Consider the following 115,343-nt stretch of genomic DNA (forward strand, 5'->3'; position numbering starts at 1 on the left):
ACTTTTAGTATTGTTTTTGTGTTTTGCTTTAGGGCAGGCTCAAACACAAAAAGTTGTTTCGAGTGATTGGACTTCTTTCAATCAGACGATTGATATTCAAACTTCCGTAAAGAAAAAATTTAAAGTAATCGCTTCCGTAAAAGTAGAAAGTACTGAACCAAAATCCTGGGCTGGAGTTTGGGCACGCGTGGATACTAAAAACGATGAAGACGGTTTTTTCGACAATATGAGCGACAGACCGGTGAAATCAAAAGAATGGCAATCATATACGGTAGAAGGAACGATCGATGAAAACAGTAAATCATTAAGTTTTGGAGGTTTGTGTTTGTATAACGGAAAATTCTATTTTGATAAATTTGAATTGCTGATCGAAAACGAGAAAGGTGTTTTTGAGCCTTTGGTTGTTTTAAATTCAAGTTTTGAAACACCAGTAAAAAATGGGGACATTCCGAAATGGGGTTTCGGAATATCCAAAGATGCGGTTGTTAAAGTTAAAGAATATAAAATTTCTTCGGACAAATCCAGTGTCGATGGAAAAAACAGTTTGCTATTAGAAGGAACCGGTATCAAACCAAGGCAAGAAGCGAAGATTGGAAATGTTGAGGGTGCTTCGCCAAAAATTGGAGACATGATCTCGATGCTAGAAGATCTTAAAGGTCGTGTTGAAAGAGCAGTAAAGAATATGAACCAATATGAAATTGATTATTTACATGATGAACAAGCCAACCGAATTGGTGCGTTAGTGATGCATTTGGCTGCAGCCGAAAAATATTACCAGGTTTTTACTTTTGAAAACAGAGGTTTTAATGAAGAAGAAAAGAAGATTTGGCAAAAAGCTCTAGATCTAGATCAAGGCGGGCGTGATGAATTTAAAGGTCATGATGTACAATATTATTTAGATATCTATAATGAAGTTAGGGCAAAAACCATTTTAGAATTAAAGAAAAGAGATGATGCCTGGTTTGCAGAAGTGCAGACAAGATATGACATGACAAATCAATATTGCTGGTTTCACGTTATGGAGCACCAATCGAGTCATTTAGGACAAATTTTGTTTTTAAAGAAGCGAATTCCGCCTCAGCAGAAACAAACATTGCCACAGGAAATAAAAAGATAAAGTAAAAAAAGAGCTGCATTTGCAGCTCTTTTTTTATATATAAAGTTCCCCGCGCATGGTAATAATCGAAGAACCGCCAACCAAAATGTCCTCGTCACGATTCATAACTTCAATCACCGAAGGTTGCTTTAATTTTACGCCTTGTAAGATCTTATATTCTTTCTCTGATTTAGTAAATTTCTTTTGTGTTAAAAAACCAATTAACGGGCCAGCAGCCGTTCCCGTTGCAGGATCTTCATTGATGCCAATTATTGGATTGAAGAATCTCGTTTCGACCACATGCTCCTGATTTTCATCAGAAAGGGTGAAACAATAAAATCCTTCAAAATTATATTCTTTTGAGATTTCAATTAAAAGTTGATTGTCAGGGATGCAACTGTTGAGCAATTGACTGTTTTTTATTGGAACCATGGTGTGTGCGACTTCTGTTTTAACAATTGTAGGAACAAAAGCATTTACATCTAAATCCTCAATTTTTAAACCAAGTGCCACGGCAATTCTGTAAGTTGGAATTTCTTGTTTGATCACTGCCGATTTTTGATGCATTTGTACCACCGGATATTGTGTAACGGGGTCAAAACTTACCGTTAAAGGTATTGGCGAATTTTTCATGATCACAAAACGCTCACTTTCATTTTGTTCTTCAAAAATGGGCATTTTTTTTAGTAATGCTCCACAAACTGCACCTAACAAATTGTGTCCTGCACCATCTATTTCGAAACCTGTTGGAGTAAATGAACGAACTTTTAGTGCTTTTTTCTTGGTGGAATAATAGACAAATGAGGTTTCGGAGTAACCAAATTCTTTGGATATATTTTGATAGATTTCTAATTCTAAATCACCATCTGTAAAAACAACCGATAATGGATTTCCTTTATAACTTTTATTAGAGAATACGTCTAAAACGTAATATTGTAAGGTGGTTCTTTTTTCCATTGTTAATCTCTTTTTAGCTAAGACTTTTTTGATGGAATAAAGTTAATGTTTAAACTATATTAAAACAATAGTATTTACAACATTCGTTTTCCTTCAGCGCTAAATTTTATTGCTTTCTCCAATCTGGAAAGTCTGGTTTTTTCTTGTTTGGCGCTCATAATTACGTGAATTATTATTTTTTTGTACGATGGTGCCTGATTGTTGAAATATTCCCAAGCTATTTTATGGGCTTTAAATTGCTTTTCGAAGTCAGGATCGAGAACATACGCTTCATTTTCATGCGAGTAAATTTTAGATCTTTCTTCAGATCTGAATTCGAAAGCTTTTATTCCGGCTTCTTTCATCAGTCCGGCTTTTGTAAGTACTTCGATTTTTTTGATGTTTATCGCGCTCCAAATGCTGGTTTTCTTTCGTGGAGTAAATCTTATGGTATAACTTTCTTCATCAATTGATTTCCGAACACCATCGATCCAACCAAAACAAAGCGCCTGATCTACAGATTCTGACCAGGACATTGATGGTTTTTTGCTATTCACTTTATAGAAACCAACTAATAATTCGGTTTCTTTTTGGTGGTGCTTTTCTAACCATTCTCTAAATTTTTCTTGGGTTGGGAAGAAGGTTGGGTTCATTTTAGACTATTTTAGTTAGATTATTCACGATTATTAGAGCTAACGTTGTATGAAGTCTCCTGACTTTTGTACTCATTCCAATATTCTTTTAAATCTATTCTTACCTATGGTTGTCGCTACGAAGTCAGGAGACTTCGTAGCGCGGAGCGATATCTCCCATTTTTTTAAGGATGAAAATATCTCCTCAAATTCTGAGATAGCGGTCTTTGAATTAATTTGATTAAAAAACTTCAATTTTGTCTATTTTATACTTTTTGATTTCCGTTTTCATCCATTTCCATTCGTTCTCTAATGTAATTCTGAAAGGTTTTTTGAGTGTAATATAAGTCTCCGCTTTCATGCCAAAATTCGACAACAGTTCCTTCGTCACTATCAAAATCAAAACCTGAAAAATCGCCACAATAATTATCGCCGAAAAACCAAATATTGGATTTTAGTTCATAATGATCTTCAAGTCCAAGGTCTTCAAGGTTAAAAAGAAAGGGTTGAACTTTAAATTGACATTCTCTAAAATTTCCAGATCCAATTTCTTGTAAATAGTCAATATAATCTTTTGGAATTTTGGGATACTTTTCGAGAAGTGTTTTTATTTGCTCATCGGTTATGATTTCTTTTCTATTTGTTTCGTCGCTACTAGTTTCAATCTTTTTTAGAAATTCTTTTTCTAAAGTGTAGTTCATAGTCAATATAGCTTAGTAAATAATATAATTAATTGATGTAAAAAGGACAGAAGCTATAATAAATTCGCGATCGCTCTTATAACCCATAAAAGTATAATAAATATCATAAAAAAGTTATCTTCTTTTGTATATTCAATTCTTTTACAATTTAAAAGAAGAAAACATAGTGATAAATTAATATATTTCAATGTACTCGATCCGCTGCGACGGAAACGCCCAGAAAAATATTCTCATTTGTATCATTATTTCTCCGAAATTTGCAAAAGCAATCTTTACGAATTTTATAAACGTAATTAAAGAAGCAGAAATCATGGCAAAAGGACCCGAAAAAAATACCAAAAACAAGGCTTTGCATACCAAATTGCTTAATAGAAAAAAGGCTAAACTTCAAGCCGAAAAGAAAGAAAGTGCATTGCGTTTGAAAGCTTTGGTTGCAAAAATGAATGCAAAAAAGAATACTGACGGATCTGATATCATTTAATTCAGTTTGTGTTTCTTTTCTGTTTTTATTTAATGGAAATTTGCAGTCTCAATCTCAAAATAAAATATAATGGAGGAATTTGGTAGAATAATAGTTTCTGAAACGGCAATGAATAGTGAAAATCTTCAGGATGTGATTCATTCTAATATTTCGGTAATCAATTTAATGCGTGAGGAAGGTGTCGATGACGAATTTATTCACGAAGATGCTTTGATGAGTTACTATCTTGATTATTACTGGTCACAATATGCTGAAGGAAATTTTGCTCAGTTTGTCCATAAATCGGGTTGGAATAAAGAATTGAACGAACTTATCGAAGAAGGTTTGGCTTTGATTGGCGCCGAAAAACATTTGGAATTGTTTCAGCAACAAAGTAAAAAAGTCAAATTGATGAGCAGCGTTAAACTGAATAAATTTTTAAGCGGAAAATTGGAAGGCGTAAACCCAACGAGAGATTTGTTGAATAGTGATACTTTCTACGAAATAGAAGAAAATCTGGTTACACTAAATGCTAATTTCCTGAAAAATCACCCTGATTTCGAAGTGCTTTCTGTAGACGATATGTTTGCAACTTTGGAGGAATTTGTGGGGCATGAGATAAAACGTGGTTAGTTTTCTACGGAGTTTATTTAACCGCAAAGTACGCTAAGGTTTATGCAAAGCACGCAAAGAAATTAAAAACTTTGCGTCTTCGCGCCTTTGCGAGATTAAAAAAACTTAGCGTTGCCTTGCGTAAACCTTAGCGTACTTTGCGGTTAAATTTAGTTTTTTGTAAAATCAAGATTAGTTTATAAAAGAACGTAAGAAAATGCCTTTTGGTGATAATTATCAGATAATTTACGTAAGATTTTGATTATATTTGTCGAAATCTTAATCTGAATAATAACAGAAAAATTAAATACCATGAAAAAAACGGCTACAATTTTGTGTCTTGCTGCATTGCTAACTTTAAGTCTCTCTTGTGAGCATGAACTTGAAAAAGCACTTGATAAAGGAATTGATTGCGTTGCAGAATCAATATTTGAGAAAGTAAAACACACAACAGACGCTACAAATCCTAAGAAAATTGATTTTACAGTTGAATATTCAGGAACAAATACTTTAAAAACTGTTAAATGGACTTTTGGTGATGGTACTCCTGCAGAGACAGTTACAGCAACCGGTACTACAGTTTCTATTTCGCATATCTATAGCGCTGCAGGGACTTATACAGTGAAAGCTGATATTACAATTCAAAATGGAGATGGGACATGTACATCGTCACCAACAAGGACTGTTACTGTAAACTAGAGAATTGCCTTTATTGTTAAAGATTTCATTATTTGAGTTTTAACTTGCTTCAGTTTCTTGTAACTTCGCTTTTTGTGATTTAAAAAAGCCAAAATGAGATATAGATACTGCCAGATAATGTTTCTTCTTTTTCTTCAGATAGGATTTTCTCAAAATAAAATAAATCTATTCTCAGAAATCAATTATAATTCGATTCCTGCTGTCTCATTAAGCGATTACAAATCGGTTCAGGAAAGGGATAAAAAGTTTCAAAACCCTAATATTGCGCTCGGAATTGGCATCTCTGGAGGAGGTTCCCGAGCGCAGTTTTTTAGTATGGGCGTGCTTTTAGGTTTAGAAGAAATTAAAGAAAACGATGGTCAGCGCAATTTTCTGAATGAAATCGATTATTACTCAACCGTTTCCGGAGGTTGTTTTTCGGCGGGATATTATTTGACTATTCTAAAGAATAAATTGTTTTACGACAATTGTACCTTCAATGAATTCTATTTTTCTAAAGCCGATGCTTATAAAGACTACGTAGATAAATCGGCTAATATTCTCTCACTTCTAAACAATAGCCGAAACGAAAAAGGCGATAAAATATCGATGACACAACGAATAGATTCGGATATTTTACAATACGACGCAGCAAATCCTGATAATACCAACAAATTTGGAACTCAAATGTTATTGTCGGATTTCTTTGTTTCAAAAGACAGCAAGTCGATTCCTTCATTACCCATGTTTGTGGCCAACGGAACGGCTTTTAACAATGGCGAACGCATTCCGTTTATGCCACATATTATAAGAGGTTTAAATCTTAATTCGTCTTTGGCTCCAAATAAAGCAGAAATTTCATTAAATGAAAATAAGATAAACGACGGCTACGATTTTCCGGTTACGTATGCTATTACGGCGAGTTCGGCTTTTCCGGGAGTGCTTCCAAAAGTAAAATTCGGAGTCAAAAACAAAGATAAAATATTGTGTATTGTCGATGGCGGGGCTTCAGACAATATGGGTTACAAAACTTTAGTCGAATTGCTTCATAACGATACAAAAGTTGATGATAAAAACAAAAAAGCACTCTTTATTGATTGTCTCGGGCAAGGAAAAAAAGAGCCTTATGTAAATGATACCAAAATCAAATTGATTTCGTTGTTTGAAACTGCGTCTTTATATACGGTTCAAACCCGATATATGACTTTTGATAAAGATGTAGAAAACACCTTTGAGCGTTATAAAATACCCGTTTCAAATTATCAAATCATTGGTTTTACAACGATTCGCGATCATTTATTAAAATTGGAGAAAGATCAGCCTTATGAAGATCTTGTAATTGAATTAAAAAATACAAATGACGATTCGAGCAGTTGGACAAGATTATTTATCAATTTTAAGCAAGAACTTCTTTCTAAATTTGGAGAAGACTCCTTTAAAAAAGACAAAGACGGGCAAGTAATCGTTGCCACATTAGATAAAGAAAAGTTCAATGAATTGTCACCAAGGCAAATTTTACTTTTATACGAATACGCTTCACATGTCGAAACCAAATTAAGAATTACTCCCGAAGAAAGAGAAATGTTACTGCTTTCGGGACGTTTCGCGACCTATTTAAAAACTAATGAATTGAAAGAATTATTGGTAGAGCATAAATAAAGGTTTGTGATATTATTCCAGTTTAACTTGTTCTATCAATTCAAGTCTTTTTACAATCGAATTTTTAGGTAATATCGTTCCCGGCGATAATACGGCATTTGCACCAACTCTGGAATTATCGCCAATTAGCGATCCAAATTTATCAGAGTTTGTTTCGATAATTTCGGAATTATAAAGTACGGATATTTTCTTAATTGCTCTTTCGTTGTAATGATTTGCTGCAATCGAACCCGCTTCGAAATTGATATTGCGGCCAACAATACTATTTCCAATATAATTGAAATGTGCAACAGCAGTTTCTGAGCAAATAATGCTGCTTTTGATTTCGCAACCCGGACCAATCTTTACGGAATTATCCAGATAAACGCCTTCTCTAAAATAAGCATTTGCACCAATGTAACAGTTTGCACTAATAATTGCAGGGCTTTTTATGGTGACGTTGTTTTCTATAATTGCCGATTTATGAATGGCAATATTGTCTTCAATTACAAAATCATCATCAAGATCAGGAATCATTTTTTCGATTATACTTTTGAGATTGCTTGTTATTGCCCAAGGTTCTGATTGAGGAAGATTTTTAAAAGTTTTGGAGAAATCGTCTATAAAATGGTCGATATGAATCATTGTGAATTTTTAATTGCAATTTAATTAATTGTTTTTGTTTTTAATGTTAATCGAAATAGAAAACGGCTGTAAATCTTTGCAGAATAACCTTCAAAATAGTTTTTCCTTTTCAACTTTGTAGTATTCTTATGAAACATTTCCTTAAATTTGCTTCCATTATAAAAAAATACAATAGTTATAAAAAGTAAGCTATGTTACAAATCGCATTTATTAGAGAGAATCAGGAGAAAGTAATCAAGGCTTTAGCAAAACGAAATATCGATGCTAAAAGCGTTGTTGAAGAAGTGGTGCAACTAGACGAAAACCGTCGCGCAACACAAGTTGAATTAGATAATACTTTAGCCGAATCTAATAAATTATCCAAAGACATAGGCGAGTTAATGAAAGCGGGAGAGAAATCTAAAGCCGCAATTTTAAAAGAAAAAACCGTTTCATTAAAAGAAAAAAGTAAAGAATTAGGCGAAAAAGCAGAAGCTTTGGCTGTCGAATTAACCAATAAATTATACACGTTACCAAATCTTCCGGCTGATATTGTTCCTGAAGGAAAAACTCCGGACGATAATTTGAATGTTTTCCAAGAGGGAGATATTCCGGTTTTGCATGAAGGAGCACAACCACACTGGGAATTGGTAAAAAAATACGATATCATCGATTTTGAGTTAGGTGTAAAAATTACAGGTGCAGGATTTCCGGTTTACAAAGGAAAAGGAGCTCGTTTGCAACGTGCTTTGATTAATTATTTCTTAGATAAAAATACTGCTGCAGGATATAATGAAGTACAAGTTCCACATTTGGTAAATGAAGCTTCAGGTTTCGGAACAGGACAATTGCCGGACAAAGAAGGACAAATGTATCACTCAACAATTGATGATTTATATTTGATTCCAACCGCTGAGGTTCCGGTTACGAACTTATTCCGCGACGTTTTATTAACTGAAACTGAATTACCGGTTTTATACACGGCTTACACGCCATGTTTCCGCCGTGAAGCAGGTTCTTACGGAGCTCACGTTCGTGGATTAAACCGTTTGCACCAATTTGATAAAGTAGAAATCGTACGCGTTGAACATCCTGATAATTCTTATGCAGCACTTGACGGAATGGTTGAGCATGTAAAAGAGATTTTGAAAGAATTGAAATTGCCTTACAGAGTTTTACGTTTATGTGGTGGCGATATGGGTTTCACATCGGCTTTAACGTATGATTTTGAAGTGTTTTCTACAGCGCAGGATCGTTGGTTAGAAATCAGTTCAGTTTCTAACTTTGAGACTTTCCAGGCAAATCGCTTGAAATTACGTTTCAAAGACAAAGACGGAAAAAACCAATTGGCACACACGCTAAACGGAAGTTCATTGGCATTGCCGAGGGTTTTGGCCGGAATTTTAGAAAATTACCAAACACCGGAAGGAATCGTAATTCCAGAAGTTTTACGCCCTTACTGTGGATTTGATATTATAAATTAATTTTATTGTAACTTTAGGATGAAACCTAACAGGTTTTAAAACCTGTTAGGTTTTCTTAATTGCATTAAACTATACTAAAAATAAAAGGATGAATGGAGTTTTGAATTGGAATGTAGATCCGGTTATTTTTATGATAACAGATAGCTTCCCATTAAAATATTATGGAGCTCTTTTTGCCTGCGGACTGTTATTGGGCTACGCTATTGTAAGAAATATTTATAGAAAAGAAAATCTTTCGCTAGATAATCTCGATAGTTTATTGGTCTACGTAATTGTAGGGACAATTTTAGGTGCGAGATTAGGGCATTGTTTCTTTTATGAACCAGAGTATTTTTTTAACCATCCAATAGAAATTCTTTTGCCAATTCAGAAAATAGGCGGAGTTTACAAATTTGTTGGATTTATGGGGTTAGCGAGTCACGGAGGTTCAATAGGAGTGCTTACAGCGATGGTTTTATATTGTAGGAAATACAAAGTTAAATTCTTGTGGCTTTTAGATAAAATGGCTATTGGAGTTCCTGTTACGGGAGCTTTTATAAGATTTGGAAATTTTATGAATTCTGAAATCTACGGGAAACCAACAAACGGAAATTGGGGAGTTGTTTTTGAAAGAGTTGATATGACTCCGAGGCATCCAACGCAATTGTATGAAGCATTTGCCTATTTGTTGATTTTTGTAATTTTATTTTGGATGTATAATTCCGAAAAAATTAAAAAAGCCGATGGATTAATTTTTGGATATTTCCTGACGTTACTCTTTTTAGCCCGATTTATAATTGAATTTTTCAAAGAAAATCAAGAAGCTTTTGAAAATAGTATGCCAATAAATATGGGACAAATATTAAGTATTCCGTTTATTTTAATTGGTCTGGCTTTGATTGTATGGAAATCAAAAGCAAAAAGTGAGTTCGTCGAAATTTGATAATGTCTGAGTTCGGTTTCTGAAATAAGGGACTGAAAACTACAACTATAAAAAACTGAAATATGAAAAACATCTTTATCTATATCGTTTTGTTGTGGTCTACTTTTGCATTAGCACAAAACGAGCAATTGGCTCAATATTACTACGAGAAAGGCGATTTTGAAAAAGCTAAAATCAGCTACGAAGAGCTTTTAGCCAGTGCACCATCCAATACGCAATATTTTTTAAGAACCGTTGATTGTTATCAGCAATTGCAGCAATACACAATTGCCGAAAAAGCAATTCAGGATCGATACAACAGATACAAACAAGGTGTTTTTTTAGTAGAATTGGGATATAATTTTCAATTGCAGAAAAACGAAGCTAAAGCCAAAAATTACTACGAACAGGCTATCGAAAAAATCAAAACGAGTCCGAATGATGTTTACGGAATCGGAAATTCTTTTGAGAAAAAGGTATTGTTAGAATATGCTTTAAAAGCGTATCAAACCGCAATGCAGGTACAACCGAATTATAATTTTAATTTCCAGATTGGATTGTTGTATGGACAGTTAGGAAAGACGGATCAGATGATTGATCTTTTATTGACAGAATCGTATAATAATCCTCAAAATTCTAATTTAATTCAGACACAATTGTCGCGCTTTATGAGTGGTGAAACTGATAATACTGCTTTTAAAGATGCAATGCGTAAAGCTTTAATTCTGAGAACTCAAAAAGATCAGGATGTATTTTGGAATCACTATTTGAGTTGGTTTTATGTACAGCAAAAAGAATTTGGAAAAGCCTTTATTCAGGAAAAAGCCATTTATAAGCGTGAGCCCGAATCACTTTCGAGTATTGTGAATTTAAGTCATTTTGCAATGAACGAAGATGATACAGATACGGCTGAGGAAATCCTGAATTTCATTCTTCAGAACACTAAAGATTTAGATTTGCTGGTTCAGACCAATTCGTATTTAATGCAAATTAAAATCGATAAAGCACAGGAAAAAGATTATCCAATTATCAGTGCTGAGCTACAACAATTGCTCACAACCTATGAAATAACTCCTTTTACCTTATCTTTGCAAATAATTCAGGCGCATTTCCTGGCTTTCAATCTTAAAAAGACGGAAGAAGGGAAGGCAATTATTAAAAAAGCGCTGGAATTAAATTTGAATGGTTATCAGGAAGCAGATGCGAAGATGGAGTTGGCGGATATCTTGCTTTTAGAAGAAAAATTCAATCAGGCGTTGATTTATTATTCGCAAATTCAGTTGGATTTAAAGAATGATGTAATGGCGCATGAAGCAAGTTTAAAAGCGGCAAAAACGAGTTATTACAAAGGCGATTTTGAGTGGGCTTTAAAACAATTTAAAGAGTTAAAAGCGGCAAACACACAATTGATTGCCAACGATGCTCTTGAATATTTTTTATTGATTAATGATAATAACGCTGCAGATTCGACACAAACGGCTTTGAAGCAATTTGCTAAAGGTGACTTTTTGATGTATCAGAATAAAAAACCGGAAGCAGTTGCTCAGTTTCAGAGTATTTTGAAGAATTTCAAAGGACAGGAAATCGAAGCTGTAACATTGTTGCGTTTAGGTAAAGTTTATGAAAGTCAGAAAGATTTTAGTTCGGCTTTAAGCCAATACCAGCAAATCATTGACAATCATAGCGACGGAATTTATGTTGATGAAGCGCTGTTTTTTTCGGCAGAGATTTACAACGATGAATTGCATGACGTAGAAAAGGCAAAACCTTTGTATGAGAAGGTAATTTTTAACCATCAGGATAGTATTTACTTTGTTGATGCGAGAAAAAAATATCGAGAATTAAGAGGAGACAAGAATTTATAATATGACGATTTGTTCAGGGGTTTTGAGCATTACAGAATAAAAAGCTCAGAAACTTAGAGACTCAGAATCTCAGAAACTTTAAAAAAATGATTATTTACAACGTTACCACCAATATACACGAAAGCGTTCATGACCAATGGTTAAAATGGATGCAGGAAAAACACATACCGGAAATTCTGGCTACACAAAAGTTTTCTTCAGCACGAATTGTAAAAGTTTTGGTTGAAGAAGAAATGGGCGGAATAACTTATTCAGTTCAATATGTTGCCGATAATAAAGAAATTCTGGAACGTTATTATATAGAAGATGAACCCAGATTTCACAAAGAGGCTTTAGAATTATTTGCTGACAAAATGCTTTCTTTCAGAACGGAATTGGAAGTGATTTCGGAACACTAGAAATTAGTTTTCAGTCTCGGTTTTCAGATAAAAAGAGATGTTTACAAACTCATTTTAAATGGAAATAAAATTGCCCACAGATTAAGCGGATCAAACGGATTAACGCAGATTATTAAGTTTAAAAATTTGTGATAATTAGTGCAATTCGTGGCAAAACAATAAAAATAGAACTTTGTGGCTTTGAGCCTTCGCGGCAAAAGAGAAATAGAAATAAACTTTGCATTTTAGCACCTTCATGGTAAGAAAAGCTTAGTGCCTTTAAGGCAAACAAAAGAGAAAATGGAAAAAGTAAAAGCCAAAAAACATTTAGGACAACACTTCCTGAAAGATGAAAGTATCGCCAAAGCTATTGCAGATACCTTAAGCCTGAAAGGATACGATGAGGTTTTAGAAATAGGACCGGGGATGGGTGTGTTGACTAAGTATTTGCTTGACAAACCAATTAATACACACGTGATCGAGATTGATGGAGAATCTGTGGTGTATTTGGGTGAAAATTATCCAAAATTAAAAGATAAGATTATCTCTCAGGATTTTCTGAAATACAATATTAACGAGGTTTACGAAAATAAGCAGTTCGCCATAATTGGAAACTTTCCATATAACATTTCGACGCAAATCGTTTTTAGAACTTTAGAATTTAAACATCAGATTCCGGAGTTTTCGGGAATGTTTCAAAAAGAAGTAGCTGAGCGAATATGCGAGAAAAAGGGTTCTAAGGCTTACGGAATATTATCAGTTTTAGCTCAGGCTTTCTATGATACAGAGTATCTGTTTACGGTAGATGAAAATGTTTTTATTCCTCCGCCCAAGGTGAAATCGGGTGTGATGAAAATGACCCGAAAGGAAGATTATAGCCTTCCATGCGGTGAAAAGTTATTTTTTACGGTTGTAAAAACGGCTTTTCAGCAAAGACGAAAAACATTACGTAACAGTTTGAAAACATTAAATTTATCAGATGAATTGCGATTAGACACTATCTTTGATAAGCGTCCGGAGCAATTAAGCGTGGAGGAATTTATTGTTTTGACTCAAAAAATAGAAGCCGATGGAGTTTAAAATCAGCAAAGAGCTTACGAAACAAATAGCTCAACTCATTCAAGCTAAAAACAATAAGGAGCTCGAGATCTTATTAAATGACATGCACCATGCGGATTTCGCTGAAATCCTTGATGAAATTGATATTGATGAAGCAACTTATATTTTTAAGGTTTTAGATAGCGAAAAAACAGCCGAAATTCTTTTGGAATTAGAGGATGATTTACGTGAGCAAATCTTAAACCGACTTTCGCCTAAAGAAATTGCCGAAGAGCTTGACGAACTTGAAACCAATGATGCGGCAGATATTATTGGTGAACTTTCAAAAGACAGAAAAGCTGAGGTAATCTCAGAACTTCAGGACGTAGAACACGCAAAAGGAATCGTTGATTTACTTCGTTACGATGAAGATACTGCGGGTGGTATCATGCACAAAGAGTTGGTGAAAGTCAACGAAAACTGGAATGTACTTACTTGCGTGAAAGAAATGCGTATTCAGGCCGAAAATGTTTCCAGAGTACATTCTATTTATGTTGTTGATGATGAAAACAGACTTAAAGGGAGATTATCTCTTAAAGATTTATTGACAACTTCTACTAAAACACAAATTTCTGATATCTATATTAGAAAATTATACCACGTAAACGTTGAAACACCAGATGTCGAGGTAGCTCGAATGATGGATAAATACGATTTGGAAGCTATTCCGGTAGTGGATGAATTAGGACGTTTAGTTGGTCGCATTACCATTGACGATATTATTGATGTCATCAAAGATGAAATTGAAAAAAGAGATACCGAAGACATTCAGAAATTCGGGGGACTTGAAGCATTAGAATTACCATACGTTCAAACACGTCTTGGCGAGATGGTCAAAAAGAGAGCAACATGGCTTGTTGTTTTATTTATTGGTGAAATGTTTACCGCATCTGCAATGGGATTTTTTGAAGGAGAGATTGAGAAAGCAGTGGTTTTGGCATTATTTGTTCCGCTTATTATTTCAAGTGGAGGGAATTCAGGTTCACAAGCAGCGACATTAATCATTCGTGCAATGGCGTTGAAAGAGCTGACACTAAAGGATTGGTGGTATGTAATGAAGAAAGAAATCGCTTCAGGTTTTCTATTGGGAGCTATTTTAGGGATTGTTGGTTTTATCAGGATTATGGTTTGGCAGCAAACCGGACTTTACGAATATGGTGAACATTGGCTGGCAATTGGAGCGACAGTTTCACTTTCGTTAGTTTTTATTGTTTTGTGGGGAACACTTTCCGGATCAATGATACCTTTTTTATTGAAAAGACTTAAACTGGATCCCGCAACTTCATCGGCGCCATTTGTGGCTACGCTGGTAGACGTGACAGGATTAGTGATTTATTTTACAATCGCTTCTTTATTGTTAAAAGGGAAGTTGCTGTAAGAATGATATTCTTGGCTTTTAGATTTTTGCCACAAATTGATAGATTGCAGTGATTTAAAATCTGTAAAATCTGCGTAATTTACACGTCGAAAAATTTGCTATTAACCAACCAAAAATAACTCAAAAAACCAACCAAGAATGAAAGTACACATAATAGGGGGAGGAAACCTTGGCGTTTCTATCGCCTTGGGAATTGCAAAGTTCTCAAAAAGTAACACGGTTACCGTTACAAGAAGAAATATAGCAAGTATTCAATATTTATCAGAGTATGGAATTACGGTTTCGTCAGATAATAAACATAATATTCAGGAAGCCGATGTGGTTATTTTAACCATCAAACCTTATCAGGTAGATATCGTATTGGCAGAAATTTTACCGGTAATTCAAGGTAAAACAATCGCATCTGCCGTAAGCGGATTGTCTCTTGATATGCTTCAGGAAAAAACAAATAATGCGTATCCGGTAATCCGAATAATGCCAAATATTGCAGCACAATTTGGAGAATCAGCGACTTGTATTTCTTTCCCTGAAAAGGACAGAGAAAAAGCTTTGCCAATCGTTGATTTGTTTCAGGATTTAGGAACTGCTCCGATTATCGATGAAAAATTAATGGACGCGGCAACTGTTCTTGGGGCTTGCGGAACGGCTTATGCTTTAAGATACATTCGTGCTTCAATGCAGGCAGGAATCGAAATAGGATTTGATTCTCAAACGGCATTAGCAATCGCTGCACAAACGGTAAAAGGAGCTGCAAAAATGTTATTAGAGGAGAAAGTACATCCGGAACAATTAATCGACCGTGTAACAACGCCTCAAGGCTGTACAATTGTCGGTTTGAATGAAATGGAACACAATGGTTTCAGTTCTTCTTTAATCAAAGGAATCAAAACTTCTTTGAAACAGATTAAAGGGATAAAATAGTTTAAATTTCAAAATGAAAAATCCCAAATCCCAAACTTGATAATTGGGATTTGGGATTTTTCATTTTGGGATTTGTGTTATGTTATGCAAAAACTTCAAAATGCTCTACTTTTTCTTCAAACTCCAGAAGAAAGTCATCATCTTCAGGGTAATATTTTGCTTTTTCGAAATCTTCACCTGCAAAGTTTTTGATTACTTCAAGATTTTCCCAATAAGTAATAAGTGTAAAATGGGCTTCGTTATTTTTGATATTTCTTAAAAATGACAATTTTATAAAACCAGCTGTTTTTGAATAGTCAGGAATAGCTGTCTTTTTTATAAACTCGGTGTAAGTTTCATAATCTTCGATTCTTGTTTTTCCGTGCCAGATTCTTGCAATCATAATAGTAAGTTATTATGTGATGTGATATTAGTTTTGTCTTTTGAATCAAGTTGATAATTGGAATTTAAACATGTTTTCTGCTTACGGTATATTTCAGATACAACAATCCAAAAACACCAGAAAGTATAGAGGCAATTAAAATGGCAATCTTAGAAAAAACAATAGTTTCAGGATCTTTAAAAGCTAGAATCGTAATAAAAATTGACATTGTAAAACCAATTCCACCTAACATTCCTGCACCTAGAATATGCGCCCATTTCAAACTTTTTGGTAGAGAGCATAATCCGGCACTTACTCCTATGGTAGAGAAAAGTAAAATTCCCAGAGGTTTTCCAACCACTAAACCTAAAATGATTCCAAAAGTGTTTGGATGATTTAAACCTTCGTGCCAGTCAGATTCAATAGCGATACAAGTATTTGCAACAGCAAACAATGGTAATATAAAGAAAGCAACCGGTTTGTGTAAAAAGTGTTGTAATCTGTACGAAGAAGAATTTTCGTCACCATTCCCAAACGGAATTACAAAAGCCAAAACAACTCCGGTAATTGTAGCGTGAACTCCTGAGTTTAGCATGAAATACCACATCACAACACCACCAATTAAATACGGAATCAGGTTTTGTACTTTCATTCGATTCAAAATGAATAGGACAACCCAGATTCCCAGTGCAATCGCTAGATTTGCAAAAGAAATGGTAGTGGTATAAAAAATCGCAATAACGATAATAGCACCCAAATCATCAATAACGGCCAAGGCAGTTAGAAAAACTTTTAGTGATGCTGGAACTCTTTTTCCTAAAAGAGATAAAATACCAATCGCAAAAGCAATATCTGTAGCCATCGGGATTCCTGCTCCGTTTTGAGTTGCAGTTCCAAAATTTAAAGCCAGGAAAATAGCTGCCGGAACCAACATTCCGCCAAGAGCAGCCATAATTGGCAAAGAAGCATTTTTGATACTCGATAATTCACCATGGTAAATTTCGCGTTCTAATTCCAGACCAATCAATAAAAAGAAAATAGTCATTAAACCATCGTTGATCCAATGTGTGATTGAATGTCCTCCTAAATCTTTTTCCCAAAAAGCAACATATTCCGTTTGATAAGAAGAGTTGGCGAGATAAAGTGAAATAATTGTAACAAAGAGCAATAGTATTCCTCCTGATTTTTCGTTTTCAAAAAAGGCTTTAAAAGTCTTGGTTAGTCTCATATTGGAGGGGAAATTTTAATTTAGAAAGGATAAATTCAACGAAAGTTGGCGAATCTTATATTTTCAAAGTTAAAAAAAAATATAGCCAATAAAAAATTCTGAAGAGGGTTAACGCAAAAGTTGCTTTGTGCTTAATGATTTAGGTACGGGTGTAAAGTCACAATTTTTTGAACATGTAACCTGAAACCTGAAACTTTTCAGGAGTGCTAATAAATAATTAACCGTATTTTTGTTTTTATAAAATAAATCACAATGAGCATAAAAATTCTACATATCGACAGTAATCACCCAATTCTTTGGCAACAACTTGAAGAAGCCGGTTTTGAAAATTACACCGATTTTAAATCTTCAAAAGAAGAAATTGAAGCTAAAATTCGAGATTATAACGGAATTGTAATACGAAGCCGTTTTAAAATTGATAAAACTTTCTTAGACAAAGCAACCAATTTACAGTTTATTGCCAGAGTTGGCGCGGGTTTAGAAAGTATTGATTGCGAGTATGCTGAGACAAAAGGGATTCATCTAATCGCTGCGCCCGAAGGTAATCGCAACGCTGTTGCAGAACATTCTCTGGGTGTAATTTTATCACTTTTTAATAATTTGAATCAGGCTGACGCCGAAATAAGAGCGGGACATTGGAACAGGGAAAGTAACCGTGGCCATGAACTTGATGGAAAAACGGTTGGGATTATTGGTTACGGAAACATGGGAAAAGCCTTTGCCAAAAAACTTCGTGGTTTTGAGGTAGAAGTTTTGTTTCATGATATTCTGGAAAACATTGGTGATGAAAATGCGAGACAAGTTTCGCTTGAAGAATTGCAAAAAAAAGCAGATGTTTTGAGTTTACATCTTCCGTGGACTCCGGAAACGGATAAAATGGTCAATGTTGATTTTATAAACTCTTTTTTGAAGCCATTTTGGATTATAAATACTTCGCGTGGCAAAAACATCGTCACAGCAGATTTAGTTGAAGCAATGAAGGTTAAAAAGATTCTGGGAGCAGGATTGGATGTTTTGGAGTATGAGAAATTATCTTTCGAAACTTTATTTCAGGATAAAAATACTCCTGAAGCTTTCCAATATTTGTTAGAAGCTAAAAATGTTTTGCTAACGCCTCATATTGCAGGTTGGACATTTGAGAGCCACGAAGGTTTGGCGCAGGTTATTGTAGATAAGATTAAAAAGGTTTATAATAAGTAAACTGCGTAAAAACCAAGTTTTGACGACTTTGTGGTTTTTAGAATTAAATAACGAGTTTTTTCTGTAGAATTTTTAGGCTAGAATTAGTTTTTAATGTTAATTTTTAATAATATTGTTTCTAAATAAGGAGTGACCGAAAATCCCAAGAGTAGGAATTAACCAATTAATTTAACTAATAAAAAATGGAAAACGAATTTAAAGAAACGTCTAATAATTTTAATGAACCAATTCCAGTATTTAAAGTAGATCCTATTATGGTTTTGCTTTTTTCGTTCTTAACTTGTGGATTATATTTAATTTATTGGAATATTAAAGTAGCTGAGGTTTTTAATGCCGTTGCAGAAAAAGAAGTTATCTCACAGCCTATTGCAATTTTTGCAGGATGTTGTATGCCGGTAAATATTTATTTTTACTATTTAGCTGGTAAAGAGGCATTACCAAAAGTTTATGAGAGAACTGGAGAGCTTCAAAAAGATCAATCTACTTTATTAATTGTTTTAGGGTTTTTCTTTCCTATGGCAGCAGCAATGATTGTACAAGGTGATATCAACAGATTATACAAATAATAGCAGAGTAAAGCGTAAAATTTACGGAATTATCGGTGCAGTAATTACACTGATAGTTCCGTTTTTTTTGATGCTTGATAATCATAATAACCATTTAGAATCTGATCAGTCGTTTTGTCCTTTTAAAATGGTTACAGGTTTTCCTTGTCCTGGTTGTGGTATTACAAAATCATTGGTGTATTTTTATCAGGGAGATGTTTACAAGTCACTAAGTTATCACATTTTAGGGCCTTTTGTTATTATGTTTTGTTGGCTTACTATCATTGTATTGACAACAGAAATTGTAACTAAAAAAGAATATTTTACAGGTCTTTTATACAATAGAAAATTGGCCTATAATCTGGCCTATTTTTTAGCCTTTTATCATTTTATCCGATTGATTCTTTTTGTTAAAAACAATTCGTTTGATGATATATTGCATCAGTCTATTTGGTTTTAAAAGACAGAAAAACCTTTTTTGAAGAAGTTAATTAACTAATAACACTATAAAAATGGAAAACACCAAAACAGAACACTGGAATAATCCCCCGGTTTATCATGAAGAGAATAAAAAGGTAGTTGCCGGAATTTTAGCAATTTTATTAGGCGCTTTGGGTATTCATAAGTTTTATTTAGGATATACTAAAGAAGGAATTATTCAACTTATTCTTGGACTTATTTTCGGAATAGGAGGTTTAATAGGAATCATAGAAGGAATTATTTACCTGACAAGAACAGACGAAGAGTTTTATCAAACGTATCAGGTTGGTAGAAAGCCTTGGTTCTAAAGAATAAAAGAAATCCCATCCGTCCTACGGATGGGATTTTTCTTTTTAATCCCTTTTTATAAATATCTTTTTCTTTTGTTTTAATGACTTTTAGAGGATGATTCTAATTCTTTTACAAAGTAATATTGCACATCTTTAACAAGCGAAGTTTAATTGTTCTTTTAAAAACGGATCTGGAGGTAAATTAAATTATCTCTAATCCAAAAAAAATAAAGATTAGGTAATTGGTTAGGAAAGGAACATGAGAACGAGTTTGGAACTATTGTAATTAAAAAATCCCATTTGCTTTTTAACAAATGGGATTTTAATTTTATGGTAGTTTGCAATTAATCTTCTTTCTCAGATAATTTGCGTTCTAATTCTATTTGAAATTCTTCGATAACCGGTTTCATAGTGCTTTCAGGAATATCTGCGATTCTAATGTACATTAAACCATCTATAGCATTATTAAACAAAGGATCGACATTAAAAGCTACAACACGGGCATTTTGCTTGATGTACTTTTTGATTAAAACTGGCAAACGTAAATTTCCAGGTTCTAATTCGTCAATGATTTTATCAAACTTATTCAAGTCAGATTCAGCTTCATCGAAGATAAAGTCTTTATCAGCATCTTTCAGTTTTACTTTGTAAGCTTTTTTCGGGTGAATGTATTGTGCGATATACGGATCGTAATAATTCGACTTCATAAATTCAATCATCAATGATTTTGAGAAGTCAGAGAATTGATTACTGATACTTACACCACCCAATAAATATTTATGTTCAGGATAACGTAATGTTGTATGAATAATACCTTTCCATAACAAGAACAAAGGCATTGGTTTTTGCTGGTATTCTTTAATGATAAAAGCACGTCCCATTTCGATAGATTTATGCATCATATCGTGCAATTCAGGCTCAAATCTAAATAAGTCATTCAGGTAGAAGCCTTCAATTCCGTATTTTGGATAAATTTCAGAACCCAATCCCATACGGTAAGCACCAGCAATTTTCTTGGTTTCATCATCCCATAAAAACATATGGTGATAATATTGATCAAATTTATCGATGTCAATAGATTCATTGGTTCCTTCACCAACTTCACGGAAAGTAATTTCACGTAAACGACCAATTTCATGCAATACATTTGGAATAGATTTCGCTCTTGCAAAAAACACTTCGTAGTTTTTACTTTGTAATAAACGACAATCACTGTTTCTTAACATATTCACCTCGTCAATCATTTTTGATTCACTTGCAGGTGTTACGATTTTTTTAGGTGCTTTTGGTATTTTTAAACTTGCTGTGTCTATTAGTTTGCTGTCCTTTTCAAAAGGATTTGCCAGCATATAGGTTTTCTTTCTTAAAAATTCAGAGTAATCTTCAAACGATTCTATTTCGTTTTGTTCGTTTACAGAAATTGGTTTACCAATACGAACTTTAATTACACGGTCTTTCTGCGTAAGCAATTCTGATGGAAGTTTTGCAGTTCGCAAAGTATCATCAATTTTAGAAAGCCAATAAAATAATTTACTGTTTTTAGCATGAAAATAAATTGGAACAACCGGAACTTTAGCTTTTCTAATCAGCTTTAAAGCGCCTTCTTCCCAAGGTTTGTCTACTACTAATTTGCCGTCTTTATAAGTTGAAACTTCCCCAGCAGGGAAAATTCCCAACGGTTTTCCATCACTTAAATGGCGTAAGGTTTCTTTGATTCCAACAACGCTCGATTTAGCATCCTTATGATTTTCAAAAGGATTAACCGGCATGATATATTTTTTAAGCGGAACAATTCGGTGTAATAAAAAGTTGGCGATGATCTTGAAATTTGGTTCTCTCTCGAGCATTAATTTCAAAAGCAAAATACCATCAATTCCTCCAAGCGGATGATTTGAAATCGTAATATAAGCGCCGTCTTTTGGTAAACGTTTCAAATCTTCTTCAGGAATTTCGAATTTGATTTCCATTTCATCCAAAATTCCGTTTAAAAACGCAACATCTTCTAAATGTTTGTTATGATCGTAAATTTTATTAAGGGTAGAGATCTTAAGAACCTTCATAAGAATCCAGCCTGAGAAAGTACCAAGAACTCCGTACTTATCAACATTTATTGCCTTTGCAACTTCTTTCGCGGTAACTAAACCCATGTACTATTTTTAATTTATTAGAGCAGCGAACAAAGATAACAAAAAACTCTACTTTTCGCTGTTTCAAACATAAACTTTCCACTTTTTTATTACATTTGGAATCCTAAAAAATATGGTGATGAAAATTATTTCTTATAATGTAAACGGAATCCGTGCCGCAATAACCAAAGGTTTTATCGAGTGGCTGCAACAAGCAAATCCAGATGTAATTTGTCTTCAGGAAATAAAAGCTACGCAAGAGCAAATTCCCGTAGACGACATTACAGCAGCTGGTTATCCGTATCAATATTATTATCCGGCAACCAAAAAAGGCTACAGCGGAGTAGCAATATTATCTAAAACAAAACCCAATAATGTGGTTTTTGGAACAGGAATTCATCACATGGATTTTGAAGGTCGTAACCTTCGTGCCGATTTTGACGATTGTTCGGTAATGAGTTTATACCTTCCGTCAGGAACAAATATTGAAAGATTAGATCATAAATTTATGTTTATGGATGATTTTCAAACCTACATTAACGAACTAAAAGTAACGATCCCGAATCTTATTATTTGCGGCGATTACAACATTTGCCACGAAGCGATAGATATTCATGATCCTGTTCGTAACAAGACCGTTTCAGGATTTTTACCTGCTGAACGCGCTTGGCTTGACGGATTCATGAAATCAGGTTTTGTTGACAGTTTCCGTCATTTCAATAAAGATCCACATCATTATTCGTGGTGGAGTTACCGCGCCGGAGCCCGAGGCAATAACAAAGGTTGGCGTATCGATTATAACTTGGTAAGCGACTCGATGCAACACCGTTTAAAACGCGCCGTGATTCTTCCGGATGCCATGCACTCAGACCATTGTCCGGTTTTAGTCGAAATCGAGTAAAGTTTGGTATTGTTCTTGTAGAAAGAATAGCGGTTTTAAATTGAATAACAGTTTAGTTGGAATTTGGACTCGAGCGATAGCGGACAGGCGAAGCAATTTACTTCGGAATTTCAAGATTGGGATTTAAAATAGAATTATTAATTTATACTCCAAATAAAATTAAAAAATGATTAAAAAGGCCTCCATCGGATTCCTGGTCCTAGCTTTGTCTATGACCTCTTGTGTATCCAAGAAAATTTACAATGATCTTGAAACAAAATATTCAGATCTAAAAAAAGAAAATCGTTCAATAGCTGATGAAAATGCAAACTTGCAAAAAGCAAAAAATCAGTTAGAGTTAGATAAAGATGCTTTAACAAAAGACTTAAATGCGACAAAAGCTGATCTTGCAAAACAAAAAGCAGATTTAGCGGCAGCACAAAACAAATTCAAAGTTTTACAAGATTCGTATAATGCATTAGAGAAAAATAGCAATGATGCGTTAGAAAGCAATATGGCTAAAAACCGTGAATTGTTGGCGCAATTGGAAGCAAAATCTAAAAAATTGGCCGAAGAACAAGCGCGTTTAGATAAAACAGCAAGTCGCTTAAACGAACTTGAAGCAATGATTGCAGCTAAAGAAGCAGCAATGAAAAAACTAAAAGAGACTTTATCCAAAGCTTTAAATGGTTTTGAAGGTAAAGGTCTTACAGTAGAACAGAAAAACGGAAAAGTATATGTTTCTATGGAAAACAAACTACTTTTCAATTCAGGAAGTTGGGCTGTTGGAGTAGAAGGTAGAAAAGCGGTTGTAGAATTAGGAAAAGTATTAGGAGATAATCCGGATCTTTCAGTTCTTATCGAAGGACACACAGATGATGATCCTTATGCAGGTTCAGGACCAATCGCAAACAACTGGGATTTATCAACTAAAAGAGCTACGGCAATTGTCGCTATTTTGAGTGAAAACACTAAAATCAACAAACAAAAATTAACTGCGGCAGGTCGCAGCGAATTCTCTCCGCTTGCAAGCAATGCAACTCCGGAAGGAAAAGCTAAAAACCGTAGAATCGAAATCATCTTAACGCCAAGATTAGATGAAATCGCTGAAATGCTTAATAGTATTAATTAAAGCTGCTAAGGTTCTAAGGGGCTAAGTTGCTAAGATTTTAAAAGGCTCAAAGTTTTTAACTTTGAGCCTTTTTGTTTTCTCTCCTACAAGGTTTTTAAAACCTTGTAGGTTCAAACTTTAAATCATATTTAGTCATGAATTTATATTTTGTAACTTTGAAGTTCTAAAAGGAATATAATTATGGGACTTCCAGAATTAAAAGATAAAATACGACACCAATTAGATCTTGCAGATGAAAGGGTGTTGCGAATAGTTTCTTCGGTTTTTGATAATTATTTAAATGAAATTGTTTCGTATGATACTGAAGGAAATCCTTTGACTTTATCTGAATATCATAATAAAGTTGAGGAAGGTTTAGATGATATAAAATACAATCGAATAATTTCAAAAGAAGATTTGTCGAAGGAAATGAAAGATTGGGACAATGAGTAATGTTAAGTTGGTAGTTTTTTGGACTCAAAATGCAAAAGAAGATTTAAAAGAAATTTATATTTCATTAAAGAAAGAAGTTTCTAAAGAAGCGGCACTTAAAATTAGAGAAGACTGTTGTTTGGTTGCACAGATAGTATTGTTTTTGTCGAGCAGTTTCAGTTAGACGAATATAGATTTGATTGTCGAAGAATTATAATTAGAAATTATAAAGTATTGTATCAATTTAAGGAAAATTCAATTTTTGTAATTAGGGTTTTTAATTCATTTCAAAATCCGATGAAAAGCTTAAAATAATATAAGGCTCAGAGTTTAAAACTTTGAGCTTTTTTCTTTACTAAAAAAAATCCTTGCGAACTTTGTAACTTTTTTAACTTTTGTATTATTTTCCATTGCTTATTCCCTTTGTACCTTTGAACCTCTGCAACTTTGAACCTTAAAAAGAAAAAAATGAAATACACGACATTACCCAATACCGATATAAAAGTTAGTAAAATAAACCTCGGAACAATGACTTTCGGGCAACAAAACACAGAAGCCGAAGGACATCAACAAATGGATTATGCACTCGAGAGAGGTGTCAATTTTTTTGATACTGCCGAAATGTATTCTGTTCCCGCCAAAGAAGAAACCTACGGAAGTACAGAGAAAATTATAGGAACGTGGTTCAAGAAATCGGGAAATCGTGATAAAGTGGTTTTAGCTTCTAAAATTGCGGGACCAAATCCAAATTTCACTTACATGCGTGAGAAAGCAGATTTCTCTCCGGCAAGTATTAAATATGCTTTAGAAAATAGCCTAAAACGTCTTCAGACAGATTATATTGATTTGTATCAGATGCATTGGCCGGAACGATTAACGAATTATTTTGGGCAACGTGGTTTTAAAGATCACGATGCTGTATGGGAAGATAATTTTAGAGAGGTTCTGGAAACTTTTGACGGATTAATCAAAGAAGGAAAAATAAAACATATTGGAGTTTCTAACGAAAATGCTTGGGGAATGATGCGTTTTCTGGAAGAAAGCAAATATCAAAACCTGCCAAGAATCAAAACCGTTCAAAATCCGTATAATTTATTGAATCGTCTTTTTGAAGTTGGTTCTGCTGAAATCTCTAAGTATGAAAATGTTGGTTTATTAGCTTATTCACCTTTAGCATTTGGAGTTTTGACGGGTAAGTTTTTAACTGGAGAAGCACATCCAAATGCGAGAATCAATCTTTTTCCGCAATACACACGTTACAATAGCGAACAATGTACACAAGCAACAAAATTGTATCAGGAAATCGCCCAAAAACACGGATTAACCTTAACTGAACTGGCAATGGGATTTGTGTTGCAACAACCATTTTTGACTAGTGCAATTATTGGTGCAACAACAATGGAACAGCTAAAAGAAAACATTGATACAATCGATGTGTTTTTATCCAAAGAAATTTTGACTGAGATCGCAGGAGTTCAGGCGATCATTCCAGATCCGGCGCCGTAATAAATTATAGTCACTAAGACGCGAAGTCGCAAAGTATTTTTCTTTATAGAAATACTTTGCGACTTTTTTTATGGAATTATTTTTTAAGCCTTTGAAAGAAATAGAACCACAAAGTATGTCATTTCGACGCAAGGAGAAATCACACTAGAAACTCCGAATAGTATGTCGCCAATCTTTGTCGAGCTTCTCGCGGAGATTCCTCTTCTCTCGGAATGACAAAAATGTGAATAAAACTTTGCGCCTTCGCGTCTTTGCGAGATTAAAATATTCAGTAAAGCCAAGAATGAGAATAAATACTTCGCGTCTTAGTGCCTTCGTGGCAAATAATTACAAATCAAATTCATCACTAATAGACAAAGAATCGGCTGGAACTGCTGTTGAATCCGGAGCTTTAATGCGAATTAACGAGCGTGCATTTCCGGAAATATAAACCGGTAATTGACCAAGTGTATCTTCTGGAATTAATAAACCTCGGCGGAACATTAAGTTTCTTAAGAATTTTTGGTTTTTAACGGCAAAATCTTTCAGGTTTCCTTCATCGTTAAATTGATACATGAATTTTCTTGGTTTCGGAATAATTGTCGCCAAAAACAAACACTCGTCAACATTTAAACCCGAAGGGCTTTTTTGGAAATAAAAATGGCTTGCTTCACCAATTCCATATACATTTGGTCCCCATTCAATAATGTTGAAATAAACTTCGAGCATTCTTTCTTTGCTTACAACACGATTATTCTCAAGAATATAAACTAGTAAAATTTCTTCCAGCTTTCGCGAAAGCGTTTTTTCGCGTGTTAGAAAAACATTTTTAATAAGCTGCATGCTAATTGTGCTGGCACCTCGTGAGAATTTTTTGGTTCTGATATTTTTCAGAATAGATTGTTTGAAAGCTTCATTGATAAAACCTCGATGTGAGAAGAACGATGGATCTTCGGTCGTTAGAACGCATTTTCTTAAATAAGGTGAAATCTGATCTAAAGGGGTGTAATTTGGATTTGCATTTCCAACCAAAACTGGACGTTGCAGCACATTTTGGATTATGGCACGATAAACAAATTCACCGTTTAGTTTATTAAGATCGGCTTCTCCGTATTTTGTGATTCTTAAATCTTCTTTGTTTAGTTTACTGTCAAAAACTAAAGTGTTGGGTTTGTTTTTATTGAATTTAAAATCCAGTTTATATTCAAAATTTCCAGTAGCTTCCATTCCTTGAAAATGGGTAAACAAACCATCAGGCAATGAAACAATAAAGTTTTGCGCCCGCATTTTCGGAATGTTAACTTTCAAAGTATATACCGTGTCTTTTTCGGTATTATAAGAGACATACGGATGCAATTTTGTTTTATTCAACTGCATTGTCGAAGTGCTATCGATCGAGATAAAATCATTTCCTAATAAAAAGCGATAATCAAAACGAGCATTTTTAATGATGACATCTTTACTGGCTATTTTGGGATGATTAATTTTTAAATTTGTAATCGAAGTATACCCGTCAATATGCAGTTCGCTTCCGTCTTTTTCTATATTTTGAACGTTTAAACGAATCGAATCAAAACTTGCTTTTAAGTTGTAACGTTCGTCTAAATACGGCACTCGGATTGCTCCGGTATCTAAATTAAAGAAACGAATATCGGCTTTTTTGTTTCTTGGATCAGCAAATCCTTTTATGTTCCAACGCTGATCAAAATCTTTGCTTTGAACATGAAGATTAGTTTCGAGTTGTTTATTGTCTAAAACAAGCTTATTTATCGCAATTGATGCTTTTTTGCCGTTATCATCAATTCTGAAATTTAGATTTTTCAAATCCATATCAGTCGGAACCAAATTCAGTAATTTTGAAATGATGCGATACGCAAAAGCGGCGTATTTCCTTTTTTCATTTTTATCAGAATCTGATTTGTCTTTTTTAAGGAAAGCATCAAAATTGCGGATTTTTCCTTTTTTAACCAATTGTATGTATCCGTTATCTACTTTTAAAGTTCCAACCTGAACATCTCCAATTAATAAATTAGCAAGACTTATACTCGTTTCGATTTTTTGAATGTGACAAAGTGTGTCTGCGTTTTTAGGAACCAAAATAACATCTGTTAATTTAATTCCCGATAAACCTTCGAATGAAGCAGATTTTACAGAAAATGTGCTGTTATAATCAGCAGCCATTTTATGTGTGACTTTGGCAATAGCCTGTTTTAAAAGCGAATCACGAAAGTAGTAAAGCCCAATTAAAAACAGCGCTAATATTACGGCAAGTATTTTTAAGGCTTTAAATATTTTTTGTTTGGGAAAATTTAGTTTTGGAAATTTCATAGAGTTGATTTCATAAAATTTGAGGAACGTTCGCTTTGCAAACATTTGTTTTTGCCACGAATTTCGCTAATTTTCCGAATTATATATACCTTGAACATAATGAATGTGCGTTAAGTTTAAGTAAAAATTCGTGCATAATTCGTGAAATTCGTGGCAAAATGAAACAACATTATCCAAAAAGAATACTGGCAACATCTTCAATTTTAGCAACAAGCTCAATTTTGATTCCAGTGTTTTTTAAGGCTATTTTATTGTACTTAGATACAAATATAGTGGTGAATCCTAATTTTTCGGCTTCCTGAATTCTTTGATCTACACGATTTACAGGTCGGATTTCTCCTGAAAGTCCAACTTCGCCGGCAAAACAAAAACCTTTGGTAACCGGAATATCTTCGTTTGAAGATAAAATGGCAGCAACAACTGCTAAGTCAATTGCAGGATCATCAACAGAAATTCCGCCGGTAACATTCAGGAAAACATCTTTTGCTCCTAAACGAAAACCAGCTCTTTTTTCTAAAACAGCCAGAATCATGTTTAGCCTTTTGGCGTTGTAACCAGTGGTACTGCGCTGTGGCGTTCCGTAAACGGCTGTACTTACAAGAGATTGTATTTCGATCATTAACGGGCGCATGCCTTCCATGGTGGTGGCAATTGCGGTTCCCGACATTTCTTCGTCTTTGTGCGAAATCAATATTTCTGACGGATTACTTACTTCGCGCAAACCGCTTCCTAACATTTCATAAATTCCTAATTCGGCAGTTGAGCCAAAACGGTTTTTTAGAGAACGCAAGATTCTGTAAACATGATTTCGATCGCCTTCAAATTGTAAAACCGTGTCGACCATGTGTTCAAGGATTTTTGGTCCGGCGATGTTTCCGTCTTTTGTAATATGTCCAATTAAAATAACCGGAATATTGGTTTCTTTAACAAATTTGATCAGTTCGGCGGTAGTTTCTCTAATTTGAGAAATACTTCCGGCTGTAGATTCAATATAATCTGTATGTAAAGTCTGAATCGAGTCGATAATGACAATTTCAGGCTGAATTGCTTCAATTTGCTTGAATATGTTTTGCGTCTTAGTTTCCGTCAAAATATAGCAATTATCGCTATTTGGCGTTATTCTTTCAGCACGCATTTTTATTTGTTTCTGACTTTCTTCACCAGAAACATAAAGCGTTTTATAGGGTAATTTTAATGATATTTGAAGTAAAAGTGTACTTTTTCCAATTCCCGGTTCGCCACCCAAAAGCGTTAGAGATCCCGGAACAATTCCGCCACCCAAGACACGATTTAATTCGCCATCAGTTGTATCCATGCGGACTTCCAGAGCCGAATCAATTTCATTAATTTTTAACGGACGAGGCGCTTTAGTGTTTGAAGTGGGTTCGCTTTTCCACGCTACTTTTTCCTGTTTCTGAATAATTTCTTCGGCAATAGTATTCCATTCTTTGCACGCATTACATTGTCCCTGCCATTTGGCATATTGGGTTCCGCAGTTCTGACAAAAAAAAGAAGTTTTAACTTTTGACATTATTTACCGGTTTTTACTAGTGTGTTCATTTGGTCGATTTTCTCATACATCAAATCTTTATTCAAATCGCCAATTGGTTCCATTTGCGAAGCATTTTGGTATTTTTTTGAAGCATGTTTAGGATCGCCCATTTTTTCATACATCAATCCCAATTCATATTCTCCAAGCATGGCTTTTGGGTAATTTACATTTCCAATTTCGGCCATTCTTCCTAACTCGTCGTAAGCGTTTTTCTTTAAGATGATATTTTCGATTACTTTAAAATCGCTCATCCTAACCGGAATCTGAACTCCTAAAACTTTAGACATAGTGTTGTACTTGTTTTCCAGGTAATCTGCATAACCCGTTTCAAGAACGGCAATTTTCTCATTGTATTCGGCAGAATTTATTGGTCTGTAAACGTCAAAAATTTGATATAATGCACTAGGGATCGAATGTAAAACTTCAGTGTAATGCGTTGTTCCTTTAAATAATTCATATTTATAGTTAACTAACGGATTATTCGCGATTTTAATATTGCTGTCTAATTTTTCAATAGGTTCTTTGATTTTCTTAATGTCACCATCGGCAGCAGAAAGATAATAGAAGAAAGGTTGGGTTACTTTTGCAAATTTCTCCGGAACACGAACTTCCATTTTTGGAGCAAGTTCAGGGCTTAAACAGATATAAGCGTTAAAAAGAGGTTCTTCTTTATACAAATAGAAATTGATAAAACTAGCAGTAATATCATGACCGGCAATAACTCTAAAAGGAGATGTGCGGTATTTTTTTTCTATGTAAGGAACTAATTCAGCTCCTATAAATTCAAAAAACTTGGCTCCTTTTTCAAAAGGAAGACCTTCGTTTTGATCAATTGTAGTATCGTCAAAGCGTTCTCCGTCTTTATTTTGGTGAACACCAATAATAATCATCTCAGGCAAATCGTCCCAATAAGTTCCATAACTTAAAGCTCCGGCAAATGGATCGAATAAATAGTCGCCATCTAATAAATAAAGAACAGGGTATTTTTTGTTTGGATTTGATTCGTAAGAAGCTGGAAGTCCAATGGTTATTCTTCTTTCTTCTCCAAGTTTCTCAGATTGAATGTTGTCGAATGTTTTCTGTGAGAAAGCAGAAATTGAAATGAAGATAAATAGTAAATAAACTTTTTTCATGATTTGGGGTATTTCAGTGAATTAAAAAGTATCGAAATAGTGTAGCAATATAATACTTTATTTGCTTTTTTGTCAATGTGAAATTTTAAAAAAGAAAGAAGTTTCGGATCAATGCAAAAACCTGTGGAGAAACATAAAAGATTTTGTATTGCTAATTGTTTTAACCGCAAAGTACGCTAAGTTTTTATTTAATGATATGTTTACTAAGCGCGATATGATGCAAAAAAACTTTGCGTTCTTTGCGGTAAAATTTATCCGAAGTTTAGACATAAAATTATTTTACTTTTAGGCAAAAGAAGACTTATTTGTTCAAAAATAATTTTGACAAATAGTAGTAAGATAAAGTGTAAAAGAAAAACTTAGGTTAGCGAATTATCGTTTTCATTAGGAAAAATGATCCATGGTTTGAAGGTTTTAGCTTCTTCAAATTCCAGGGTTGCATAAGATATAATGATAATAATATCGTCTTTTTGAACTTTTCTGGCTGCAGGACCATTTAGTGTGATCTCGCCTGAATTTTTTTCTCCTTTAATGGCGTAAGTTTCAAAACGTTCTCCGTTATTGATGTTTACAATTGCTACTTTTTCGCCTTCAATTATGTTTGAAGCCTCTAGTAAAGTTTCATCAATAGTAATACTGCCAATATAATTTAAATCAGCTCCGGTTACTTTAACTCGATGAATTTTAGATTTTATAACTTGAATTTGCATGGTGCAAAGGTAAATTAATTTAATGAAATGGTGTCAATCAACCTTATAGAATTAACAAATACCGCTATAAATGCACGGTAATTTTTGTCTTTAGTTTTATGATCTATAGGTAATAATGTGGATTCGTCAGCAATAACAAAATATTCGAGATCAAACCTTTCGTTGTCTTTGAAAGAATTTTCTACAAATTTGATGGTTTCTTCCGGAGTATTGGTCTGGAATATCTCTTTGGCTTCTGTTAAAATTTTATAAATAATAGAAGCTTCTTTTCTTTCTTCGGGAGTTAGGCGTTCATTTCGGGAACTCATTGCCAGTTGATTTTCTTCTCTGAAAATTGGACAGCCAACTACATTTACAGGCAAATGATTTTTTTCGACCATTTTTTTGACAATCTGTAATTGTTGGAAATCTTTTTCTCCAAAATAAGCATTTGTTGGAGTTACAATTTCAAATAGTCTTTTTACGATCGTACCAACGCCATTAAAGTGTCCAGGTCTGAATTTTCCTTCCATCTGATTTTCTAATCCGTCGAAGTCAAAAGATTGCGAAATAGTGTGTCCTTCATAAATGTCATCTACAGAAGGAGCATATAAAATCATTTTGTCACTTAATCCTCGCATTTTTTTTATGTCTTCTTCAAGTGTTCGCGGGTATTTCTCGAGATCTTCAGGATTGTTGAATTGTGTAGGATTAACAAAAATACTCACAACAGTGTCGTCATTTTCTTTAAGTGATCTTTGCATTAAAGCTAAATGCCCTTGGTGTAAAGCGCCCATTGTTGGTACAAATCCGATAGTTGAATTTGCGGTTTTGATAGTTTTTAAATAAGCTATCAAAGCTACTTTACCGTAGAAAATATGCATGCCAGTATTATTAAAATTTAGTGCAAACATAATATATTAGTTATAAACTGCATAAAATTTTGTAAATTTGCAACGTTTTTATTACCAAAAATTAAGTAAAATACTATTATGAAAGATAAGAGGATATTATATGTATCATCTGAAGTCGTGCCTTATTTGGCTGAAAATGAAGTTTCTTTAATGTCTTATGACGTTCCAAAAATGATTAACGATCAAGGAGGTCAGATAAGAATTTTCATGCCAAGATATGGAAATATCAACGAAAGAAGACACCAATTGCATGAAGTTATTAGACTTTCAGGAATGAATTTGGTAGTGAATGACTTAGATATGCCATTGATTATTAAGGTAGCTTCAATTCCGAAAGAGAGAATTCAGGTTTATTTTATTGATAATGATGAATATTTTAAGCGTAAAGCGACTTTTGCTGACGAAGAAGGGGTTTTATACCCTGATAATGATGAGAGAGCAATATTTTTTGCAAAAGGAGTTGTCGAAACTGTAAAAAAATTGAATTGGGTTCCGGATATTATCCATGTTCATGGTTGGCTAGCAGCTATGTTGCCAATTTATATGAAACATTACTACAAAAATGAAGCTTTATTTTCTGAAACTAAGATTGTAACCTCTGTTTACGGACAATCTTTTGATGAAAATCTAGATTTAGAAATGATAAACAAGGTAAAATTTGACGGCGTTCCACACGAGTCTGTTGCTGATCTGGAAATACCAAATTACGAAAATATCTTAAAGGCTAGTATCTTACATTCTGATGCAGTGATTATAGCATCTGAAAATGTATCTCCAAGTTTAACAAAATTTATAGAATCTTCAGGAAAACCTTTTTTACCTTTCGCCACGAAAGATGCATTCGCTGAAGCGTATACAAATTTCTATAAAACAATGGGTCTTTAAAAATTAACTTTATAATTAAACATGTACAATACTTCTTTTATTAAGAAAATTCTATTAGCTGCAACAGTTGTTCTTTTGTATTCTTGCGATAAAGATTTTAATGCTATTGGTGAGGAATTAATTGGTGATAATCATTTTGATTTAGTTCCTGAACAATATAATGTTGTGGCCTACAATCAGGAAGTGACCCCGGTTCAGTCAAACGGATTGCCAATTTATGGTTTAGGTGTTTATGATAATCCTGTTTTTGGAACTACAACTTCAAATTTTGTTAGCCAGGTTGCATTGGTAGCTTATGCACCAACTATTGGGGAAAATCCGGTTATAGAAAGTGTTGTACTTACGGTACCTTATTTTAGTCATATAACTGCTGCTGATCCAAACGGAGGAAGCATTTATGCTTTGGATTCTATTTACGGTCCAAAGACAGGGGCGAAGATTAAACTGAGTGTTTATGAATCAGGAGCGCAAATGTATACTAGTGATTTTAGTGGCGGTTCTCAGTTTGCAAAGCTATATTACAGTGATCAGGACACAAATACACCTCCAGAACCAGGGGAGGTTAATTTTAATACCAGCAAGATTGGAAATCGATTAAATGATGCTGTTACTGATAAGAAAGAGCAGAATGATAATTTCTTTTTTGACGCAACACAGACGAAAGTAGAAGTAGATCCTACTGCTGCTGTAAAAACTTATACATATTCTGCTCCACAGATGCATTTGGATTTGAATAAAGCTTTTTTTCAGGCTAAAATTTTAAATGCACCGGCGGCAAGTCTTGCATCGCAAGATGTTTTTCAGTCGTATTTTAAAGGGTTATATTTTCAGGCTGAAAAAGCAGAAGATGGTAGTGTGCCAAATATGGCGTTACTAGATTTTTTAAAATCGGGAGGGCCTGCAAAAATTACAATAAAGTACAAAGCAAAAACGGCTATTACAACTGATCCTGATGCTACGACAGAAGATAAAACTTTAGTTATTAATTTAACAGGTGCGGCGGCGAGTTTATTAAAGGATGTTAAAAATCCTGATTATCAGACAGGGATAACTAATGTTAATAAAACTACTGGTGATGACAGGTTGTATCTAAAAGGAGGTCAGGGATCGTTAGCGGTTATTGAGTTAAAAGATTTTGCTTCGCAATTAGATCAAATTAGAGCTAACAAATGGTTAGTTAATGAAGCTAATCTTGTTTTCTATATTGATGCAGATAAGATGAAAACTGCAGAAAGAGAGCCAAAAAGAGTTTATCTATATGATCTGGATAATAATACAATTATTGCCGATTATGTTGATAACACTACTAGTGCTACTAATCCAAAACAAAACAGAAGTGTTTTTGGAGGTGTAATAACTGTTGATGCGACTACAAAACGAGGGACAAGTTATAAAGTTAGGATTACAAAACACATTAGAAATCTTATAAAAGATGCTAGTATAAAGAATGTTCGATTGGGCTTAGCTGTAACAGAAGGAATTGATGTTATTGCTTCGAACAAGTTAAAATTGAAAAACGACATTATTTCAGAAGCGCCAAGAGGTTCAGTTATGGGGCCATTAGGAACGATATTATATGGTAACAATGTTTCTGATGCCGATGCCGCTAAAAAATTAAAACTCGAAATTTACTACACGAAACCAAATTAATAAATATATATGTGTGGAATTGTTGGATATATCGGTCATAGAGAGGCGTATCCTATTATTATCAAAGGATTAAAACGACTCGAATACAGAGGATATGATAGTGCTGGTGTTATGTTATATGATAACCAGGACGGTGTAAAAGTCTGTAAAACAAAAGGTAAAGTGTCTGATCTTGAGGCTAAGGTACAAGGCAATTTTGCGACAAACGGAAGTATAGGAATTGGGCATACACGTTGGGCTACACATGGAGTTCCGAATGATGTAAACTCACATCCACATCTTTCAAATTCAGGTGAGTTGGTTATTATTCATAATGGAATCATTGAGAATTATGCGCCACTTAAAGAAGAATTGATCAAAAGAGGTTATACTTTTATATCAGATACGGATACAGAAGTTTTAGTGAATTTAATTGAAGAAGTTCAAAAAAACGAAGGTCTTAAATTGGGTAAAGCAGTTCAGGTAGCTTTAAATCAGGTTGTGGGTGCTTATGCAATTGCAGTTTTTGATAAAAAGAATCCGAATGAAATAGTTGCTGCAAGATTAGGAAGTCCATTGGCAATTGGTGTTGGTGAAGGAGAGTTTTTTATTGCTTCTGATGCTTCGCCATTTATTGAATATACTTCGAATGCAATTTATCTTGAAGATGGTGAAATGGCAAATATCAGATTGCACAAACCTCTTAAAGTTAGAAAAATTAAAGACGATTCATTAGTAGATCCTTATATTCAGCAGCTTCAAATGAATTTGGAGCAGATTGAAAAAGGTGGATATGATCACTTCATGCTTAAAGAAATCTATGAGCAGCCAAGTGTAATAAAAGATACTTACAGAGGAAGACTTCATGCAAATGAAGGAATTGTACAGATGGCAGGTGTTGAGGATAATCTTGAAAAATTCTTAAATGCAAAACGTATTCTAATCGTGGCTTGTGGTACTTCATGGCACGCAGGATTGGTAGCAGAATATATTTTTGAAGAGTTTACCCGTATTCCTGTTGAAGTAGAATATGCTTCTGAGTTTAGATACAGAAACCCAATTATCAATAAAGACGATGTTGTTATTGCTATTTCTCAATCTGGAGAAACTGCAGATACAATGGCGGCTATTAAATTGGCAAAAGAAAACGGAGCTTTCGTTTTTGGAGTTTGTAATGTGGTAGGTTCTTCTATTTCAAGAGAAAGTCATGCAGGTGCTTATACACACGCAGGACCGGAAATTGGAGTAGCTTCGACTAAAGCTTTTACAACTCAAATCACGGTTTTAACAATGATTGCTTTGCGTTTAGGAAAAGCTAAAGGAACATTGTCAAACACTGATTTTCATACCTACTTACAAGAATTAGAAATAATTCCTGAAAAAGTAGCCGAAGCATTAGAGACAAACGACAGAGCAAAAGAAATTGCTGCAGCTTTTAAAGATGCACCAAACTGTTTGTATCTAGGTCGTGGATATAACTTCCCGGTAGCATTAGAAGGTGCTTTAAAGCTTAAAGAGATCTCTTATATTCATGCTGAAGGTTATCCTGCGGCTGAGATGAAACACGGTCCTATTGCGCTTATTGACGAGCACATGCCGGTTATTGTAATTGCGCCTAAACAAGGGCATTATGATAAAATTGTAAGTAACATTCAGGAAATTAAATCGAGAAGTGGTAAAATCATCGCTGTAGTTACTAAAGGAGATACACAAGTTCGTGAATTAGCCGATTATGTAATCGAAATTCCTGAAACTTCAGATGCTTTATCTCCATTAATTACTACAATTCCTTTGCAATTGCTGTCTTATCATATCGCAGTAATGAGAGGTTGTAATGTTGATCAACCTCGTAACTTAGCAAAATCAGTTACGGTAGAGTAGGTTTTATTTAAAATATACAAATGTTAAAAAAGCGAGATTTAGGTCTCGCTTTTTTTTATTGTCAAATTTTTTTTCTCAACCCCTTATTTTTATTAAATCCTCAGAAATTTTATTAAAAATAATATGTATGCATAGTATTGGTGTTATTATAACTTTGATATTTGATTTTAATTTAAGAAATACAATTGATGAATAGTTAAAATAGTGGTTAAAAATGTATAGAATATTAATTTTTTTTAACGTTTTTTTAATAATATTAAAATTATTTGTATTTTGGCTATATAAACTAACAAAAAACCTAACCCAATGAGACTGTATTTGCTAATTATGTTGTTTTTCAGCGGAATATCCTTTGCGCAGAATACAATTACCGGTTCTGTTACTGATGGTAACAAACAAGCTATTCCTGGTGCCAACATTGTTATTGTAGGAGATCAAAGTGGTACTTCTACTGATTTTGACGGGACATTTAAATTAACTACTTCAACTAAGCCTCCATTTACGATTAAAGTATCTGCTGTTGGATTTACTTCTAAAACAGTAAACATTACGGCAGCGAACCAAAAAGTAGATGTGGTTTTGAAAGACGAAGAAAACAAACTGGATGAAATTGTAGTTTCTGCTTCAAGAACTCCGGAGCGTGTTTTGGAATCACCGGTTACCATTGAAAGAATGGGAATTGTAGATATCAAAAAAACCGCTTCACCTTCTTTTTATGATGGTATGGAGAATATGAAAGAAGTACAGATGAATACCAGTAGTATGACTTTTAAATCTGTTAATACCAGAGGGTTCGCGACTGTGGCAAATACACGTTTTATGCAGTTGGTGGACGGAATGGATAATTCATCTCCATTGTTGAACTTTGTGCTTGGTAACATGATTGGAGTTTCTGAAATAGATGTTCAGAGTGTTGAGTTGTTGCCTGGAGCTTCTTCTGCTTTATATGGTGCAAATGCTTTTAACGGAATTTTATTTATGAACAGTAAAAGTCCGTTTACGAATCAGGGTATTTCAACGTATTTAAAAATGGGACAAACGTCTCAAAATGCAGCCGGTAATAATTTATATTATGATTTTGGAATTAGAATGGCATTTGCTTTTAATAAATATATTGCCGTTAAAGCTAACTTCACTTATATGGAAGCTACTGATTGGTACGCAACGGACTATAGTGATAAAACTACTGCCGGAATAGATAGAACTAATCCAAATTATGACGGAATAAATGTTTATGGTGATGAAGTTTCGACAAACATTAAAGGGGTGGGACAAACATTGGCAAGTTTGGGAATTATTCCTGTAGGTGCTGTAAATTTATTGCCAAATACTAATGTTAGTAGAACTGGTTATAATGAGGTGAATCTTACCGACAATAAAGCAGGTAATACAAAAATAGATCTTTCATTTCATGCAAGGCCATTTGGAGATGAAAGATTAGAAATTATCTGGCAAAGTAAATTTGGTTTTGGTAATGCTGTTTATCAGGGAGCAAACAGGTATTATTTGAATAACTTTTCAATGCAGCAACATAAAATAGAATTTAAAGGGAAGAATTTCTTTTTAAGAGGATATACAACATCTGAGGATGGAGGACAGTCTTATGATATGGTATTTACAGGAATCAATGTAGATAGAAAATGGAAAGACGATAAAACCTGGTTTGGTCAATATGCAGGAGCTTATATTACGTCTACTTTAGGAGGGGCGACTCCTGAGCAGGCTCATGCCGCTGCAAGAACCACTGCCGATACAGGTCGTTATTTACCGGGTAGTCCAGAATTTAAAAATGCCTTTAACCAGGTAATTAGCGACGAGAGTGTATTAACAGGTTCTAAGCTTGTTGATAATTCAAGAATTTATCATTCTGATGCTAATTATAACTTTAAAGACATGATAAAATTTGCTGAAATTCAGGTTGGAGGATCTTTTAGATTGTATGAACTGAATTCTCACGGAAGAATTTATACTGATGCAGATGGTCCTATTAATTATAATGAATATGGAGCATATACACAATTGGCAAAGAAATTTATGGATGATAGACTAAAATTTACAGGGTCTATTCGTTATGATAAATCAAAAAATTTCGACGGAAACTTTTCGCCTAGATTAGCACTTGTGTATTCTGCAGGAGAAAAGAAGAATCATAATTTTAGAGGATCTTTTCAAACTGGTTTCAGAAACCCATCTACACAAGATCAATACATTGGTTTCAATATTGGAAATGCGGTGTTGTTAGGTTCTGCTCCTGATAACTTAGGGAGATTTAGTGAGACTTTTAATGTTAGTGCCGAAGGTCAAATGTACAATGGTGGTAAAACAACAAAAGACATGACAGGTTATGATGCTTATGGTAATTCATATATCGCAAGTTCAGTAACAGCTTTTGCTGCGATGGCAGGATCTAATCCAATAGCGGCAGCAGCATTGTTGAAAAAAGCGAGAGCGAATTATGTACAACCTGAAAAAGTAAAAGCTTTTGAATTAGGATATCGCTCTATTTATGAAGGTATGTCGATAGATATAAATGGATACTATAATATCTACAATGATTTTATTGGTAACCTTAATGTGATTTCTACTTACTACGGAGAAGCTCAGGACAATCCTAATCTTGCTGCGGGACCAACAGATGCTGGTTTTCAATCAGTACGTGCAATCCAAAACGGGGAATACAGAGCGTATCAATTATATACAAACTCAGATGTAGAAATTCATTCGTTAGGTTTTGGTGTTGGGCTTTCCAGAAAAATCATTGCTGATTTTGAATTGGGATTAAACTACAACTATGCTCAATTTGATTTTGACCAGGCAAAAGATCCAAGCTTCGAAGCAGGATTTAATACTCCAAAACACAGAATTAAAGCCTCTATTGGAAATGATAAATTATTCAAAAACTTCGGATTCAATGTAAGCGGAAGATGGAATAGTGAATACATGTGGGAATCTAGTTTTGCTGATGGTTTAATTAAATCTGCAACAGTAATTGACGCACAAATTAATTATGCGGTGCCAAAATTGAAATCGGTATTTAAAGTAGGAGCTGCAAATATTGGCGGAAAAGAATATACTCAGGTAATTGGAGCAGGGGCTATTGGTCAACAGTATTTTGCTTCTTGGACCATTAATCCATAATTGGAGATTTTCGGATAAAACAAATATGTTATTTACTTTTCTTTAAGAAGGATTTAGAAAGTGATAATTTTAAAATATATAAATTATGATAAAAAATTTCAAATGGCTTTTATTGGTTTCGTTGACCTTTGTAGCCTGTAACAGTGATGATAATACTACGGCGCCGGTAGATTCGTCTGACGGATTGCCTTTGACTGCGGGTTCTGCTGATTTTTCAAAATATGTTGCGTTAGGAGATTCTTTTGCAGCAGGTTTTAGTGATAACGCTTTGTTTATAAAAGGGCAAGAAGGAGCTTATCCTAATATACTTGCACAGCAATTTGCTTTAGTTGGAGGAGGAGAGTTTAAAACCCCTTTTACTAATGATAATATAGGAGGATTGTTGTTAGGAGGAAATATAATTTCTGGACCGCGTTTATATCTAAAAGATAGGCCTGTTCCTGTTGCAGGAACACCAACAACTGAAGTTACCGCACATTTATCGGGGTCCTTTAATAATTTAGGAGTTCCGGGAGCTAAAAGTTATCATTTGCTTGCGCCAGGTTATGGTAATCCTGCGGGCGTAGTGGCGGGAACAGCAAATCCATACTTTGCCCGTTTTGCTTCAAGTGCTACTACAACGGTTTTGGCAGATGCAATAAGTCAAAACCCTACTTTTTTCTCTTTATGGATAGGAGGAAATGACGAGTTGGGCTATGCAACAGCTGGAGGTGATCCTACTGTTAATCCTTTAACGCCAACTGCAACTTTTGATGGAGCTTATAATGCCTTAATTACTCAACTTGTTGCCGGTGGAAGAAAAGGAGTTGTGGCTAATTTGCCAATTGTAACAACGCTACCTTATTTTCATGTTTTAACCTATAATCAATTAACTCAAGCTGATTTGAGTAGTGGTGGAGTTAGCTTGGTTAATACACTAAATGCTCAGCTATATGGACCTATACATAATGCATTGGCATTTTTAGGTCAGGGTGATAGAATTAAACTTTTGTCTACAACAGGAAATAACCCCATGATTATGGTAGATGAAAATTTACCAGATCTTTCTGCAAGTTTAAAAGCTGTATTAATGGGTGGTGGATTGGATGCTACAACTGCTACAGTATTGGGGCAGATTTTTGGAAGGGCAAGACAAACTATACCAACTGATTTAATTTGTTTAAGTGCTTCTGCCCGATTAGGTAAAACGCCATCAGTAGCCATTGATGGAATTGCTTCGCCATCGCCTACTTTGTCTCAATTAGGAGTTACATTTCCTTTACCGGATAGATATGTTTTGTTGCCAAGTGAAGTAGCAGAGATTGAAGTTGCGACTAATGCTTATAATTTAATTATAAAAACAGCTGCTGACGCAAAAGGTTTAGCATTTGTTGATGCCAAGTCAGTTATGGATCAATTAGGGAAACCAAACGGAATCGTTATGAATAATTTTACAATGACATCGACTTTTGTAACAGGTGGAACTTTTTCTTTAGATGGTGTTCATCCATCGCCAAGAGGATATGCATTAATTGCAAATAAATTTATAGAAGCCATAAATCTAAAATATGGTTCCAATTTAAAAGGTGCTGATTTGGGGAATTATAGGATTTTATTTCCTCAAACAATTCAATAAAGCCAATTTTTTTTAGTAAGAAAGTCACTCATTTCTAAAATGAAGTGGCTTTTTTTATTTTGTAAAAAAAATGCTATTTTCGGTATTTGAGGCCTGAGTTTTAGGAATCAAACAAAATAATAGTATTTTTTATAAAAAAAAATTGATTTTATATTTTAAAAAATTATCTTTGCGCTCTGAAAAAAGAGGTATTTTCGATAAACCTAAATAGCTATTTAATAAATACATAAGTAATGTCAAAAGTAATAGGAAAAGTTGCTCAAATCATTGGACCAGTAGTTGACGTAGTTTTCAACGGTAAGGATGTTGAACTTCCAAAAATTTATGATTCACTAGAAATCACTAAAAAAGACGGAACATTATTAGTTCTAGAAGTGCAATCTCACATTGGAGAAAACACTGTTCGTACCATTTCTATGGACTCTACAGACGGTTTGTCAAGAGGATATGAAGTAGTTGGAACAGGAAATCCAATTCAAATGCCAATCGGTCCAGATGTATATGGAAGATTATTTAATGTAATTGGAGATGCAATTGATGGTTTAGGAAACTTGCCAAAAACAGGAGAAAGCGGTTTGTCTATTCACAGACCAGCGCCTAAATTTGAAGATTTATCAACTTCATCAGAAGTTTTATTCACAGGTATTAAAGTAATCGATTTGATTGAGCCTTATGCAAAAGGAGGTAAAATTGGATTGTTTGGTGGTGCAGGTGTTGGTAAAACAGTATTGATTCAGGAGTTGATCAACAATATTGCAAAAGGTCACGGTGGACTTTCAGTATTCGCAGGAGTAGGAGAAAGAACACGTGAAGGAAATGACTTACTTCGTGAGATGTTAGAGTCAGGAATTATTAAATACGGTGATGATTTCATGCACTCTATGGAAAATGGAGGATGGGATTTATCTAAAGTAGATATGCCAGGAATGAGAGAGTCTAAAGCTACTTTCGTTTTCGGACAAATGAATGAGCCTCCTGGAGCTCGTGCTCGTGTAGCACTTTCAGGATTATCTATCGCTGAATATTTCCGTGATGGAGCTGGAACTGATCAAGGTAAAGACGTATTGTTTTTCGTTGATAACATCTTCCGTTTTACACAAGCAGGTTCTGAGGTATCAGCACTTTTAGGACGTATGCCTTCTGCAGTAGGATACCAACCAACTCTAGCAACAGAGATGGGAGCTATGCAAGAGCGTATTACATCTACAAACAAAGGATCTATTACATCTGTACAAGCGGTTTACGTTCCTGCGGATGACTTAACTGACCCGGCACCGGCAACAACGTTTGCTCACTTAGATGCTACAACTGTATTGTCTCGTAAAATTGCTGAGTTAGGTATTTATCCAGCGGTTGACCCGTTAGATTCTACTTCAAGAATTTTGACTCCTCAAATCTTAGGAGCAGAGCATTATGACTGTGCACAAAGAGTAAAAGAGATTCTTCAAAAATACAAACAATTGCAAGATATTATTGCGATCTTAGGTATGGAAGAATTATCTGAAGAAGATAAATTATCAGTATCTAGAGCACGTCGTGTTCAACGTTTCTTATCTCAACCATTCCACGTAGCGGAGCAATTTACAGGTATTCCTGGAGTTTTGGTTGATATTAAAGACACTATCAAAGGATTCAACATGATTATCGACGGTGAGTTAGATCATCTTCCTGAAGCAGCTTTCAACTTGAAAGGTTCTATTCAAGATGCTATCGAAGCTGGAGAAAAAATGTTAGCTGAAGCTTAATATAATTATGAATTATGAGTTATAAATTATGAGTTTCAACTCACTTATAACTCATAACTTATAACTCATAACTAAAAAAAGATGATTTTAGAAATAGTATCACCAGAAGCAAAATTATTTTCAGGAGAAGTAACATCTGTTACATTGCCTGGAGTTGATGGAAGCTTTCAAATATTGAATAATCACGCTCCTATTGTTTCTATTCTGGAAAAAGGAACTGTAAAAATTGCAGCTCCAAAATTTAGTTTTTCTAAAGATGTAGCGAGTAAATTCACGAAAGTAAATGACCAAACCTATACATTAGCTATTACGTCAGGTACTATCGAGATGAAAGACAATAAAGTAATTGTTTTAGTTGATTAAAGAGCAATTTCAAAATAAATGAAAAAGCCAGACAGTAATGTCTGGCTTTTTTTATGTTTATATGTAAATATCGATGGATGATTTAGTAGATATATATTGTCAGAAAATTAACAAAAAACATATAAATGACGCATAGAGCACATATTTTTTCTGACATTTATCTGATATATTTGTAAGCATATTAACATTTAAAGAATTTATTATAAAAAAAGTTTTTTTTGGAATGCTATTACTAGCATTAGGTTTTGGGACAATGTCTCTAACTACAAGTTCTGATTATGTTGCTAAAACTTCAATGAACAATCAGAAAGAAGTTGAAGTTGCAAAAGTTGCATTTGGTCCTACCTATACAATTCCTTGAAAAAGTTGTTGTGAATCACCGCTTACTCCTATTTATATCGATTTAGCTAAACGCGGGTATCCAAGTACAACTAATTTTACGATTAATAGTACCACAAGTACTACTGTTACTTATACAATTTGGTAATTTTTTTAGATGAATTTCAGAGTGTAATTTTTAATTGTGTCCCTTAAATTATGAATACACTGAAACATTGTTTTATCCAATGGTAAAGGAATAGAGATTTCATCTAGAATAAAAGATATTTAGAAAAGCCAGACATCACTGTCTGGCTTTTCTGTTTTTTAGTTTGTTGGTGATTGTAGTATTAAGAGAACATTCCCCAAAGACCAGTGGAAATATATGCGTTTATTGTGAATCCTGAAACAATTCCCCAGGAAATGATTCCGAAGGCACTTACGCCAAAGGCTTTAGCAAATTGAAGTTTAGTGCTTTTGTTTAAAAACTTGTAATAGAAAACAGTAAAATAAGCTAGTTGAAAAAGCAGAAAAAATAGCGTATTGTAATTTTGTGAAAGATGGAATAAAAGTGAGATTGGAAGAATCACTAATGTGTTGACTAAGATGCAAAATCCCAGCATATACATACCTGCCACCAGATGCTCTGTGTAATTATAGTTTTCTTTTTTATAAAAGAGCCAGAAGAAAAATGCAATAAGTGGTAAAGCCATCATTGCCATTAAATTATAATATTTTTTTATGAAATGATTTACTTTTTCTTTTCGTTCACAAAGATGTATCATTTTTTCTTTCTGAGCAGCATTGGTAATATTATTCAGTTCTATGTTTTCTTTTTGTTTATCTACAGGAACTTCTTCTTTTGGGATATTGGAAATAAAAACAAATATTGCCGCAATCAGTAGAAAAAAATTAAGCGGAGGAAAGTATTTTTTCCTTTTTCCGTTAATGTATTCTTTGGCTACAGTTCCACTTTTTAGTGCCAATTCCTTAATTAGTTGAAAAATGCCTTTGTCAGCATGTGTAAAATAATGAACGATTTCATGAAAAATTTCATGTGGATTTATACGATGCAAATGGACTTTCTGACTACAGTTCGAGCAATAATTAAAGTCTGGGTAATTAGGTGTTTCGCAGTTTTTACAATTGATCTTCATTTTTCTTTTTAATAAAATATATAAATTATTAGGTTGTTAGTTTGTGGTTTTAAAATTAGACAAAAAAAATAATTAACAATTGTTTAAAATTCAAATTATAAATGGCAGATGATATCAAACCCGCTGTTTATTTAAAATTGACTTCAATTTCATAACTTTGCTTTTATGAAATTACCAGAAAACCTGATTCAAAAGCTCGAAAATCGGAAGCAAAATAATTCGTTGAGACAATTGCCAAGTTTTAATAATCTTGTCGATTTTTCTTCAAACGATTATATTGGATTTTCAAAATCTGAATCTGTTTTCAAACAAGCACATCATTATCTAATCGAAAATGATATTATTCAAAACGGTGCAACAGGTTCGCGGTTAATATCCGGAAACCATTCCTTGTATCAAATTGCCGAAGATTTTATTGCGCAATTTCATGATGCTGAATCGGCTTTAATTTTTAATTCGGGTTATGATGCCAATGTTGGTTTTTTTAGCGCTTTACCGCAGCGAAATGATGTTATTTTGTATGATGAATTAAGTCACGCTTCAATCAGGGACGGAATCGTAATGTCAAACGCAAAATCGTATAAATTCAACCACAATGATTTTGAAGATTTAGAGCGCCTAATTATAAAATTTCCGGATACAAACATTTACATTGTTACTGAAACTGTTTTTTCGATGGATGGTGATTCTCCAAATCTCGAAGAACTGGTTGCTGTGTCTGAAAAATACAATTGCTATTTAGTGGTTGACGAAGCGCATACTTTGGGTGTTTTTGGTGAAAAAGGCGAAGGTTTGACGCAATATCTGCAATTGCATAATCGAATATTTGCAAGAATCATGACTTTCGGAAAAGGTTTGGGCTGCCACGGAGCAGCAGTTTTAGGAAGTTTAGAACTAAAGCAATATTTAGTAAACTTTGCCCGAAGTTTTATTTATACCACAGGATTATCTCCGCATTCTGTTTCCACAATTCTAACGGCGTATCATCAACTTGAAACAGAAAGTGAAATGATCGAAAAACTGCGTCAAAATATTGTGCTTTTTAATCAACAGAAAAATTTATTGGGCTTAAAGCCAATGTTCGTTCGAAGTAAATCGGCTATTCAATCTGCCATTATTCCGGGTAACGAAAATGTAAAACGTTTAGCCCAACAACTACAGGATAAGGGCTTTGATGTAAAGGCGATACTTTCGCCAACAGTTCCGGAAGGACAAGAGCGTTTACGTTTTTGTATTCACAGTTATAACTCAGAACAAGAAATTAATCAGATCTTAGAATTGTTAAGAGACTTTGTATTTTAGTTTTATTCCACAGAGATTCACGAAGCATTCACAGAGATCCGCAAAGAATAAATTTTGTGAATCTCTTTTTTTCTTTGTGAAGCTCTGTGAAACTGGTTGTGTTTGCTATCGTTTCTAAAAAAAACTAAAATCTTTTGTAACGTTTTGGCGATTCGATTACTTACGAGTCGTAATTTCAATTTCAATTTTCACCTTTAAAATCAATAACATGAAAAATATATTTGCATCGGTAATAGCAACAATCGCATTAGTTTTTAGTGGAACAACGCAAGCACAAGTACAATCTTCAAAACTTGAAAACTCACTTTTGTGGGAAGTATCAGGAAATGGATTATCGAAGCCTTCTTATTTGTACGGAACCATTCACATGATATGTTCGGGAGATTATTTTCTTTCGGAAAAAACAAAAAAGGCATTCGATGCTTCGGAGAAATTAGTTTTGGAAATTAATTTTAATGATCCAAAAGAAATGTCTGAAATGCAACAATTGGCAATGGGAAAAGAACCTCTTAGCAAAAGATTGAGTCCGGAACAATTGTCTAAATTAGATGCAATATTGAAAAAATCTGCCGGAATGAGTGTTCAGCAAGTAGATGCTTTTAGCTTGGTTACTGTAATGAGTTTGATTTCGATGAAGACTTTTGGTTGTAATGATTTGAAATTCTATGAAATGGATTTTATAGAAAAAGCTAAGTCACGAAATTTGGAAATCGCCGGATTAGAAACTGTAAAATCTCAATTTAAATCGTTGGAAGACGCCTATTCTGATTCTGAAATGATCGAAATGTTGGAAGAATCTAATCCAGAAGAAACCAAAGAATTGGTTATGGAATACAAAGAAGAAAATTTAGAAGCTTTGTATAAAAATACAACCGCTGAAAATATGATGAACGCTAAAACGAAAAAATTCCTACTTGATGAAAGAAATATAAATTGGGTAAAAATTTTACCTGAAATGATGAAAAAAGAGAGCTTATTTGTAGCAGTAGGATCTGCACATTTGGCGGGTGATTTAGGAGTAATTAATTTATTAAAAAAAGCAGGATATACAGTAAAACCAGTAATGAACTAGTGTTGTTTTGAAAGAAAGAAAGCAAGAATTTTTAAATCGGATCGAAAAGCACAAAGGAATTTTATACAAAGTTTCTAAGATGTATATGGATAATCATGATGATCAGCAGGATTTGTTTCAGGAAATTATCTGTCAGCTTTGGAAATCGTATGATTCATTTCGGAATGAAAGTCAGTTTTCGACCTGGATGTATCGGGTTGCGGTAAATACGGCAATTGTTTTTTTGAAGAAAGAAAAACGGAAAGTCGATAAATACGAAATCACTTCAGAAAACATTAAGGAAGATGAAAGTGATTCGCATATAAAAGAAAGTCAGATTGATCACTTTTATAAAGCTGTTCAAAAACTCGAAAAAATAGATAAAGCGATTATTTTTTATCAGCTTGAAGGTTTTTCTCATAAGGAAATAGGAGATAATCTTGGGATTTCTGAAGGAAACGCCAGAGTGAAATTAAACAGGGCAAAAGAAAAATTAAAAGAAATTATTAAAAATCAGGGATATGGATTTTAACGATATACAAAATGCATGGAATAATGAAAAGACTGAAAATGTTGTTCTTCCAAGCAATTTAGAAAAAATAAAGGCAGCAAATACGCCATTAGACAGGATTAGAAAAAATCTTAAAAATGAGTTTATTTATCAAGTACTCTCGATTGCATTAGTTGGGTTTGTTCCGTTAATGTATAATTTTCCTGAAAAAATGACGACTTTATATTACCTGCTTTTCAGTTTTTATGTAGCAGTTTGCGCTTATTATTTAGTAAAATTCTATCTTTTTTACAAAAGATTAAGTTCAATAACGTTAAAAACAAAAGACAGTTTATACGAAACTTATTTCGATATAAGATTAAATATGGAACTTTACAAGACCTTTGGTTTTGCTTTGACACCTTTTTTAATTCTTTATTTAATAGGTTTTCTGTATTTTGAGTTTTCTAAAATTCTCGGCTTTATCGCTAAAGATTTTACCAATTATCAATTGCTATCATTGTTCTCGATTGTGGTTTTTAGTATGCTTTTTATGGGAATTGTTTTAGAATGGTGGGTGCATAAATTTTACGGAAAATATGCCAGGGAAATCAGAAAGGTTCTAGACGAATTAAAAGAAGAATAATTAAAAACAATAAACCCATCGTAATGATGGGTTTTGTTTTTATTGGTATTTTTGCAGAAACAAATTATTGTACAAAGACTCACAAAGTTGCACAGAGATTTTGTGAATCTTCTTTTGCATTATGGCACGCAGATAAAACGGATACTACAGATTTACACGGATTATCAAATAGCCATATAAATGAAAATTAAAAAAATCCGCGATAATCGGTTTAATCCGTGTTATCTGTGGTCTATTAATTATGAAATTATTTATAACAGGAATTTCTACCGATGTTGGTAAAACGGTTACTTCTGCAATTGTTGTCGAGGCTTTAGAAGCTGATTATTGGAAACCTATTCAAGCAGGAGATTTAGACAATTCAGACAGTCACAAAATCAAATCTAAAATCTCCAATCTCCAATCTAAAATTTTTGAAAACGCTTATAAACTAAATACGCCTGCAAGTCCGCATTTGGCCGCAGAAATTGATGGAGTTACAATTGATTTAAAACAAATTATTGAGCCTAAAACTGATAATCATTTAGTAATCGAAGGCGCGGGGGGAATTTTTGTTCCGTTGAACGAAAGTGATACAATCATTGATTTAATCAAGCCCGATTATAAAGTAATTGTTGTTTCCAGACATTATTTAGGAAGTATCAATCATACATTATTGACTATTGAAGCCATTCGAAATCGTGGTTTTGAAGTTGCGGGAATTATCTTTAGCGGAAGCGAAAATAAATCAACAGAAAGTTTGATTCTGAATAAAACGGGCATAAAATGCATTGGAAGAATTGATGAGGAGCCCTATTTTGATCAAAATGTAATTAAAGAATACGCAGATTTGTTTCGAACTAATCTTTTGTCATTAGAGAAATCTAAAATCTAAAATCAGAAATCTACAATATTATATCAGATGACACTAACAGAAAAAGACAGCCAATACCTTTGGCATCCTTATACGCAACACAAAACGTCGCAAACTCCAATTGCAATTTCAAGAGGAGAAGGTGCATTGCTTTGGGACGAAAACAACAAAGAATATATTGACGCGATTGCTTCTTGGTGGGTAAATCCGTTCGGGCACAGTAATAAATTTATTGCCGATGCGATTTACAAACAATTGACGACTTTAGAACATGTTTTGTTTGGAGGTTTTACGCACGAACCTGCTATAAAAGTAGCTGAAAAACTGATCGAAATTTTGCCTAAAAATCAGCAGAAGATATTCTTTTCAGATAATGGTTCAACGGCTGTTGAAGTTGCGATAAAAGTGGCTTTGCAGTATTTTTTCAATAAAAATGAAAAACGAACTACTATAATTGCTTTCGAAAATGCTTTTCATGGAGATACTTTTGCGGCAATGGCTGCAAGCGGAATTTCATTTTATACGCAAGCATTTCAAGGAATGTTTATTGATGTTGTGAGGATTCCGGTTCCGATAAAAGGCCAGGAGCAGGAAAGTTTTGAGGCGCTGAAAAATGTGATTCAAAATCATAATTGTGCCGGATTTATTTTTGAGCCATTAGTTCAAGGAGCGGCCGGAATGGTAATGTATGAACCGGAAGCTTTGGCAAAACTGATTCAGATTTGTAAAGAAAATAATGTTTTAACTATTGCCGATGAAGTAATGACAGGTTTTGGTAAAACAGGAAAAACCTTTGCAATGGATTATGTTTCTGAAAATCCAGATATGATTTGTTTATCGAAAGCCTTAACGGGAGGAACAATCCCAATGGCGATTACGACTTTTACACAAGAGGTTTTTGACGCTTTTTATGATGATGATATTAATAAAGCATTATTTCACGGGCATACTTTTACGGCAAATCCTACGGGTTGTGCAGCAGCTCTGGCAAGTATCGATTTGTTGCAAACGCCGGAAATGCAAGCTAATATTGAGAGAATAAATAAAAATCATTTAGAGTTTCAAAAGAAAATCGAAAATCACTCTAAAGTAATTACGACCAGAACTTTAGGAGTTATTTTTGCTGTTGAAATCAAATCAGATTCTGAGGAGAGTTATTATGGATCAATGCGAACAAAACTTTATAACTTCTTTATAGAAAAAGGAGTTGTTTTGAGACCGGTCGGGAATATCGTTTATATTCTTCCCCCATATATCATGACAGACGAGCAACTTCGAAAAGTATACAAAACGATTGAAGATGCCATAGAAATGGTGTAATTTTGCCTTTCCCACAGAATGACACGGATTAAACAGGTTTACACCGATTTTAATAATTATCAGCGAAAATCCGCTTAATCTGTGTCATCCGTGGTCTATTTTTTTTACTAAATAAAATATTTTGAATACACAAAAAATATCCATAACAGCTTTTTCTTCCATTTCTCCTTTAGGGAATAATGCTGAAGAAGTTTGGAAAAAATATCTCGGCGCTCAACATTGTTTTTCTCAACAATTTTTAGATCAACAAGAAACTTCGGTTGCTGCTCTTGATGCCCAATCGAAACAAATTGTTGCTGAAATTAGAGAATCAGATCCTAAATATAAATTTTTAGATGACTCGGTTTTGTTTGCTTTGGCGGCTTCCCGAAAAGCTGTTGAACAAGCAGGTTGGAATTCAGATGATATTTTCGGAATCAATATAGGTTCGTCTCGAGGAGCTACAGATTTATTCGAAAAACATTACAAAGAATATATCGACACAGGAAAAGCGCAGACTTTAGCTTCGCCAACAACAACTTTAGGGAATATTTCTTCCTGGATCGCGCACGATTTGCAAAGTGTTGGTCCTGAAATTTCGCATTCTATTACATGTTCAACGGCACTTCATGCTTTATTAAATGGATTTGCATGGTTGAAATCCGGAATGGCAGATAAGTTTTTGGTGGGAGGAAGTGAAGCTCCATTAACGGATTTTACGATTGCACAAATGCGCGCTTTAAAAATATATTCGCGCATTAATCAAACCGAAGAAGTGTGGCCAAATCTTGCTTTTGACTTCGAGAAAACTCAAAACACAATGATTCTGGGCGAAGGTGCGGCAGTTTGTTGCCTAGAAGCAGGAGAGGCAGTAAATGCGATCGCTTATGTTACCGGAGTTGGTTATGCAACGGAAATTTTAGAACATAATATCTCGATTTCAGCAGAAGCGGATTGTTTTCAGAAATCGATGAAAATGGCTTTGAAGGATGAAAATTTAGAAGATATTGATGTTATTGTAATGCATGCGCCAGGAACGATAAAAGGCGATTTGACAGAACTGCGTGCTATTGAAAAAGTTTTTGGTTCTAACGTGCCTTTGTTAACCACTAACAAATGGAAAATAGGACACACTTTTGGAGCTTCGGGAATATTGAGTCTGGAACTTGCACTTTTAATGATGCAAAAGGATACTTTTATTGGAGTGCCGTTTGGAGAAACTCAGAATCAAACAAAATCTATTAAGAAAGTCTTGATTAACGCTGTTGGTTTTGGGGGTAATGCCGTGAGTATTTTGATTGAAAAAGCATAATTTATAGTCTTAAAATAGATAATAAAAAATCCATTCTGTTTTTGCAGAATGGATTTTTTTATTTGGGTATTGAATATTTTAAATTGTAAAGTAGTATTATAAGTTTTGTTCCAATTCTTTTACTTTATCATAAACTAAAAAGCTTTCGTAACCTCGGCGCAACATATAATCACAGAATTTTTTCCTCTTTTTAAGAGTGTCTTTTTCTCTTAAATTTTCCCAACATCTTTCAGAGAGCTGCTGAAAAGTAGTTTCATATTCTTCCGAAGAAATTTCTTTCAAAGCTATGGTAATGTTAGTCGAAGAAATTTGTCTTGCTTTTAATTCATTTGTTATTCTGATAATTCCCCATTGTTTAATGCGATGTTTTCCTCTGGCGAAACTGCATGCAAAACGAGTTTCGTTCAGGAAATTGCTTTCAATAAGCTGAACCACAATTTGTTCCGTTTCGTCGGTGGTCATTTTTAAACTATATAATTTCGTAACAACCTCCGCATGGCAACGCTCCTGATAGGCACAAAAGTGCTCAAGTTTGAGTAAGGCTTCTTTTGGGGTACAGATTGATTTCATGAGTTTTTTCTTTCTTTTTAACTATTTAACCTAAAAATAATCATTAAGTAGTTAGTATTTAATCGTTTTCTTTCGTTTTTCTTAAAAATAAAATTTGCTAAAATGTTGTGTGTGTGCAGAATTATAATATTTTTGTGCCGGAATTTGAAGAGTTATAATCTTCCTTAAAACAGGATTTTAACTTTAATTTTTCAGTTTAAAAGCCAAATTTAAAGTATTGTATTTAAAAATGCAGTGCTATTTTATTTCTTTTACCGCCAAAAACAAATCTAATACCACGCCTAATATGATTCGAAAATTACTTACGAATAAAAAATTATTACTAAGTCTTCTTTTATTTTTTACTTTTTTACTTAATTATGGACAGTCAGCTAGTAGCTATTGTTTTTCTGCAAGATCTGGAACTTATCCAATTTTATCGGGGACAACTAACGTTCCGGGGTTAAATGCTACAGATGATGAGGGAGTCTCAACTGCAATAACCCTGCCTTTCAATTTTACGTTTGGAGGATCGGCATATAATCAAGTTAAAGTTTCAAGCAATGGTTGGCTTACTTTTGGATCTACAACAAATGCTGCTTACATTAATACATTGGCAAATGCGGGAACATCTAAACCTATTTTATTTCCTTTATGGGATGATTTGCAGAATAGAGCAATTCCGAGGTATGTTGTTACCGGATCTGCTCCAAATAGGGTTTTTAAGCTTGAATGGTCACAACAAGAATGGAATTATAATGCAAATAATGATGTTATTTCTTTTCAGGTTTGGCTCTTTGAAAATGGTAATGTAATTGAATATTATTATAACAGAGGTGCAACAGCTATAAATAATGGAACCGCTTCTATAGGAATTTATGACTCTAATGATACTTATTTGACGTTAAACAATTCAACATCTACACCAATTGCACAATCAACAACTTTTACTACAAATATTGGTGCTGATGGTGTCAAACCAGCAAATGGTCAGGTTTATAGCTTTAGTCCGCCAGCACCTGTTTCACAAGCAGGAGCAGATCAATATAAAAATACTCCATTTACATTAGCGGCCAATGCTCCGGGAAGTGGTAATACAGGAACATGGTCAATAGTGAGTGGTCCAAATCTTGCAACAAGTCAGTTTGCTAGTGGTGATACTTCAAATCCAACTTCTACATTTACACCTTCGGGATCAGGAACATGGGTGTTAAGATGGACAATAAGTAATGGTAGTGGTTGTAGTACTACTGATGATGTTGTTGTTTCGAATTGTTCGGGAAATTTAATTACTAATGGTGATTTTACTGGTGGAGCTACTGGTTGGACAGCTGCTGTTAATTCAAAAGGACCTGTTAGTGGTACTTCTTATGTTGAGGTTTTGAATGAAAAAATTTATTTTAACAATAATAATGATGATAATACAGCAGAATTAGATAGCCAGGCATCTCTTGGTCAAACTGTAGCTGTTATTCCAAATGTTCAGTATACACTAAATTTTCTTTATGCGCGAAGACCGGGATCTCCGGCTACCGTTGCGGTTGATGTTAGAGTATATGAAGGTGGATCTATTACAGCATCAAAAAATATTACTACTAGCGATACTAATAATACTCCACAAGTAGGTACTTTAACATTTACGCCAACAAGTTCTTCAATAGTGCTAGAATTTTTCAACTCCTTAGGAGGAACAAGTACTCTGGGCTCTATTGTAGATAATATAGTTTTAATTCCATCTACTCAAGTAGTTCCCATAGCGATAACAAATCCTAAAGGTAGCTATAAAACTTTAACTGTTTGTGTAGGAGCATCTGTAGGATTAGATGTAGACAACATTTCAGCGTCAGGTGTAAGTTATTCGTGGTCAACACCATCTTCGGGAACGAGTTTTACTACAGGTACTAATATTAAAAGCCCTTCAGTTACATTTACAACAACTGGAATGAAGGAATTCAAAGTATTAGCGACCAATTCAAGCGGTTGCGGAAATGTTTATTCCAGTACATTTGTATATGTAATTGATCTTCCGGTAGTTTATAATGTGACTGGAGGAGGACCATATTGTTCTGGAGGTACAGGAGCTGTCGTTGGTTTGGATGGTTCGACTGCAGTTAGTTCGACTTCAAATATTAGCTATCAGTTGCAAAGAGGCGGAGTTGATGTTGCGGGTGCTGTTGTTACGGGAACAGGGGCTGCGATTAGTTTTGGTCCTCAAACGGTAGCGGGTACATATACAGTGGTTGCTAAAAATACTCTAGTTAGTACTGCTTGTTCTTCAAATATGAATGGTGCTGCAACTGTATCTATAAGTACTCCACCAACTGTAAGTATCACAGGTACTAATAATATTTGTGTGGGGACTAAAACGACTTTATCTTCTTCAGGCGTTGGTAATTGGGCAAGTAACAATACTGCAGTTGCTTCAGTTAACGCAACTACTGGTGAAGTAACGGGTGTATCAGCAGGAACCGCTACATTTACTTTTACTAACACTGCTGCACCTAATTGTTCAGCAACCACGGCAGTAGTAACAGTTTCATCATCAACTATTGTTTTTGATTCATCAGGTTCTTATACTATTCCTGCAGGAGTTACAAATATTCAAGTGGAATGTTGGGGAGCTGGCGGTGGCGGAGGAGCCGCTTCTGTTGACCCATCGGCTGGTGGAGGAGGAGCTGGAGGTGGCTATGTTAAAAATACGGTGATTTCAGTTACACCTAATTCGACATATACGGTTAATGTTGGTACTGGAGGGATTGTCTCTACAAGTGCTAGTGGGGGAAAAGGCGGATCATCTTGGTTTGGTTCAACTACAACAATCTTGGCTGTAGGAGGTAATGGAGGAGTGTTAGGAAATGGTACAACTCCTAATGGAGCTGGAGGAGTTGTCACTACAACTGGAAATGTTGGTGGTACGGCTATTAGTGCATATGCTTTGGTTGGTGGTTCAGCAGGTGGAAGTGGTGCTGCTCGTATTGCAGGTAGCGGAAGCGCAGGAGCAGGATCTAACGGAGGCGCTGGGGCTGTCGGCACTACTACTAATGGTAAGGGAGCAGATGGAACTGCCCCTGGCGGTGGAGGAGCTGGTGGACGCAACAGAAACAGTACTAATAGTTCTGGAGGTGTAGGTGGTATGGGTAGAGTTACTATAACCTTACCTACTCCAACAGCAAGTGCAGGAGGAAGCCAGACAATATGCCAAACTGGGACAGCCATAGTAAGTGGTGCAAGTGCAACGAATGGAACTATATTATGGTCACATGATGGTTCGGGTTCATTAAGTAATGCTACAACTCTAACACCAACTTATGCTGCTGCATCAGGAGACGCGGGAAAAATAGTTACTTTACTTATGACAGTATCAAATGGACCTTGCTTAGTAGCTACGGCTACTTACACTGTAAATGTTACACCAACAGTTGGTACACCAACAGCAGTTAGCCCCGCAACAACAACTATTTGTCAAGGCAGCGCAAACACTACATACACAACTTCGGCTACCAATGCTACGAGTTATACTTGGACTGTTAGCGGTATAGGGAATACTATCTCTGGAACTGGAACAACAGGAACGGTTACTTGGGCAACAGGATTTTCGGGTCAGGCAACAATTGGCGTTACTGCTAATGGTTGTGGTACCTCATCAATAGTTTCAACAACGGTTGATGTAACCCCAACCGTTGGAACACCTACAGCAATTACACCATCGGCAACTACGATTTGTCAAGGCAGTGCAAATACTACATACACAACTTCGGCTACCAATGCTACGAGTTATACTTGGACTGTTAGTGGTATAGGGAATACTATCTCTGGAACTGGGACAACAGGAACGGTTACTTGGGCAGCAGGATTTTCGGGTCAGGCAACAATTAGTGTTAAAGCTAATGGTTGTAGTACTTCATCAGCAGTTTCAACAACGGTTGATGTAACTCCAACCGTTGGAACACCTACAGCAATTACACCATCTGCAACTACGATTTGTCAAGGCAGTGCAAACACTACGTATACAACTTCGGCTACCAATGCTACGAGTTATATTTGGACTGTTAGTGGTATAGGGAATGCTATCTCTGGAACAGGAACAACAGGAACGGTTACTTGGGCAGCAGGATTTTCGGGTCAGGCAACAATTAGTGTTAAAGCTAATAGTTGTGGTACTTCATCGGCAATTTCAACAACTGTTAATGTAAACCCACTACAATCAACCCCAATAACAGGAACGCCAACACAACCAACGTGTGCTTCATCTTCAGGTATAATCCCATTGAGTAATTTACCATCTACTGGTACATGGACAATCACACAGGGAGGATCATTTCCCGGTATTACCTATACTGGTACAGGATCAACATATGATGTAAAAAATCTTGCAGCAGGTAATTATACTTTTATCGTTCAGGGTGACGCTAATACTTGTAATTCTTTGGCTTCTGCAAATGTGGTTATAAACGCATCCTCTTCTATAGTTTGGAAAGGTAGTAAAGATGGAAATTGGAGTGATCCGGCAAACTGGAGTTCAGGAACAATTCCAACAGCTTCAGATTGTGTCGTAATACCTAATGTATTGGCACCTAATAGTGCTCCAACTGTTCAAGGAACTGGAGTTATTGCAAATGCCTATGTAATTAACGTTAGTAATAGTGGTTCATTAACGGTAAATAGTAGAAACACTTTAAAAGTAGTAGGTAGTGTAATAGTTGCAACTTCGGGATCTTTGGTTTTCAAGGATAAGGCTAGTTTAGTACAAACAACTAATGCCATTAATACAGGAAATATTACTTATCTAAGAGATACGAAGCCAGTACGTCGTTATGATTTTACCTATTGGTCTACGCCAATAACAAACAGCACTCAGCCTTATACGCTACATGACTTGTCACCAGATACATTAGCAGATAAATATGCCACTTATAATCCATTAACAGGATCATGGGTATATAGTTTCAACGGAACACAGGTAATGGCACCTGCTGTTGGCTACTGGGTAAGAGCTCCACAACCCTATTCTACTACAATTTCATGGGTTTATACTGCAACTTTTACAGGTGTACCTAATAACGGAGATTATCCGGTTCAGGTTTCCCCTGCAAAATGGAATTTGATTGGAAACCCTTATCCATCAGCAATAGATGCTGAAGAATTTATTACTAAAAATCACGATGCTATGCCATCAGTAGATGTTGGAGCATTGTATTTTTGGACACATAATTCTCCACCGGTAGCTACCGGTACGGGTTCTTATGCATATGTAAGTAGTGACTTTGCTGTTTTTAGTTTGTCAGGAATAGTTTCGGCAGGAGCAAAACGACCTGATGGAGCTACCGACCCAGCACCAACGGGCGAAATAGCAGCGTGTCAGGGGTTCTTTATGAAAGCTTCAGGACCAAATGATGTCATGTTTACAAACGGTATGCGTATTGATAGTGGTAATGACCAGTTTTACAAAACATCAAAATCTAATACTATAGAAAAAAATCGTATTTGGCTAAACTTAACTAATACTGAGGGAGCTTTTAAGCAGGCTTTGGTTGGTTATATTGAAGGTGCCACAAACAGTTGGGATGTTAATTACGATGCTACTACAATAAGTGGTAATAGCTTTATAGATTTCTACAGTATTAATGAGGCTAATAAACTAACTATTCAGGGGCGTGCATTACCATTTACAGATACTGACAAAATTCCGTTAGGGTATAAAACAACAGTTGCAGGCGATTTCACAATTGCAATTGACCATGTAGATGGACTATTTAACAATCAGGCGGTGTATCTTGAAGACAAAACAACTGGTATTGTTACAGATTTACGAGCAGGCAATTATACATTTACAACAGCAATAGGAACTTTTATCGATCGTTTTGCTCTTAGTTATACCAAGAAAACTCTGGGAACAGGAGATTTTGAGAATCTTGAAAACAGTGTGTTTGTTTCAATAAAAGAGAAAACAATTAAAGTTACCTCTACTAAAGAAACCATAAAAGAAGTAACCATTTATGATATCTCAGGAAATCTTCTTTATAACAAAAAGAAAATAGGCTCGGCTGAATTACAAATACCAAACCTACAATCAAGTAATCAGGTTTTATTGGTAAAAGTTACTTTAGAAAACGATTATACAACGACCAAAAAAGTCATTTTTCAATAAATAATGTAGCAATACAGTATTCTTTTTAATATATAAATCCATTCCGTTTTTCGGAATGGATTTTTTATTTGCATACAACAGTAAATATCACTTAAAGTGGGTATTGCTTGTGTTGCAAAAGAATCATAATTTTAAGCTTATTCTTATAAATAATAACAGCTTAAAATTTTTAGATTTTGATTAGAAAAATACTTTGCTCATTAATTTTAATTAGTTCAACATTCAGTCTGGGGCTTTATGCACAGCAAGGTAAGGTTGATGATACATTTAACACGCTTGATAATGGCTTAAATGGAGATGGTTTCGATAATACAGTTCGGACTTTATCAATGCAATCAGATGAAAATCTTATCGTTGGAGGAGACTATTTGAGTCTTAATGGAATGCCTGTTTCTTATTTAACACGTTTAAAACTGGATGGTACTATTGATGAAAGCTTCAGTACAGGAACAGGTTTTAATGGCAAAGTATATACTACATATATTCAACTTGATGGAAAAATAATAGTTGGAGGGAGTTTTACATCTTACAACGGCATTAGTTCAGGGAGACTTATTCGGTTAAATGAAGACGGAACTCTTGATGATACTTTTAATACTTCTATAGCCGCGACAACAGGTATCATTTATAATATATGTCCACAATCTGATGGCAAAATTATTATTGTTGGAAGTTTTACAAAATATAATAATGTCACAGTAAACAGAATTGCACGGCTTCTTCCCAACGGAGCTTTAGATCCTACTTTTATGACAGGTGTGGGGGCGTCAGTAAACATTACAAATGTTAGAGTTTTATCAAATGGAAAAATTCTGATCTCTGGAAATTTTAGCTCATTTAATGGAGTTTCCAGTAATAGGATTGCTCGTTTAAATGCTGATGGAAGCGTAGATACAAGTTTTAATATAGGAACGGGATTTAGCGATGATGTCAATGCTATAGCCGTTCAAGCCGATGGTAAAATTATTCTGGGAGGGAATTTTACAACTTACAACGAAGTTACAGCCAATAGAATTATTCGTATTAACGAAAACGGAAGTATAGACAATAGTTTTTTATCTGGTTCGGGTATAAGTGCGGGTGCTGTACAAATAATTAAAACAGATGTTTTGGGACAAATAATGGTGGGTGGATCTTTTACAGGTTTTTATAATGGTGACAGTATAAATAGGGTGTTTCTGTTAAATACTGATGGAACTTTAAATACTGATTTTGATATGGGATCGGGCCCCGGATCTGCATCTGTTTTAGCGTTAAATAATGATTCAGAAGGATCTTGGCATGTAGGAGGCTCTTTTTTAACTTTTGATGGCCAAAATCAAGGCAGATTGGCAAAGGTTACTGTAGATGGCGAACATGATAATAGTTATTTGTCAGCAGGAGTTGGTTTTGATAACTCAGTTTTAAAAATATTGCCATTAGAGAACAATAAAACAATGGTTTTTGGAAATTTCACAAAGTTTAATGGCGCTCCCAATTTTAGAATTGCCCGACTTTTAGATAATGGATTTTCTGATCCGTCTTTTAATTTAGATAAATCGGGTGCGAATAATTCTATTAGATCCGGAGTATTACAATCAGATGGGAAAATTATTTTTGGAGGAAATTTTACAAAGTATAATGACATTCTCTGTAATCGTATTGTTCGGATTTTGCCTGATGGAAGAATTGACACTTCATTTAATGTAGGTACAGGATTTAATAGTCAAGTATATGCAATGGCAATTCAATCAGATGAAAAAGTAGTAGTAGCGGGCAATTTTACGGCTTATAATGGTTCAACTGGTTTGGGAAGAATAATTAGATTATTACCTGATGGTTCTAGAGATACTAGTTTTATTGTTGGCCTTGGAGCCGATGCTATCATTGAAGCCGTTTTAATTCAGCCCGACGGAAAAATTTTAGTTGCGGGAAGATTTAATAGTTTTAATGGTAATACTTTCGCTCGTTTAGTTCGGCTGAATTCAAACGGAAGTATTGATTCCGGTTTTAATATTGGTAATGGTTTTGATAAAAATGTATATGCAATCGCATTACAATCAGATCAAAAAATTATTGCAGGAGGGTCATTTTTAAACTATAACGGAATTGCACAAAAACGAATTCTTCGGCTAAATTCTGATGGAAGTTTAGATGTAACTTTTGAGTCAGGTACTGGTTTTAGTAAAGGGGATGTTCGTAGTATTTTAGTCCAGCCTGATGATCGGATTTTGGTTGGAGGAACTTTCTCTGGAACTTATAAGAATACAGTTTCCTCACGATTGCTACGATTGTTGAAAACGGGTAATTATGATGTTTCTTTTGATGCACCTATAAATAATAGCCTTTTTACAATGAGTCTTACAGCAGATTACAGACTATTAATAGGAGGAAGTTTTAATTCGGTTTCAGGAATTTCTAAACATAGAATTGCTCGTTTGAAACTTTGTCTTCATTCAACAACCTGGAATGGGACTTCTTGGAGTAACGGCTTATCATCAGGAGGAAAAGAGTTGTTTTTTAAAGAAAACTTTTCTTCTCTTACAACAGCAAATGTTTGTAGTTGTTCTATTGATGAAGGAAAAACAGTAACGCTTTTAAGTGGGAATACTTTAGGGATCGAATTTGCATATTTAGGTTTAGGAACGCTGGTTTTAGAAGATTCGGCTAGTTTATATCAATCAGATGATGATATGATCAATACGGGAACTATTCATTTTAAAAGAAAAGCAAAGCCAATGTTGAGATATGATTTTATTTATTGGTCTTCTCCAGTCGAAAATCAAAAATTGATAGATGTTTCTCCAACGACTTTGTCTGATAAATATAAGTCTTATGATGGTTTGGCTAACGTTTGGAAAGTTGAGGAACCTTCAAATAGTATGGTAGTTGGTAAGGGATATAGTATTAGAGCGCCACAGGAGTTTTCAACAACAGAGCGTTACTCATTTGAAGCTACTTTCAAGGGGATACCAAATAATGGGAAAGTTGAAATTAATTTAGAGAGTGACAATAGTTTCAGTTTAGTTGGTAATCCTTATCCATCAGCAGTGGATGCTAATGTTTTTCTGACTGAGAATGCTTCAAAAATAAAAGGTGTCCTCCATTTCTGGACTCATAATACACCTTTGACTAATCTAAAATATACGTCTGACGACTTTGCAACTTATAATTTGCTTGGGGGTGTTGGTACCTCTGCGACTAGTTTAGGTATTAATACAACAGAACCTGATGGGACAATTGCGGCAGGGCAGTCCTTTTTTCTGAAGAGTAAGAGTTTAGGGAGTATCGAATTTACAAACAAAATGCGGATTCAAGGAAGAAATGCATCCTTTTTTAAACCTGCAAGGAATGATAAAGAAGCGAATAAAGTTACAATTGAAAAGCATAGGATTTGGTTGAATTTGAAAAGTAATGAAGGTGCTTTTAAACAAATTTTAGTAGGTTACATAGATGGAGTGACAGATTCTAATAATTATAATGCAGAAGTGTTGAGTGGAAATCAGTTTTTGGATTTTTATAGTATTATCGAAAATAAAAAATTAGTGATCCAAGGCAGGGCTTTACCTTTCTCAGAAAATGATTCTATTGTTTTAGGCTATAAAACAACTGTCGAAGGGAGTTAAAATTTTTGTATAGATCATAGTGATGGAATATTTAATGGAGTAGATGTTTTTATTGAAGATAAAGATTTAAAAATTAAGCACAATTTAAATGAAGGACTATATTTGTTTACCACCCAAAAAGGAACCTTTAATGATCGTTTTGTTTTGTGTTTTATTAGCAAAAAATTAAAAACAGATAATTTTGAAACGGAGACAAATCGAATTTTTATTTTTGTAAACAAAAAAAATATAAAGATCGATGCTGTAAAAAATAGCATTAAAAATATTTCTGTTTTTGACATTTTGGGAAGGCAGATTTACCAAAAAAATGAAATTAGAAGTAGTAAATTTTCGATCGAAAATCTCCCTTCTCAAAATCAAATTTTATTGATAAAAGTAACCTTGGACGATGGATCAATTACTACTCAAAAAATAATTTTTTAGTACTAATTAACTTATGTTTTTAAAGTTATTTCTCAACGAGAAATGACTTTTTTTTTGAAATAAATTTTAGTCAAATGCACTTGTCCTGACGTTTTTTTTGATGTTAAAATTAATTTTTAACATAATTTTTTTTCAAATCAACATATTTTTATAAAATAACTGAAAATAACATATTTAATTTATCAGATGAGTTACATTTTTTAAATGATGAATTACATAAAATTTTTTTTTTTATGAGAAATAACTTAAAATAATAAAATGGTGGTTTTTTGACTAAAATATAAGGTATTGATTTAGATTTAGTTAGATGAAAATTGTAAATTGTTTATGGCGTTTTAGGGCAAAAATTAGGTTTGAAAACAGACTTTAAAAACCCTAAAAAAGAAGATAAAAATAAGAGCGTTTTTTTAGGTGCTTTTATAGAAAAAAAACTGCAATAAAATCTACTGTTAAATTTTAAATCTACATGACATGAGCAAAAAATTACTTTTTATTTTTTCTATACTACTTTGTTTTGAGTTTGCAAATGGAGCAACTATAACAAGTACAGGAACAGGAAATTGGTCTTCTACGACATCATGGGTGGGCGGGGTTGTACCTACAATAAATGATGATGTTATTATAGCTACCGGATCAACCATAACAATTAATAGTAATGTGGCGGCTAAATCATTAACTATAAATGGGACATTATTAATTAGCGGAGATCAAACCTTAACGACTTCTTCAAGTGCTCTTAGTGTAATTATTAATGGGACATTGGGTTTTGGTACTGTTACTAATAAGAATTCTATTACTTTTCCTACGGGAACTAATATAGATATTAATAGTCCAGGTAAAATCGATGACACAGGGACGTGTAATAATAATGTCGCAATTTATATAGGTACAGTTAAGTTTGCTGTTTGTGCAGGTGGTGGTAATGCTGAATTTACTTTTTCGGAACTTAACAATGCAGGAGGAACATTGCAAGCTAATCCAACAAGCAGCACACCAGCATGTGAAGGGAATTTACTTACTTTTACAGCCGATAAAACGGGAGCAGTTGGCGATGCAAATGCGTTGAACTGGTGGTGGGATATACAAGCTCCCGGTTCACCATCATTTACGAAATATCCCGATAAACAATCTGTAGTGTCTTTTGCAAGTGCTATACTTGGGACTTATAATGCAAAACTTACTTATACAACTACTTACGGCGGGAACTTTTATACTAATTCTAAAACTATTTCAGTTACCGTTAATTCTAAACCATTAGCCCCAACAATTACTCCAAGTGGCGTGACAACATTTTGCGAGGGAGGTGGTGTTACTTTAACTTCTAGTGCGGGAACAGGTTATTCATGGTCAACAGGAGCGACTACACAAAGTATAGCAGCGACAACTTCGGGAAGTTATACTGTTCAGGTTTCAAATGCGTCTGGATGTCTAAGTCTTGCCTCAGCAGGAACGACCGTTACTGTTAATCCGAAACCTGCACCTCCAACAATTTCTGCAAGCGGACCAATAACATTTTGTACAGGAGGAAGTGTCACTTTAACGTCTACAAGTGGAACAAGTTATTTATGGTCAACAGGAGCAACTACACAAAGTATAGCAGTAACAACTTCGGGAAGTTATACTGTTCAAGTCACAAGTGCATCAGGTTGTCAAAGCGCTGTATCTGCAGCAACAGCGGTAACTGTTAATCCGAAACCTGGAACTCCAACAATAGCTGCAAGTGGATCAACAACATTTTGTGAAGGTGGTAGTGTTACTTTAACCTCCATTGCGGCAACAAGTTATTTATGGTCAACAGGAGCAACGACACAAAGTATAGTAGTAACAACTTCGGGAAGTTACACTGTTCAGGTAGCAAATGCATCAGGTTGTCAGAGTCTTGCATCTTCAGCAACAGCTGTAACTGTTAATCCTAAACCTGCTACTCCAATAATATCAGCAAGTGGACCAATAACATTTTGTACAGGAGGAAGTGTTACTTTGACTTCTAGTGCTGGAACAAGTTATTTATGGTCAACAGGAGCAACTACACAAAGTATAGCAGTGAGTACATCAGGAAGTTATACAGTTCAGATAACAAATGCATTAGGTTGTCAAAGTCTTGCCTCAACAGCAACGATCGTTACAGTTAATCCAAAACCTGCTGCTCCAACAATATCTGCAAGCGGATCAACCACACTTTGTGAAGGCGGTAGTGTTACTTTAACCTCCAGTGTTGGAACAAGTTATTTATGGTCAACAGGAGCAACTACACAAAGTATAGCAGTGAGTACATCAGGAAGTTATACAGTTCAGATAACAAATGCATTAGGTTGTCAAAGCGCTGCATCTGCACCTACAGCTGTAACTGTTAATCCTAAACCAGCTACTCCAACAATTTCTGCAAGCGGGCCGACAACATTTTGTTCTGGAGATAGTGTTACTTTGACATCCACTAGTGGGACAAGCTATTTATGGTCAACAGGAGCAACTACACAAAGTATAGTGGTAACAACTTCGGGAAGTTATTCAGTTCAGGTTACAAATGCATCAGGTTGTCAAAGTCTTGCTTCTGCAGTAACGACTGTTACAGTAAAATCTATATTGAGTTTACCAACTGTGTTCAATATTGTACATGCTACATGTGTTACACCAACAGGAAGTATTTCTTTGAGTGGTTTGCCTACTACAACATCGACTGTACCTACCTGGACTATCCAACAGAGTGGTCCCGTACTAAGATCTTATACAGGAGGTACCGATCCTGATCCTACAATATATACAATCACAGGTTTATCCCCTGGAATTTATAGCTTTACAGTTCAGTATGGTGATAGTTGTCCGGTAACTGTCAATAATGTTGAAATAAAGGCTTCTGAAACAAATATTTGGAGAGGTCCGAGCTTAGGTTGGTCAAAAGGAAGTGCACCAACAAGTACAGCAACTGAAAGTATAGAATTTGCCGATGATTATCAATCAGTGGGCGATTTAAAAGGTTGTTCATGCAGGGTTGATTCAGGAAAAAAGGTAACAATAAATTCGGGACATACTTTAATACTTGATAATGGATTAATTGTTGATTCTGGAGCGGGAACTAGTTTAACATTTGAGGATACTGCCAGTTTATTTCAATTAAACAATGTGGTTAACACGGGAAACATTATCTATAAACGAAATACAACGCCAGTTCGTCGCTATGATTTTACTTACTGGTCCACACCAATAACAAATAGTATTACACCTTACACACTTCATGACTTGTCCCCAAATACATTAGCAGATAAATATGCCAGCTATAATCCACTAACAGGGTCATGGGTATATAGTTTTAACGGAACACAAGTAATGGTGCCGGCAGTTGGTTACTGGGTGAGAGCTCCACAATTTTATTCAACTACTATTCCTGCAGTTTATACAGCAACTTTTACAGGAGTGCCTAATAATGGAGATTATTCAGTTCAGGTTTATGATACAAAATGGAGTTTAATAGGAAATCCTTATCCATCAGCAATTGATGCAGAGAAATTTATTCTTATCAATCAGGCAGCATCAGTAGATGTGGGGGCACTCTATTTCTGGACACATAATTCTCCACCGGCCGCTACTGGTACAGGTAGTTATGCATATACTAGTAATGATTTTGCTGTTTTTAGTTTAACAGGAGGAACTACAGGAGCAAAATTACCTGACGGAAATTTCGGACCACCACCAACAGGTGAAATAGCTTCTTGTCAGGCATTCTTTATGCAGGGTTCAGGAACAGAATTTGTTAGGTTTACAAATGAGATGCGTATTAGTGGAAGCAATAATCAGTTTTACAAATCATCAAAATCTAATGCTATTGAGAAAAACCGTTTTTGGCTGAATTTAACGAATACTGAAGGAGCTTTCAAACAAATTTTGGTTGGTTACATAGAAGGCGCTACAAACGGCTGGGATATTAATTATGATGCTCCGACAATAAGTGGTAATAGTTTTATTGATTTTTATAGTATTAATGAGACACAAAAACTAACTGTTCAAGGTCGTGCATTACCATTTGTCGATACTGACAGAGTTCCATTAGGATATAAAACTACAGTTGCAGGTAATTTTACAATTGCAATTGATCATGCTGATGGACTATTTAATAATCAGGCAATTTATTTAGAAGATAAAGTAACGGGAATTGTACAAGATTTACGAGCAGCTAATTATACTTTTACAACAGCAACTGGAACTTTTGCAGATCGTTTTACCATTAGCTATACTACAAAAACTCTTGGAACTGATGATTTTGTAGAGAATATTGATAATAATGTTTTTGTTTCTGTAAAAGATAAAAACATTAAAATAACATCAACTATTGGGGCTCTTGAAGAAGTTTTGATTTATGATATTTCCGGAAAAATGCTATATGATAAAAAGAAAATAGGGAATACCGAATTGCAGATATTAGATCTACAATTAAGCAATCAGATTTTGTTGGTAAAAATTATTTTAGAAAACGGATACATTACCTCTAGAAAAATTGTATTCTAATCGTTCTGTTTTTAAATTTTCAAAATCCATTCCGCAAAACGGAATGGATTTTTTTTTGCAGAAGCCTTGATTCTATTGATTTTTAAGATTAATATTCTGATATAAAGTTACTTGTGTTGAGTCTAAAGTGTTAAAATGTTGTTCTTTAAGTAAAAACATTTGTTGGTTGTAAATAAAATCGTACCTTGTTATAGGTTTTAATCGATGAACATACATAAAAGCCCGTTGTAATACAATTTTCTAACTCCCTTTAAAAACTAAAATTATTCTTTTTAGTTTTTTATTCGCCTAAATACTGATTGTTAATTTTAAATACCATTAAATAAACAAAAAAGTACTTAACGTTTATTTCTTCATTTCTTTTCAGGTTTCAGAGCGTCTTTTTACGTTCCTGATTCACTTATATGGTATTTAAAGTTTTTTTTAAAGGATTCTTATTTGATTATAGATCTATTTTTTTAATTGTTTAAAGGCCTTATTATGAAAAAAAAATTACTTGATTTTTTGATTTCTATCCCATTTTTGATGGAACATTCGTCTCTTATTGAATTAAATAGAAAGTCATTTATGTCAGCAAAGCTTAAGTTAACTTTAGTTTTGCTTTTTATATATACTTCATTATGGGCTCAGCCACCACATACATTTACTGCCGATGGATCAGTAGTTATTCCGGCAGGAATTACTACAATGGATATTCAGGCATGGGGTGCTGGTGGAGCCGGCGGAGGTGCTGGTAATTCGGGTTTACTTAACGGGAGAAGCGGCGGCGGCGGCGGCGGCGGCGCATACGCACATGGTACTATAACGGTTAATCCATTATCAGGAATATCTCTAAACATTAAAGTCGCCGGAGCAACTACCGGAACAACTGCTACGGGAGCAACAGGAGGAAGCTCAACAATACAAGGTTTTGAAACTGTTATTTTAGCAGTCGGTGGAGCAGGAGGTACAGCAAATGCTGGAGGTGCAACACCTGGCGGTGCAGGCGGATTAGGTAGCGCTTCGATTGGTTCTATTTCAACAGCCTCAGGTGCAACTGGAGGAAACGGAAGTGCTGCCTTGCTAAGTGTGGGGCTTTCATCTGGTGTTGGTGGTACTGCTGGAGGTATAGGAGGTGGAGCCGGAGGCGCAAGCCGTACGACCGTATTATTAGGTAATGGGCCGGGTATCGTTGGGGATCCACCCGGCGGCGGCGGTAGTGGCGCACTGCATACAGGATTAAATTCTGCGCAGGCAGGTGGTTCAGGTGCCCATGGGCAAGTAATCGTTACTTATACTTGTCCAACTTATAATATTACAGGAATATCGGCAAATAACGTTTGTATTACATCACCAACATCATTAGTTACAGTAACAGGTAGCGCAGCTTCTTTGCCTGTTGGTATTTATACCGTAACATATAGTCGTGGTACACCGGCAGCTACAGGATTAACAGCGTCAATGACAGTAAACAGTGCCGGTACAGGAAGTTTTACAGCTGTAGGTTTAACAACGGCTGGTACAAGTTCAATTACCGTTACTGGATTAACATCAGGAGTTTGTACAGCTACCATTACGGGAATTACTACGAATGTTACAGTTTCTCCGGTAACAGTGCAGGGCGCAGTTAGTGGAGGCACTACAATTTGCAACGGAGCAACAAGTGCACTTTTATCATTAACAGGAAATACAGGGTCGGTTATTCGATGGGAATCTTCTGTGTCCCCGTTTTCAGCCTGGACACCAATTGTAAACACTGCAACCACATATACTTCAGGAGCACTTACAGAAACTACACAATTTAGAGCAGTAGTACAAAGCGGAACTTGTCTTGTAGGGAATTCTGGAGTAACAACCGTTACAGTAAACCCATTACCACAAGGAAGTTTATCTGCGAATGGACCTTTTTGTGCAACAGGAGCTGGACAGTTAACATTTACAGCAACAGCAGGAGTAGGCCCTTATACCATTGTTTATAATGATGGATCGGCAAATCGTACCGCAAACGGTGTTGTAAGCGGAACCCCTTTTGCAACAGTTGGTACACCAGTTATAAGTACAACAACTTATACATTAGTTTCCGTTACAGACACAAATACTAGCTGTATAAGAAGTACTGGTTTCACGGGAAGCTCAGCAACAATAACTGTCAACTCTTTACCACAAGGAAGTTTATCTGCGAACGGTCCTTTTTGTGCAACAGGAGCAGGACAATTAACTTTTATAGCAACAGCAGGAGTGGGCCCTTATACCGTTGTTTATAATGATGGATCGGCAAATCGTACCGCAAACGGTGTTGTAAGCGGAACCCCTTTTGCAACAGTTGGTACACCAGTTATAAGTACAACAACTTATACATTAGTTTCCGTTACAGACACAAATACTAGCTGTATAAGAAGTACTGGTTTCGCGGGAGGCTCAGCAACAATAACTGTCAACTCTTTACCACAAGGAAGTTTATCTGCGAACGGTCCTTTTTGTGCAACAGGAGCAGGACAGTTAACATTTACAGCAACAGCAGGAGTGGGGCCTTATACCGTTGTTTATAATGATGGATCGGCAAATCGTACCGCAAATGGTGTTGTAAGCGGAACCCCTTTTGCAACAGTTGGTACACCAGTTATAAGTACAACAACTTATACATTAGTTTCCGTTACAGACACAAATACTAGCTGTATAAGAAGTACTGGTTTCACGGGAGGTTCAGCAATTATAACGATTAATGCTTTACCAATTCCAGTTTTTTCCGTTCAGCCAGGAGCAACAATTTGTGTAAGTGATAATGTTACTTATACCACTCTGGCAGGACAAACAAATTATCTTTGGACAGTTCCGGGAGTTGCCGGTGTTGATTACAATATTACCTCAGGCGGAATATCAACGAGCAATAATACGGTTTCCTTACAATGGGTAACAACAGGAAGTAAAACAGTTACTGTAAGTTATTCTTTAAATGGATGTGCAGCAGTTGTAAATGCCAGCAACACAACAGTGGTAATAGAGACACTACCGGGAGTTGTAAGTGGAGGATCTCATGTTTGTATTGGGAATTCAAGCCCTTTATTAACTTTAGGAGGTTACAACGGAACTATTGTTAGGTGGGAATATGCAGAATCTTTGCCATACGTTTGGCAGCCAATAAGCCATACAGGTATTACGTATCAACCAGGAATATTATCAACAAGTACGAGTTATAGAGCAGTGATAAAAAACGGAACTTGTACAGAAGCATTTGCCACAGAAACAAGGATAGACATTGATCCAAGACCAGATACACCAGTGCCTGGAACCAAAGTGCAACCCACTTGCGTTAATCCTACAGGCAGTGTAGTTTTGAATAATTTGCTCGCAACACCTAATTGGACAATTAATCAAAGTGGTACAGCTTCACAAACCTATACTAATTCGGGAACCAGTTATACCGTTACCAATTTAGCACCGGGAACTTATTATTTTACTATTCAGGATGGGGCTAATTGTCCTTCGTTACTAACGGCAGGCATTGTGATTACAGCACCTGTTGTTAATATTTGGAATGGATCAGTCTGGTCTAAAGGAAGCCCGCCTATAAGCACTGATAGTGTTGAGTTTGCGGGAAATTATGAAACAAATGGTGATTTGAATGTTTGTTCGTGTATTGTTCATCCGGGAGTTAATGTTACTGTAAAATCTAATAATACATTAACTATTGAGAACGCTGTAAGCAATAACGGCGGAACTTTAATCTTTGAAAATAATGCCAGTTTACTTCAATTAAATAATGTAACTAATACAGGAAATATTATTTATAAGCGCAACACCACTCCAGTACGTCGTTACGATTTTACCTATTGGACTTCACCTGTAACACGTGTTCCGGATTTTACTTTACATGATTTGTCACCTAATACTTTGGGAGATAAGTATAGCAAGTATAATCCGTTGAATGATACTTGGATACCCATTTACAATGGGGCTGCGCCAATGCTGCCTTGTGTAGGATATAGTATCAGGGCTCCTCAAATTTATGATACTGTTATTCCTTTAGTTTATAATGCTTCGTTTGAAGGAATTCCTAACAATGGTCCGTATGCTATTAGTTTAGTAGCAGCTGAAAAATGGAGTTTAATTGGAAACCCATATCCTTCGGCAATTTATGCAGATCAATTTATCGCTGATAATACAGCAAATATTTATGGGACTCTATATTTCTGGACACACAATTCATCTCCTCGTATTATTGTTCCTGGTAGTACATCATCTAGTTATACTGCTGATGATTTTGCAATTTATAATTTATCAGGTAGTGTAAGTGTAGGTGATATGACTGGTACTGGTGCAACAACACCTGGAAATCAGAATCCTCCATTAGGTTACATTGCTGCAGGACAAGCTTTTTTTGTAAAATCAAAAACAGGACAAAATGCTGTTTTTACTAACTCGATGCGAGTTCCTGGAAGTAATAGTCAGTTTTTTAAAAGTGCAAATTCAAAACTCGAAAGACATCGTGTCTGGCTTAATCTAACCAATACACAAGGAGCTTTTAAACAAGTATTAATAGGTTATATTGAAGGTGCAACTGATGGATGGGATACAAATTATGATGGAATCAGTTTAGATGCAAATAAATTTTTGGATTTTTACAGTATCAATGGCGATCTAAAACTTGTCGTTCAGGGACGTGCTTTACCGTTCCATGATTCTGACATTGTTCCATTAGGATATCGATCAGCGATTACAGGTGATTTCACGATTGCTATAGATCATACTGATGGTGTTTTGAGTACGCAATCTATTTACCTCGAAGATAAAAAAATAGGAGTTACGCACGATTTGCGAGCTAGTAATTACACTTTTACAACAGCAATAGGAACTTTTACAGATCGTTTTGTAATACGATATGGTAAACAACTAGGAGTGGAAGATTTCGAAAACTCCAAAATTGATGTTGTTGTTTTTGTGAAAAATAAAAATATTAAAATAGCGTCGCCTAAAGAAACTCTTAAAGAAGTAGCTATCTATGATATTTCAGGGAATATGCTTTATGATAAAAAGAAAATTGGAAGTACGGAATTGCAAATATCAAATTTACAATCAGTAGATCAGGTTTTATTAGTCAAAGTGATTTTAGAAAATGGTCATGTATCAACTAAGAAAGTTGTGTTTTAAATATTTTAAAAAGAAAAAAGCGGGTTGGAATATATAATTCCAACCCGCTTTTTTTTGACTTTTTCCTCAAAAAGTCTTATGTAAACTTTCATTTGTATTACTAAGTGCCTTTTCGTTTTTATAATCGATCCATTTTTGACCTTTAAATTTTCGCATCATAATATCAAAATGGCGCATAATAAAAACATTATAAACTGCTTTTGATAAATTGGTAATATTTTTAGGAAAAGCCCTTAAACTCATAGAGAAACCGGGAGTCAAATATTTCATATAATGCCAATAACCTTCGGGCATATACAACATTTCACCATGTTTTAGATTAGTGATATAACCTTCGACATTTTTAAGAGCGGGAAATTTTTCGTAATCGGGATTGTCAAAATCAATGTCCTCTCTTGAAATTAAGGCATGTGGCACTTTGTACATATATTTGGACTGATCAGGAGCAAAAAGCATGCATTGTTTTTCTCCGTGAAAATGAAAATGCAAAATATTCGAGTAATCGATATCATAATGCATAAATACTCTTGAGTTTTCTCCACCAAAAAACAGCATTGGCATTTGCTTGACTAATTTCAGACCAATATCCGGCCATAGAAAGTCGTTTTTTAATGCTGGCACTTCTTTCATTAGATTATAAAGGAAGATGCGGTAATTGGTAGGTTTTTGTTCTAAAAGATTGATGTAATCGCTCATTTTCATTTTAGTATGAGCTTCATTAAAGCCATCTTCATGATTTACGGGTCTGTTATCGTATAAAGGAACGATGATATCACCTGCGATTTCTTTAATATATGATAATTTCCATTTATGATAAGCCGGCCAATCCTCGGTCAGTTCTTCAATAACAACAGGAATTTGATTTTTTACATATTGGGAAATAAAATCTGATTTTGAGATCTTTTTTACCCTTTCGATTTGCTTTAACTTCATCTCTCTAAATAAAAAAATTGCTTCTGGAACTCAGAAGCAATTTATAAATATTTATCGAATTTTTTGAAGATCTAATTAATTTTTAACTTTTCCAGAAGCTTCAAGATTTCTTTCAATTGTGTGTCCTGGACGTGACCATTTAGGTTTTTCACCTAGTGGAGCAAATTGAGAATCTGCTGCTTCAACTGTTTGTGGCTGCGAAACTTTAACAAATGGTTTTTGTGGAATTAATCCCAATAAGTCAAACATTTTCATGTCTTCGTGAACATCAGGGTTAGGAGTAGTCAATAATTTATCTCCGGCAAAAATAGAGTTTGCACCAGCAAAAAAACACATTGCTTGTCCTTCACGGCTCATATTTGTTCTTCCTGCAGATAAACGAACCTGTGTATCTGGCATTACAATTCTTGTAGTAGCTACCATTCGAATCATTTCCCAGATTTCAACCGGTTTTTCTTCCTCCATTGGAGTTCCTTCAACAGCAACCAATGCATTAATTGGCACAGATTCCGGTTGAGGGTTTAAAGTAGAAAGCGCCACAAGCATTCCGGCTCTGTCTTCGATACTTTCTCCCATTCCAATAATTCCTCCACTACAAACCGTAACATTCGTTTTACGAACATTCTCGATAGTTTGCAAACGGTCTTCGAAACCACGTGTCGAAATTACGTCTTTATAATATTCCTCAGAAGTATCTAAGTTGTGATTGTAAGCATATAAACCAGCTTCAGCCAAACGTTGTGCCTGGTTTTCGGTAATCATACCCAGAGTACAACAAACCTCCATATCTAGTTTATTAATGGTACGAACCATTTCAAGAACCTGATCAAACTCTTCGCCATCTTTTACGTTTCTCCAGGCAGCTCCCATACAAACACGAGATGATCCGCTGGATTTTGCACGCAAAGCCTGAGCTTTTACCTGACTTACACTCATTAAATCATTACCTTCAACGCCAGTGTTATATCGGGCAGCTTGCGGACAGTATCCGCAATCTTCCGGACAGCCTCCGGTTTTGATAGAAAGTAAAGTTGATACCTGAACTACGTTCGGATCATGTTTTTGTCTATGTATAGATGCTGCTTCATAAAGCAAGTCCATCATAGGTTTGTTATATATGGCGATTATTTCGTCTTTTGTCCAATTGTGTTTTGTAATGCTCATCGATACATTGTTTTTGAAGCCTCAAAAGTAGTTAAATTGTTCTAATCAACCAATGTTGAATCCTGTAAATGAATATTTGATAGCTATTTTCAAAAAAGAAACACTCTAAAATCATATAATTATATTTTTTTATGATTTTAGAGTGCTAAAAGATCTATTTTGTTTTGAAAAATTAATCGGCGATATATTTATTGTTCCAGTACAACATCATCATTAATGTGACAATGACCGAAGAAGCAACTCCTTCAAATAATAAACAAATGCAATAAGTTGGTACAGAAGGGTTTCCTCCAAACATAAAAGTTGAAGATAATGTTTTTACATAAGCATCTCCTCCTCTTGCATAGCTGTAAACCAATAACCCAAAAACGCTTAAAGCCACACCAACTACTGAGGTTGCCATTGCAGAAACAGCATTTGAGACAAAATTAGTTTCTCCTTCATGCAGGTTCATTTTCATGGTTCTGTTTACACCATAAAATATAAAAAAAACATTAAGGACACGTAGATAGAACAAATGAGCTAAACCTAAAACGTTCATCAATAAAAAATAAATTCCTATTCCGAGGAATATCAAAAAACCGTTGGTAATTTCTTTAGGTAATTTCATGGTGGTTATTTTTAAAGAAGTTAATAGTAAACATTTGATAAACAGAGTTCTATTTCAAATTTACTAAAAAAATAACTAAGATGATTTAAAAAAACGGAAAAAGTATGCAGAGGATTGTTTAAAAAAATGCGTTGTCGAGTATAGTCCCAATAAGGCATTTTTTCTCCCAAGATTTAACTCCAAAAGGAGAATATCCCGTAGAGATTTCATATAAATACTGTCTAAAATACAGGTTTTGGAAAGCCTTAAAAAAGGAAAATAATCTTTTAAAGCTGACTCACAAATGCCAAAGCATTCATCTTATCCTGATTTAATTGTTCTTTCAATAAATCTACCGAACCAAATTTTTGCTCTTCACGAAGATATTCTAATAAGGAAACTTCGATTTTTTGACCATAAATATCAGCATCAAAGTCAAAAATATTTACTTCGATGGTTTGTTTTTGCCCATTTACAGTTGGATTAAAACCAATATTCATCATTCCATAAACTTCCTTTTGATCGACAATGGCTTTAACTACATAAACACCATTTTTAGGAATCAACTTGTAATCTTCTTCAATTTGGATATTTGCCGTTGGAAAACCAATAGTTCTTCCCAACTGTTTTCCTTTCACAACTTCGCCAGTCAAAAAGTAATCATAACCCAGATATTCATTGGCCAGAGCCATATTTCCTTCATTCAGTGCTTTTCTGATTTTGGTAGAACTTACAGAAACATCCTGAATTTCCTGAGCCGAAATCTGCTCCACTTCAAAACCATATTCGGCACCAAAAGCGATGAGGTCGTCAATATTTGCTGTTCTGTTTCTTCCAAAACGGTGATCGTGACCAATAATTATTTTCTGAATATGAAACTGATCCACTAAAATAGAATGCACAAATTCTTCGGCAGTTAATCTTGAGAAACTTTCGTTAAACGGATGAATAACAAGATTTTCGATTCCGGTTGCTTCCAGAAGTTTAGATTTTTCAGAAATAGTATTTAAGAGTTTAATTTCTGATTTTTCTTGTAAAACCATTCTCGGATGCGGAAAAAAGGTAAGTACTAAACTTTCGTATTTTCCGTTTTCAGTATTTTGAGTAATTCGTTCCAGAATTTTTTTATGACCAATATGTACACCGTCAAAGGTACCAAGAGTTAAAATCGTTTTCTTGGTTGACTGAAAATCGTTTATAGAATGAAAGAGCTTCAAAACAAATAATTTAAGATGGTGCAAATTTATACTATCTATTTTAAATTTGGTACTCTGCTTAATTGATTTTTGACGAGATTGTATTTCTTTTTGTGAAAAAGAGCTAACTCGTCGAGTAAAAAGCATTAAATGTCGTATTTGTGTAAGAATTTAATTTAATTCGTTTAATTTTGAAGTTTAAACGCCCTCTGAAGTATGAAAAAATATTTACTTTCTTTATTAATAATGTTTTGTTGTGTTAAAACTCATGCTCAAAGCGATGATTTATGGCAACAAGTTAGTTCAAATAATGCTCTTAGTAAAAGAGCAAATTCTGTTGATTCGGATAAATTGTACTATAAATTAAATACAGACTTTTTGAAGGCGAAACTTTCTGCTACAACAAATAAAAGTTCAAAAAGTAGTACTGCAGAAATTACAATTCCGAATGCAAGAGGTGTTTTAGAACGTTTTCAGGTTTGGGAATCTTCAAATTTTGAACCTGAATTGCAAGCAAAATATCCTGAAATCAGAGCTTATGAAGGTAGTGGTTTAGATGATAAAACGGCTAAAATTCACTTTAGTGTGGCACCAATTGGTATGCAGACTATGGTACTTCGTGCCGATAAGCCTACAGAATTTATAGAGCAAAATCAGGATGACAAAACGGGATATGTACTATTTACTTCTAGTGCAAATCTTAGTTCAACTTCACGATTAGCATGTGGAGTTAAAGATTTTTCTTCAGATAACAGTTCAACAAAAAAGACTGCAAAAACCACCGCAAACAATAAAGTTTTCAAAACACTGAGATTAGCATTGTCTTGTACAGGAGAATATACTGCCTTCTTTGGAGGTACAAAAGCAGGAGCACTTGCCGGAATGAACGCTTCTATGACAAGAGTCAATGGAGTTTTTAACAAAGATCTGGCCTTGCAACTAGTTTTGATTGCAAATAACGATGCTATAATTTATACAAATGCAACCACAGATCCATATTCTAGCTTTGCCGATGGCACAAAAGATTACCCAGGTACGAGCGATTATCAAGTATGGAATATTGAGGTGCAGAATAATCTAACAAGCGTAATAGGCGAGGCAAATTATGATATTGGGCATTTGTTTACGGCTCAAGGAGGAATGGGAAATGGAGGGTGCATAGGTTGTATTTGTGCTAGTCCGCCAGCAATAAATAAGATTGGTAAAGGAAGTGCTTATACAGCTCCGGCAGCCCAAAAGCCTCAGGGAGATACTTTTGATATTGATTTTGTAGCTCATGAAATAGGGCATCAATTAGGCGCAACGCATACTTTTTCTTATTCTATAGAAGGCACCGGAACTAATGTTGAACCAGGAAGCGGTTCTACTATTATGGGGTATGCAGGCGTAACAGATTATGATGTTCAAAGCAACTCAGATGATTATTTTGCTTATGCCACCATTTTACAAATTCAAAATAATCTTGCTGGTAAAAGTTGTCCGGTTAGTACTTCTTTAACTAATAATCCTCCGGCGATTAATGCAGGTTCAGATTATACGATTCCAATAAGTACTGCATTTGTTTTAACCGGTACAGGTTCAGATCCCGAAGATGATTCTATTACCTATACCTGGGAGCAAAATGATAGTGCAACCACAACTTCTGGAGGAAATAGTATTGTGTATCCTACAAAACCAGATGGTCCATTGTTTCGATCACTGCGTCCTACAAGTTCGCCAGTTCGATATATGCCAAGTTTTAATTCAGTACTTCAAAATAAATTGACGGCAAATTGGGAGTCGGTTTCATCCGTTGCCAGAACGTTGCATTTTACCTTAACAGGGCGTGATAATGCAGCTTTAGGAAAAGCACAAACCAATACAGATGAAATGATTGTAACCGTTGCTTCATTTGCAGGGCCATTTGCCGTTACATCACACTTAAATAAAGATGTAAGTTGGTGGCAGGGATTAAATGAAACTGTAACCTGGAGCGTAAATAATACAAATACTTTGTTTGGTTCGTCTACAGTAAATATAAAATTATCGACAGATGGAGGTTTAACTTTCCCGATAACTCTGGCAGCAAATACGCCAAATGATGGTTCAGAAGTTATAACGCTCCCTACAAGTGTACCTTCGTCAAAAAATTGTAGAATTTTGATTGAACCGGTAGGGAATATTTATTATGCTATAAACAGTGAACCATTTGCAGTAGGGTATACTTCGACAACAACTTGTGATACGTATGGTTTTGGAAGTTCTTTTAGTATTCCGTATGGAAGTTCTTTTACTTCTAAAACTATAACAGTACCTGCTTCAACGGGAATAGTGACGGATGTAAATGTTTCAGTAAATGTAACTCATGACAGGCTTTCTGATTTAGAGATTCAGGTTGTCAATCCGCAAGGAACAGTTGTTCGTTTGTTTAACCTAGGCTGTACCGGGGTAAATTCCACATTGGCGGTACAGTTTGATGATGATGGAGTATATTTAGATTGTAATAAAACAACTTCACAAATTGTGCTTCCGGTTGATGTTTTGAGTGTTTTTAATGGTCAGAATCCTCAGGGAAATTGGACTTTTAGAGTTCGTGATAATGTTTCAGGAAATATCGGAACAATAAACTCTGCTTCGATAAATATTTGCAGCCAAAATTTTACTTTAGGAACGCCAGACTTAAATACTATAGATTTTGTTCTCTATCCAAATCCAAATAAAGGAAACTTCACCATTCAATTTGAAAGTGACGCTACAAATAGAGTTCAGGTTTATGTACATGATATTTTAGGTAAAAAAGTATATTCTAATTCTTTTGATAATACATCTAATTTTAATCAAAACATTCAATTATCAGATGTGTCTTCAGGCATTTATCTTGTGACAGTAATTGATGGCGATCGAAGAACAGTTAAGAAAATTGCTGTAAACTAAAAATCTGTAAATTCAAATATTTAAATTCCAAATTCCAATAACTGTAAAGTTGGAATTTGGAATTTTTTATAATTATTGGTTAGTAGAGACGCAGATCAGTGCGTTTTCTGTAAATTAATTTTGCCCACAGATTTTGCGGATTAAACAGATTGTCACAGATTTCTGCTGTAGAATAGTTTATTAATTCTATCGATTAATACCGTAGGGAGATACGGGAGTACGTTTTCGCAATCCAGATAAATAATATTTAACCAGTGTAAACCTGCTTAATCCGTAAAAGCCGCGGGCCAACTAACTTGGAATTTGGAATTTATTTTTTGAAGTTTTCTGAAAGGATTATGAATTCGCCATTGCCATACAAACAATGCTAATTTTTGTACCCGGGATTTTTAATAAAGCACGAGAACAAGCTTCGAGCGTTGCGCCAGTTGTAAGAACATCATCGATTATTAGAAAATGTTTGTTTTGATATTCTTCTGAGATTTTTGAATCAAAGATATTTTCGATATTGTCAGATCTTCCTGCGAGATTCTTTTTTGATTGTGTTTTAGAATATATCTTTCGATATAAAATAGAATCATTGTACGGAATATTCAATTCTTTAGACAAAGCTTGTCCAAAAGTAGTAACCTGATTATAACCTCTTTCTTTTAATTTTTTTGGATGAAGCGGAACCGGAATTATTATATCAAAAGGAGTTTCGAGATTCAATCCTTTTAAATCCTCCACATACCAATTCCCTAAAACAGTTCCAATTTCTTCATGACCTTTGTATTTCAGATTATGAATAAGTTCCTGAACGATTCCTTTTTTATTAAAATACAAAAGCGCCGAGGCATGTTCGATCTCAATTTTGCCATAGAATTTTTTGACAGCTTCATTTTTAGGATCTAAATGATATTGAGTAAGAGGCATTTCATGACGGCAGCTGGTACATAAAACAGTTTCATTTGTGACTAAAACAGTATGGCATCCGGCGCAAACCTTGGGAAAAAAGAGGTCAATTATAAAATTAAACACAAATAGAAAGAATTTAGTTACAAAACTAACGAAATCAATCCTGCAATCTTTATAATTTTTCTTTTTTTTAAACGTACTTTTTATATTTTTGCATCACTATGGCAAAACAAGAAGATATATTTAAGAATGTGGTTTCGCACGCAAAAGAGTACGGATTTATTTTTCCGTCAAGCGAAGTATACGATGGATTGAGTGCAGTGTATGATTATGCACAAAATGGTGTCGAGTTAAAAAAGAATATCCGTGAATATTGGTGGAAATCAATGGTTCAGATGAATGAGAATATTGTGGGCCTTGATGCTGCAATATTGATGCATCCAACGACTTGGAAAGCTTCAGGCCACGTTGATGCTTTTAATGATCCGTTAATTGATAATAAAGATTCAAAGAAAAGATATAGAGCTGATGTTTTAGTAGAAGAGTTTGCTGAAAAGTTAAATATAAAAGCTAAAACAGAGATTGATAAAGCCAGAGTTCGTTTTGGTGATGCTTTTAATGAAGAAGAATTTGTTACAACAAATGCCCGCGTGGTAGGATATCTTTCAAAAAATAAAGAAATTTTAGCAAGGCTTGCAAAAGGTATGAGCGAAGATCTTCAGGATGTAAAAGCTTTAATCGAAGAATTAGAAATTGCCGATCCTGAAACTGGTTCAAGAAATTGGACAGATGTAAAGCAATTCAACTTAATGTTCGGAACCAAACTTGGAGCTTCTGCAGATTCTGCAATGGATTTATATTTACGTCCGGAGACTGCACAAGGTATTTTTGTGAATTTCCTAAACGTTCAGAAATCAGGTCGTATGAAAGTTCCTTTTGGAATTGCTCAAACGGGTAAAGCTTTCAGAAATGAAATTGTTGCAAGACAATTCATTTTCCGTATGCGTGAATTCGAACAAATGGAAATGCAATTTTTTGTACGTCCGGGAGAAGAAATGAAATGGTACCACCACTGGAAAGAAGCTCGTTTAAACTGGCATTTATCTTTAGGGTTAGGAAAAGAAAATTACCGTTTTCACGATCACGAAAAACTTGCACATTACGCAAATGCAGCGGCTGATATCGAGTTTAATTTCCCATTCGGATTCAAAGAATTAGAAGGAATTCACTCAAGAACTGATTTCGACTTAAAAGCACATGAACAATATTCTGGTAGAAAATTACAATATTTTGATCCTGAATTGAATGAAAACTATGTGCCGTATGTAGTGGAAACTTCAGTTGGTTTAGATCGTATGTTCCTGGCTGTTTTTGCAACTTCATTACAAGAAGAAACTCTTGAAGATGGTTCAACAAGAACAGTGTTGAAATTACCATCTGTTTTGGCGCCAACAAAAGCGGCTATTCTGCCATTGGTTAAAAAAGACGGTTTACCTGATATCGCCAGAAAAATTATTGAAGATTTAAAATGGGATTTCAGTGTTGCTTATGATGAGAAAGATGCTGTAGGACGTCGTTACAGAAGACAAGATGCTCTTGGAACTCCGTTTTGTATTACAGTAGACCATCAAACTATCGAAGACGAAACAGTAACAATTCGTCATAGAGATACAATGAAACAAGATCGTGTAAAAATTTCTGAATTGAAAGACATTATTGAAAACGAGGTTTCTATGAAAAACTGGTTGATGAAAATGTAAATTTTTATACTTAATAATATGAAATCCCAAATTCCTTTATGGAATTTGGGATTTTTTTAATTCAAAAATGTGTATTTTGTCGATGAAATTTGCATTTCAGCTTTATGTTTTAACATTTGTTTGTAATGTATTAACATTGAAAAGTTTAGATAAATGAATTGCGTAATTTTAATTGCCAAAAATATATTAAAAGTAAGTTTTTTTAAAAGCATTGATGAAACTAAAGGAATAGTTGTCGTGGATTTATGAGAAATCAACAAAAACTAATAGAGAAAAAGTATTCGTATATTATTATTGATGACGATGCAGAAAGTATTTTGAAGACCAAAACAATTGTAGAAGGTTTTTCAGAATTAACTTTTGCAGCATCGGCGACGAATTATCTGGAAGGCTTAAATTTAGTTTTGGAGCACAAGCCTTCAATTGTTTTTCTCGAAATAGATCCCAAAGATTTATCCAGTAATTTATCGCTTGCTTTTATCAATGAACTACACAGGTTTTTATCCGTTTTGCCTAGAATAATTGTTACTACTACAAAAAAAGAATGGGCATTTGACGCTATTCAATACGGTGTTTTTGATTATATCTTAAAGCCGATATCGACAATTGATATGCTGAAAAGTACTCTCAAATTAAACAAAGAAGTTGTCGAAGTCAATACTGTAAGTACTTGTCAGGAAATTACTTCCGCAATAATTCCGAATGAAAAAGCTTCGCAAATTGTTGAAAACTCATTATTAATATGTGTAAAATCTTACGGAGATTATCGCTATATTAGCTCATCAGATATTTCATATTTTCAAGCTGATAATAATTCGACCGATATTTATTTAAATTCTGGTGAAATGATAACAGCTTTTAAGACATTGAAACATTTTGAGAGTATTTTGCAGTATCCGTTTATTCGAATTCATAATAGTTATATTATTAATCGAAATTATATTGCGAGAATTCATAACGGTAACTCAATCTGTTACATTAAAAATTCTTCGAAGAAGATTCCTTTTTCGAAAACCTATAAATCAAACGTAGATTTAATTATTGCTGATTTTGCAGCAGGAAATTATTTAGAAGTCTAAAAACTAAGTAATTACACGTATTTAACGTCCATTGACTATCAATTGGGCATGTTCTACCATAAACCGGTTTTTTCCTGTAGGTTTTTTCGTTTGTAGTGTTAGTTTTACACCATGATTCGCGTCCCAGCGATGATTCTCCAAAACAATAAATAAAACACTTAAAACCTCGAAATCATGAAAAAGGCAGCTTTAACAATCGGATTATTTTCTTCAATAATGGTAGCAACTTCATTTGCAACTCCAGAGAAAACAAATAAATCAATTGCAGGAAATATTGATATAATGATCGGTACAGATGGTACAGGTTCGCAAAGAGGAAATGACAGAAGAAAGACTGATGAGTATAGAAAATCAAACGAATCTGATTTAAGTTATAATCAGGTAAAAGGTTTTGATGCTGTAAGTCAATCTATGAGAACTGACAAAAAAATAGACTAATAAATAAGTTAATATAAAAAAATAGGCTGTCAAATTTTTGACAGCCTATTTTTTTATATATAGTTTTAGTATTTTTGATAAAATTCAAAATTACTATTGAAAAATAATTACGCTATATTATTCTTTTTTTTAATGACTTTTTTTGCTTGTACCAAAAAAAGCCATGACGATAAAAATATTATTTTACCTAAGGACAGTTTGCCTACATTTCTTTCATTGGCAAATGATGATAATTTACCGCTTAACTTAAAGCAGAAATACAATAAAAAAGCACTCGCAATAATTATAACTCAAACAGATGATTCGCTAAATAAGGTTAATTTGTTTAAAATTGCCAATCGATATTATAATATGAGTGACTGGAAGGCTTATGAAAATACTACAAAACTTATTTTAGAAAGATCTGTTAAAAGTAAGGATTCTGTTCATATTGCAAAAGCTTATACTTATTTGGGAGATTATTATCGTTCTCAAGTTGTTTCAGATAGTGCTTTTATGAGTTATTTTAATGCAGAAAAGATTTATGTTCGAATTCATGATAAATTTAACCTTGCCAAAACTTTTTTAAGTAAGGCAGATTTGCAATTTAATGAAGGTGATCTTTTTGAAAGCGAAATAACAGTTTTTAAAGCCTTGAGACTTTTGAAACAACAGAAAGATGTTAATAGTCAACTTTATGATTGCTATAACCTTTTAGGGATATTATTCAATGAACGAGAAGAGTATAATAAAGCTCTGGAATTTCACAATAATGCTCTAAATACACTCGATGGTAAATCTATTCCAGACGGATTTCAATTAAAAGCAAGTTCATTGAATAATATAGGGTTTGTTTATTTAAGCATGCTTAATTACGACAAAGCAAAGACATATTTTCGAAAAGGTCTAAAGCAAAAAGAACTTTTAAAAGATGACCCTACTTTATATGCTATGTTGTTAGATAATTTAGCATATTCCAAGTTTAAATCTAAAGAATCGGATGGGCTTCCTAAACAATTTTATGATGCGTTAAAAATTAGAGATAGTTTAAAACTCACATCTGGAATTATATTAAATAAAATACATTTATCTGAATATTATGTCTCTAAAAATGATACTTTAAGAGCATTTCAATTTTCGAAACAAGCTTTGAACTTATCTCGAATTTCAAATAAATTAGGAAATACGATAGATGCTCTTAAACAAATTGCAATCGTAGATCCTAAAAATGCTTCTAAATATTCAAAAGAATATATAGCAATTAATGAAAAATTATTAAAAGCAGAACGCAAAATGGGAGAAAAATTCTCCCGTATTGAGTATGAAACCAACGAAATAAAAGATGAAAACTCAAATTTACAAGAGAAAAACAAGACTTTAGTTTATGTCTTTAGTATTTGTACTTTATTGGGTTTATTTTTCTATGTTTACAAAACACAACAAGCCAGAAATAGAGAGTTACTTTTTAAGCAGCAGCAGCAAATCGCAAATGAAGATATTTATAATTTGATGATTTCGCAGCAAAATGATATTGAGATGACTCGTATCAAAGAAAAGAAAAAAGTAGCTCAGGAATTACATGACGGTGTTTTGGGCAGAATGTTTGGCGTTAGAATCAGTTTAGACAGTTTAGATAAATTAGATGAAGCTCATGCGGCGCCCAAAAGAAAGAAGTATTTAGCTGAACTTAAACATATTGAGGAAGATATACGTGAAATTTCGCATGATTTAAATCGGGAAAAATCAGAATTAATTAATAATTTTGTTGCAATTTTAAACAAATTGTTTGAAAATCAACAAAACACATATATTTCTAAATTGGCTACTTCTTTTGATTCTCATATCAAATGGGAATTAGTAAGTAACATGGTCAAGATCAATTTGTATCGAATTATTCAGGAAGCGCTTCAAAATTGTAATAAATATGCAAAAGCAAGTACAATTGAAGTAGTGTTTAAGAGCGAGATAAATCATTTGATTCTTTCGATTTCTGATGATGGAGTTGGTTTTAATTCCAAAAGAACCAAGAACGGAATAGGATTGCATAATATTCAATATAGAGCAGCAGAATGTAAGGGTACAGTTACGATAAAATCTGCCAAAGGAGAAGGAACAGTTCTCATTATTAAAGTCCCAATTGATCAAAAAATTAACCTACAGAAAAATGACAGTTGACCTAACAGCCCCATTTTCGCAAGTTGCCAGGCGAAATATTTTAATAGTCGATGATCATCCTTTTATTATTGAAGGATATAAAAACGCTATTACACGATACAATCCTAAAGAATATGAGTTCCTTATCTCGCAGGCTCATGATTGTAAATCGGCTTATGATTTATTAGAAAACGTCGAAACCCCAAATTTTGATGTTGCTTTTTTAGACATAAGTATGCCTTCTTATGAAGAAAAAGATATTTTTTCCGGCGAAGATTTAGCAAAATTGATCTTAAAGAAAATGCCTAACTGCAAGATCATATTGCTAACGATGTACACAGAATTACTGAAGATCAAAACAATTATCAGGACAATAAGCCCAAATGGGTTGATTATAAAAAATGACCTTACGTTTGATGAATTGCTTTTCGCGTTTGATAAAGTAATGAAAAACGATAAATATTACAGTCAGTCTGTAGTAAAAATGGTCAATCAATCGGCACATAATTCTATAGAAATCGACCAGTTCGACAAGCAAATTTTATTTCATTTGTCTAAAGGAACAGAGCATCATGCAATGCCACAATATATTCCAATTTCTTTAAATGCTATCGAAAAACGAAAAATCAATCTCAAAGAATTGCTTAAAATAAAAACTGGTTCAGATGATGAGTTGGTAAAAGAAGCTAAAAGTAAAGGGCTCTTTTAAAAGAAAATTCCAAAAATAAAAAAATTCCAAATTCCAATAGTATGACTTGCATAATTGGGATTTGGAATTTTTTTATTTTTGGAATTTGTACAAAAGGTTATTCAGACAATGCATCCCAACCACGGGCTTTCAACGGAATTTGAGTGTTTGCACGTGTAACCAGATTTATTCCTTCGCTTTCGTCTGCCATGTGGCCAATAATAGAGAAGTTTGGATTTCCTTTTATTTTATCAAAATCATTAATGTCAATGGTAAAAAGCAATTCATAATCTTCACCACCATTAATTGCCACAGTTGTACTATCGATATTAAACTCTTCACAAGTAGAAATAAATTGTGGATCTAACGGAAGTTTATCTTCATATAAATTACAACCCACTTTTGATTGTTTGCATAAATGAATAATTTCAGAAGATAATCCGTCTGAAATGTCGATCATAGAAGTAGGCTTAATTTCCAGCGCATGCAATAAAGTACGTACATCTTTTCTTGCCTCAGGTTTTAACTGACGCTCGATCAAATAACTGTACATATCAAGATCAGGCTGACTGTTTGGATTTACCTGAAAAACTTGTTTTTCGCGTTCTAAAACCTGTAATCCCATGTAGGCTGCGCCAATATCACCGGTTACGACAAGTAAATCGGTTTGTTTTGCACCATTTCGGTAAACAATCTCTTCTTCATTAGCTTCACCAATTGCAGTAATGCTAATAATTAATCCTTTTTGAGATGAGGTAGTATCGCCACCAATTACATCAACTTTATATTCTTTTGCAGCGTGTGTAATCCCTTCAAATAATTCTTCCAGTGCTTCTAACGGGAAACGGTTAGAAACGGCTACAGAAACCGTTATTTGCGTTGGTTTGGCATTCATTGCACAAATATCAGACACATTTACAACAACTGCTTTATATCCTAAGTGTTTTAATGGCATGTAAGCCAAATCAAAATGCACACCTTCAATTAATAAATCAGTAGAAACAACTACTTTTTTATCCTTAAAATCAAGAACTGCGGCATCATCTCCTATACTTTTTAAAGTAGATTCCTGAGTAACATCAAAATTTTTGGTTAAATGTTCAATTAAGCCAAACTCGCCTAATTGCGCTATACTGGTACGTTGCGGATTTTTATCTTCGATCATTTTTTCTAAGTTCCAATGTTTTTAAGCCGCAAAGGTACAAATTTTAATTTCGTAATTTTATTGACGGATAGACATGCGGAGATGCGCCGTCGTGCGCCTCTACAGTAGGAAATAAAAAATATTTTATTTTTTTATTTCCTACTGACAAACTGTTGTCACCGACCCTTAATAATTTTGAAGTATTAAAAAATATAAAACTTTAAAACTATGAAAACATTAGCAGCACAAGTAATTACTCCTGAAGATTTGTTGAAACATTGGCAAGGTCACCGCGCCCTAACACGTCGTGTGATTGAAGCTTTTCCTGAAAAAGATTTTTTCGAATTTTCGATCGGAGGAATGAGACCTTTTTCTAAATTAGTAGATGAGCTTTTAGCTATTGCAGCTCCAGCCTTAAAAGGAATTGTAAACAGAGACAGTAAACCTTATACAGAAGGAACTGAAAAGTTGATTTTTAAAGCACAATATCTTGAAAAATGGGACGAATCAACAGCAGAAATTGATAAATATTGGCAACAATTATCGGTTGAAGATTTCGGCGAAACCTTTAATTTATTTGGTCAATATGAATTCCCTATAATTCATAATGTGTTTTATTTTATTGATAATGAAGTTCATCACCGCGGACAAGGATATGTATATCTAAGAGCTTTAGAAATTGAACCTCCTTTTTTCTGGGAGAGATAGAATAATAATCAAGATGTTTTTAATGAACCAAATCAATTCATTCAAGTATATATAAATCAAATGTTATGAGTTTAAAAAAAATAATGGCAAATTATGCTGCCTACAATTTATGGGTAAATCAACAATTTGTGAATTGGCTAACGCCAAAATCAGACGAGTTGTTGCATAAAGAAGTTGCTTCGAGTTATTCGAGCATTATTAAAACGCTTAATCATATTTGGGAAACAGAGCAATATTGGTTGTCAATAATAGCCGAAACTGCTTTGCCCGAAAGGAAAGAGAATGTTGATTTAGATAAGAATGAAATATTTGAAGGTTTGTTAAATACATCGGCTAAATTATCCGAGTTTATATCATCATTATCAGACGAACAACTATATAAAGCCATTAAAATCGAAAATCCCTGGTTTCAATGTGAGTTACCGGTTTCAGATTACTTATTACAAGTAGTAAATCATGGTACTTATCACAGAGGACAAATTGTGACCATTGGAAGAAATAATGGTATTACAGATGCTTCTAATACAGATTACAATTTTTATAATGTAGTAAAAGCACAATAATAAATTGAAAAACTCCTAAAGATGAACGTTGTCTTTAGGAGTTTTTTTATAATAATCTGTTGAGTGTAACTCATAAAAAAATATTTAACACATAGAAACATAGAATGTAAAATGAGTAAAAAAAGAATATGAAACAAATCTAGATTTGCACACATAGCTATGTGAATTTAAACAAATGAAATGTCTTTTTTAAGAGCCAAAACACTATGTTTCTATGTGTTAAAATATTTATACCCAACGGATTTATGATAATCTTTTTTTGTACGCTTCAATTAGTTCCAAGACTCTGGTTTTAAGACTTTCGGGTTCCAGAATTGTAGCATAATCACCAAACATCAAAAGCCAGCGCGAAAAGTGCTCATGAACATTACGCGACATAAAGGTCATTTCGATCTGACCATCAACTTCTCTTTCAGAAACATAGCCGTGATATTTTTGCTCATGTCGAAGATGATTAAGAATTTTTTTCGAAACCAGAATTCTAACCTTAGTTGTTGGAATAGTTTCTGATTTAACCAAATAGGTTTCCAACGAATCATGTTCAATTGTGAATGTTAAATCTGTTTTCTGAATTCCCTGAATCCTGTCTGTTCTAAATTGTCTGTAATCTTTTCGTAAATGACAATAACCCAGAAAATACCAGTTATTGTGATCGTGAAAAACACCAACAGGTTCAATGTTTCTTTTGCTAACTTCTTGTGCTTCGATGGTTTTGTACGATAGAAGAATCTGTTTTTTCTCTGCAATACTTTCAAATAAAACTGCCAATGTATTTGGTGAACTATCGTGAAATAAAGGTTCCTGAGATTGCATTAAAATCTTAGATTCAATATTCGAAAGCCAATCTTTATCAGTACCTCTCAAAACCGACTTCAATTTATACATTGCCGAAGTATAATGTGCTCCAAGAGAAGGATCTGTGAACTTTTGCATTAGTTTTTCGGCCGCTATAAAGCTGCTTACTTCTTCGCGCGTGAACATAACAGGAGGTAATCGATAACCATCCATTAAGGCATAACCAACTCCGGCCTCACTATAAATAGGAACTCCCGATGCTTCCAAGGTTCGGATATCGCGATAAATCGTTCTCAAACTACAGTCAAAACGATCAGCCAATTCTTGTGCTTTTACAATTTTTTTAGATTGTAATTGAATCAGAATTGCGACAATGCGGTCAAAACGTTTTGGAGATTCGTCCATTTTTTTCTTTTATAGGTGCAGAGATTCAAAGATACAAAGGTTCAGAGTTTAAAGAAATAAAAAAGCTGTTCCAAATTAGGACAGATTTATGGGTTAAAAATTATCCTCAATTTATATCTTCACAATTGTCAATTCTTTGTCGAAATACTTTGCGTGAGACGCACTGCTGTGCGCCTCTACAATATGATTCGCATATAGATTACGCACAATAACAATACACAATCTGTGATCGTAGAGACGCACAGCAGTGCGTTTATGTAATCTACGTCGACAAAGAATGAACATAATAAAAAACAAAAAAAACAATAATATGAGGGTTTGAGTTGCTGAGGTTCTAAGTTTTTTGTGGAAATTCAAAAGATACAGTTTTTGATATTTTTAAAATATTTTTTTAATTATTAAAATAGGAAAAGGTACTTTTGAAAAGTAATACAAATACTATTTATTAAGTTTTAAAGTAATTATATGATTGATAACTACACTTTCAATGAATACGAAAAGAGATTTGAACCTCTTGAAAAAGAATGTACTTATTGTAGAGAAGAAAAAATGGAAAGCTTGAATGATTGTTGTTTTGTAGCTCTTTATGCAACTAATGACAGAACAAATCTTATTGTTTACAGATCTGTAAAATATTCAGCAATCACAATTGGAGTACCACGATGCTCATCTTGTAAACAAGTTCATATTTCAACACAAAGCAAAGCAAATTGGGTTAGTTTGGGAATATCTGCATTTGTTTTAATTTTTATAATTTACTTATTTTTCGGTTTTAATCCTTTCTCAATTGTTTTTGGGCTTTTCGGAATTTTTATTGGCGCAGTTTTGATTGCTCCAAAATTGACTGAAACTTACACAAATAACTATGGAATCTATACAATGAAAGATGGTGCTGAAACAAATCAAGTTATTCATGATCTCGTTTTGGCTGGCTGGTCTTTTACCAAACCATCAGCATAAAAATAAAAAAAAACCGATAACGAAAGTTATCGGGTTTAATCTATATTCTATTATCTATATTCTTTCTTCTAAAATAAATCTAATCGTTAAGCTTTAAAACAGCCATAAATGCTTCTTGCGGAATCTCAACGTTTCCTACCTGACGCATGCGTTTTTTACCTTTTTTCTGTTTTTCAAGAAGTTTACGCTTACGCGAAATATCTCCACCATAACATTTTGCGGTAACGTCTTTACGAAGCGCTTTAATAGTTTCACGAGCAATAATTTTAGCTCCAATTGCAGCTTGAATCGGAATGTCGAATTGTTGTCTCGGGATCAATTCGCGTAATTTCTCGGTCATTTTTTTACCGATGTTATAAGCGTTATCCTCGTGAATCAATGCCGAAAGTGCATCAACCGTTTGAGCATTCAAAAGAACATCCAGTTTTACTAATTTCGAAGTTCTCATTCCTATCGGAGAGTAATCGAAAGAAGCATAACCTTTAGAAACCGTTTTAAGACGATCGTAGAAATCGAATACAATCTCTGCCAACGGCATATCAAAATTCAATTCAACTCTTTCAGTTGTCAAATATGTTTGATTGGTAATTACACCACGTTTTTCGATACAAAGACTCATTACGTTTCCTACGAAATCAGCTTTTGTAATAATTGTAGCTTTAATATATGGTTCTTCAACTCTGTCTAAACGAGAAGGTTCAGGCAAGTCAGAAGGATTGTTTACAACAAATGGAGTTTCCGGATCTTTTTTGGTATAAGCCAAATACGAAACGTTAGGTACTGTAGTAATTACAGTCATATCAAACTCACGCTCTAAACGTTCCTGGATAATTTCCATGTGAAGCATTCCTAAGAATCCGCAACGGAAACCAAATCCTAAAGCTGCAGAACTTTCAGGAGTAAAAACTAACGAAGCATCATTCAATTGCAATTTCTCCATAGAAGAACGCAAATCTTCATAATCTTCTGTATCAACAGGATAAATTCCGGCAAATACCATTGGTTTTACATCCTCAAAACCAGTAATCATATTGGTAGTAGGCGTTTTAGCATCCGTTAGAGTATCTCCAACTTTTACATCTTTAGCTTCTTTAATTCCAGAAATCAAATAACCAACATCACCTGCAGAAATAACATTTTTAGGAACCTGATTTAATTTTAAAGTTCCAATTTCATCGGCAAAATATTCATTACCAGTGGCCATGAATTTAATTTTTTGCCCTTTTCTAATTTCTCCGTTTTTCACACGGAAAATAACCTCAATTCCACGAAACGGATTGTAATGTGAATCGAAAATCAAAGCCTGTAATGGCTCATCAACATTTCCTGATGGAGGTGGGATTTTTTCGATAATGGCAGCTAAGATATTCTCAACACCAAAACCTGTTTTCCCTGAAGCATGAATAATATCTTCCAATTTACATCCTAATAAATCAATAATATCATCACTAACTTCTTCAGGATTAGCACTTGGTAAATCTACTTTATTCAAAACCGGAATAATTTCCAGATCATTCTCTAAAGCAAGATATAAGTTAGAAATCGTTTGTGCCTGAATACTTTGTGCAGCATCAACAATCAAAAGAGCACCTTCGCAGGCAGCAATCGAACGAGAAACTTCGTATGAAAAGTCAACATGACCAGGAGTATCAATTAAGTTTAAGATATATTCCTCGCCTTTATAAGTATATTCCATTTGAATGGCATGACTCTTAATGGTGATTCCACGCTCGCGCTCCAGGTCCATGTTGTCAAGCAATTGTGCTTTTTCTTCACGAGCTGTAACGGTTTGTGTAGCGCCCAATAATCGGTCTGCCAGTGTACTTTTACCGTGGTCAATGTGTGCAATAATGCAAAAGTTACGTATCTTCTTCATTTTAATATGTCAATTCTCTAAACGAGTTTTAAGTAATTTCAGGGTATAAATTTGCGCTAGAGCAATTGCCTTAGAGCATGTTATTAAGGCGCAAAGATAGCGCAAAGTTTTGGATTCTGGAATGTAGTTGCTGGATAGTTGGAAATTGAAATTCAAATTATACCTTAAAATTCAAAATTAAATCCTTTTTCTGTCAATTTTTTGTAAATCGCTTCATCAAATTTATATAATTTGGCGGCTCTATGCGAAACATCCTGTTGCTTTTCTTCTAAGGCAACCAGTAATTTCATGTGGAGAATTTTTCTGCGAAAATTTGATTTATCCAACTCGATTCCTTGTATTTCTTCATACAAATGCATTAATTGCAACAAGGTAAATTTTTCAGGTAAAAGGTTAAAACCAATAGGGGCCTGACGAACCCGATTGCGCAATTGCATCAAACTAAATTCGAGAATTTCGTTATGGTCAAATATTAAATCAGGAATCTCATTAATTTTAAACCATTTCGCTTCAATTACTGTTTCGCTGGCCTTAATATTATAATCCTCACGGTTAACAAGTGTATAATAACCAACAGTTATAACTCTCGCATTGCTTACACGATCAGGATCTGTAAATGCTTTTAGCTGTTCTAAATAAATGTTATCAAGACTCGTGAGTTCATGCAATATTCGAAGTGCGGCATTGTCAATACTTTCTTCCAGTTCGAGATCACCGCCAAGAAGTCCCCATTTTCCTATACTTTGTCCTATCGCATGTTGTACTAAAAGAACCTCAAGATTTTTTTTATCAAAGGAAAAAATAACGCAGTCAATAGAAATGCCTTCTACAACTGATTTTGTTTTTGCAGCGATATTGGTAGAAGCTTCCGAAGTATTTTTAGAAGGTAAAAATGTCATTAAAATTCAAAATTAAATCCTTTTTCAGTCAATTTCTTATAAATTGCCGGATCAAATTTATACAATTTGGCTGCTCTATGCGAGACATCTTGCTGTTTTTCGTCTAATGCGACTAATAATTTCATGTGCAGAATTTTTCGGCGGAAATTAGATTTGTCCATTTCGATTCCTAAAATCTCTTCATATAAATGCATCAATTGCAATAAAGTAAATTTTTCAGGCAAAAGATTGAATCCAAGCGGCGCCTGACGTACTCTGTTTTGAAGATGTTTTAAACTATAGGCTAAAATTTCGTTATGGTCATAAATCAAATCGGGAATAGTATTGATCTTATACCATTTAGCGTCCGAAGCCGTAAAACCAGCTTTAATATTATAGTCTTCACGTTTTACTAGGGCATAATAACCAATCGTAATAACGCGTCGAAGCGGGAAACGATCGGGATCTCCAAACGCTTTCAATTGTTCTAAGTAAATATTATCAAGACCTGTAAGTTCGTTCAATAAACGGTGTGCGGCATTATCAGTACTTTCTTTTTTGTAGATCCATCCTCCCGGAAGACCCCATTTTCCTTTACTAATTCCTTCTCCGTGTTGTACCAGAAGCACTTCCAGGCTTCCTTTATCAAATCCAAATATCACACAGTCAATTGTGATCGCATTCATTGCGGTTTGCTCGCTTTTTAAAGCAGAATCGTCGGCTACATTTTTAACCATATGCTATCTAAATTTTGACAAATTAAATAAATAAAATGAATAGTTGTCGTGTTGTAAGATTTATATTTTTCTTAACGAAATAATTTTCTGACAATCAGTTGTTTGTGATATCGTAAAAAAAGCTATTTCAAAATAATTATCCTTAAATGACTGACTATCAAATTGCTAAAACGTTATTTTTTTAATACTTTTTTATTCCGTTTAAGCTCTTTTTTTGATGTATTCATAAAAATCAAGACTTTATAATCAGAATTGAAAAAAAATAAACCTAATATTTTGTTAATATAGAAAAAATGTTTTACACTTGTAGTCAAAATAACCATAAGATAAGTTCAGTTTGACTATAAGTTTAAAAGGGACAAATCTACAATTAACTTAATGATACCGCAAATGCTTTTTTTAGGAATTGATTTAGGAAGCTCTTCAATAAAATTATCCGTATTTGATTCGGAGAAAGGGACAACTATTGGAGCAATTAGTGTTCCTGATTTTGAAATGCCAATTGTTGCTCCAAAATTTGGCTGGGCAGAACAAGATCCGGAATCCTGGTGGCAATTTGTTAAAGACGGAATCAAACAATTGGACTCAAAATCTACTATTGATTTAAAGAAAATTGCCGGAATTGGAATTGCGTACCAAATGCATGGTTTGGTTTTAACCGATGAAAATTTAAATCCCGTTCGTTCTTCAATTATTTGGTGCGATAGTCGTGCGGCCATTATTGGAGATGAAATTTATACTAAAATGGGCACCGTGAATTGTCAGCAGCAAATTTTAGGAAGTCCGGGAAACTTCACGGCTTCAAAACTAAAATGGGTAAAAGACAATCAGCCCGAAGTTTTCGCGAAAGCAAAATATATGATGCTTCCAGGTGATTTTATTGCTGCGAAATTATCAAAAGTAGCTCAAATTAGTACTTCAGGTTTATCAGAAGCGGCACTTTGGAACTTTTCAGAAGGAAAACTGGCAACAGAAATCCTTTCTCAAATGGGATTATCATCTGATATCGTTCCGGAAATCGTTTCAAATTTTGGAATTCAAGCTACAATTCACTCCGAAATTGCACAAGAATTAGGATTAAATCCTGATGCAAAAATAACTTACAGAGCAGGAGATCAGCCCAACAATGCATTGTCATTGAATGTTTTGAAACCTGGAGAAATTGCTACAACAGCCGGAACTTCGGCAGTAGTATATGCCGTAAGCGATGAGGATGTTTACGACAAACAAAACAGAATAAATACTTTTTTACATGTAAATAATACCGAAGCTGAAAAACGCAACGGAGTAATGTTGTGCATTAATGGTTCTGGAATTTTATACCAATGGTTGCGCAAAATCATGTCAGTTGGCAGAACGGATTTAATTGCTTACGAAAAATTAAACGCCGAAGCTGCAAAAGTAGAAGCAGGAAGTAACGGACTTCGTTTTTACCCTTTCGGGAATGGTGTTGAACGTATTTTCAATAACAAAAATGCGACATCAGGAATTCAGAATTTAAACTTCAATATTCATCAACCGTCACATTTAGTACGCGCGGCCTGCGAAGGAATTGTGTTTGCCATGAATTATGGTTTTGATGTGATGAAAGAAGTTGGAGTTTCCGGAACGGTCGTTAGAGCAGGAAATTCAAACCTGTTCTTGAGTCCGGTTTTTAGAGAAATCTTCACCAATACAACACAAACAACTTTAGAATTATACAATACATCCGGAGCAGAAGGTGCTGCAAGAGGCGCTGCTTTTGGTTATGGATATTACAATTCGCTGGACGAAGCTTTCGCAGGATTGCAATGTTTAGATCGAATAGAACCTAATAAAATCCTGACGAGTCAATATCAGGATTTATATCAAGAATGGAAAAGTCAAATTAAAATAGAACAATAATAATGAGCACAACTAAACAATCTTATTTTAAAAACATCGATACAATAAAATTCGAAGGAAGAGAAAGTGATAACCCACTAGCTTTTAAATGGTATGATGAAAATCGTATCGTTGCAGGAAAAACATTAAAAGAGCATTTGCGCTTTTCGATGGCGTACTGGCATACGTTATGTAACACAGGTGGAGATCCGTTTGGAGCTTCGACCGAAACATTTTCCTGGGATAAAAATGAGAATGTTATTTTAAGAGCGAAAGATAAAATGGACGCCGCTTTTGAATTTATGACAAAGCTTGGTTTGCCTTATTATTGTTTTCATGATGTTGATGTGGTAGATGATGCGCCAACATTGGCAGAATTTGAAACTCGTATTCAGACTATGGTCGAATATGCAAAACAAAAACAACAAGAATCAGGAATTAAATTGTTGTGGGGAACTTCAAACTTATTCAGCAATCCGCGCTATATGAATGGTGCTGCAACCAACCCAAACTTTGATGTTTTGGCGTATGCCGGAGCTCAGGCAAAAATTGCAATCGATGCAACTATTGCACTTGGCGGAGAAAATTATGTTTTCTGGGGAGGACGTGAAGGTTATATGAGTTTGTTAAACACCGACATGAAAAGAGAGTTAGACCACTTGGGGAAATTCTTAAATACTTGTAAAGATTACGCCCGCAAAGAAGGTTTTAAAGGAAACTTCCTGATCGAACCAAAACCTATGGAACCTACAAAACATCAATATGATTACGATGCGGCGACTTCATTAGGATTCATCAATAAATACGGACTTCAAAATGATTTCAAATTAAACCTTGAAGTAAATCACGCAACGCTTGCCGGACATTCTTTTGAGCACGAATTGCAAGTTGCTGTTGATGCCGGAATGTTAGGAAGCATTGATGCAAACCGTGGAGATTACCAAAACGGATGGGACACAGATCAATTCCCGATAAATCTTCAGGAAGTTACACAAGCTATGTTAGTAATTCTTGAAGGTGGAGGAATCCAGGGTGGAGGTGTAAACTTTGATGCAAAAGTGAGAAGAAATTCAATCGATTTAGAAGATAAATTCATTGCGCACATTGCTGGAATGGATGTTTTTGCAAGAGGATTAATCTGCGCAGATCAGATATTACAAAATACAGATTATAGAAAATTGCGCACACAGCGTTACAGTTCATTTGACGGCGGAAACGGAGCGAAGTTCGAAAAAGGAGAATTATCTCTTGAAGATCTTAGCAAAATTGCCCGTGCAAGTGGAGAACCTCAACCACTTAGTGGAAGACAGGAATTATTCGAGCAGATTATTTCGAATGCATATTAATTAGACTTAAACGTACTAACTATAAATTTTAACCAAACTTAATTATTATGAAAAGCAAATATTGTATAAAAACAACAATGCTTCCGTTTTGTATGGCGCTGCTGCTAAGCGTCTTTGCAATGCAATCTGGTTTTGCTCAGGAGCAATCCAAATATGTAAGCGGAAATATAACATCGGCAGATGATAATATGGGAGTTCCGGGTGCAACCGTTTTGGTAGAGGGAACAAAAACAAGTACAGCAACTGATTTTGACGGATTATACAAAATTGAGGCGAAAACGGGAGATGTACTTGTAATTAGTTTTATGGGATATAAAACACAAAAAATTACTGTTGGAACTCAAAAAAAGATAAATGTTGTCATGCAGTCCGAAACTGCCGAACTTAAAGAAATTGTAGTTATCGGGTACGGAACACAAAAGAAAAAGGTAAATACTGCCGCAACTTCATTAGTTTCCGGAAAGGATATTCAAAATGTAGCCAGTCTGGATGTTGTCAATGCATTGCAAGGTCAGGCTTCGGGTGTAAATGTTACTTCGGCTTCAGGTCAGCCTGGCGCTGGAATGGTAGTTAACATTCGTGGAGTTGGAACGGCTGGAAACAGTACACCTCTTTATGTTGTAGATGGTGTTGTGGTTGATAACGGAATTGGATATCTTGATCCGTCTTCTATCGAAAGAATTGACGTTCTTAAAGATGCTTCTGCAGGATCTATTTATGGAGCCAGAGCAGCAAACGGAGTTATTTTGGTTACAACCAAAAAAGGGAAAGACGGGAAAATGAATGTGGCATTTAATACTTACACTGGTTTTCAGCAAGTCGCTAAAAAACTAGATTTATTAAATACTCAGGAATATACAACGATTATAAATGAAGCTCGTGTAAATTCTGGTTTAACACCATTGTATTCACAAGCGCAAATTGCAACATTCCCAAACCACGATTGGCAAAAGGATTTATTTAATGATGGAGCCATGAAACAAAATCACTCTCTTACAATTAGTGGTGGTGATAAAAAATCTACAATTTCTACCGGACTATCTTATTACGGACAAGAAGGAATGATTGGCGGGGTTAACAATCAATCAGATTATAATCGTATCACTTTCAATGTAAACTCAACTTCAGAAGTTATTGAAAATTATTTAAAAATTGGAGAAAATTTCTCGTTTGCCAATATTAAAAGTTCAGGAGTTGCAGATCAGGGAATTTACAGCAATGGTATCAGAAGCTTCTTAAATGCTGCTCCTATTGATGCCGCTTATGATGCAAACGGAAATTTTGCTCATTCAGTTATTTCATCTGATATAAGTAATCCGCTAGGGTCATTATACTACAATAACTTTAATGAAACTAAAATAAACCGTTACGTTGGGAATATTTTTGCAGAATTAAAATTCTTAAAAAACTTTACTTACAGAACAAGTTTTGGTGTTGATATGAGCGATAATAATTACCGTTCATTCAAACCGGTTTATTCACTTTCTTCAAACGACAATAATACGGTTTCGAGTGTAACACAAAATGCGACTAAATCATTAGGCTGGATTTTTGAAAACACGGTTCAGTATAAAGGAACATTAAACGGAGCACATAATTTTGATGTATTAGTAGGTACTTCTGCAAAAAAGAATACTTCAGATTTTATGGAAGGAACCGGAAAAAAATTAACTTTTGATGATTTTGCACATGCTTATTTAAGCAATGCTACAGATCAAACATCAAATACGGTAAAAGGAAATCGTGCTGATTATGCGATTCAGTCCTATTTCGGACGTTTGTTGTACGATTACAATAACAAATATTTATTTACAGCAACCATCAGAAGGGACGGTTCATCAAATTTTGCAGATTCCCACAGATACGGAAATTTCCCATCAGTTTCTGCAGGTTGGAATGTTGACAAAGAGGCTTTCTTTCCGGAGAATAAAGTAGTAAAAAATCTTAAACTAAGAGCAAGTTGGGGACAAAATGGTAATGACCAGATTCCTGCCTTCTCTTATATGTCAACAATTAGTACCTACAATAAGAACTATCATTTTGGTACTACCGACGAAACATTGCAAACAGGTGCAAGCCCAGATCAATTATCAAACCGTAATTTAAAATGGGAAACATCAGAACAATTAGATTTTGGTCTTGATGCTACTTTGTTCAGCAACTTTACAGTAACATTTGATTATTACGATAAAAAAACGAAAGACTGGTTAGTTCTTGCCTCTATCCCAACTTATGCAGGTGCAACAGCTCCTTATATTAATGGTGGAGATATTCAAAATAAAGGTGTGGAGCTTTCACTTGCTTATCATACTAATTTTGGAAAAGACTGGAGTTTCTCTATAAACGGAAATATTTCGCATAACGAAAATAAAGTAATTAGAGTTGCCAACAGCGAAGGAATTATTCATGGAGATTCTAATCTATTGTTTCAGGGAACAGATGAGATGAACCGTGTTGAGGTAGGCAAGCCTATTGGTTATTTCTACGGATTAAAAACAGCTGGAATTTTCCAGAATACTGCTGAAGTTGCTGCAGGTGTACAGCCAAATGCAGTACCAGGTGACGTCCGTTTCGTGGATTTAAACAACGACGGAAAAATTGATGCAAATGATAAAACTCAAGTTGGAAATCCAAATCCTGATTTTACGTATGGCTTAAACTTTGATCTTTCATATAAAGCATTTGATCTTTCAATTTACACATATGGAGTAGCAGGAAGTCAAAATGTTTTTGGAATTCACGACCCAACTCGTGCTTACACAAACAACACTACAGATATTTTAAACAGATGGACTACAGAAGGAAGTTCTAACAGAGTTCCAAGGGTTACTTACGGAGCAGATACAAATGGTAATTACACCAGATTCTCTGATTTGTATGTTCAAAATGCAGATTTCTACAGAATTAAAAGTGCTACTATTGGATGTGATTTGACTAAATTATCAAACAAGTTAAACTTCTTCAGTAAATTCAGAGTGTATGTAGCGGCTAATAACTTGTTTACGTTTACAAAATACCAGGGAATGGATCCGGAAATTGGTTTCGGAAACAGTAATCAAACTTGGGCAAAAGGTATTGACGTAGGGTTTTATCCACAGCCAAGAACATACATGATGGGACTAAATGTTAACTTTTAAATTTTGAAAACGATGAAAAATTATATAAAATTATTCGCTGTATCAAGCTTATTCGTTTTAGGAGCTTGTTCACAGGATTTTCTTGACACTGAGCCTTCTACAACTAAGGTTGAAGAAAACTTTTATAAAACACCAAATGATGCTTACCAAGGATTAATTGCTGTTTATGATATATTACAACGTGAAGCTTACGGCGGACCTTTGCTAGTTAGTGAACAAGCTTCTGATGATTGTTTTGGAGGATATGGTACTGCAGATGCGGTGGTAGATCTAGAATGGGATCGATTTTTATATGTGTCTAATAAAGACATGAACGCTGATGTTTGGAAAAACTCTTATTTAGGAATTTACAGAGCTAATATTTTATTAGAAAATCTGAACAAAGTAAACTGGGGATCTGACACGGCGCTAAAAACAAGATACGAAGCAGAAGTTCGTTTTTTAAGAGCACATTTCCATTTTCAGGCTGCAAAAATGTTTGGAGATATTGTTCCTCTGGACCATACAATTACGTCTAGTGAATTTCAATTGCCAAGACAAGCTGCTGAAATAACGTATGCTTTAATCGCTAACGATTTAAAATTTGCTGCAGATAATTTAAACAACGACAATTATTCTCAAACAGGAAACGCTAATTACGGACGCATTACAAAATGGGCTGCTGAAGCTTACTTAGCAAGAACCTTTTTGTTCTATACAGATTATTACAAAAAAGCAGATTTGGCAGGTGTAATTACTAAAGCACAAGCAACAACTTATATTAATGATGTAGTAAGTAACAGTGGACACGGTTTGGTGGCTGATTTTGCTAATCTTTGGCTAGCTGCTTCTTTTGAGAAATTTGCAGGAGAAGATAATACAGAAATGGTTTGGGCTGTTCGTTTTAACGGTTCAGGAAAAGGAGATTGGAACCTAAACGAAGGAAACCGTTTTCAGGTTGATATTGCGCCACGTGGTGGAGCTATTGGAAAATATGCAAGTGGTTGGGGTGGAGCAACAGTGAATCCTAAACTATATAATGCTTATGAAACTGGAGATACACGTAGAGATGCTACTATTATTAATTATTCAGGCGAAGGTTTAAATTTTGATCAGCAAGCGAGAGACCAACGCCAATACACAGGATATTCATGGAAAAAATATTGTCCAATTACGAATGCCGCGGGAACAAGTATTGTAGAAGTTAACGGAGGAAATTTTCAAATTGACAACTATCAGGATTATGCAGTCATTCGTTTTTCAGATGTATTGTTAATGGCGGCTGAATTGAACTTAGGAACAAATGCAGCATTAGCTCAAGCAGATTTGGATAAAGTTCGTGACCGTGCTTTCAAGAGCACAACGCATAGAGTGCCGGTTTCAAAAGCGGTAATTATGAATGAGCGTCGTTTAGAATTAGCGCTTGAAGGACAACGTTATTTCGATTTAATCAGACAAGGTGTTGATGTAGCAAAAGCGGCAATTGATAATAATGACGCAGGATCTGATTTTGCAGTAACATTTAGAACCGAAACTTTAGGTTGGTTCCCGTTACCACAATCTCAAATAGTGCTTTCAAACGGTACTATTTCTCAAAACCCGGGTTGGTAATTAATTTTAAAAACAAATGATTATGAAACGTATTCTATATATAGTAATAACTGCAATAACCATTGGCTCCTTATTATTTTCGTGTGAGCCAGTTGAAGATCGCGAGAGTTTGCCGGCAATAACACAAACGTCGTCAAACCTTAAATTTTCTGTGACACAAAATGCTGCGAATAAAAACGTAGTGATTTTAAAAAATGAAGATCCAACTGTAATTCCGTATTGGAAATATACCGATGCAGCTGGTAACGAATTAGGGCATTCTAATAAAGGAGATGATCAGGTTACATTTCCTTTCGCAGGAAAATATACGGTTTATTTCACCGCATATACAAGAGGAGGTTCTGTAGATGCAGCACCAGTTGTAGTTGATGTAGCCCAAAATGACACTAGCTATTTTAGCGATCCAAAATGGAATATGCTTACTAACGGAGTAGACGGAAAAACATGGGTTTTAGATTTTATTGATCCCGTAGGTTGGGCAGGTTTAGATTATCCTGCCGCTTCTGGAGATAACTGGAACTGGTTTCCGGATTACGCAAGCAATTCCTGGGTAATGCCAAATAAAGATTGGGGTGAGATGCATTTTGATCTTAACGGAGGATATAATACAAAAGTAACTCAAACAGCTATTGCAAGTACTGAACAAACTACCAAAACAGGAACTTACGGTTTTGATATGGCAAACAATAAATTGAGTTTTAATGGTGGAGTAGAAATGCTTTACGGAGGAGATTATTATGGCGATGTAAGCAACTGGTATAGTGTAAAAGTAGTTGAGCTTTCAGCAACATCATTACGATTAGCTGTTATAAGAGATAAAAGCAGAAAAGGTGAAGGAGTTTGTCTAATAGTTTTCCACTACAAACCAAAGCCTTAATTATTTAATTCTAAAGTCTCAGTTTTAAAGATGTTTCAAAGTCTTTAAAACTGAGACTTAAATTATTTCTATTTCCAATTCCCAAAATAAAAAATAGTACCAATGCAGAAAATAAAAAAATTAAGTCGCATACTTTCCATATTAGTCTTGGTTGGAATCATTTTTTTTGGCTCTTGCAGCAAGAAAGAAGATGCTTTTAATACCCGAAAAATTTCTTTTAATTCAGATTGGAGTTTTCACTTAAACGATAGCATAACTGATAAAGATACCATTGGAATTTCAACCAAATGGAGAACCTTAAATGTTCCGCATGATTGGAGTATCGAAGGGAAGTTTGATGAAAAAAGCCCTGCCGGATATGGAGGCGGAGCACTTAACGGAGGTCTAGGTTGGTATAAGAAAACTTTTAAAATAAGTGATTCTGATAAAAATAAAGTTATATCAATTGTCTTTGACGGAGTCTACAGAAATAGTGAAGTTTGGATAAACGGACATTATTTAGGAAAACGTCCAAACGGATATATTGGCTTTCAATATGAAATCTCTTCGTATTTAAATTACGGAGACAAAAACAACGAAATTATTGTAAAGGTTGACAATTCAAAACAACCCAATTCACGTTGGTATTCAGGATCAGGGATTTTTAGAAATGTCTGGTTAGAAACTACAGATAAATTACACGTTGCACAATGGGGAACTTATGTAACAACACCAAAAGTTACGACTGAAAAAGCTTCAATACATTTTGAAACTACGATTCAGAATCAAAATACAGCTTCAAAAAAAGCAACTGTAACCACTACTATTTTTAAAGAAGCTACCAAAGTAACATCCGTTACCCAAAATATAACCATTGGAGCAAATGCCAACCAAATCATTAAACAAGAAGCTGAAGTTGAATCGCCAGTTTTATGGTCAGTTGAAAAGCCGGAATTATACACAGCTATCACCGAAATTTCTGTTGATGATAAAATTGTAGATCAATACAAAACCAATTTCGGAATCAGAGATTTTAAATTTGATTTAGACAAAGGTTTCCTTTTAAACGGAAAACAAGTTAAAATTAAAGGAGTTTGTATGCATCATGATTTAGGACCGCTTGGATCTGCAATCAATACGCGTGCGATCGAACGTCAGTTAGAAATCTTAAAAGGAATGGGCGTTAACGGAATCAGAACTTCTCACAATCCACCTGCTCCTGAACTTCTGGATCTTTGCGATAAAATGGGTTTCATTGTTATGGATGAAGCATTTGACATGTGGAAACAAAGCAAAACCAAATACGATTACGGAAACGATTGGGACAAATGGCACAAGAAAGATTTAATCGATCAATTGCTTCGCGACCGTAACCATCCAAGTATTTTTATGTGGAGTATTGGAAATGAAATTCCACAGCAATGGGACGAAAGTGGTGTTGTGATAGCAAAAGAATTGGCGGCAATTACACGTCAATACGATAAAACCCGTCCAATCACTGCTGCTATGAATCCGCCAGTGAATATGAATCTTGATGGTATCGATTTACAGTTTGATAAAGCAAAAGTGGATTATAATAAAATTGCAGCTTCTGGAACTTTGGACATTATTGGTTACAATTATGCGCATCAAACGTATGAATACCATAAAAAGAATTTCCCGAATACACCATTTATTGCTACAGAAACAACATCAGCTTTAGAAACTCGTGGTTATTATGATGCCAATTCTGATTCCATTAAAAAATGGCCGGTAAGATGGGATCTTAAATTTACAGGAGGAAATCCCGGAAACACTGTTTCTGCTTACGATCAGGTTCAGGCGCCTTGGGGTTCTACACATGAAGCAACTTGGAAAATCATTAAAAAACACGATTACCTTTCAGGAATGTACATCTGGACAGGTTTCGATTATATTGGAGAACCAACTCCATACGAATGGCCATCAATAAGTTCGTATTTCGGAATTGTAGATTTAGCCGGTTTCCCAAAAGACGTTTATTATATGTACCAAAGTGAATGGACAGACAAAACCGTTCTGCACATTTTCCCACATTGGAACTGGAAAGTTGGACAAAATGTTGATGTTTGGGCTTATTATAATAAAGCAGATGAGGTTGAACTTTTCCTTAACGGAAAATCAGTTGGAATCAGAAGTAAAAAGGGAGACGATTTACACGTAATGTGGAGAATTCCTTTTCAACCAGGAACCCTAAAAGCAATTTCTCGTAAAAACGGAAAAACAGTTTTGGAAACCGAAATTAAAACAGCCGAAAATCCATCGCAATTAAAATTGACAGCAGACAGAAGCAACATCAAAGCCGACGGAAATGATTTGTCATTTGTAACCGTTGATATTCAGGATGCAAAAGGAACTTTGGCTCCAAATGCCAATAACGAAATTAATTTCTCCTTAAAAGGAGACGGAAAAATCGTAGGCGTTTGCAGTGGAGATCCGGTAAGTCATGAATCATACAAAGGTTCAAAACACACCGCGCTTAACGGGAAATGTTTGGTCATTATTCAGTCTGATAATAAAACAGGAAGATTAGAATTAACCGCTAAAGCGAATGGATTAAAACCAGCAACAATTGTAATTACAGCAGAGTAATAAGTCGTCGCTATTCCTGCAAGGTTTCCAAAACCTTGTAGGTATAATTGACAGATAAATAATTAAAGTTTTGAATAACTCAACATAATACCTACAAGGTTTCGAAAACCTTGCAGGAAAGAAAATAATAAAATTAACAAATGAAAAACTCACAACTAACCACATTGTTTTCAATCTGTATGTTTGGATTGCTGCTTACGCCAAAAGCGTCTGCACAAATTCAAAATGCAGATGTACTTAATGCTCCGATAGACATTAGCAAAGATTTTCAGAATTATCTGAACACCTTTTATTTTGCCGATGAACTTACCGCTTTTGATCCTGCAACGGGAAAAGGAACGATAAAATATTTGAGATACAATTATAAAACGCGTCAGGCTTTCAACAACATGATGATGAAACCTGATACCGTTGAAGCAAACGAATTTCCAACAACAGAATATCAGGCTTCACCGGAATTACCATTCCAGATTCAGTTTGTTTCAGACAGAACCATCCGAATCAAAACTACTTCTGGACCACAATTTTATCCTGAAAAAGAATCCCTAATGTTGATTAATGGCGTTGCGCCAAATCATCCTGAATTATGGAAATATTCTAAAATTGAAGGCGGCCATAAATACACCAGTAAACATGGAGTTGTTGAGATTTTGACAAAACCTTGGCACGTAAAAATTTACGATGAAAAAGGAAAATTACTGACAAGTACACTTCACGATTCAGATTTTAAAAACACCTATACACCAACACTTCCGTTCTCGTATGTGCGCAGAAACAGCGATTATTCCAGAAGTATGGGCGCAGCTTTTAGCTTAGAACCAGACGAAAAGATATTTGGATGTGGAGAATCTTTCACACAATTCAATAAACGCGGACAAAAAGTAGTTTTATGGACGGATGATGCAAACGGAATCCAGAATGAAACGATGTACAAACCAGTTCCGTTTTATATGAGCAGTCGTGGTTACGGAGTTTTCATGCACCATTCAACACCAATTACAGTTGACTTTGGAAGATATTTTTCAAGTGCCAACGAAATGTATATTGGAGATGACGAAGCCGATTTGTTTTTCTTCATCGGAGAACCAAAAGATGTTTTGGATCAATACACAGATTTAACCGGAAAAGCAGCAATGCCGCCGCTTTGGTCATTTGGATTCTGGATGAGCCGAATCACTTATTTCTCTGAAAAAGAAGGAAGAGAAGTAGCAAAAGATCTACGTAAATATAAAATCCCAACAGATGTAATTCACTTTGATACCGGTTGGTTTGATGTAGATTGGAGAAATAATTATGAGTTTTCGAAAGACCGTTTTCCGGATGCACAAAAAATGATGTCCGATCTTAAAGACGATGGTTTTCATGTGTGTTTATGGCAATTGCCTTATTTCTCACCAAAGAATACCTTGTTTAATGAAATCATGGATAAAAACTTAGCCGTAAGAGACCGCAAAGGAAATCTTCCGTACGAAGATGCTGTTTTGGATTTCTCAAATCCTGAAACCGTAACTTGGTATCAGGCAAAACTGAAACATTTGTTTGATCAGGGAGTTTCAGTTTTCAAAGTAGATTTTGGAGAAGCAGCTCCGCCGGACGGAATTTACCATTCAGGAAGAACAGGTTTCTACGAACACAATTTATACCCATTAAGATACAATAAGGCTGTAGCCGAAATTACTCAGAAAGAAAAAGGATATACTTTAATCTGGGCAAGAAGTACATGGGCAGGATCTCAGCGTTACCCGTTACATTGGGGTGGAGATGCCGAAACTTCAAACGGAGCAATGTCGGCAGAATTACGTGGCGGACTTTCATTAGGACTAAGCGGATTCAGTTTCTGGAGTCATGACGTAGGAGGATTTGCAACAAAATCTCCAGAGAATTTATACAGAAGATGGGCACCTTTCGGAATGTTTACATCACACGTAAGAAGCCACGGTGAACCTCCACGCGAGCCTTGGTTATACAGTAAAGATTTCCTTGAAGGATTTAGAAAAGCAGATAATATGCGTTACGAATTAATGCCATATATCTACGCTCAGGCAAAAGAAAGTTCTCAAAAAGGATTGCCAATGATGCGTGCTTTATTTGTAGAATATCCAAATGATCCGGGAGCTTGGTTGGTAGACAATGAATATTTATTTGGTTCAAGCATGCTAGTTGCACCACTTTTTGAGGAAGTTACAGAAAGAGACGTTTATCTTCCGGAAGGAACTTGGATTGATTACCAAACTAAAAAAGTATACCAATCTGGATGGCATAAAATCAAAGCAGGTGAAGTACCAATCGTAGTTTTAGTAAAAGACGGAACTGCATTGCCTCACATCGCTTTGGCACAATCTACAAAAGACATGGATTGGAGTAAATTGACTTTAAAAGTGTACGCAAGTGATAAAACAACTTCGGCGACAGCCAAAGTATTTTTACCGGATGGAGATGCAGTGCAAGAAATAAAAGTGACCAAAAACGGAAACAATTTTGATGTAACTTCAAACCCATTTCAAGGAAAAACAACTCTAAAAACAGAGTGGGTAAAATAAAAAAAGGTTGCCGCGAATTGCACTAATTTACACAAATTAAATTCGGGATAATTCGCGCAATTCGTGGCAAAAAAAGATACAGCTTAGAAAATAAAAATCTGCTCAATCTGCCAAATCTGCGTGAAAAAATTAAACACATAGAAACATAGGTTTTGTGAACTTTAAAAGAGTAATTAAAAAGCACGCTTTTACACATAGCTATGTTTGTTTAAATAAGTGAAACGCCTTTTTATAAGTTTAGTATATCTATGATTCTATGTGTTTAAAAACCACATACAATGTTGAAAATAAGTTTTTGTTGAGTTTCTAAATCGGGTGAAAGCATCATAAGCAACACCCGATTTATTAAAAATGAATTAAGAAAAATATCATGAAAAATTACCTCATTCTTCCCGCTTTAATCCTTTCAGTTTCGATTGGATACAGTCAGAAAAATAAAAATGCTTACGAATTGGCTTCACCAAACGGGCAAAATAAAATCAAATTTGAGTTAGTAAAAAACACTCCAAAATATGCTGTTTCACACGGAAAAACCGAAGTGATAACACCATCAGATATGGGGTTTTTATTAAAAGGAAATGAAAACTTAAGTTCTGATTTTGATATCAAAAGCGTGAAAAATACTTCTTTTGATGAAACGTGGGAACAAGTTTGGGGAGAAAAGAAAAATATTAGAAATCACTACAATCAGCTTTCTGTTCAATTACAGCAAAAAAGCGGAAACAAGCGAAAGTTAGAAATTCAGTTTCGTGCATTTGATGACGGAATTGCTTTTAGATATGTATATCCAAAACAAAATGTAAAAGACAGTATTTTCATTATGGATGAAAAAACGACTTTTAACTTAAAAGAAGATGGAAAAGCATGGTGGATTCCGGCAAACAGAGAAAACCGTGACGAATATCTTTTTAAAGATGCTCCGGTAAGTACGCTTGATACCGTTTTGACGCCACTTACAATAGAAAGCAAAAGCGGATTAGCCTTAAGTTTTCACGAAGCAAATCTGGTAGATTTTGCGAGTATGACTTTGGTAAACACAACCGGAACACAACTTAAATCTGATTTAGTGCCTTGGTCTGATGGTGTAAAAGTTCGTGTAAAAGATACGTTTACTTCTTCTTGGAGAACGCTTCAGATAGGTGAAACTCCAGGAGATTTAATTACTTCATATTTGATTTTAAATCTAAATGATCCAAATAAATTAAAAAATACTGCAAGTTATTTCAAGCCATACAAATACTTCGGAATTTGGTGGGGAATGCACATCGGGAAATATACTTTTTGGGAAAGCGACAAACAAGGCGCAACAACCAAACATGCCGAAGAATATATTGATTTTACTGCAAAAGAAGGATTTCACCATTTATTGATCGAAGGCTGGAATAAAGGCTGGACACCACAATGGTATGAAAACCACATGCACATGTTCAGTTTTACAAAAAGCGCAGACAATTTTGACTTAGAAAAAGTGGTTGAATACGGAAAGAAAAAAGACGTAGAATTAATCGGTTACCATGAAACAGGTTCGAACTTAATCAATTATTTAAAAGAAGTTGACGAAGGTTTCGCCTTATACAAAAAACTAGGAATTCACTCGGTTAAAATTGGTCACGTAGGTTCTAAATTAAACATGAAAGAAATGCACTTCGGACAATTTGGAGTGAATTATTTCAGATATATTTTAGAAAAAGCAGCACAATATGATTTAGCCGTTTTATACCACGAATCGATAAAAGATACCGGAGAACGCAGAACTTTTCCAAACATGGTTTCGAGAGAAGCAGCGCGTGGACAAGAATATAATGCGTGGAGCGAAGGAAATCCGCCAAACCATTTGACGATTATTCCGTTTACAAGATTGCTTTCAGGACCAATGGATTTTACACCGGGAATTTTTGATGTTGAGGTAAAACAAGGATATCCTGGAAAAAGAGTTCACGGAACGGCGGCACAACAATTGGCATTGTACGTTACGATTTATGCACCAATCCAAATGATGGCAGATCTTCCTGAAAATTACGAAGGAAAACCAGCTTTGCAATTCTTAAAAGATGTTCCAACAGATTGGGAAGACACAAAAGTATTAGAAGGAAAAATTGGTGAATACATCACAACAGTTCGTAAAGACAGAAAAAGCGCTGATTGGTATTTAGGAACAATCACAAACGAAAAAGCAAGAGACGTAAATGTTGCTTTATCATTTTTAGATCCAAATGCAACTTATGAAGCACAAATTTATGCTGATGCTGTAGGAACAGATGAAACACATAATCCGGCTGAAATCGCAATTTCGAAGAAAACAGTAAAAGCTTCAGATTCGCTAAAATTACATTTAGGAGGCGCTGGAGGAGCAGCAATTAGATTTAAAAAAATATAATTTATAGATATCCTAACAGGTTTTTAAAACCTGTTAGGTATTTACCAAACACAACGATTAGATTTCAAAAATATAATTTATAAAAATTTTACGTAGAGACGCACTGCAGTGCGTCTCTACTAAATAACCACAATTTTTTTAAATGAAAAATCTCATTCTGCATATCGTTTTTCTTTTGTCGATCAATTTAATATTGGCGCAGCAAAAGCAATATCCTTTTCAGGATTCTAAATTAGATACTGAAAAGCGTATTGATAATTTGTTGTCTTTAATGACGCTCGATGAAAAAATTCAGGCTTTAAGCACCAATCCATCAATACCAAGATTGGACGTTTTAGGAACGGGACATGTAGAAGGATTGCACGGTTTGGCTTTGGGCGGACCGGGAGAATGGGGTGGAAAAAACAAACAACCCGTTACCACCACAACTTTTCCTCAGGCGTATGGTTTAGGAGAAATGTGGGATGTTGATGTACTGCAAAAAGTAGCTCATGTTGAAGGTTACGAAACACGATATGCATTCCAGAAATACCATCGCGGCGGATTAGTCGTTCGTGCTCCAAATGCAGATATTGCAAGAGATCCGCGTTGGGGTCGTACCGAAGAAAGTTATGGCGAAGATGCTTTTTTTAACGGAACAATGACCGTTGCTTTTGTAAAAGGACTACAAGGAAACAATCCAAAATATTGGCAAACAGCTTCGTTAATGAAACATTTTTTGGCCAACAGCAATGAAGATGGCAGAACCTATACTTCATCAGATTTCGACGAAAGGCTTTGGCGGGAATATTATGCTTTACCTTTTCAAAAAGGCGTTGTCGAAGGAGGTTCCCGGGCTTATATGGCAGCATACAATAAAGTAAACGGAATTCCGGCAATGGTACATCCGATGCTTAAAAATATTACCCAAAAAGAATGGGGACAAAACGGAATTATCTGCACAGATGGAGGCGCATTCAAATTATTACTTTCAGATCATAAATATTACGCAGATAAATATCTTGGAGCTGCTGCCGCAATCAAAGCGGGAATTAATCAGTTTTTAGATGAATATACTGAAGGCGTTTATGGAGCACTTTCGCATGGATATTTAAAAGAAAAAGATATTGATGCCGTTATTCGAGGAGATTTCAGAGTAATGATTCAATTGGGAATGTTGGATACTTCAACAGAAAATCCGTATTCGAAAATTGGAATAGAAAAAGATACCATTGATCCCTGGAAAACTGAAGCGCATAAAAAAATCGCTTTAGAAGCCACTCAGAAATCGATCGTTTTACTTAAAAATAATGCTCAATTTTTGCCTTTACAAAAAGATAAACTGAAAACAATTGCCGTAATCGGTCTTCATGCAGACGAAGTATTGCTGGATTGGTATAGCGGAACGCCACCTTATATTATTTCTCCTTTACAGGGAATTAAAAATAAATTGGGAAACAATGTTGAAATCCTTTACGCTAAAAAAAACATCGACGGCAAAGCAGCAGAAATCGCTAAAAAAGCCGATGTTGTAATTGTGATTGTTGGAAATCATCCGGTTTGTAACGCAGGCTGGGCGAATTGTCCCGTTCCAAGCGAAGGAAAAGAATCCGTAGATCGTCAGTCACTAACTTTAGAACAAGAAGATTTGATTAAAGTTGTTTATCAGGCGAATCCTAAAACGGTTGTCGCTTTAATCAGTAGTTTTCCATATGCGATAAACTGGACACAAGAACACGTTCCGGCAATTGTACATATGGCGCAAAACAGTCAGGAAACTGGAACGGCTTTGGCCGATGTTTTATTTGGAGATTACAATCCCGCCGGACGATTAACGCAAACTTGGGTAAAAGATATTACAGATTTACCGGAGTTATTAGATTACAATATTCGAAATGGCAGAACCTATATGTATTTCAAAGGAAAACCATTATATGCTTTTGGTCACGGATTAAGTTATACCACTTTCAAATGCAATGCAATTGAAACCAATTCAGAAACAATCACTAAAAATGGTGAATTAAAAGTCACAATTTCAGTTACAAATACAGGAAATAAAGATGGAGACGAAGTGATTCAGTTGTATGTAAAACAATTGCAATCCAAAGTAGAACGTCCTGAAAAAGAATTGAAAGCATTTCAGAGAGTTTTCTTTAAAGCCGGAGAAACAAAGAATGTTTCCCTGATTTTAAAAGCTAAAGATTTAGAATATTGGAATACATCGAAACAACAATTCGAACTAGAAAATAATTCAATTGAAATTCAGGTAGGAAATGCTTCAGACAATATTCTTCTGAACAAAAAAATAACTGTGAAGTAATTAAGATGAAAAGAAATTTAATAATACTATCCGTTCTATTTTGTCTGGTCAATATTCAATTGTTTGGACAAAATAACGCTGAAAACAGAATCATAAAAGTAGATTACAATAAAACTTCAGGTGCATTAAACACCATGTTCAAAGAATGTATTGGCGCCGGAAGAGCCAATGAAGGTTTACGTGCCGACTGGCAACAACAATTGGCAATGACCAAAAAAGAATGTGATTTTAAATACATCAGAATGCACGGTTTATTGTCTGATGATATGGCAGTTTATCATGAAGATTCAAAAGGAAATCCCGAATACAATTATCAATATATTGATGCTTTGTATGATTTTCTGATAAGTATTAAAATGAAACCATTTGTAGAATTAGGTTTTATGCCTAATGCATTAGCAAGTGGAAATCAGACTATTTTCTGGTGGAAAGGAAATGTAACGCCACCAAAAGATTATAAAAAATGGGAAGATTTAATTCGGAATTTAACCCAGCATTTTACAGAACGTTACGGAGCCGAAGAAGTAAAAACATGGTATTTTGAAGTTTGGAACGAACCCAATTTATCACCAGGTTTCTGGACAGGAACTCAGGCAGAATATTTCAAATTATATGAATATGCCACACGCGGAATAAAAAGCGTAAATCCAGCATACAAAGTTGGCGGACCAGCAACAGCAGGCGCAGGTTGGGTGCCGGAAACAATTGATTTCTGTGCGAAGAATAATGTTCCGTTAGATTTTATTTCGACACATACTTATGGAGTAAAACAAGGGTTTTTAGACGAATTCGGAACTACGGGAACTGTTTTAAATAAAGACGAATCAAGTATAAGTGGCGAAGTAAAAACTTCTCGTGAGCAAATTTCAAATTCGGCTAAGCCAAAATTAGAATTGCATTACACAGAATGGAGTAGCTCTTATACGCCTGCAGATCCTATTCACGACAGTTATCATTCGGCAGCTTATATTCTACAAAAATTAAAACAAGTTGGCAATGCCGCAAACTCCATGTCATATTGGGTTTTTACCGATATTTTTGAAGAACCGGGCCCAAGATTCACGCCTTTTCACGGAGGTTTTGGGTTGTTGAATACACAGGGAATCAAAAAACCGGCTTATTTCTCATATTCCTTTTTGAACAAATTAGGAGAAACAGAACTTCAAAATAAAGATACTTCTTCGTGGGCAACTAAAAATGCAAAAGGAAATATTCAGTTATTATTCTGGGATTTTACAAATACACATCCCGGAGATTCTGTAAACAATCAAACCTATTATATTCAGGATTTACCGTCCAAACCAAAAGGAACGGTAAAAATTGAAGTCGAAGGTTTACAAAAGGGAAATTATACTTTAGAGATTTATAAAGTTGGTTATAAAGTTAATGACGCTTACTCGGATTATTTAGCGATGGGAAAACCAAGTCAGCTTAAAAAAGAACAAGTAAAAAGTATAAAAGAAAAAAATAATGGCGATTTAATCGCAACTGAAAAAATTACAATTAACGCAAAAGGGACATTTAATAAAGATTTTAAAATCAACGAGAATGATGTTTTCTTATTGAATTTTGTAAAGCTTTAAATCTTAAAAACAACTATCTAAAAACTAAAAATAAATTTATTAAGCATGAAAAACAAAATCATATACCTTTCAGTAGCGATAGCTTTTGCAGCTTTTACTTCATGTAAAAAAGACGCACAAAGTTCAGATTCTGATGCTGAAAATTCAGTTCAGAAAGAATACAAAGGCAAAGAAATAGGATCAGAATTTGATGCCGAAATCGACAAACTGGTTTCTCAAATGACACTCGAAGAAAAAATCGGAATGTTACACGGAAACAGTATGTTCACCTCTGGCGGAGTAAAACGTTTGGGAATTCCAGAATTAAAAATGGCGGATGGACCACTTGGAGTTCGTGAAGAAATCTCGCGTGACAATTGGGCTCCGGCAGGATTAACAAACGATTTTGCAACCTATTATCCTGCAGGCGGCGGTTTGGCTGCAACCTGGAATGCTGATATGGCGTATACTTTTGGAAATAGTGTAGGACAAGAATTGCGTGCGCGTGATAAAGACATGTTGCTTTCACCGGCAATCAATATGGTAAGAACGCCACTTGGAGGAAGAACATATGAGTATATGTCTGAAGATCCGTTTTTGAATAAAAAAATTGCAGTGCCGTTAATTGTTGGTTTACAAGACAACGATGTGATGGCGTGCGTAAAACATTTTGCAGCAAATAATCAGGAAACAAATCGTGATTTTGTCGATGTACAAATTGACGAGCGTACACTTCGCGAAATTTATCTTCCAGCTTTTGAAGCATCAATAAAAGAAGCTCACGCTTATGCCATAATGGGCGCTTACAACAAATTCAGAGGCGAATATTTATGTGAAAACGATTATATGTTAAACAAAATATTACGTGACGAATGGGGATTTAAAGGCGTTGTAGTTTCAGATTGGGCAGCGGTACATTCTACAGTAAAATCTTTAGAAAGTGGTTTGGATATTGAAATGGGAACTCCAAAACCATTCAACGAATTTTTCCTTGCCGATAAATTAATTGCTGCGGCAAAAAACAAAGAAATCTCAGAAGCAGAATTGGATAAACACGTAAAAAGAATTTTACGCACTTTATTTCAGGTAAAAGCAATGGGAAGCCAAAGTAAAGAC

The 115,343-nt window shown here is 34.8% G+C and carries 85 protein-coding genes (1 of these 85 running past the window's edge); 61 read left to right on the forward strand and 24 right to left on the reverse strand.

The window, feature by feature from the left end; all coding sequences use genetic code 11:
* The first annotated feature begins 10 nt into the window (after positions 1-10).
* Positions 11-1,117, forward strand: a complete 1,107-nt coding sequence (locus LPB88_RS09585) for a DinB family protein (RefSeq protein WP_230715538.1) — start codon at positions 11-13, stop codon at positions 1,115-1,117.
* Positions 1,118-1,150: 33 nt separating this feature from the next.
* Here LPB88_RS09585 and LPB88_RS09590 read toward each other — a convergent pair whose 3' ends face one another.
* From LPB88_RS09590 to LPB88_RS09600, 3 genes are all read right to left on the reverse strand, one after another.
* Positions 1,151-2,053, reverse strand: coding sequence for a PhzF family phenazine biosynthesis protein (locus LPB88_RS09590; RefSeq protein ID WP_230714967.1), 903 nt, complete (start codon positions 2,051-2,053; stop codon positions 1,151-1,153).
* A 74-nt stretch (positions 2,054-2,127) separates the two neighbouring features.
* Positions 2,128-2,685, reverse strand: coding sequence for a YdeI family protein (locus LPB88_RS09595; protein WP_230714969.1), 558 nt, complete (start codon positions 2,683-2,685; stop codon positions 2,128-2,130).
* Between the two features lie 245 nt (positions 2,686-2,930).
* Positions 2,931-3,365, reverse strand: a complete 435-nt coding sequence (locus LPB88_RS09600) for an SMI1/KNR4 family protein (RefSeq protein ID WP_230714971.1) — start codon at positions 3,363-3,365, stop codon at positions 2,931-2,933.
* Positions 3,366-3,552: 187 nt separating this feature from the next.
* Here LPB88_RS09600 and LPB88_RS09605 point away from each other — a divergent pair, with 187 nt between their 5' ends.
* From LPB88_RS09605 to LPB88_RS09620, 4 genes are all read left to right on the forward strand, one after another.
* Positions 3,553-3,846 (forward strand): hypothetical protein, encoded by a 294-nt coding sequence (locus LPB88_RS09605; protein ID WP_230715556.1) that lies wholly within the window; start codon positions 3,553-3,555, stop codon positions 3,844-3,846.
* Between the two features lie 69 nt (positions 3,847-3,915).
* The gene (locus tag LPB88_RS09610; RefSeq protein ID WP_230714972.1) at positions 3,916-4,458 is read left to right on the forward strand and encodes a DMP19 family protein; all 543 of its coding nucleotides are present in this window, start codon (positions 3,916-3,918) and stop codon (positions 4,456-4,458) included.
* 291 nt (positions 4,459-4,749) lie between these two features.
* Positions 4,750-5,136, forward strand: a complete 387-nt coding sequence (locus LPB88_RS09615; protein ID WP_230714974.1) for a PKD domain-containing protein — start codon at positions 4,750-4,752, stop codon at positions 5,134-5,136.
* 93 nt (positions 5,137-5,229) lie between these two features.
* Positions 5,230-6,774: a patatin-like phospholipase family protein gene (locus LPB88_RS09620; RefSeq protein WP_230714976.1), complete on the forward strand. Its 1,545-nt coding sequence runs from the start codon at positions 5,230-5,232 to the stop codon at positions 6,772-6,774.
* Between the two features lie 12 nt (positions 6,775-6,786).
* Here the strand turns inward: LPB88_RS09620 and LPB88_RS09625 are convergent, their stop codons facing one another.
* Positions 6,787-7,398, reverse strand: a complete 612-nt coding sequence (locus LPB88_RS09625; protein WP_230714978.1) for a DapH/DapD/GlmU-related protein — start codon at positions 7,396-7,398, stop codon at positions 6,787-6,789.
* Positions 7,399-7,589: 191 nt separating this feature from the next.
* Here LPB88_RS09625 and serS point away from each other — a divergent pair, with 191 nt between their 5' ends.
* The 7 genes from serS (at position 7,590) to proC (ending at position 15,401) form a co-directional block, all read left to right on the forward strand.
* Positions 7,590-8,861, forward strand: a complete 1,272-nt coding sequence (serS, locus tag LPB88_RS09630; protein WP_230714980.1) for a serine--tRNA ligase — start codon at positions 7,590-7,592, stop codon at positions 8,859-8,861.
* A gap of 88 nt (positions 8,862-8,949) precedes the next feature.
* Positions 8,950-9,783, forward strand: coding sequence for a prolipoprotein diacylglyceryl transferase (gene lgt / locus LPB88_RS09635; RefSeq protein WP_230714982.1), 834 nt, complete (start codon positions 8,950-8,952; stop codon positions 9,781-9,783).
* A 62-nt stretch (positions 9,784-9,845) separates the two neighbouring features.
* Entirely contained in the window at positions 9,846-11,627 is a 1,782-nt protein-coding gene (locus LPB88_RS09640; RefSeq protein ID WP_230714984.1) for a tetratricopeptide repeat protein, read from the forward strand.
* An 86-nt stretch (positions 11,628-11,713) separates the two neighbouring features.
* Positions 11,714-12,025, forward strand: coding sequence for a DUF4286 family protein (locus LPB88_RS09645; RefSeq protein WP_089353732.1), 312 nt, complete (start codon positions 11,714-11,716; stop codon positions 12,023-12,025).
* A gap of 279 nt (positions 12,026-12,304) precedes the next feature.
* Complete coding sequence (gene rsmA / locus LPB88_RS09650) at positions 12,305-13,084, forward strand: 16S rRNA (adenine(1518)-N(6)/adenine(1519)-N(6))-dimethyltransferase RsmA (RefSeq protein ID WP_230033791.1); 780 nt, start codon at positions 12,305-12,307, stop codon at positions 13,082-13,084.
* Positions 13,074-14,480 (forward strand): magnesium transporter, encoded by a 1,407-nt coding sequence (gene mgtE / locus LPB88_RS09655; protein ID WP_110836880.1) that lies wholly within the window; start codon positions 13,074-13,076, stop codon positions 14,478-14,480. The genes rsmA and mgtE overlap by 11 nt, the downstream gene beginning before the upstream one ends.
* Before the next feature lie 138 nt (positions 14,481-14,618).
* Positions 14,619-15,401, forward strand: coding sequence for a pyrroline-5-carboxylate reductase (gene proC / locus LPB88_RS09660; protein WP_230714995.1), 783 nt, complete (start codon positions 14,619-14,621; stop codon positions 15,399-15,401).
* Positions 15,402-15,483: 82 nt separating this feature from the next.
* Here the strand turns inward: proC and LPB88_RS09665 are convergent, their stop codons facing one another.
* Positions 15,484-15,783, reverse strand: coding sequence for an antibiotic biosynthesis monooxygenase (locus LPB88_RS09665; RefSeq protein ID WP_230714997.1), 300 nt, complete (start codon positions 15,781-15,783; stop codon positions 15,484-15,486).
* Positions 15,784-15,847: 64 nt separating this feature from the next.
* Positions 15,848-16,990: a Na+/H+ antiporter NhaA gene (nhaA, locus tag LPB88_RS09670; protein ID WP_230714999.1), complete on the reverse strand. Its 1,143-nt coding sequence runs from the start codon at positions 16,988-16,990 to the stop codon at positions 15,848-15,850.
* Between the two features lie 252 nt (positions 16,991-17,242).
* On the opposite strand from nhaA, the gene LPB88_RS09675 reads away from it, so the two are divergent.
* The 4 genes from LPB88_RS09675 to LPB88_RS09690 all read left to right on the forward strand — a co-directional run bounded on the left by LPB88_RS09675 (position 17,243) and on the right by LPB88_RS09690 (position 19,523).
* The gene (locus LPB88_RS09675; RefSeq protein ID WP_230715005.1) at positions 17,243-18,190 is read left to right on the forward strand and encodes a 2-hydroxyacid dehydrogenase; all 948 of its coding nucleotides are present in this window, start codon (positions 17,243-17,245) and stop codon (positions 18,188-18,190) included.
* 182 nt (positions 18,191-18,372) lie between these two features.
* A complete protein-coding gene (locus LPB88_RS09680; RefSeq protein ID WP_230715006.1) occupies positions 18,373-18,756 on the forward strand; it encodes a DUF4234 domain-containing protein in 384 nt (127 codons plus the stop codon).
* The gene (locus tag LPB88_RS09685) at positions 18,731-19,195 is read left to right on the forward strand and encodes a DUF2752 domain-containing protein (RefSeq protein WP_230715008.1); all 465 of its coding nucleotides are present in this window, start codon (positions 18,731-18,733) and stop codon (positions 19,193-19,195) included. The genes LPB88_RS09680 and LPB88_RS09685 overlap by 26 nt, the downstream gene beginning before the upstream one ends.
* A 52-nt stretch (positions 19,196-19,247) precedes the next feature.
* A complete protein-coding gene (locus LPB88_RS09690; RefSeq protein ID WP_230715011.1) occupies positions 19,248-19,523 on the forward strand; it encodes a TM2 domain-containing protein in 276 nt (91 codons plus the stop codon).
* 326 nt (positions 19,524-19,849) lie between these two features.
* Here the strand turns inward: LPB88_RS09690 and LPB88_RS09695 are convergent, their stop codons facing one another.
* Positions 19,850-21,652: a lysophospholipid acyltransferase family protein gene (locus tag LPB88_RS09695; protein ID WP_230715013.1), complete on the reverse strand. Its 1,803-nt coding sequence runs from the start codon at positions 21,650-21,652 to the stop codon at positions 19,850-19,852.
* Positions 21,653-21,770: 118 nt separating this feature from the next.
* Here LPB88_RS09695 and LPB88_RS09700 point away from each other — a divergent pair, with 118 nt between their 5' ends.
* From LPB88_RS09700 to LPB88_RS09720, 5 genes are all read left to right on the forward strand, one after another.
* Complete coding sequence (locus LPB88_RS09700; RefSeq protein WP_230715015.1) at positions 21,771-22,532, forward strand: exodeoxyribonuclease III; 762 nt, start codon at positions 21,771-21,773, stop codon at positions 22,530-22,532.
* A 166-nt stretch (positions 22,533-22,698) separates the two neighbouring features.
* Positions 22,699-23,643, forward strand: a complete 945-nt coding sequence (locus tag LPB88_RS09705) for an OmpA family protein (protein WP_230715017.1) — start codon at positions 22,699-22,701, stop codon at positions 23,641-23,643.
* 180 nt (positions 23,644-23,823) lie between these two features.
* Complete coding sequence (locus LPB88_RS09710) at positions 23,824-24,075, forward strand: hypothetical protein (protein ID WP_230715018.1); 252 nt, start codon at positions 23,824-23,826, stop codon at positions 24,073-24,075.
* Complete coding sequence (locus tag LPB88_RS09715) at positions 24,068-24,238, forward strand: hypothetical protein (protein WP_230715019.1); 171 nt, start codon at positions 24,068-24,070, stop codon at positions 24,236-24,238. Before LPB88_RS09710 ends, LPB88_RS09715 begins: the two co-directional genes overlap by 8 nt.
* A 284-nt stretch (positions 24,239-24,522) precedes the next feature.
* On the forward strand, positions 24,523-25,560 hold the full coding sequence (locus LPB88_RS09720) for an aldo/keto reductase (RefSeq protein WP_230715020.1): 1,038 nt from the start codon (positions 24,523-24,525) through the stop codon (positions 25,558-25,560).
* Between the two features lie 327 nt (positions 25,561-25,887).
* Here the strand turns inward: LPB88_RS09720 and LPB88_RS09725 are convergent, their stop codons facing one another.
* The 5 genes from LPB88_RS09725 to panC all read right to left on the reverse strand — a co-directional run bounded on the left by LPB88_RS09725 (position 25,888) and on the right by panC (position 32,155).
* Complete coding sequence (locus LPB88_RS09725; protein WP_230715022.1) at positions 25,888-27,867, reverse strand: transglycosylase domain-containing protein; 1,980 nt, start codon at positions 27,865-27,867, stop codon at positions 25,888-25,890.
* 169 nt (positions 27,868-28,036) lie between these two features.
* Entirely contained in the window at positions 28,037-29,398 is a 1,362-nt protein-coding gene (gene radA / locus LPB88_RS09730; RefSeq protein WP_230715024.1) for a DNA repair protein RadA, read from the reverse strand.
* Complete coding sequence (locus LPB88_RS09735; protein ID WP_230715026.1) at positions 29,398-30,552, reverse strand: alpha/beta hydrolase; 1,155 nt, start codon at positions 30,550-30,552, stop codon at positions 29,398-29,400. Before LPB88_RS09735 ends, radA begins: the two co-directional genes overlap by 1 nt.
* 359 nt (positions 30,553-30,911) lie before the next feature.
* Positions 30,912-31,262: an aspartate 1-decarboxylase gene (gene panD, locus LPB88_RS09740; RefSeq protein ID WP_017495920.1), complete on the reverse strand. Its 351-nt coding sequence runs from the start codon at positions 31,260-31,262 to the stop codon at positions 30,912-30,914.
* A gap of 14 nt (positions 31,263-31,276) precedes the next feature.
* Positions 31,277-32,155: a pantoate--beta-alanine ligase gene (gene panC / locus LPB88_RS09745; RefSeq protein WP_230715028.1), complete on the reverse strand. Its 879-nt coding sequence runs from the start codon at positions 32,153-32,155 to the stop codon at positions 31,277-31,279.
* Between the two features lie 78 nt (positions 32,156-32,233).
* Between panC and LPB88_RS09750 the strand changes: the two genes are divergently transcribed.
* The 8 genes from LPB88_RS09750 to LPB88_RS09785 all read left to right on the forward strand — a co-directional run bounded on the left by LPB88_RS09750 (position 32,234) and on the right by LPB88_RS09785 (position 43,772).
* Positions 32,234-33,040: a glycogen/starch synthase gene (locus tag LPB88_RS09750; RefSeq protein ID WP_035687508.1), complete on the forward strand. Its 807-nt coding sequence runs from the start codon at positions 32,234-32,236 to the stop codon at positions 33,038-33,040.
* 21 nt (positions 33,041-33,061) lie between these two features.
* On the forward strand, positions 33,062-34,690 hold the full coding sequence (locus tag LPB88_RS09755) for a DUF4270 domain-containing protein (protein ID WP_230715030.1): 1,629 nt from the start codon (positions 33,062-33,064) through the stop codon (positions 34,688-34,690).
* Between the two features lie 9 nt (positions 34,691-34,699).
* The gene (glmS, locus tag LPB88_RS09760; protein ID WP_230715032.1) at positions 34,700-36,550 is read left to right on the forward strand and encodes a glutamine--fructose-6-phosphate transaminase (isomerizing); all 1,851 of its coding nucleotides are present in this window, start codon (positions 34,700-34,702) and stop codon (positions 36,548-36,550) included.
* A gap of 306 nt (positions 36,551-36,856) precedes the next feature.
* Positions 36,857-39,688 (forward strand): TonB-dependent receptor domain-containing protein, encoded by a 2,832-nt coding sequence (locus tag LPB88_RS09765; protein WP_230715034.1) that lies wholly within the window; start codon positions 36,857-36,859, stop codon positions 39,686-39,688.
* A gap of 85 nt (positions 39,689-39,773) precedes the next feature.
* Positions 39,774-41,303 carry an SGNH/GDSL hydrolase family protein gene (locus tag LPB88_RS09770; protein WP_230715036.1) on the forward strand — a complete coding sequence of 510 codons (1,530 nt, stop codon included), beginning with the start codon at positions 39,774-39,776 and terminating at the stop codon, positions 41,301-41,303.
* Positions 41,304-41,536: 233 nt separating this feature from the next.
* Complete coding sequence (atpD, locus tag LPB88_RS09775; protein ID WP_230715038.1) at positions 41,537-43,048, forward strand: F0F1 ATP synthase subunit beta; 1,512 nt, start codon at positions 41,537-41,539, stop codon at positions 43,046-43,048.
* A gap of 81 nt (positions 43,049-43,129) precedes the next feature.
* A complete protein-coding gene (locus tag LPB88_RS09780) occupies positions 43,130-43,411 on the forward strand; it encodes a F0F1 ATP synthase subunit epsilon (RefSeq protein ID WP_230715040.1) in 282 nt (93 codons plus the stop codon).
* Positions 43,412-43,634: 223 nt separating this feature from the next.
* The gene (locus tag LPB88_RS09785) at positions 43,635-43,772 is read left to right on the forward strand and encodes a hypothetical protein (RefSeq protein ID WP_230715042.1); all 138 of its coding nucleotides are present in this window, start codon (positions 43,635-43,637) and stop codon (positions 43,770-43,772) included.
* A gap of 307 nt (positions 43,773-44,079) precedes the next feature.
* Here LPB88_RS09785 and LPB88_RS09790 read toward each other — a convergent pair whose 3' ends face one another.
* Positions 44,080-44,886: a DUF3667 domain-containing protein gene (locus LPB88_RS09790; RefSeq protein ID WP_230715044.1), complete on the reverse strand. Its 807-nt coding sequence runs from the start codon at positions 44,884-44,886 to the stop codon at positions 44,080-44,082.
* Positions 44,887-45,051: 165 nt separating this feature from the next.
* Here LPB88_RS09790 and LPB88_RS09795 point away from each other — a divergent pair, with 165 nt between their 5' ends.
* The 7 genes from LPB88_RS09795 (at position 45,052) to LPB88_RS09825 (ending at position 51,839) form a co-directional block, all read left to right on the forward strand.
* On the forward strand, positions 45,052-46,188 hold the full coding sequence (locus LPB88_RS09795; protein ID WP_230715046.1) for a pyridoxal phosphate-dependent aminotransferase family protein: 1,137 nt from the start codon (positions 45,052-45,054) through the stop codon (positions 46,186-46,188).
* A gap of 208 nt (positions 46,189-46,396) precedes the next feature.
* The gene (locus tag LPB88_RS09800; RefSeq protein WP_230715048.1) at positions 46,397-47,260 is read left to right on the forward strand and encodes a TraB/GumN family protein; all 864 of its coding nucleotides are present in this window, start codon (positions 46,397-46,399) and stop codon (positions 47,258-47,260) included.
* 79 nt (positions 47,261-47,339) lie between these two features.
* Positions 47,340-47,771, forward strand: coding sequence for an RNA polymerase sigma factor (locus LPB88_RS09805; RefSeq protein WP_370635827.1), 432 nt, complete (start codon positions 47,340-47,342; stop codon positions 47,769-47,771).
* Positions 47,761-48,375: a hypothetical protein gene (locus LPB88_RS09810; RefSeq protein ID WP_230715052.1), complete on the forward strand. Its 615-nt coding sequence runs from the start codon at positions 47,761-47,763 to the stop codon at positions 48,373-48,375. Before LPB88_RS09805 ends, LPB88_RS09810 begins: the two co-directional genes overlap by 11 nt.
* Before the next feature lie 241 nt (positions 48,376-48,616).
* Positions 48,617-49,249, forward strand: coding sequence for a dethiobiotin synthase (bioD, locus tag LPB88_RS09815; RefSeq protein WP_230715054.1), 633 nt, complete (start codon positions 48,617-48,619; stop codon positions 49,247-49,249).
* Between the two features lie 27 nt (positions 49,250-49,276).
* Positions 49,277-50,548, forward strand: coding sequence for an adenosylmethionine--8-amino-7-oxononanoate transaminase (gene bioA, locus LPB88_RS09820; protein ID WP_230715057.1), 1,272 nt, complete (start codon positions 49,277-49,279; stop codon positions 50,546-50,548).
* 121 nt (positions 50,549-50,669) lie between these two features.
* A complete protein-coding gene (locus LPB88_RS09825) occupies positions 50,670-51,839 on the forward strand; it encodes a beta-ketoacyl synthase N-terminal-like domain-containing protein (RefSeq protein WP_230715059.1) in 1,170 nt (389 codons plus the stop codon).
* Between the two features lie 96 nt (positions 51,840-51,935).
* On the opposite strand, the gene LPB88_RS09830 is transcribed toward LPB88_RS09825, so the two are convergent.
* Positions 51,936-52,409: a regulatory protein RecX gene (locus LPB88_RS09830; protein WP_230715061.1), complete on the reverse strand. Its 474-nt coding sequence runs from the start codon at positions 52,407-52,409 to the stop codon at positions 51,936-51,938.
* Between the two features lie 286 nt (positions 52,410-52,695).
* On the opposite strand from LPB88_RS09830, the gene LPB88_RS09835 reads away from it, so the two are divergent.
* From LPB88_RS09835 to LPB88_RS09855, 5 genes are all read left to right on the forward strand, one after another.
* Positions 52,696-58,536, forward strand: coding sequence for a T9SS sorting signal type C domain-containing protein (locus LPB88_RS09835; RefSeq protein WP_230715063.1), 5,841 nt, complete (start codon positions 52,696-52,698; stop codon positions 58,534-58,536).
* Between the two features lie 176 nt (positions 58,537-58,712).
* Entirely contained in the window at positions 58,713-62,141 is a 3,429-nt protein-coding gene (locus tag LPB88_RS09840; RefSeq protein ID WP_230715065.1) for a delta-60 repeat domain-containing protein, read from the forward strand.
* Between the two features lie 144 nt (positions 62,142-62,285).
* Positions 62,286-62,564: a T9SS sorting signal type C domain-containing protein gene (locus tag LPB88_RS09845; protein WP_230715540.1), complete on the forward strand. Its 279-nt coding sequence runs from the start codon at positions 62,286-62,288 to the stop codon at positions 62,562-62,564.
* Between the two features lie 471 nt (positions 62,565-63,035).
* Positions 63,036-67,064, forward strand: coding sequence for a T9SS sorting signal type C domain-containing protein (locus tag LPB88_RS09850; RefSeq protein ID WP_230715067.1), 4,029 nt, complete (start codon positions 63,036-63,038; stop codon positions 67,062-67,064).
* A 480-nt stretch (positions 67,065-67,544) separates the two neighbouring features.
* Complete coding sequence (locus LPB88_RS09855; protein WP_230715069.1) at positions 67,545-72,191, forward strand: T9SS sorting signal type C domain-containing protein; 4,647 nt, start codon at positions 67,545-67,547, stop codon at positions 72,189-72,191.
* A 66-nt stretch (positions 72,192-72,257) separates the two neighbouring features.
* Here the strand turns inward: LPB88_RS09855 and LPB88_RS09860 are convergent, their stop codons facing one another.
* From LPB88_RS09860 to LPB88_RS09875, 4 genes are all read right to left on the reverse strand, one after another.
* Entirely contained in the window at positions 72,258-73,124 is an 867-nt protein-coding gene (locus tag LPB88_RS09860; protein WP_230715071.1) for a cupin-like domain-containing protein, read from the reverse strand.
* Positions 73,125-73,199: 75 nt separating this feature from the next.
* Positions 73,200-74,288 carry a biotin synthase BioB gene (bioB, locus tag LPB88_RS09865; protein ID WP_230715073.1) on the reverse strand — a complete coding sequence of 363 codons (1,089 nt, stop codon included), beginning with the start codon at positions 74,286-74,288 and terminating at the stop codon, positions 73,200-73,202.
* A gap of 172 nt (positions 74,289-74,460) precedes the next feature.
* Positions 74,461-74,898 carry a hypothetical protein gene (locus tag LPB88_RS09870; protein WP_230715075.1) on the reverse strand — a complete coding sequence of 146 codons (438 nt, stop codon included), beginning with the start codon at positions 74,896-74,898 and terminating at the stop codon, positions 74,461-74,463.
* Positions 74,899-75,164: 266 nt separating this feature from the next.
* Positions 75,165-76,094 carry a bifunctional riboflavin kinase/FAD synthetase gene (locus LPB88_RS09875; RefSeq protein WP_230715076.1) on the reverse strand — a complete coding sequence of 310 codons (930 nt, stop codon included), beginning with the start codon at positions 76,092-76,094 and terminating at the stop codon, positions 75,165-75,167.
* A gap of 195 nt (positions 76,095-76,289) precedes the next feature.
* Here LPB88_RS09875 and LPB88_RS09880 point away from each other — a divergent pair, with 195 nt between their 5' ends.
* Positions 76,290-78,986, forward strand: coding sequence for a reprolysin-like metallopeptidase (locus LPB88_RS09880; RefSeq protein WP_230715078.1), 2,697 nt, complete (start codon positions 76,290-76,292; stop codon positions 78,984-78,986).
* A 336-nt stretch (positions 78,987-79,322) separates the two neighbouring features.
* Here the strand turns inward: LPB88_RS09880 and LPB88_RS09885 are convergent, their stop codons facing one another.
* Complete coding sequence (locus tag LPB88_RS09885) at positions 79,323-80,006, reverse strand: phosphoribosyltransferase family protein (RefSeq protein WP_230715080.1); 684 nt, start codon at positions 80,004-80,006, stop codon at positions 79,323-79,325.
* A gap of 98 nt (positions 80,007-80,104) precedes the next feature.
* Between LPB88_RS09885 and LPB88_RS09890 the strand changes: the two genes are divergently transcribed.
* From LPB88_RS09890 to LPB88_RS09910, 5 genes are all read left to right on the forward strand, one after another.
* Positions 80,105-81,643: a glycine--tRNA ligase gene (locus LPB88_RS09890; protein ID WP_230715082.1), complete on the forward strand. Its 1,539-nt coding sequence runs from the start codon at positions 80,105-80,107 to the stop codon at positions 81,641-81,643.
* A gap of 245 nt (positions 81,644-81,888) precedes the next feature.
* Positions 81,889-82,722 carry a LytTR family DNA-binding domain-containing protein gene (locus LPB88_RS09895; RefSeq protein WP_230715084.1) on the forward strand — a complete coding sequence of 278 codons (834 nt, stop codon included), beginning with the start codon at positions 81,889-81,891 and terminating at the stop codon, positions 82,720-82,722.
* A 174-nt stretch (positions 82,723-82,896) separates the two neighbouring features.
* Positions 82,897-83,160 (forward strand): hypothetical protein, encoded by a 264-nt coding sequence (locus LPB88_RS09900; protein ID WP_230715085.1) that lies wholly within the window; start codon positions 82,897-82,899, stop codon positions 83,158-83,160.
* Between the two features lie 96 nt (positions 83,161-83,256).
* Positions 83,257-85,314 carry a tetratricopeptide repeat-containing sensor histidine kinase gene (locus LPB88_RS09905; protein ID WP_230715087.1) on the forward strand — a complete coding sequence of 686 codons (2,058 nt, stop codon included), beginning with the start codon at positions 83,257-83,259 and terminating at the stop codon, positions 85,312-85,314.
* A complete protein-coding gene (locus LPB88_RS09910) occupies positions 85,304-86,002 on the forward strand; it encodes a response regulator transcription factor (protein ID WP_230715089.1) in 699 nt (232 codons plus the stop codon). Before LPB88_RS09905 ends, LPB88_RS09910 begins: the two co-directional genes overlap by 11 nt.
* A gap of 97 nt (positions 86,003-86,099) precedes the next feature.
* Here LPB88_RS09910 and thiL read toward each other — a convergent pair whose 3' ends face one another.
* Positions 86,100-87,146, reverse strand: coding sequence for a thiamine-phosphate kinase (gene thiL / locus LPB88_RS09915; protein WP_230715091.1), 1,047 nt, complete (start codon positions 87,144-87,146; stop codon positions 86,100-86,102).
* Positions 87,147-87,353: 207 nt separating this feature from the next.
* Here thiL and LPB88_RS09920 point away from each other — a divergent pair, with 207 nt between their 5' ends.
* Together LPB88_RS09920 and LPB88_RS09925 are read left to right on the forward strand one after the other, a co-directional pair.
* Positions 87,354-87,833, forward strand: coding sequence for a DinB family protein (locus LPB88_RS09920; protein ID WP_230715093.1), 480 nt, complete (start codon positions 87,354-87,356; stop codon positions 87,831-87,833).
* Positions 87,834-87,898: 65 nt separating this feature from the next.
* Positions 87,899-88,396: a DinB family protein gene (locus tag LPB88_RS09925; protein ID WP_230715095.1), complete on the forward strand. Its 498-nt coding sequence runs from the start codon at positions 87,899-87,901 to the stop codon at positions 88,394-88,396.
* A gap of 243 nt (positions 88,397-88,639) precedes the next feature.
* On the opposite strand, the gene LPB88_RS09930 is transcribed toward LPB88_RS09925, so the two are convergent.
* Positions 88,640-89,596, reverse strand: coding sequence for a YafY family protein (locus LPB88_RS09930; RefSeq protein ID WP_230715097.1), 957 nt, complete (start codon positions 89,594-89,596; stop codon positions 88,640-88,642).
* A 465-nt stretch (positions 89,597-90,061) separates the two neighbouring features.
* On the opposite strand from LPB88_RS09930, the gene LPB88_RS09935 reads away from it, so the two are divergent.
* On the forward strand, positions 90,062-90,556 hold the full coding sequence (locus LPB88_RS09935) for a hypothetical protein (RefSeq protein ID WP_230715099.1): 495 nt from the start codon (positions 90,062-90,064) through the stop codon (positions 90,554-90,556).
* 79 nt (positions 90,557-90,635) lie between these two features.
* Here LPB88_RS09935 and lepA read toward each other — a convergent pair whose 3' ends face one another.
* From lepA to LPB88_RS09950, 3 genes are all read right to left on the reverse strand, one after another.
* Entirely contained in the window at positions 90,636-92,432 is a 1,797-nt protein-coding gene (gene lepA / locus LPB88_RS09940; RefSeq protein ID WP_230715106.1) for a translation elongation factor 4, read from the reverse strand.
* A gap of 164 nt (positions 92,433-92,596) precedes the next feature.
* Positions 92,597-93,331: an NUDIX domain-containing protein gene (locus LPB88_RS09945; RefSeq protein ID WP_230715107.1), complete on the reverse strand. Its 735-nt coding sequence runs from the start codon at positions 93,329-93,331 to the stop codon at positions 92,597-92,599.
* Positions 93,331-94,047: an NUDIX domain-containing protein gene (locus LPB88_RS09950; protein WP_230715108.1), complete on the reverse strand. Its 717-nt coding sequence runs from the start codon at positions 94,045-94,047 to the stop codon at positions 93,331-93,333. Before LPB88_RS09950 ends, LPB88_RS09945 begins: the two co-directional genes overlap by 1 nt.
* A gap of 378 nt (positions 94,048-94,425) precedes the next feature.
* On the opposite strand from LPB88_RS09950, the gene LPB88_RS09955 reads away from it, so the two are divergent.
* From LPB88_RS09955 to LPB88_RS10005, 11 genes are all read left to right on the forward strand, one after another.
* Positions 94,426-95,931 carry a xylulokinase gene (locus tag LPB88_RS09955; RefSeq protein ID WP_370635828.1) on the forward strand — a complete coding sequence of 502 codons (1,506 nt, stop codon included), beginning with the start codon at positions 94,426-94,428 and terminating at the stop codon, positions 95,929-95,931.
* A 2-nt stretch (positions 95,932-95,933) separates the two neighbouring features.
* Positions 95,934-97,256: a xylose isomerase gene (xylA, locus tag LPB88_RS09960; protein WP_230715109.1), complete on the forward strand. Its 1,323-nt coding sequence runs from the start codon at positions 95,934-95,936 to the stop codon at positions 97,254-97,256.
* A gap of 47 nt (positions 97,257-97,303) precedes the next feature.
* Complete coding sequence (locus LPB88_RS09965; protein WP_230715110.1) at positions 97,304-100,393, forward strand: TonB-dependent receptor; 3,090 nt, start codon at positions 97,304-97,306, stop codon at positions 100,391-100,393.
* Positions 100,394-100,405: 12 nt separating this feature from the next.
* Entirely contained in the window at positions 100,406-101,983 is a 1,578-nt protein-coding gene (locus tag LPB88_RS09970) for a RagB/SusD family nutrient uptake outer membrane protein (RefSeq protein ID WP_230715111.1), read from the forward strand.
* Positions 101,984-102,005: 22 nt separating this feature from the next.
* Positions 102,006-102,860, forward strand: a complete 855-nt coding sequence (locus LPB88_RS09975) for a hypothetical protein (protein ID WP_230715112.1) — start codon at positions 102,006-102,008, stop codon at positions 102,858-102,860.
* Between the two features lie 102 nt (positions 102,861-102,962).
* Positions 102,963-105,449, forward strand: coding sequence for a glycoside hydrolase family 2 TIM barrel-domain containing protein (locus LPB88_RS09980; RefSeq protein WP_230715114.1), 2,487 nt, complete (start codon positions 102,963-102,965; stop codon positions 105,447-105,449).
* Positions 105,450-105,589: 140 nt separating this feature from the next.
* Entirely contained in the window at positions 105,590-107,989 is a 2,400-nt protein-coding gene (locus LPB88_RS09985) for an alpha-xylosidase (RefSeq protein ID WP_230715116.1), read from the forward strand.
* A gap of 370 nt (positions 107,990-108,359) precedes the next feature.
* On the forward strand, positions 108,360-110,366 hold the full coding sequence (locus LPB88_RS09990; RefSeq protein WP_230715118.1) for a glycoside hydrolase family 97 protein: 2,007 nt from the start codon (positions 108,360-108,362) through the stop codon (positions 110,364-110,366).
* Positions 110,367-110,508: 142 nt separating this feature from the next.
* Complete coding sequence (locus LPB88_RS09995; RefSeq protein WP_230715120.1) at positions 110,509-112,665, forward strand: glycoside hydrolase family 3 C-terminal domain-containing protein; 2,157 nt, start codon at positions 110,509-110,511, stop codon at positions 112,663-112,665.
* 5 nt (positions 112,666-112,670) lie between these two features.
* On the forward strand, positions 112,671-114,248 hold the full coding sequence (locus tag LPB88_RS10000; RefSeq protein ID WP_230715122.1) for a glycoside hydrolase: 1,578 nt from the start codon (positions 112,671-112,673) through the stop codon (positions 114,246-114,248).
* Between the two features lie 45 nt (positions 114,249-114,293).
* Positions 114,294-115,343: the start of a glycoside hydrolase family 3 C-terminal domain-containing protein gene (locus LPB88_RS10005; RefSeq protein WP_230715123.1), read on the forward strand. Its footprint extends 1,200 nt past the window's final position; 1,050 of the gene's 2,250 nt are visible here — the first part of the coding sequence; it begins with the start codon at positions 114,294-114,296; the stop codon falls past the right edge of the window.

The organism is Flavobacterium sp. JAS, assembly GCF_020991455.1.
Lineage (GTDB): Bacteria > Bacteroidota > Bacteroidia > Flavobacteriales > Flavobacteriaceae > Flavobacterium.

Bases quoted from the DNA above. Each gene is read 5' to 3' on its own strand.
- LPB88_RS09590 (WP_230714967.1), bottom strand. From the start codon at position 2,053: ATGGAAAAAAGAACCACCTTACAATATTACGTTTTAGACGTATTCTCT.
- LPB88_RS09595 (WP_230714969.1), bottom strand. From the start codon at position 2,685: ATGAACCCAACCTTCTTCCCAACCCAAGAAAAATTTAGAGAATGGTTA.
- LPB88_RS09600 (WP_230714971.1), bottom strand. From the start codon at position 3,365: ATGAACTACACTTTAGAAAAAGAATTTCTAAAAAAGATTGAAACTAGT.
- LPB88_RS09605 (WP_230715556.1), top strand. From the start codon at position 3,553: ATGTACTCGATCCGCTGCGACGGAAACGCCCAGAAAAATATTCTCATT.
- LPB88_RS09610 (WP_230714972.1), top strand. From the start codon at position 3,916: ATGGAGGAATTTGGTAGAATAATAGTTTCTGAAACGGCAATGAATAGT.
- LPB88_RS09615 (WP_230714974.1), top strand. From the start codon at position 4,750: ATGAAAAAAACGGCTACAATTTTGTGTCTTGCTGCATTGCTAACTTTA.
- LPB88_RS09620 (WP_230714976.1), top strand. From the start codon at position 5,230: ATGAGATATAGATACTGCCAGATAATGTTTCTTCTTTTTCTTCAGATA.
- LPB88_RS09625 (WP_230714978.1), bottom strand. From the start codon at position 7,398: ATGATTCATATCGACCATTTTATAGACGATTTCTCCAAAACTTTTAAA.
- serS (WP_230714980.1), top strand. From the start codon at position 7,590: ATGTTACAAATCGCATTTATTAGAGAGAATCAGGAGAAAGTAATCAAG.
- lgt (WP_230714982.1), top strand. From the start codon at position 8,950: ATGAATGGAGTTTTGAATTGGAATGTAGATCCGGTTATTTTTATGATA.
- LPB88_RS09640 (WP_230714984.1), top strand. From the start codon at position 9,846: ATGAAAAACATCTTTATCTATATCGTTTTGTTGTGGTCTACTTTTGCA.
- LPB88_RS09645 (WP_089353732.1), top strand. From the start codon at position 11,714: ATGATTATTTACAACGTTACCACCAATATACACGAAAGCGTTCATGAC.
- rsmA (WP_230033791.1), top strand. From the start codon at position 12,305: ATGGAAAAAGTAAAAGCCAAAAAACATTTAGGACAACACTTCCTGAAA.
- mgtE (WP_110836880.1), top strand. From the start codon at position 13,074: ATGGAGTTTAAAATCAGCAAAGAGCTTACGAAACAAATAGCTCAACTC.
- proC (WP_230714995.1), top strand. From the start codon at position 14,619: ATGAAAGTACACATAATAGGGGGAGGAAACCTTGGCGTTTCTATCGCC.
- LPB88_RS09665 (WP_230714997.1), bottom strand. From the start codon at position 15,783: ATGATTGCAAGAATCTGGCACGGAAAAACAAGAATCGAAGATTATGAA.
- nhaA (WP_230714999.1), bottom strand. From the start codon at position 16,990: ATGAGACTAACCAAGACTTTTAAAGCCTTTTTTGAAAACGAAAAATCA.
- LPB88_RS09675 (WP_230715005.1), top strand. From the start codon at position 17,243: ATGAGCATAAAAATTCTACATATCGACAGTAATCACCCAATTCTTTGG.
- LPB88_RS09680 (WP_230715006.1), top strand. From the start codon at position 18,373: ATGGAAAACGAATTTAAAGAAACGTCTAATAATTTTAATGAACCAATT.
- LPB88_RS09690 (WP_230715011.1), top strand. From the start codon at position 19,248: ATGGAAAACACCAAAACAGAACACTGGAATAATCCCCCGGTTTATCAT.
- LPB88_RS09695 (WP_230715013.1), bottom strand. From the start codon at position 21,652: ATGGGTTTAGTTACCGCGAAAGAAGTTGCAAAGGCAATAAATGTTGAT.
- LPB88_RS09700 (WP_230715015.1), top strand. From the start codon at position 21,771: ATGAAAATTATTTCTTATAATGTAAACGGAATCCGTGCCGCAATAACC.
- LPB88_RS09705 (WP_230715017.1), top strand. From the start codon at position 22,699: ATGATTAAAAAGGCCTCCATCGGATTCCTGGTCCTAGCTTTGTCTATG.
- LPB88_RS09710 (WP_230715018.1), top strand. From the start codon at position 23,824: ATGGGACTTCCAGAATTAAAAGATAAAATACGACACCAATTAGATCTT.
- LPB88_RS09715 (WP_230715019.1), top strand. From the start codon at position 24,068: ATGAGTAATGTTAAGTTGGTAGTTTTTTGGACTCAAAATGCAAAAGAA.
- LPB88_RS09720 (WP_230715020.1), top strand. From the start codon at position 24,523: ATGAAATACACGACATTACCCAATACCGATATAAAAGTTAGTAAAATA.
- LPB88_RS09725 (WP_230715022.1), bottom strand. From the start codon at position 27,867: ATGAAATTTCCAAAACTAAATTTTCCCAAACAAAAAATATTTAAAGCC.
- radA (WP_230715024.1), bottom strand. From the start codon at position 29,398: ATGTCAAAAGTTAAAACTTCTTTTTTTTGTCAGAACTGCGGAACCCAA.
- LPB88_RS09735 (WP_230715026.1), bottom strand. From the start codon at position 30,552: ATGAAAAAAGTTTATTTACTATTTATCTTCATTTCAATTTCTGCTTTC.
- panD (WP_017495920.1), bottom strand. From the start codon at position 31,262: ATGCAAATTCAAGTTATAAAATCTAAAATTCATCGAGTTAAAGTAACC.
- panC (WP_230715028.1), bottom strand. From the start codon at position 32,155: ATGTTTGCACTAAATTTTAATAATACTGGCATGCATATTTTCTACGGT.
- LPB88_RS09750 (WP_035687508.1), top strand. From the start codon at position 32,234: ATGAAAGATAAGAGGATATTATATGTATCATCTGAAGTCGTGCCTTAT.
- LPB88_RS09755 (WP_230715030.1), top strand. From the start codon at position 33,062: ATGTACAATACTTCTTTTATTAAGAAAATTCTATTAGCTGCAACAGTT.
- glmS (WP_230715032.1), top strand. From the start codon at position 34,700: ATGTGTGGAATTGTTGGATATATCGGTCATAGAGAGGCGTATCCTATT.
- LPB88_RS09765 (WP_230715034.1), top strand. From the start codon at position 36,857: ATGAGACTGTATTTGCTAATTATGTTGTTTTTCAGCGGAATATCCTTT.
- LPB88_RS09770 (WP_230715036.1), top strand. From the start codon at position 39,774: ATGATAAAAAATTTCAAATGGCTTTTATTGGTTTCGTTGACCTTTGTA.
- atpD (WP_230715038.1), top strand. From the start codon at position 41,537: ATGTCAAAAGTAATAGGAAAAGTTGCTCAAATCATTGGACCAGTAGTT.
- LPB88_RS09780 (WP_230715040.1), top strand. From the start codon at position 43,130: ATGATTTTAGAAATAGTATCACCAGAAGCAAAATTATTTTCAGGAGAA.
- LPB88_RS09785 (WP_230715042.1), top strand. From the start codon at position 43,635: ATGCTATTACTAGCATTAGGTTTTGGGACAATGTCTCTAACTACAAGT.
- LPB88_RS09790 (WP_230715044.1), bottom strand. From the start codon at position 44,886: ATGAAGATCAATTGTAAAAACTGCGAAACACCTAATTACCCAGACTTT.
- LPB88_RS09795 (WP_230715046.1), top strand. From the start codon at position 45,052: ATGAAATTACCAGAAAACCTGATTCAAAAGCTCGAAAATCGGAAGCAA.
- LPB88_RS09800 (WP_230715048.1), top strand. From the start codon at position 46,397: ATGAAAAATATATTTGCATCGGTAATAGCAACAATCGCATTAGTTTTT.
- LPB88_RS09805 (WP_370635827.1), top strand. From the start codon at position 47,340: ATGTATATGGATAATCATGATGATCAGCAGGATTTGTTTCAGGAAATT.
- LPB88_RS09810 (WP_230715052.1), top strand. From the start codon at position 47,761: ATGGATTTTAACGATATACAAAATGCATGGAATAATGAAAAGACTGAA.
- bioD (WP_230715054.1), top strand. From the start codon at position 48,617: ATGAAATTATTTATAACAGGAATTTCTACCGATGTTGGTAAAACGGTT.
- bioA (WP_230715057.1), top strand. From the start codon at position 49,277: ATGACACTAACAGAAAAAGACAGCCAATACCTTTGGCATCCTTATACG.
- LPB88_RS09830 (WP_230715061.1), bottom strand. From the start codon at position 52,409: ATGAAATCAATCTGTACCCCAAAAGAAGCCTTACTCAAACTTGAGCAC.
- LPB88_RS09835 (WP_230715063.1), top strand. From the start codon at position 52,696: ATGATTCGAAAATTACTTACGAATAAAAAATTATTACTAAGTCTTCTT.
- LPB88_RS09850 (WP_230715067.1), top strand. From the start codon at position 63,036: ATGAGCAAAAAATTACTTTTTATTTTTTCTATACTACTTTGTTTTGAG.
- LPB88_RS09855 (WP_230715069.1), top strand. From the start codon at position 67,545: ATGAAAAAAAAATTACTTGATTTTTTGATTTCTATCCCATTTTTGATG.
- LPB88_RS09860 (WP_230715071.1), bottom strand. From the start codon at position 73,124: ATGAAGTTAAAGCAAATCGAAAGGGTAAAAAAGATCTCAAAATCAGAT.
- bioB (WP_230715073.1), bottom strand. From the start codon at position 74,288: ATGAGCATTACAAAACACAATTGGACAAAAGACGAAATAATCGCCATA.
- LPB88_RS09870 (WP_230715075.1), bottom strand. From the start codon at position 74,898: ATGAAATTACCTAAAGAAATTACCAACGGTTTTTTGATATTCCTCGGA.
- LPB88_RS09880 (WP_230715078.1), top strand. From the start codon at position 76,290: ATGAAAAAATATTTACTTTCTTTATTAATAATGTTTTGTTGTGTTAAA.
- LPB88_RS09890 (WP_230715082.1), top strand. From the start codon at position 80,105: ATGGCAAAACAAGAAGATATATTTAAGAATGTGGTTTCGCACGCAAAA.
- LPB88_RS09895 (WP_230715084.1), top strand. From the start codon at position 81,889: ATGAGAAATCAACAAAAACTAATAGAGAAAAAGTATTCGTATATTATT.
- LPB88_RS09900 (WP_230715085.1), top strand. From the start codon at position 82,897: ATGAAAAAGGCAGCTTTAACAATCGGATTATTTTCTTCAATAATGGTA.
- LPB88_RS09910 (WP_230715089.1), top strand. From the start codon at position 85,304: ATGACAGTTGACCTAACAGCCCCATTTTCGCAAGTTGCCAGGCGAAAT.
- thiL (WP_230715091.1), bottom strand. From the start codon at position 87,146: ATGATCGAAGATAAAAATCCGCAACGTACCAGTATAGCGCAATTAGGC.
- LPB88_RS09920 (WP_230715093.1), top strand. From the start codon at position 87,354: ATGAAAACATTAGCAGCACAAGTAATTACTCCTGAAGATTTGTTGAAA.
- LPB88_RS09925 (WP_230715095.1), top strand. From the start codon at position 87,899: ATGAGTTTAAAAAAAATAATGGCAAATTATGCTGCCTACAATTTATGG.
- LPB88_RS09930 (WP_230715097.1), bottom strand. From the start codon at position 89,596: ATGGACGAATCTCCAAAACGTTTTGACCGCATTGTCGCAATTCTGATT.
- LPB88_RS09935 (WP_230715099.1), top strand. From the start codon at position 90,062: ATGATTGATAACTACACTTTCAATGAATACGAAAAGAGATTTGAACCT.
- lepA (WP_230715106.1), bottom strand. From the start codon at position 92,432: ATGAAGAAGATACGTAACTTTTGCATTATTGCACACATTGACCACGGT.
- LPB88_RS09945 (WP_230715107.1), bottom strand. From the start codon at position 93,331: ATGACATTTTTACCTTCTAAAAATACTTCGGAAGCTTCTACCAATATC.
- LPB88_RS09950 (WP_230715108.1), bottom strand. From the start codon at position 94,047: ATGGTTAAAAATGTAGCCGACGATTCTGCTTTAAAAAGCGAGCAAACC.
- LPB88_RS09955 (WP_370635828.1), top strand. From the start codon at position 94,426: ATGATACCGCAAATGCTTTTTTTAGGAATTGATTTAGGAAGCTCTTCA.
- xylA (WP_230715109.1), top strand. From the start codon at position 95,934: ATGAGCACAACTAAACAATCTTATTTTAAAAACATCGATACAATAAAA.
- LPB88_RS09965 (WP_230715110.1), top strand. From the start codon at position 97,304: ATGAAAAGCAAATATTGTATAAAAACAACAATGCTTCCGTTTTGTATG.
- LPB88_RS09970 (WP_230715111.1), top strand. From the start codon at position 100,406: ATGAAAAATTATATAAAATTATTCGCTGTATCAAGCTTATTCGTTTTA.
- LPB88_RS09975 (WP_230715112.1), top strand. From the start codon at position 102,006: ATGAAACGTATTCTATATATAGTAATAACTGCAATAACCATTGGCTCC.
- LPB88_RS09980 (WP_230715114.1), top strand. From the start codon at position 102,963: ATGCAGAAAATAAAAAAATTAAGTCGCATACTTTCCATATTAGTCTTG.
- LPB88_RS09985 (WP_230715116.1), top strand. From the start codon at position 105,590: ATGAAAAACTCACAACTAACCACATTGTTTTCAATCTGTATGTTTGGA.
- LPB88_RS09990 (WP_230715118.1), top strand. From the start codon at position 108,360: ATGAAAAATTACCTCATTCTTCCCGCTTTAATCCTTTCAGTTTCGATT.
- LPB88_RS09995 (WP_230715120.1), top strand. From the start codon at position 110,509: ATGAAAAATCTCATTCTGCATATCGTTTTTCTTTTGTCGATCAATTTA.
- LPB88_RS10000 (WP_230715122.1), top strand. From the start codon at position 112,671: ATGAAAAGAAATTTAATAATACTATCCGTTCTATTTTGTCTGGTCAAT.